The sequence below is a fragment of the Arthrobacter sp. UYP4 genome, assembly GCF_057291175.1.
This window is the reverse complement of record NZ_JBXAVU010000001.1, coordinates 342,682-453,446: the sequence shown is the minus strand read 5'-3', so window position 1 is coordinate 453,446 and position 110,765 is coordinate 342,682. Positions and strand designations below refer to the sequence as shown.

Below are 110,765 nucleotides of genomic sequence, written 5' to 3'. Positions count from 1 at the left end.
GACGGAGGACCCGGAGGTGGCGGCGTACGTGCGCCAGCTCGAGGAGGCCAAGGACACCGTGGACCTCCCCGAGGCGAGCGGCGAGTCGATCGCCCGCGAGTTCGAGCGCTACCTGAAGAAGCGCCGCCGGGACTAGCGGTCCTGACGGGCCCGGCAGGACGGGCCGCCACGCGCACGGACACGTTCGACCGGGCAGCTCCGCTGCGGCCGCTGCTAGAGCCGGACGCCGAGCAGCGCGTCGACCACGTCCGCCAGGCCCTGCCGGCCGGCGGCATCGCCCGCGGAACGGTGTGCGGACGCGGCGAAGGCGTCCACCGCGGCCAGGGCCGAGGGCGCGTCGAGGTCGTCGGCCAGGCATACGCGGATCTGCTCGCGCACCGCCACGACGTCGGCCGCTGCCGCCCCGTCCGCGGCGCGGCGCCAACGGTCGAGGCGGGCCACCGCCTCCTCGAGGACGGCGTCGGTCCAGGACCAGTCCGAGCGGTAGTGGTGCGCGAGGATGGCAAGACGGATGGCTGCGGGGTCCACGCCCTCGCGGCGCAGCTTCGACACGAGCACCAGGTTGCCGCGGGATTTGCTCATCTTCTCGCCGTCGTAGCCGACCATCCCGGCGTGGGCGTAGTGCTCGGCCAGAGGGGTGCCACCGGTCGCCCAGGCGTGGGACGCGCTCATCTCGTGATGGGGGAACACGAGGTCCGAGCCGCCTCCCTGCACGGTGAAGGGCGCGGGCAGGAAGCGCTGCGCGATCACCGCGCACTCGATGTGCCAGCCAGGACGGCCCCGGCCGAGCGTGCCGCCGGACCAGCTGGGCTCACCGGCGCGTTCGGACCGCCAGAGCAGCGGATCGAGCGCGTTGCGCTTGTGCGGGCGCTGGGGGTCGCCACCACGCTCCGCGGACAAGGCGAGCATCGTGTCGGGCGCCAGGTGCGACACCTGGCCCAGGAACCAGGAGGCCGGGTCGCTCGCGTCGAGCGTGGCGGTGGCGTCGAGGGAGAAGTAGATGTCGCCGTCGGGCTCCCCGCCCTCGCCCGGCACGGCATAGGCCAGTCCGCGCGCCACGAGCTCCTCGACGGCCGGGACGATCCAGTCGATCGCCTCCACGGCTCCGATGTAGTGGTCGGGCGGCAGGACGTTCAGTGCTTCCATGTCCTCACGGAACAGGGCGATCTGCTCGGCGGCGAGCTCACGCCAGTCCACGCCGGTGGCCGTGGCGCGCTCGAGGAGCGGATCGTCGACGTCGGTCACGTTCTGGACGTAGGAGACCGTTGCCCCGGCGTCGCGCCAGGTGCGGTTCAGGAGGTCGAAGGCGACATACGTGGACGCGTGGCCGAGGTGGGTCGCGTCATAGGGGGTGATGCCGCAGACGTAGAGGCTGCGCTCGGGATGGTTCCCGAGGGGTGCCGGCTCCTGGCTTGCCGTGTCGAACAGGTTGATGCCCGACTGGGTGCCGTCGAGTTCTGGGACAGGAGTCGAATTCCACGCAATCACACGTTCTACCTTACGGCCCGGCGTCAGGCGGTGATGACGCCGAAGCCGAGCAGGAGGTACAGGGCGAGACCGAGCAGGATGCGGTACCAGACGAAGAGCCCGTAGCCGCGCGTGCTGACGAACTTCAGGAACCAGCCGATGATCGCGAAGCCGACGACGAAGGCCACGACCGTCGCCACCGCGGTTTCCGGGAGCGCGTACGGCCCGGGCTCGTCGTAGCTCTTGACGAGCTGGAACACACCGCTGCCGAACACGGCGGGGATGGCCAGCAGGAAGGAGTACCGTGCTGCCGCCTCACGGGTGTACCCCATGAGCAGGCCCGCGGTGATCGTGCCGCCGGACCGCGACACGCCCGGGATCAGGGCCATCGCCTGCGCCAGCCCGTAGAGGATGCCGTGCCGGTAGGTGAGGCTCTGGAGGTCGCGCGTCTGACGGCCCACGCGGTCCGCCACGGCGAGGATGAGGCCGAAGACGATCAGCATGGTGGCCACGATCCACATGCTGCGGAACGTGCTCTCGATCTGATCCTGGAACAGCAGCCCGAGGACCACGATCGGTATGCTGCCGAGAATCACGAGCCACCCCATGCGGGCGTCCGGGTCGTTCCTCGGCACCGTGCCCCTCAGCGCGCCGAACCAGGCCGTGATGATGCGGACGATGTCCCGCCAGAAGAACACGATGACGGCGGTCTCCGTCCCCAGCTGCGTGATGGCGGTGAACGCCGCACCCGGGTCCTGCGCATTCGGCAGGAGCTCCCCGACGATACGCAGGTGTGCGCTCGATGAAATGGGTAGGAACTCGGTAAGGCCCTGGACGAACCCCAGGATGACTGCTTCTATCCACTTCACGTCTACGACCCTAAGCCATGCGGCGCAGGGAAGGCTCTAGGCTTGGCTCCATGCAACGGCGAAACGTGGGAGCGAGCGGACTGACGGTCTCGGCTCTGGGACTCGGCACCATGAACTGGGGCCAGGAGGTCAGCGAGGAGGCCGCCCGCGAGCAGCTGCGCATCTTCACCGAAGCCGGCGGCACGCTCATCGAGACCGCTGCCCGTTACGGCGAGGGCCAGGCCGAGGCCATGCTGGGCAGCTTCATCGGTGACACCGTGGCCCGCTCCGAACTGGTGGTGGTGGTGCAGGGCGGCACGACCCGATCCGGTAGCCGGCGCCTGGACGCCTCGCGCCGCGGACTCCTGGACTCGCTGGACGCCTCGCTGTCGCTGCTGGGCACCGACCACGTCGATCTCTGGCTGGCGCCCTCCCCCGATGCCGCGGTCCCGCTGCAGGAGACCCTCAGTGCGCTCGAGTCCGCCTATGTGACAGGACGCGCGCGGTACGTCGGGGTGTCCAACTACTCCGGCTGGGAGTTCGCACGCGCCGCGGCGACCGCCTCCTTCCCGCTCATCGTGAACGATGTCGAGTACTCCCTGCTGAGCCGCGGCGCCGAGCGGGATGTCCTTCCCTCGGCGGAAGCGTTCGGCGCTGCCATCCTGGCGTGGGGTCCGCTGGGTCGGGGTGTGCTGACCGGCAAGTACCGTGGCAGGATCCCTTCCGAATCCCGTGGAGCCTCGGACGTGTGGGCGCCCTATGTCGAGCCCTACCTCTCGGGCAAGCCCCAGCGCATCACCGAGGCACTCTGCACGGCGTCACGGGGACTGGATCTCCAACCGCACGAACTCGCCCTCCGGTGGCTCCTGCACCGGCCGGGTGTGGCCTCCGCGATCGTCGGGGCACGCACCGCGCAGCAGCTCAAGGAGATCCTGCAGACCAGCGGAGCTCCTGTGGCGGAGCCCATCGCTGAAGTGCTCGACGAGGTATCGGTCCTGCAGGGCTGACCCCACCCGCGTGCGGGATGCGGCGCTCCACCCCGGGTACTGCTCCGGCCGGTGGGGTCCGGGAGTTCCGGATCGGCCGGTCAGTGCTCCACTTCGGCTTCGACGAGGTCGGACGCGTAGTCGGCGTCCTCCGGATCGTCGTCCCCGTCCTCCTCGTCGTCGTCGGACTCTTCGTAGATCTCGAGTGGTGTCACTTCCCCGAAGGCGTCGTACAGGGCTTCCTCGTAGGCTTCGAACGCGTCGGCGATGCCCAGATAGGCCGCTTCGACCGCCGGATCGTCCTCCCGCCGTCGTGATGCCGACGCCGCAAGGTGTTCTTCGAGGGCCGTCACGAGGGACTGGAGCGCGACACGCGGATCTATGCTCATGGATTAGACGTTATCGGTAAAGTGGGCAGAATTGGAGGGATATGCGAGAACATTTTCTGAACGCGACCGCCGTCCGAAAGCGCGACTACGGGCGCCAGTACGAGTACCTGGTGCTGACCGTCAGCGCGGGTGAACCCCTGCCGGCCGCGCGCAAACTCCTGACCGAGCATGCCGAGTACGGCAAGTGGGAACTCGAACGCAGCTGCATCTACCTGGGCGGCAGCAGGCGCTACTGGCTTCGGCGGAAAGTGCTGCGGGTGGAACGGACGGCGTGACCGGGACCGGGACGGAGCCCCGCTCGCCACGGCACCCCGCCTAGGCGGTCGGCGGGCCGAGCAGGGCCGTGGCGACCGTTGCCCGCGCGGATTCCCGGGTCGACGGATGGAACTGTCCGGCAAGGGCGTCCCGGTGCAGCCGCGCCACCTCGGACGACGCGGAGAAGCCCGATCCTCCTCCGACGTGCAGGGCGGCGGACGTCGCCGCGACCGCCGCGTCGACCGCGTGCGTCTTGAGGGTCACGAGGCGTGCGAACCACTGGGACGCCTCGCCTGCACGACCGTCGAGGTCCTGCGTGACGCTGCGGAGTTCGGCCTCCACGCCCGTCCGCTGCATCGCGACGCCCGCCAGGAGATTCCTCAGCACCGGATCATCGGACAGGGCGCGGCCTGCGACATGGCTGCGGCGCGCGGCGAGGAATTCCGCCGCCAGGTCGAGCGCGCGGTCGGCGATCCCGAGGTAGACCGCGCCGATCAGGGTCTCGAAGGCGGCGAAGATGCCGAAGACCAGCGGGTCCGCGGTGGGGCCCACGGGTAGCTGCCGGAAGACGGCGTCGGGCGGCACACGGACGTCGGTCAGCCGCGTGGTGTTCGACTGCGTGGCACGCATCCCCAGCGGGTCCCAGTCCGGCACGGTGTCCACGCCGGGGGTGCCGCGAGGGACGAAGGCATGGAGGATCGCATCGTCGCCGCCGTCGAGCCCCTCGAGCCGGCCGAAGATCCCGAGGCGGGTCCACACCGGGGACAGGCTCGTGAAAACCTTGGTGCCCGTGTAGCTGAGGATGCCGTCGGCGAGTCTTTCCACGCGCGTCAGGGAGTCGAACAGGACGGCGTCGTTGCCCGGTTCCGAGACACCGAACGCGAACACCTCGCCCCCGGCCGCCTCGTCGAGGACGAACTGGAGCGAGGCATCCCCGCGGTCGGCGAGCAGGCCCGCCACGGCCGTCCAGACGAGGTGCATGTTCACGCCCAGCGCGGTCGCCGGAGCGGCGGCGGCGAGGACGCGCTGTGCAGCAGCAGCCCTGCCCATCCCACCCTCGTCGCCGGGCGGTGTCTCGACGAGCATCCGGAGGTAACCGGAGTCCACGAGCTCCGCGAAGTCCTCGTGGAAGAACGCGTTGGCCGCGTCGTAGCCCGCGGCGCGTTCCCTGAACCGCCCCAGCATCGCCTCGGTCAGGTAGGCGGACCGGTCCGCCGTCGTCATCCCGCTCCCCCGCCGCTCAGTAGGTTGTCAGCAGGCGGGCGAGCACCTTGGCGCCGAAGCGGAGGGAATCTGCCGGCACGCGCTCGTCCACGCCATGGAACATGCCGGTGAAGTCAAGCTCGTCGGGCAGCTGCAACGGGGCGAAGCCGTAGCCGGTGATGCCGAGGCGGCTGAGCGACTTGTTGTCCGTGCCTCCCGAGAGCGTGTAGGGCAGCACCTTCGCGCCCGGATCCTCGGCGTGCAGGGCGTCGATCATGGAGTCCACGAGGTTGCCCGCGAACGGGACCTCGAGCGAGGTGTCCTTGTGCTCGTAGGTCACGTCGACCCCTTCGCCGGCGAGGCCCCGGATGATCTCGAGGACCTGGTCCTGCTGGCCGGGCAGGGTACGCACGTCGATGAGGGCCTCGGCGGTGCCCGGGATCACGTTGTGCTTGTAGCCGCTCTTGAGGACGGTGGGGTTCGCGGTGTTCTGCAGGGTCGCCCCGACGAAGCGCGCCACGGTACCGAGTTCCTTCAGGAGCACGTCGGGGTTGTCGGGATCGAATTCGACCCCGGTCAGCTCGGTGACACCGTCGAGGAACTGGCGCGTGGTGGGCGTCAGCTCGATGGGCCAGCGGTGCTCCCCGATCCGCGTGACGGCGCGCGCGAGCGCGGTCACGGCGTTGTCGGTGTTGATCTGCGAGCCGTGGCCGGCGCGCCCGTGGGCCACGAGCCGCAGCCAGGAGATGCCCTTCTCGGCCGTCTGCAGGAGGTACGTGCGCTGCCCGCCGATGGTGGCGGAGAAACCACCGACCTCCGAGATGGCTTCGGCGGCCCCCTCGAAGACCTCCGGCTTGTTGTCGACCAGCCAGGATGCACCGTAGGCGCCTCCCGCTTCCTCGTCCGCGAAGAAGCCGAAGATGAGGTCGCGCTGCGGCTTGATGCCGTCACGCTGCATTGACCGCAGGACGGAGAGGATCATGGCGTCCATGTCCTTCATGTCCACGGCGCCGCGCCCCCAGATCAGGCCGTCCTTCTCCTCGCCGCCGAAGGGGTCGACGGTCCAGTCCTCCTTCTGTGCCGGCACGACGTCCAGGTGACCGTGCACCACCAGCGCGGGCAGCGACGGATCCGAGCCCTCCATGCGGGCGACGACGGATGCGCGACCGGGCGCGGATTCGAAGATCTGCGTGGACAGGCCCACCTCCTCGATGAGCCCTGCCGTGTACTCGGCGGCCTTCCTCTCCCCGGGGCCGACGTTGTCCCCGAAGTTCGAGGTATCGAAACGGATCAGTTCCTGGCAGATCCTGACAACTTCATCTTCGGGTGTAATGCCCACGTGGTCCTCCTGGGTAGCGGTTACTGCTCCAGCCTACCGAGAGTGACCGCCCGACCGGCCACGCCTTCCCGTTCCGTCGGCATCGGACATCCGGCCTTCTCCGCCGGGGTCACGTCCTGCACGGGGTGCGGTCAGTTCTTCTTCAGTTCCTCGGCCAGCATGACGACGATGCCGCTCGGACCGCGGACGTAGGTGAGTTTGTAGGCGTCCCCGTATCTCGCCACGCCACGCAGGGGGTAGCAGCCGTGCCGTGCGGCGATGTCGAGGGCCTCGTCGATGTCGTCCACCGAGAAGGCGATCCGGTGCATGCCGATCTCGTTGGGACGGGTCGGCTCCGTCTCGATCGCGTCCGGGTGGATGTACTCGAAGAGCTCGAGGCGACCATCCCCTTCCGGAGTCTGCAGCATGGCGATCCTGGCGTGATTACCGTCGAGGCCGACGGCGGTGTCGGCCCACTCCCCACTGACCGTGTCGCGGCCGAGCACGGTGAGGCCGAGGTCGGTGAAGAAGGCGATCGCCGCTTCCAGGTCGCGGACCGCGATGCCTACGTTCTCGAGTCGGAGGGGCATGCGGGACACGCTACCAAGGCAGGATGGCCCCGGCGAGGCCCCTGGGCGCGGGAGGGCCACCGGCAACGAGGGCTACCCGGTCGGATCGGGATCGGAGTCCGGCACGTGGTCGAGGTCGGCGTCCGAGGGGGCTCGTCGGGGGGCGGGCAGTTCGTCGATCAGTTCGTTGACGGCCTGCGCTATGAGGTCCCGTTGCAGACGGGGCAGGTCGATCAGCGCCTGGAGGTATGCGTGGACCTCGTACTCCTCGACCATGCCGGAGAAGGAGAAATAGCGTAACCACACCTCCGAGATGCTCACCCCCGCTTCATGGATGGCCTTGCTGGTCAGGAGTCGTTGTTCCGCACTCCTGCTGCTGCCGGCACTGCGTGCGGTGCTGTTCGAGCTCGCCTTCCCAGGGCGATGACCAGGGTGATCGCCCGGGTTTCGTTCACGATCGTCGTGCTGGTCGCCGTGCATCAGGTCCCGCCGATGAATCGGGAGGGGTCGAGATCGCGACGGGCAACGATGGTCGCCGCCAGCTCGGCCATGGTGATGCCGGTGTCCGTGACCAGCATGAGCATGTGCTCGAGGGCCTCATCCGGATCCATGTCGTGACGCTCCATCATGATGCCCCGGGCGAGATCGATGGTGCCCCTCGTGCTGAGTGCCCTGGTCACCTCGGCATCGATGCGCTGCGGCATGTCACCGGCCCGGATATGGCCGAGCAGGGCCGCTGCTGAGGTGGCGAGATGGGACAGCACCCGAGCATCAGCGGTCGTGAAGGCGTTCGGTATGCCCGAATAGGTCTTCAGTGCTCCGATCGATTTCCTGCCCCGCATGAGGGGCACGGTGGCGCACGACCGGATACCGGCATCGGCTGCCGGTCCGGACGGCTTCTGCGAGGTCATCCACGGCGTGCTGCGCGGCCTGTTCCGCCAGGAGGAGACCCTTCGTGCGTCCGACGAGGACACCGAGTCCACTGATGGGGGGGTACGGGATCCATGCGTGCCTCCAGCTACTCCGCGGCCACCCGTGGGCGAAGGAGACCGTTGTCCCCATGGCCGGCGCGCTCGAAGCCCGGCGGCCCTTCTGGTGATCAGTGTGCACACAGCGTCTCCGGTCCCTCAACGGTTGCGTGATCATGACCGACAGGGGCGGGCATGCCCACCATGTGCTCGGGGCAGCTTCTGCACACAGCGCGGGAAGTTCCCGTTACCGTGAATGCCATACGACGTCGTCCGCGGGCGCGGGGGGCCGGGGTGCGGCCTGATCCGGTGGACAGAGGAGCGAGCATGGTCGGGAAGAGTGCTGACGATGAGATGAGGGAGCCCGCACGGCTCCAGGACCTGGTCCTCGACAGCACCGACCTCGAGAAGTTCCTGACCCGACTCTCCGAATTCGTGGCGCAGACCTTCTCCTCGGACACCCGGGAGGTCCTCTGCAGCGTGACCCTGCTGCGCCCCAGGACCAAGGGGGTCATCGCCAGCAGCAGCGACCACGCCAGAAAAGTGGACGAGGTGCAGCTGTCCTTCGACGACGGCCCGTGCCTGCGGGCCGCACGCGACGGGCAGACCTACACGGTCCAGGACTTCACCACCGAGGACCGCTTCGGGGACTACTCCCCCACCGTCCTCGAGCACGGCATCCGCTCCGCCCTGGGCATACCGATCACCCTGGAGGGCCACGCCGCCGCCGGGCTCGACCTCTACGCCACGGCCCCGGACGTCTTCGACGACGAGGTCATCGTGGCCGCTGAGGGACTCGCCGCGGAAGCGTCCCAGCTGCTGCGCATGGCAGTCCACATCGCCCACCTCACGGCAACGAACCACGACCTCACCCAGGCGATGAATTCACGGACCACGATCGACGTCGCCGCGGGCATCATCATGGCCCAGAACCGGTGCGGCCACGACAACGCGATGACCATTCTCCGGGCCGCTTCCAGCGGCCGGAACATGAAACTCCGCGATGTCGCAGCCGCCGTCGTGGAATCCCTCGGACAACAGACTCCCGCCACACACTTCGAGACCTGAACCCCCACCACGATCCGTGCCGACAATCCGGCGCCCCTACGGTACGTCCTGGCTAGAGAACCGCAGGTGACGGCGCCAGGGCTTCGATGATGGCGTCGGTGACGTCGTCGGTGGTGGCTTCTCCGCCGATGTCGCGGGTCAGGTGCCCGGCGGCGGCGGTCCGCTCGATGGCTGATTCGAGCTGTCGTGCCTCATCGTGCAGTCCGAAGTGGTCGAGCATCAGGGCTGCACTGGCAATGGCACCGATGGGGTTGCTGATGCCCTTGCCCGCGATGTCCGGGGCGGTGCCGTGTACCGGCTCGAACATCGACGGGAACCGGCGCTCCGGGTTCAGGTTCGCGCTCGCCGCCAGGCCGAGGCTGCCTGCGAGCGCCGAGCCCAGATCCGAGAGGATGTCCGCATTCAGGTTCGAGGCCACGACGACGGACAGGTCCTCCGGCTTGAGGACGAACTTCGCGCTCATCGCATCCACCAGGACGCTTTCGGTCGTGACGTCCGGGTAATCCAGGGCGACGCGGTCGAACACCTCGTCCCACAGCACCATGCCGTACTGCTGGGCATTGGACTTGGTGACGCTGGAGACCTTCTTCACGGTGCGGGTGCGGGCCAGGTCGAAAGCGAAGCGCATGATGCGCTCGCAGCCCTTCTCGGTGAAGAGCGCGGTCTGGAGGGCTACCTCGTTCCCCGGTCCGCGTCCGCTGAGGTTGCGTCCGCCGATGCCGGCGTACTCGCCCTCGCTGTTCTCCCGCACGACCACCCAGTCGAGCTCGGTGTCATCGGCCTTGCGCAGCGGGGACTGGACGCCGGGCAGGAACCTCACCGGGCGGATGTTCGCCCACTGGTCGAAGTTCTGGGTGATGTTCAGGCGCAGACCCCAGAGGCTGATGTGGTCCGGCACGTTCTCCCAGCCCACGGCTCCGAAATAGATGGCGTCGAAGTCCTTCAGGGTCTCCAGGCCGTCGTCGGCCATCATCTTCCCGGTCTCGGCGTAGTACTCGCAGCCCCACGGGAACTCGGTCCACTCGAAGGCGAACGTACCGCCGGAGTGCGAGGCGAGCGCATCGAGGACCCTGCGACCGGCGGAGACGACCTCCTTGCCGACGCCGTCCGCGGGGATCGATGCGATTCTGAATGTCCGGGTGGCGCTCATGCCGTCCTCCTCGTCGAGTGGTGGCAGATTCGGCTGCCCTACCTCCTCCAGTAGAGCGTTCGGGAACTCCCGGCGTCCAAGAGCTTCTTCGAATACTGCTGATAGGCGTTGCCTATAGGAGCGAGGGACACACCGATCTGATCCGTTGATCGGTTTTACCTATCCGGGTAGTAGGAAGACGGTCTTGGACGTGATCAGCTCACGCAGGCACAGTGAGTGCATCCCTTCCGACGAGAGGACGAAGATGTCCAGCAATCGAGCAGACCCGACCGATCTGACGACCACCGGTCCCCGGACCGACGTCCGCACAGCCCTGCTGGGTGGCAAGTCCTTCCGGAGCCTCAGCGAGCAGAAACTCTCGCCACGGGAGGAGAAGTTCGAACGTACGCGGCAGACGCTGGGGTTCTTCCTGGCTCCCGCCGTCGCGCTGATCTTCGCCCTCCTGCCCACCGGGATGGACCGATCCCAGCAGTTGCTCGCCGCGGTGCTGCTGGGCGTGATCATCCTCTGGATCTGCGAACCGGTGCCCATCCCCGTCGGCGGCCTGATCGGCGTGGCTGCCGTCGTCCTTCTCGGAATCGCTCCGGCGAGCGATGTGCTGGCACCCTTCGGCTCGACGACCATCTTCACCTTCATCGGCGCCTTCATCCTGGCCGCGGCGATGCTCAAGCACGGCATCGCCCAACGCCTGGCCTTTGCCGTCCTGTCCATCCCGGGGGTCGCGAAGTCGACCTACCGGATCATCATCGCCTTCGGCCTGATCACGTGCCTGCTGTCGGCGTTCGTCTCCAACACCGCCACCGTGGCCATGCTCATGCCGACCGCTCTCGGGATCCTGGCCGTCATCGCGAAGCTCATGCAGGACCGCGGCGTCGTCAAGGCCGACTTCGACCCGCTCCGGCTCCGCGTCGGTGCAGCCCTGATGCTGATGCTGGCCTACGGAGCCAGCGTCGGCGGCCTCCTCACACCGGTCGGCTCTCCCCCGAACCTCATCGGCCGCGGGCTCATCGAGGAAGCCACCGGCGTCAAGATCGGCTTCGTCCAGTGGACGGCCACGGTCGCCCCGATCTGCGCAGCGATGTTCGTCGTCCTCGCCCTGATCATGTTCCTCCTCAACAAGCCGGAGATCCGCAGGATCGAAGGCGTCGAGGAATTCATCCGCGAGCAGAAGGCCGAGCAGGGCAGGATGTCGCGTGCGGAGAAGAACACCCTGTTCGCCTTCGGCCTGACCGTCACCCTGTGGCTCCTGCCCGCGGTCGCCAGCCTCGTCGCCGGCCCTGATTCCGATCTCTACACCCTTTTCGACAACCGGCTCGACGAGGGCATCGTCGCAGTGCTCGGTGCCTCCCTCCTGTTCATCCTCCCGACGGACTGGAAGCAGCGCAAGGCGACCATGACCTGGACCGACGCCTCGAAGATCGACTGGGGCACCATCCTCCTGTTCGGTACCGGCATCATCTTCGGCGCCCTGCTCGCCGACACCGGACTCGCCGAGACCATCGGGACCGCGGCATCGAACAACCTCGGCATCACCAACATCGTGGCGATCACCGCGTTCTCCGCGATCCTGGCGATCCTCATCTCGGAGACGACCAGCAACACCGCCTCCGCGGCCGTCGTCGTACCCATCGTCATCCCCCTGTGCGTGGCCTTGGGAGTGGACCCCTTCGTCCCCGCCCTGGCAGCGACCTTCGCGGCATCCTTCGGCTTCATGCTGCCGGTGTCGACCCCGCAGAACGCCATCGTGTACGGCACGGGCGCAGTCCCCATCACCCGCATGGTGAGAACCGGTTTCGCCTTCGACGTCATCGGCGCGATCCTCATCATCAGCATCGTCCCGATCATGGTCGGCGTCACGGGCATCGGCTCCTAGGACACCAGCAGCCGATCGGTCCACGGATCACGCAGGGCGTAGTCTGTGGACCGACCGGCCGTCTGCACCGAGGAGCGTCGATGGATACGAGAAAGTTGAGATACTTTCTTGCCGTCGTCGACTGCAACGGCTTCAACCGGGCAGCCGACGAACTGCTGATCGCACAACCCTCGCTCTCCCAGACCATCGCGAGCCTCGAGCGGGACCTGGGTGTCCCGCTCTTCCACCGCATCGGACGACGGGCCGTACTCAGTGAAGCGGGCAAGGAACTCGTGGGACCCGCACGACAGGTAATGCGGGACCTCGATGCCGCCCGGTCAGCGGTCGACGCCCTTCGAGGTCTGCGGAGTGGAACCCTCGACATCATGACCATGCCGTCCCCCGGGATCGAACCCCTCACCTCCATGATCGCGAGTTTCGTCGAACTCAACCCGTCCATGCGGCTGAACGTCGAAGCGGCGTTCACGCCCGAGGAGGTCATCGAGGCCGTGCGCAGCGGACACTCGGAGCTCGGCCTGGCCGGGTCCCACGGACCCATCCGGGTCCCCGGGATCACGGTGCTCGAACTCGAGCAGCAGGCCCTGATCCTGCTCGTCAATCCTCAGGCGGACACCTTCGGTGCCGGCGACGTCGTCCACCGGGAAGCGCTCAGCGGCCACCGTCTCATCGCCAGCCAGCGTGGCTCACTGATGCGGTGGCTGGTGGATGACGCCCTCGCCCAGGGAGTCGAGGTGGAGATCGTGGTCGAAGTGGCGCACCGCACCTCCATCCTCCCGATGGTCCTGGCAGGCGTGGGCCACGCGGTCATGCCGTCGTCCTGGACGGCGACCGCGAACCGGTCCGGGTTGCGCACACTGCAGATCGAACCCGTATCGAGGCTGGACGTAGCACTCCTCAGCCGCACGAAGGACCTCACACCGGCGGCGCTGTCCTTCCTCGACGTCGCCAGGGAACACGGCACATCCACCCACCGGTGACGCCGCCCGTGTGCGCTGTCCGGTGGAACATACCCGCCGTCCAGCTTGTTGTACACAGTGATGACGACGCCCCGGGAACTGGACCTGACCACTATCTCTCCGACCCGGCTGTGGGTCCCCAAGCACGTGATGATCACCCGGGCCGCAGCTGATCTGCCGCACACCGCCGAGATCATCAGGCGATGCGAGCGTGCAGGGGTCGACGACATCCGGGTCCTGTCCGGGAATGCACTGACGGGCCTCCGCGGCGCCACCGAGCGCGAGACCTACGCGTCCGCCAAGAACACCCTCGCGGTCGTCGTCGCCCCGCCCAGCGCGCTCAAGCCGCAGCCGATCCCGCCGAGCGCCGACTGGCGGATCGACCTGGCCAAAGGCTGCCCCGCTCACTGCCAGTACTGTTACCTGGCCGGATCGTTGCAGGGGCCGCCGGTGACCCGCGTGTACGCGAACATCGACAACGTGCTGGACGGCATACGCACGTCCGCCGGTCGGGGATCGGTCACCCGTGGCACCCTCGAGCGCGGCGACGAGGGTACGACGTTCGAGCTGTCCTGCTACACCGATCCGCTCGGGATCGAGAGCGTGACCGGCTCGCTCGCCGCAGCGATAACCCGGGTCGGGGCAGGGGACTTCGGGAGCGATGTGCAGTTGCGGTTCACCACGAAGTTCGACGACGTCGGCGAGCTCGTCGGCCTCGACCACGGAGGCAGGACCCGGATCCGCTTCTCGGTCAATGCCGCGGAGGTCGCCAATCGCTTCGAGGGTGGGACCGCGCGCATGCCGGCGCGGCTCGCCGCGCTCCGTGCTGTTGCGACGGCCGGCTACCGGGTGGGTCTGACGATCGCCCCGGTCATGCCCGTCCCCGGTTGGCGGGAGCAGTACGGCGCGCTGTTGGACGACGTCGCTGCGGCAGTCGCCGGTATCGAGGATCTCGATCTCACGGCAGAGATCATCACGCACCGCTTCACCCCCGCGAGCAAGGAGGTGCTGCTGGGCTGGTATCCCAGGACCAAGCTCGAGATGGACGAGGACCTGCGGAGCCAGAAGCGCTCGAAGTTCGGCGGAGTGAAGTACGTGTACCCGAAGCAGACCATGAAGGAGATGCGCGAGTGGTTCACGGAGGAGCTGGACCGGCGTCTCCCGGCTGCCCGGCTCCTCTACTGGACCTGATCCGACCGGGTGTCTCTGATGCCCCACCAGCGCCCGGTGAATAGGGCACCGGATGCATCTGCTCTGTGAAGAACCCCGCCCAGGGGTCGCCGGCAACGAATCACTCCTGGATGCACTCATTCCCAGGAAGACGAGCAAGCCATGATCGTTCACCCCGGCGAGTACCACGACGCCACCTCGACCGTCCCCGTTCCGCAGTGCCGGCAGACCCTCGAACTGGTCCGGCGGGGTCTGCTCATGCCCCCTCTGCCCATCCAGGCAGCACTGCGGAAGCGCCGGTCGGCTTCCGTGGTGCACCTGCCGATCCGTCAGGAGTTCCCTGACACGGAAGCGGCCTGAGGTTCGCCGGGCAGGAGGCGTACAGGGACCGCGGCCGGTGCGTCGTCGATCTCCTCGTCCTGCGTGTCAGGAGGAGTTGCTCGCCCCACGCGCCGCACGGTGATCGCCTCCGTCGTTGCCACGGGCCTGTTCTGGGCGCTGTACCGGTGGATCGTCCGAGGACGGTTCACCGTCACCCCCGTGCTCATGCGCCCAGGCGGCCCTGCAGGAGCGCGAGGCCGGGTCCTCGAAGGTCCTGTAGGGCGGCCGTCCGTCCGGACGCCGCGAGCAGGAGCGACAGCGCTGGTCCCTGCACCGTCTGACCGGAGCCGACCGTGAACCCTTCGTCGGTACCGGCAAGTCTCAGGCCGTTCAACCGCTTCTTCCCACCGGACAGGCGGTCCTGCGCGACATACGCCAGGGTGTCCCGCAGCTCCAACGGGGTGGCTGGGCGTCGTAGGCCGAGGGGGCGTCTGATGTCCTCGCCGTGCACGACGATCTCGATGAGCCGGGTGATCAGGGGCCCGGGAGGGGCCGTGGTGCTGGTGATCGTGGATTCGAATCGCAGGAGGGACTCGGCAGGGGTAGGAGCCCGTTCGGCTGCTACTTCCCGGGCATTCGCCCGGTCGAAGCTGAATCCTGCCCGGATGAGCGACAACCAGAAGCGACGCCGGGTCGTCCTTGCTGAACCCGTGAGATGTGCGACGACGTCGTGGACGTCCCAGCCCTCACAGAGTGATGCCGTCGCCCATTCCTGGGTGCTGAGTGATGCGAGGTCCTCGGCCAGGGCCCGCCGTTCCCGATGCACTGTCTGCCAGTCGCTGGTCATGTCCATCCTTCATCCTGTACGGCTCATGATCCCTTACTGGACGCAGCCGAACCCTCGGAATCATCGACACCCGGCGGACATCCCGACAACGAACCCGACCAGCAGGGCAGGACTCCGGACTCGTCGCCTCGAGGTCGTCCCCAGCGAGGATGCGCCGTTCTGCACGGGTCTGCGTAAACCCTGTGCCAACCTTTGCCGTTCCTGTCCGCGCAGTTCGGTTTCGGTTCCTAGCCTTGAAGGAGCGCCTGAATCGCCAGGACCCCACCAGTACCACCGGATACGGAGCACCACATGAGTATCAGCAAGAAGATCGCAGCAGGCGTCCTGGCAGCAGCCATCATCGGATCCTTCGGTGCAGGAGCAGCCACTGCTGCCGCTCCCACCGCCACCCCGACCGCCAAGGTCGTCGTCGCCCAGGCGAAGTCCACCGTGAAGCAGGAAGCCGCCGCTGCCACGTCCCTCGCCGGCAAGGAGCGTGCCGCTGCCAACAAGGCAGCAGCCGCCGCCAGGTCCGCCGAGGCCAGGGCCGTGGCTGCAGAGAAGAAGGCGGCCGCCGACGCCAAGAAGCTGGTGGCCAAGTCGACCGCCGCTCAGAAGAAGGCCGCCGCGGACGCGAAGTCCCTCGCCGGCAAGGAGCGTGCGGCGGCGAACAAGCTGGCCGTCGAGTCGAAGGTGGCCGAGAAGAAGGCCGCATCCGCCGAGAAGCGCGCAGCCGAGCTCGCCGAGGAAGCCGAGCAGACCCCCGCTCCCGCTCCGACCCCCACGGACATCCCCGCGCCGGCAGCTGCCTGATCTAGGATGCACACCGAAGCCCCGGGGGTCATCCTCCGGGGCTTCTGCATTCGCTCCCCGAGTACCCACAAGGGGCCTTAGCTCGCCGCGGTGGCCGAAGGCTGGTCGAAAGGGCACTCCGCGTGGTCGAGGGCACAAAAAAACCCCGGCGAACCGGGGTTTTCTTTGTGCGCGGAGGGGGACTTGAACCCCCACCCTCAATAAGAGGACTAGCACCTCAAGCTAGCGCGTCTGCCATTCCGCCACCCGCGCGGGTGGTTTTTCGCCGTACAAACCGGCGAAAGCAACGAGAGAAACTCTACCACGGGTTTTGGGAAGTCGTTGCATCGGGGCACGCTCCCCGGCCCTACACGCCGCACGGAGGCGTCGGCAACCTTCCTGGCACCCGGTCCGACCGGGGAGGACGTGCGTAAGCTGTCCTCGACACCGGTCCGCTCGACGGGCCGGGCCCGAGTGCAGGGGATGACGACGTGGACGAGACGAATACCGGCCAGGAGCAGTACGCCCTGACGTACGACGCCATGGTGCGAGCCAACATCTCCCCCGGCGAGCTCTGGATCCACTACTTCAGCATGGGTGGCGGCGTGGACGAGTACGAGGTGAACGCCTATCTGCACGGCCTGATCGACCTGCCCGAGCACGAACGCGACTGCATCTCGCAGGCCGTCAACGAACTGTTCGACGACCTGTGCCGCCAGCGCGGCGCCCCCTACAGTTCGGGCCACAACCGGCGCAGCAGCACCTGAGGGCCGGCACTCACCCGAGGGCGGCGAGCTCCGCGACCCGCGCCAGCGGTCCGACCGACGAGAGCAGCGCCATCCCGATGGCGAGCGCGAACAGTCCGAGCCACAGCGGGGAGGGGAGCCGGGTACTCCCCTGGAGGAGGTAGGCGTCCGACGACGCGAGGTTCCGTCGTCGGACATGCACGCGCACGACCTTGACCCAGTCGCGGCAGGAGCCCACCAGCAGGGCGAGGCCGAGGACGAGGCAGGCGTGGCCCGCCGACGCCGCTCCCCCGAACCAGACGAGCACCAGCGACACGGCGGCACTGCCACCCAGGATGAGGACGCCCTGGAGGTTCCTGATGAGGACGAGCGCCGCGATCATCACGAGGGCCCCGACGGAGAGCGCGGCCGACGCCCAGCCGTACGCCGCGCACCGTACGAGCACAGCACCGACCACGGCGGGCACCGGATAGCCCCAGAACGTCGTGAAGGCGGCACGCCAGCCGCGCCGGCTCATGCTGGTGGTCGTTCCCGAGTGATCGAGGCGCAGGGTGATCCCCGTGACCCGCTGCAGGGTCAGGAGCGCCGCCGCCGCGTGCCCGAGTTCGTGGACCACCGTGACGAAGAGGCCGAAGAACCGCCACGAGCGGCGGGGCACCGAGAGCACCACCGCCACCAGCACGATGGCGACGAGCCCGGGCGTGCCCACCTCCGGCGGGGACGCCCTGGTGAAACTGTCGGTGATGCGCTCCCACAGCTGGAGGAGTACGCCCTCCACTATCGGCCTGCAGCCCGATGTCCCGCCAGGCCCTCGGCGATGGCATCGATGGCGAGGGCCACCTCGTGGAACGACGTCGAGAGGGGTGAGAGGCCCAGCCGGATGCCGTCGGGGTTCCGGTAGTCGGGGATGATCCCCTGCTGCCACAGCTCCGGCACCATCGCCGGAAAGGCCGGATGGTCGATCGTGACGTGGCCGCCCCGTTCCGCAGCGGCCCGTGGCGAGGCGAGGACCACGCCGTACGGCGCAAGCAACGCGTCGACGGCCTCGACGGCGAAAGCGGTCAGGAGTTCGGACTTGCTGCGCACCGCGTCCATCCCGGCCTCCTCGATGAGACCGATCATGTCCCGCATCGCCAGCATCCCGACGATGGGCGGGGTGCCCGAGACCAGTCGGCGGATGCCGGGCGCGGGCTGGTACGCCGAGCCCATGGCGAAGGGATCAGCACTGCCGAGCCAACCGAGGATCGGCTGGTCGAGGGTGTCGAGGTGCCGTTCCGCCACGTACGCCCAGGCGGGGGCTCCGGGTCCACCGTTCAGGTACTTGTAGCTGCACCCCGCCGCGAAGTCCACGTCCCAGGCGTCCAGCTCGGCCGGGACGGATCCGACGGAATGGCTGAGGTCCCACAGCACGAGGGCTCCGGCGTCGTGTGCGATCCGGGTGATGGCGGGGACGTCGGCGACGTAGCCGGAGCGGTAGGCGACGTGGCTGAGGAGGACGAGGGCCGTGTCGGGCCCTACGACGGCGGCCACGTCGGCCGGCGTCGCGCCGCCGTCGTAGGCCACCTCGATCCAGCGGAGCGTGAGCCCGCGCTCCCGGGCGATGCCCTCGACGAGGAAACGGTCGGTCGGGAAGTTGTCCCGGTCGATCACGATCTCGGTGCGCTGCGGCCGGGCGGCCACCGCCGCCCGTGCGAGCTTGTACAGCAGCACGCTCGTCGAGTCCGCGACGATGCACTGGCCGGCGTCGGCGCCGAGGGCCACCCGCCCCAGCTGGTCGCCGATCTGCTCGGGCAGGGTGAGCCAGCCCTCGTCCCACCCGCGGATGAGGCGCCCGCCCCACTGGCCCTCCACGAACGATGTGAGGCTGCCGACCACCGATGCGAGGGGACGGCCCAGCGAGTTGCCGTCGAGGTAGGAGCGCACCGCATCGTCGTCGGTACCGAGGAAGAGCTTGCGGTGCTGCGCGAGGGGGTCTGCGGCGTCGAGTCCGGCCGCGCGGTCGAGGAGGGTAGGGCCGATCATGCGCCCAGTCTAGGACGGAAGGCCGAGGCCGCCGGCCCGCACCACGGCACACGGGCGGTTCCCCGTCGAGGGGAACCGCCCGTGCACTGCTGACCTGAGGACTAGCGGGTGGACGCTGCCGTGTAGGCCGACTGGATGGAACTGCCGAAGTACGGTCCGTACATCACGTTCTTCTGCGTGCTGTAGCCGAAGCTGTTGACCGAGTTCTGCGTGCCGGAGGCCCCCGAGCCCACGAACCAGGGGCCACCCGACGAGCCTCCGGTCATGTCGCAGGGGATCCCCTGGGACTGGGTGCCGCCGATCCGGTCGGCGGAGGCCGTGCCATAGCAACTGAAGAGGCGCTCGCCGTTGAAGGGCGAGGCGGCCGGGTAGCCGTACGCGCTGTAGGTGAGGTTGCGGGCCATGTTGAAGCCGATGCTCGACGCTCCGACGGCGGCCGACAGGGTCCTGCCGTTCAGGGTGTTCACGACGGCGAAGGCGCCGTCGTAGTTGATGTCGTTGCGGGAGACCCATTCGCTCGCCGCGTGCAGCGAGCGTGCCGTCCACTTGCCGTAGGGGGCCGCACCGTTGCTGTAGGCGGGCACGAAGACGAAGTTCGTGGCCCACCCGGAGGCGAGGTCGTGGGTGCAGTGGCCCGCCGTCGCGACGGTGCTCTGGTTGCCGCTCTGGACGGAGTTGCCCGAGCACACGTAGTTCTGGCCGTTCAGGGTGAAGAACACCTTGCCGATCCGGGAGACCGGCGCCTGCGCGGTGGCGCGCTGCTCGACCACGGGCTCCTTCGGGGCCTTGGCGACCGACTCCTGCCCGGCCTTCGGCAGGATCGACCGTCCCTCGGCGGCCCAGCCGGAGTTGATGGTGTTGGCCGGCCTGGCGCTCTTCATCCGGTCGGCCGTCCAGTAGGCGTCGAGGGCGGCCTGGCTCTCGTTCTGTGCGTGGGACACGGTGGTGCCGGCGACGACGGTTCCCGCCGAGGGTGCCGCCTGGACCGGACCTGCCGCCATCAGCGCCGATGCCATCAGGGCGGAAGCGGCGATCATGCCGGCTTTGAGACCTCTAGAGTTCACGAAACTCCTCTTTCCATACAGGGGCCGGCCTTCGTCGGCCGGTGCATGGAGTCTGCCCCGGCGGTGGCGGCCCTGCCCAGTGCAGAAACGCAGTTGGGGAGAATTCCCCCTGGAAATCTCCTGGTCTCTGGACAGGGCCGCGGCGCCGTGGAACTATTCCGCGCGCACCCACCCCGTGAAGTGCGGTTTCCGGCGCTCGGCCGACCAGCCGACGACGTCGACACGCTCCCCGCCGTCGTACCGCGTGCGCGCGAAGGAGGTGGCGACCACCGCGGGCAGCGGGACGGGAGCAGCGAAATCGATACGCCAGTCCATGGCGCCGGTCGGGGCCGCGACCGCCTGGTCGACCATGCGCGCTGCGAGGTACATGCCGTGCGCGATCGCCGTCCGCATGCCGAGCACCCTTGCCGTGGGTCCGCTGAGATGGATGGGATTCCAGTCCCCCGACACCGCTGCATAGCGGCGGCCGGTACCGGCGTCGAGAGTCCAGAGGGCCGTGGGGCGGGGCGCGGTGAACGGTGGCCGCTCCGCGTCGGACGTCCGGGGCCCCGACGCGTCGAGCCGGACCCCCCGGGCCAGGTAGACGGACCGGCCGGTCCAGACGCGTCGGCCCGCCACGTCCACCTCGGTCACGACGTCCGCCTTGGTCCCCGCAGCGTGAGGCCGGAGGTCCTCGCTGTAGGCCACGATGTCGAGCACCTCGGAGGCCGCGACCTGACGGTCCTGATGCACCTCATTGCTCAGATGCACCATTCCCAGCAACGGGAGCGGGAAATCGGGTCGCGCCAGCACGCTCATGGCCACCGGGAAGGCGACGGTGTGGAGGTAGGCCGACGGGAGCTTGTCCCGCGCGGCCGAACCCAGCTCCTGCTCGAAGCGCGTGAGCTCCGCGAGGTCGATGCGGACGCCGTGTACGCGGTGCCGTGCGGACAGCAGGGCCGAAGCCACCGGGGCGCGCCCGATCGTCCGGCGCACGGCGAGCGCGACCGCCTGCCGGTAGAGCCCGGGAAGGCTCGGCAGTCCGGCCAGGACGGTCTCGCCGGACGGCGCGCCGTTCATGCGCCGACCAGGTTCTGCCCGCAGACCCGGACGACCTGGCCGTTGATGCCGGCTGCGGCGTCCGACGCCAGGAAGGCGATCGCCTCGGCGACGTCCACCGGCAGGCCGCCCTGCTGCAGGCTGCTGAGGCGTCGGGCGACCTGCCGTGTGAGCGGTGGGATCTTCGCCGTCATGTCCGTCTCGATGAAGCCGGGGGCCACGGCGTTGATCGTCCGTGCACCGCCGTCGAACGCCGCTGCCTGGGCGCGGACCATGCCGATCACGCCGGCCTTGGACGCCGCGTAGTTGGTCTGCCCGCGGTTGCCCGCGATACCGCTCGTCGAGGCGAGGCTGATGATGCGCCCGCTCTCCGAGAAGACCGGCGAGGCGAGGAACTGCTCGTTCATGCGCAGCTGGGAGGCGATGTTCACGGCGATGACGGAGTCCCACCGTGCGGCATCCATGTTGGCCAGCAGCTTGTCGCGGGTGATGCCGGCGTTGTGCACCACGACGTCCAGGACGCCGTAGCGACCTCCGACGTGCTCGAGGATACGGGCTGCAGCGTCCGGCGCCGTGATGTCGAGCTGCAGGGCCGTCCCGCCGACCCGGTTCGCCACGGCCGCCAGCTGCTCGCCGGCGGCCGGCACGTCGACGGCGATCACGCGGGCGCCGTCCCGTGCCAGGACCTCGGCGATCTTCGCACCGATGCCACGCGCCGCACCGGTGACCACGGCGGTCCGGCCCGCGAGGGGCTGATCGGGGATCCCCTCCCCCTCGGCGCCCGTGGTCGCAGCGAGATCGACGACGCCGTCGGCGGACACGGCGGTCACCTCGAGGAACTGCCCGTCCACGTAGGCGCTCTTGCCGGACAGGAGGAACCGGAGGGCGCCCAGCGTGGTCGGATCCGTCGTCGTCGCGGTGCCGCGCAGGACGATGCCGTTGCCGGTGGCCCCGCCCCGGAGCTCGTGTGCCACGGACCTGATGGCCCCGTCCACTCCCTGACGTGCGGCTGCCTCCGCCGGATCGGTGGTGTCCGCTGCGGAACGGAAGAGGGCGACGACGCGTCCGCCGGGCACCAGCAGCTTCACGGCCTGCCCGAGCTCGAGCAGCGGGCCCGTGAGGTCCGTGGGCGACGAGGCACGGTCGAGGACGACGATGGCGGCGCTGAGCTTCTCCCCGGGCAGCACGTGCCGGCGGACCTCGATGTCCCACCCGAGCAGCACGTCGGCGAGCGCGTCCGCACCGGCACCCGCCCCGGCGACGAGGACGGGCCGTGGTGCCAGGACCTCACCGGGGGTGTAGCGGCGCAGGACCGCGGGCCGTGGCAGGCCGAGCGCCCTGGCGATCCTTCCGGGCAGAGGGGTGTTGACCAGCTCCAGGTACGTGTCGGCCATCAGTTCCTCGCCTCGAGGATCGCGACGACGCCCTGGCCACCGGCGGCGCAGATGGAGATGAGGCCCCGTCCGCCCCTCTCGGAGAGGGTCTTGGCGAGTGTCGCGACGATGCGGCCGCCGGTCGCGGCGAAGGGATGACCGGCCGCGAGTGAGGATCCGTTGACGTTGAGCTTCGAGGGGTCGATGCTGCCGAGCGCACCGTCGAGCCCGAGGACCCGCTTGCAGTAGTCCTCGTCCTCCCAGGCGGCCAGCGCGCTGAGGACCGTCCCGGCGAAGGCCTCGTGGATCTCGAAGAAGTCGAAGTCGTCGAAGGTGAGACCGTTGCGCTGCAGGAGGCGGGGTACGGCGTGGACTCCCCCCATGAGCAGGCCTTCGTCGCCGTGCACGAAGTCGACGGCCGCCGCTTCGGCGTCGACGATGGTCGCGAGCATCGGCAGGTTGTTGGCGGTGGCGTACTCCTCGCTGCCGAGCAGGACGAGTGCGGCGCCGTCGGTCAGCGGCGTCGAGTTGCCCGCGGTCATCGTCGCCGGCGTGTCGAGGGACGTGCCGAACACGGGCTTGAGCGTCGCGAGCTTCTCCAGGGAGGTGTCCGCGCGGAGGTTGGCGTCCCTGGTCAGGCCGCGGTACGGCGTCATGAGGTCGGCGAAGAAGCCGCGCTCGTAGGCGGCCGCGAGGTTCTGGTGGCTGCGGTAGGCGAGCTCGTCCTGTGCTTCGCGCGAGATGTTCCAGGCTGCGGTCGTGAGTGCCTGGTGCTCGCCCATGGACAGGCCGGTGCGCGGTTCACCCGTGGTGGGGGCGTTGGGCGAGAGGTCCTTCGGTCGCAGCCTGCCGAGCGCCTTGATCTTCTGCTGGGGAGTCCTGGCGCGCGACAGGTCCAGGAGTACGCGGCGGAGACCTTCGCTCACCACGATGGGAGCATCCGAGGCGGAGTCGACGCCGCCCGCGATGCCGGACTCGATCTGGCCGAGCCTGATCTTGTTGGACAGGCCCACCACTGTCTCGAGGCCTGTCGCACAGGCCTGCTGCAGGTCGTACGCAGGGGTCTCGGGCGACAGCGCGGACCCGAGGACGGCCTCGCGGGTCAGGTTGAAGTCACGGGAGTGCTTGAGGACTGCGCCGGCCGCCACCTCGCCGATGCGCTCGCCCTGGAGCCCGAAGCGCGCGACGAGGCCGTCCAGGGCGGCGATGAGCATGTCCTTGTTGGAGGAGTAGGCATAGGCCCCGCCGGAGCGGGCGAAGGGGATGCGGTTGCCGCCGATGACGACTGCCGTGCGGGGTGTACGGGCAGCGTTCTGCGACCCGGCCTGATCTGCCATGGAAGTGCTCCTGATGCGAGGGGTGGATTACCGATACCTAGCGTACCTGATACGCTGGGTATCATGAAGTCTGCCGCCGTGCTCCCCAGCGCCTCCGACGAGGTGCCCGAGGCGCGCCCGCCATCCGACGGGCGGTCCAGCCGCTGGGAGGAGCATCGCGCCGAGAGGCGACGGCAGCTCATCAAGACCGCCAGGCGCGCGATCGACGCGCTCGGCCCGGGCGCGTCGATGGAGGACATCGCCGCTGCGGCGGACACCTCCAAGTCCGTGTACTACCGCTACTTCGGTGACAAGACAGGACTGCAGCGCGCCATGGCGGAGGTGGTCATCGGCCAGATGCAGCAGAAGGTGCTCGATGCCGCCAAGGCGGCATCGACGCCCCGCGAAGGTCTGCACTCGATGGTGCTCGCGTACCTGCAGATGGCCCGGACCTCCCCCAACGTGTACGCCTTCGTCACGCGGGTGGGGATCGCCGAAACCACGGCCGCCGACGACGGCGCGCAGGACACGCTCGCGCACTTCCTCGCCGCGATCACCGAGATGATCTCGCGGCCCATGCGCGCCTACCTGCTCTCCCCCGACCGTCCCGCCGGGCCCGACGACGCCGCACCGGGCTACTGGCCGACGGCCGCGATCGGCATGGTCCGCGCCGCCGGTGAGCACTGGCTCTCCACCCCGGACGGACCCCACAAGCCGACCGAGGAGCAGATGGCCCACCACATCACGGGCTGGCTCTTCGACGGCATCAGCCGCTACGAAGCGCTCGTTCCGCCGTCGACCCCACGCTCCCCCCATACCCGCCGACCAGCGAAGGACACGCCATGACCCAGACCATCTCCCGGCCGCAGCAGCTTCCTGCGACGGCCGACATCAGGGACGACGAGCAGGCCACAATCGACACGGCCGAACTCGGGGAGCTGCTCCTCGGCAAGTGGGCGCACGTACGGCGGATCGCACGGGAGCTCGCCGGACGACCGGAGGTACACAAGGTGGAGGGGCTGACCCATCACGACCACCGGCGGCGCTGCCTCGACCAGCTCCACTACCTCGTGGAGCAGAAGGCCGTGCACCGGGCCTTCCCCGAGGCCTTCGGCGGGGACGACGACCACGGGGGCAACGTCGCGGGCTTCGAGGAGCTCGTGGTCGGCGACCCCTCGCTCCAGATCAAGGCCGGCGTGCAGTGGGGCCTGTTCGGCTCGGCGGTGATGCACCTCGGCACGGAGAGGCACCACGAGGCGTGGCTGCCGGGGATCATGAACATGGACATCCCGGGCTGCTTCGCGATGACCGAGACAGGCCACGGCAGCGACGTGGCGAGCATCGCCACCACCGCGACCTTCGACCCGGCCACGGACGAGTTCGTCATCGACACCCCCTTCCGCGCGGCCTGGAAGGACTACATCGGCAACGGAGCCATCGACGGGCGCGCCGCCGTCGTCTTCGCGCAGCTCATCACCAGCGGCGTGAACCACGGCGTGCACGGGTTCTACGTGGACCTGCGCGACGCCGACGGCACCTTCCGGCCCGGGATCGGCGGGGAGGACGACGGCATCAAGGGCGGACTCAACGGCATCGACAACGGCCGCCTGCACTTCACCGGTGTCCGGGTACCGCGGACCAACCTGCTGAACCGCTACGGCGACGTCGCCGAGGACGGCAGCTACACCTCACCCATCGCGTCCCCCGGCCGCCGCTTCTTCACGATGCTCGGCACCCTCGTCCAGGGACGCGTCTCGCTCGACGGCGCCGCCGTGGCCGCCAGCAAGCTCGCCCTGACCGCCGCCATCACCTACTCGACGCAGCGCCGGCAGTTCAACGCGTCCGCCGAGCTCAGGGAGGAGGTGCTGATGGACTACCAGCGGCACCAGCGCCGGCTCCTGCCGCGCCTCGCGGCGACCTACGCGGCGTCGTTCGCCCACGAGGAACTCCTCGAGAAGTTCGACGACGTCTTCTCCGGCAGGAACGACACCGACGAGGACCGGCAGGACCTCGAGACACTCGCCGCGGCCCTCAAGCCGCTCAGCACCTGGCTGGCCCTCGACACCCTGCAGGAGTGCCGCGAGGCGACGGGCGGCCAGGGCTTCCTGATCGAGAACCGCTTCGCATCGCTGCGCGCCGACCTCGACGTCTACGTCACCTTCGAGGGCGACAACACCGTGCTGCTGCAGCTCGTCGCGAAGCGCCTCCTGACGGACTACGCCAAGGAGTTCAAGGGTGTCGACTTCGGCGTCCTGGCCCGCTACGCCGTGTCGCAGGCGGCGGGCAAGACCCTGCACCGCTCCGGTCTCCGCCGCGTCGCGCAGACGGTGGCGGACTCCGGCTCCGGCAAGAAGTCCGCCAAGGCGCTGCGGGACGAGGACACGCAGCGCGAGTTGCTGTCGGACCGGGTGCAGTCACGTGTGGCGGACGTCGCCGCCGTGCTGCGCGGTGCGAAGGGGATGTCGCAGGAGAAGTCCGCCGCCCTCTTCAACGAGCACCAGAACGAGCTCATCGAGGTGGCCCACGCACACGCCGAGCTGCTCCAGTGGGAAGCGTTCACCCGAGGCCTCAAGAAGATCGAGGACCCGGGAACACGCGAGGTCCTCACCCGGCTCCGGGACCTGTTCGGTCTGTGCCTCATCGAGAAGGACCTCGCGTGGTTCCTCATGAACGGCCGCCTGTCCTCCCAGCGCGCGCGGACACTGGACCGGTACATCAACCGGCTGCTGACCAGGATCCGGCCGCACGCCCTCGACCTGGTGGAGTCGTTCGGGTACGGGCCCGAACACCTGCGCTCGGCCATCGCGAGCGGAGCGGAGCAGGAGCGCCAGGAGGAGGCCGCCGAGTACACGCGCCGCCGCCGCGCCAGCGGTGACGCGCCGATCGACGAGAAGACACTCCTCGCCCGTGAAGCCAGGCAGAAGAAGGCGCAGAAGGCGGCGAAGTCCCGTACCAAGGGCTAGTGACGGGCCCTCGCGGCCTCCCGCGAGGGCATCCACTCCTGACTGGCCCTGCCCGTCCGGCCCGGAGCGGGATGCTCAGGGTCCTGGATGGTCCTACTGCGCTTTGACGACGGGCAGGTCCGCCCACTTGGTGGTGTAGTGGGGTGAGAGCATGTCGCGTTTCATGGTCCAGTCCGAGCCTGCTTTCAGGCCCGCGTGGCCGAGGCCGATCGCCGAGCGCCCGAATCTCTGGCCGATCTGGTGCAGGAGTGGGCCCGTGTCCTTCCCCGGGGTCGGACCGGCGCCGGCCCCGGGATCCTGGTCGAGCGTCAGGAGGGTGTCCTGTGTCCCGGCGGGTTGGAGGTCGGTGATGATGACTCCGGCCCGGATGTAGGACACTCCTTCGTCGATGAGCGGCAGGAGCCGGTGCGCGGCACGGGTGAGTTCCAGGGGGTTCGCGGTATGGGCCGGGAGCGGGATGCAGATACTCGGCGCGCTTCTGGTGCCGGTACTGAACGGTGAGGTTCCGGCGAACGCGGTGAGCACCCTCCCCTGGAGGTTCTTGCGGGTAAGGCGTGACGCGGCGCCCTGGGCGTAGACGCTCAACGCCTGCTGCATCGCGCCCAGGGTGGTGACAGGGGTGGCGAAGGAGCGGGAGAAGAGAACCTGTTCGTTGCCGGTGGACTCGCTGGAAGTGATGCAGGGCGTGCCCTGCAGTTCGAGGACGGTGCGCATGAGGACCACGGAGAACCGTTTCCGGATCAGTACCGGGTCCGCGGCGGCAAGGTCCCAGGCGGTGTCGATGCCGATGGCGTTCAGGCGTGCGGCGTTCCTGGTGCCGACGCCCCAGACGTCGGTGACTTTCAACCTGCGCAGCAGGGCGCGCCGCTGATCCTGCGGGACGAGGTCCCAGTGGCAGACCCCGTCGAAGTGGGGATTGCCCTTGGCCCACCGATTGGCGAGTTTCGCCAGGGTCTTCGTCGGGGCGATGCCCACGCACACGGGGAGCCCGGTGTTGCGCCGGACGGTGGCCTTGATGGTCCTGCCCGTGGCCTGCTGTGCCCTGTGGGTGCCATGGAGGGTGAGGAACGCTTCGTCGATGCTGTAGATCTCGAGGTCGGTGGTGTGGCGGCCGAGGACTTCCATGACGCGGGCACTCATATCCCCGTACAGCTCGTAATTGCTCGAGCGGACCTGCAACCCCCAGTTCTTCGCCTGTCCGGCGATCTGGAACCAGGGAGCGCCCATCGGGATCCCGAGTACCTTCGCCTCGGCGCTGCGGGTGATCACGCAGCCGTCGTTGTTCGACAGGACCACCAGGGGGCGCCCTTCCAGCGACGGGTCGAAGGCCCGCTCGGAGGAGACGTAGAAATTGTTGACGTCGACCAGGGCGACACCGGAGGTGACCGGACCGGCGACCGGACCCCGACCAAGCGGGGAAGGTTCAGGATCACACACGGTGGAGGCACCGGGTGGCCACACCCCAGATGACCAGGCCATCGGGGTCCGGCACGGGGATGGGTGGGTAGGCGGAACTCGCCGCGACCAGCGCGACGCCGGCAGCCGTACCGTCACCAGGATCCATGCTGTTGGACTTGGTGGTGGGACTGGTCTCGGGGTCGGTGATGCGGAGTCGACGGACGATGAGTTCGCCGTCGAGGACGGCGACGACCACGGACCCGTCCCTGGGGTGCAGGGCCCGGTCGACGATCAGTTCGTCACCATCGGAGATTCCCGCCCCGTCCATGGCGTGCCCGGACACACGCACGATGTAGGTGCTGGTGATGTCCTTGATGAGGTGCCGGTTCAGGTCGATCCGGTCCTCGAACCAGTCCTGGGCCGGGGACGCGAAGCCCGATGGCATCAAGTCTGCGCGGGCAGCAGCTGGAGCCGGCCGGCCGAGGGCCCTACCGGATGCACCGAACTCGTCCATGACCTCGCGCATCCTTCCCTCCCGATGGCCGCAACGGCCCAAGGTACCGATCGTAGACTGCGCCGCCGACACGGACGTGAAGGTGCCGACCGGTAACCTGCGGCTCCGCACCCGAGTGCGCGTCTTCCGCTACGGCGTCCCGGTACCGACTGCGCCGCCGCTAGGATGCCGGTGAGGAAGCCCTGCTGAAGGCGGTCCGGGTATGGCCGAGGTTCAGTGGAGCCAGTCCGGCGGGCCGGCGAGGCCGACCCGGTAGCGCGCCGCGTCCTCGGAGGGGCTGTGCGGCCCGAGGGCCAGCTGGAAGGCCCGCAACTGTATGCGGGTGCGCTGCAAGCGGAGGCGGTCCGCGGGCGAGCGGTCACCGCGGCCGGGTACGCCGGCGAGGGGGGCCACCGACGGGGAGAGCACCAGCGCCCCGGCGACGGCCAGGCCCTTGTAGAAGATCCGCTCGGCCCGGTTCAACCCGTCCGGTGCTGAGAGAAAGGTGAGGAGCTCGGCGGGGACGGGTTCGAGGTCGGGCTCCAGCGCGCGCAGGGCCTCGGCGAGTTCCCGTCGGTTGACCGGGAGGTCCTCGGCCCCGAGCGCCCGCGCGCTGCGGGACCAGTCGGCGACGTAGGTGTCGGCCCAGTCGCGGCCGAACCGCGGGGCCAGGTCGCGGCCGACGGCCTCGTGGGCGCCGAGGAAGGCGTCGGTGAAGGCCAGGTGCACCCAGCGGAGCAGGGCGGGGTCTGATGCGGAGTAGGCGCGACCGTCGTCGATGGTGCCGCGGACCCGCCCGTGCATACCGCGGACCCGCGCCGTCTCCCGCTCGGCGAGCTCCGCCGAGCCGAAGGTGCTCACAGTGAGCCAGCGTGCGGTCCCGGCGAGGCGGGCCCAGGGGTCGCTGCGGTAGGTGGAGTGCCGTGCGACCCCGGCCATCGCGAGCGGGTGTGCGCCCTGCCCGAGGAGGGCCGCAACCCCACCGACGAGGGTGGAGAGGTCGCCGTGGACCCGCCAGACGACGCCGTCGGGCTCGAACCAGCCCGGTCCCTCCCCTACCAGGGCGATCTCGCGCACCCAGTCCGGTGCCCCGGTGGGGTCACCGGAGACCCGGGCCCGAAACGCGCGGCGGACACGGTGAGCCAGCTGGGCGGGGTGCGGTATCAGGCTCACCTGCGCAACTGTAGCCACCGCCACCCCCAGTTCGGGCAGCTGATCCGGGCGTCTCAGCCGGAACCGGTCGCGGTGGTCAGGGTCTGCAGGCCGGGCTGCCACATGCCGGTGATTGCCCAGCTGATGCCGTCCGCGGTGAGCAGGCCGCCCTCCCATCGTCAGAAAAGCGTTGGTGCTTCGGAGTCGATACCGGTGAGCAGGGGGCGGATGATTGGCTCGTTCCACCCGTGCTCGAGAAGGGCTGTGCGCCCTGCGCCAACAAGATGTACGAATAGGGGGCACTTGTGCGTCCATCTTTATCGTGCAGGGTGAACGTCCACTGCTCGGCCAATCGCGGCCTGCACTGCTGTCGGTTCCCGAGGTCGTCTGCACGGACGCAGGTCGACCGGCGAACGGGCGCTCATCTGTGTTGTTGGGACGTCGGGAACCTGATTGAAACCGTGAGAGGTCCCGTGGACGAAAAAGAGACGTCGCTAGTGACCGATAGCATTTGAATACGTCCAATCGGGTCACGAACCCACTAAACGAGGGTGTGCACGCACGTGGTTCAAAGTATCGAGGATCTCGAGCCAGGAATTCCAATGAACTGGATCGACGTGGCTGAGAACGAGTCCGCTGGTAGGGACGTTATGCTCGCCAGCCTTACCCCCAAATTCGACGAGGCAAGCCATCGTGTCTACTACGACCTGCTCACGAGGGCTATCGATGCCGAGGGGGTGCGCAACGTCGCACTCACGGGAGCGTATGGCACAGGGAAGAGTAGCGTCCTTGAGCAACTCGGCCGAGAGCGTGGCGGTGACGTCATAGAGATATCGTTGTCCACCATCGCTCCACCACAGCACAAGGGGGATGGCGATGGCGGACGGGAGGATGAAAAAGCCCAGACCAATCTCATCCAGAAAGAGATTGTCAAGCAACTCCTCTACCGGCTACCTGCGCACAAAACGCCCAAGTCCAGGTTCCGCCGCGCTAGTGCACCACAGACGAAGCGGGATTGGATTGTCTCTTCCATAGTCGGCGTGCTGATCGTCACTGGCGCTCTTTTGCTTGGGTTGCTCCAGCCACTAATTGAGTCTGTTGTACCCGAGCCGTGGGGTCGACGCATTCTTGCTTACGGCGTAGTTACCGGCGGGATCATCTGCGCGGCATGGTTTATCCGAAGACTGATTGCCGGTGGTCCAGCCATGAGCGCCTCCGTGGGTGCTGGCCTCACGAGCGTGACCCTATCGAGCGCGACCGATACCTACTTTGATGAGTACTTGGACGAGATCGTCTACTTTTTCCAGGCCAGCAAGACCAAGGTCGTAGTGATCGAGGACATCGATCGGTTCGAAGACATCACGGTCTTTGACGCACTGCGCGCCCTGAACGTGCTCCTAAATAGCTCCAGCACCCTTAAACGCATCGTATTCGTATACGCAATCCGAGACAGCATTTTCGAGAAGATCGAAAGTGTGGGAAGTCAGAGAGACGAGGATGTCAGGCGACGGGCAGTCGACGTCGCTAACCGCGCCAAGTTCTTCGACGTGATTGTTCCCATCGTTCCATTTGTAAACGCCGACAACGCCCGCGACCTGATGAGCCGCGCGATGAATAGCGACAACTTTTCGATAGACCAGTCGCTCATCCGTATCTCAGCGCGTCACGCCGCTGACATGCGGCTCATCCACAATATCAGGAACGAGTTCGAGGTCTACCGCAGCCGTCTCATCGAGCCGCCTTCGCGTGTATACGGCATCACTGACGATCTTGTTTTCGCGATGGTCGTCTTCAAGAATGCCCATCTGGGGGATTTCGAAAAAATCCGATACAAGGACAGCACACTCGATCACCTCTACAAGTCGTGGCGCGAGCTGGTGCGCTCCAATCTAAATGTCGAGGTTGAGCGGCTTGCCACGCTTCGCGCTGCATCCGAACTCGACGACGCTGCCGATCAGCGGGCACGCCTTTGGGCACAACGTCTCCTCGAACATGTTGACACGCTTCGGGCCAGCCTGCAGTCCGGGAACGGCAGCCAGACGACGCTCAATTTCGTCGGCGAAATCGATGAATCAATGCTTCAGCAGCGCGCAACCTGGCTCGCCATCGCGTCTGGCAAACTCCTGCAGCTCCAGGCACGCGCGCCTAGTGGACACACCCTGAGGCTGAGCTTCTCGGCAGAACAACTCGGAGCCCTGCTCGGGACTACCGTCGACCTGGATCAGTGGAGCGAGCCTGTACGAAGTGAGCTTGAGAAACAGATATCGAACTGCGAGGAAAACATCCGGTTCCTCCGCCATCATACTTGGGCCGAGCTCCGTCTCCGTCCCGAGTTCATCCTCCAGAACCCTCAAGGGACCCTGACCTTCGATCAGCTCATCCACGAGAAGCTTGCGTCACCTTTGATCGAAGAACTCGTACGCCGCGGCTTTATCACTTCGCACTTTGCGCTCTACACATCCACTTACTACGGCACTCACCTCGGACCCGACGCCCTCGAGTACGTGCGCCGCTGCATCGAACCTGGCGAGCCTGACACTTTATTTCAACTCGATACCGAATCGGTTCAGCAACTCCTCATCGAGCAAGGCGCGGACAGCGATGACTCTGCCGAGATCTTCGACGACGCTAGCATCCTCAATGTCTCTATCGTCGACTATCTGCTCCAAAACCGCCCCCGCGCCGCGGCCAGAATAGCGAAAGGACTCGCGGCTTGGGCCAAACAAGAATCTGAATTTGTAGCAACCTATTGCGCTCGAGGAGAAGAACCTGCACTTCTCCTCGCTGCCATGGCTCCTTGGTGGACCGCCGCCTTGCAGTACACGGCAGTCGATGCACCACTTCCCCCTGAAAAACGCGTTCCCGCCGTCGATGCTGTCCTCGGCGCCCTCCCTCATTCGGAGGGATACGTCGCCGACGACAAGGTGCGTGATCTATTCGAGGCGCACTACGCTGACCTCACCTCCGTCACGTCACCGACATCGTCGGAACAGGCAGCAATCACCCTTGGTGCCTTTGCGACATGCAAGGCCATAATTCGGGACGTCAACCCGCTGAACGATGAAGCTCGCGAACAGGTTATCGCCCGCCGCCTCTATCCAATTACGAAAGGCAACCTACTCGAGCTCACCCGCGGTAACTCCATCGCGTTGGACGTTCTTTTTCAAGCAGATGAACGCATGTACGGGCACGCCATCGACCACCTTAGCGAGTACCTTATGGCCTTTGCCGAGGCGGCAGCCCCTGAGCACACGATTGAGGATCCTCGTCACTTCGTCGAAATCGTGACCAGAGCGGGCGAGAACGGCAATCTAGAAGACATACGCCGACTGGTCTCGCAATCAAGCGAAAACTGTATGGTGGTCGCGCTCACCGAAGTTCCGCCATCTGCATGGCCGATTATTCTTGCAGAAGACCGCACACCTGCCAGCTTCACGAACATCCGCTCATACATTGCAGAATATGCCCGGGTAGATGACGTCCTAGCTGCGTTCCTGACCAAACACGACGTAATCGAATGGGAAGAGGACACTTCACCGCTTGAGGACAGGCGGGACGTTTCAAGAGCGATCCTGAACGCAGCGGACGTCCTTCCCGATGCTGAGACCAGGATTGGATTGGTCGTACAGCTGGAGCCCGGCGAACTTCCCGTCGATACCATCAGGTCCGAGGCTGGGGAATTCGCTTGCCGACTCATCGAGGAGAACCTCGTCCGCGATGATGCTGAAACGTTCGCCAGCGACCTGATGGTCGACTGGAAAACCCGTGAAGCGGCGATCATGGCTTCAAAAAACTTTGGGTCCTTCGTATCACCCGAGACGCTGCCGGTGTCGCAGATCCCACAGATGCTACGAAGCGAAAAGGTCGTGCAGGAAATCAAGAAGACCGTGGTCGACGACCTCACGGACTACCTCGCTCAGGGCACGAGGCAACAAGCCGAAGAGATCGCACGCGCGCTCAACGCGCGGAGATGGCAGGTCCGCGTACCGCGGATCGAAGCACTCGTGGCCCGCGGCGTCGACCCAATGGAAACCATTCAATTTATCGTTCGCGAACCCGACATAGCAGTCGATAAATTGCGTGAACTACTACGAAAGATGGGGGACCCGTATGCGAGGCTCGCTGACCTGGGCCATAGCCCCGTGCTTGTACCCGACGACCATTTGCATCTTCAGCTTCTGAAGCGTCTCGAAGGCGTCACTGTTTCAACGTCAAAGAAATCGGGAACTCAATTGAGGGTGAATTTGTTCCGGACAGAGAGATAGCGGGCGCCGTCTCACAGCGGAATTCGGATTTTATCGTCACAAACCGCTCGGTAAGGGATGGCCATGCGGAACTGAGCAGGCGGCCGTATAGCGCTAGCAGAATCGCGCGATTTACCGCTGCGATTCAGAGACCGGGCTCCTGTGTGGGTAAAACGCAAGGAGGCTACGCTTGATCGGCCAGGCGTATCTCCCAGCGAATCTTGACGGAGGAGTGCGCGGTCGTACCCCAGGGGGCTGTGGGTTCGATTGCAACCACCTTGCACAGAACATGCCCATGGTCGTTGCGCATCACAGCAATGGACCCCACATCTATCGTGACGTTGTGGCTTCCGTAGTCGAGCGCGTTGGGGTCGTCGATCTCATCAAATTCCTTCGCATACCGCGCCAAAGCGACGACACCAGGCACGCCTCCATAAAAGTGGATTGAGGAAGGACCAGCGTTGTCCCACTTAGTCACCCAGGATGGGGCGTCAGGCTCCTCGTCGGCGCTGATAGTGAAGCGACCACCGTTCGACATGAAGTCGAACTTCGCACCCCAGCTCATGCCGAACCCTTCAGTAAACACCTTCGTGAAGTTCACGCCAGCCTCGTGTGCCTGGGCGCGGAGATCGGCAGGGAAGTCTCGGAGCCGGACGTCGTGGTCGCGCAGGTGCTTCCAGCCGAGTCGATTGATCTGGGGATTGGGATCGTACTCCCCGATATGGACGATGCTGATGCCCGCGTCGATAAGAAGCTCGGCGCAGGACACCCGATTGGTCCGGTGGTTCGCACAAGGCTCCAGCGTCACGTAGAGCGAAGCCCCGCGAACATCAATCCCGGCTTCGTCGGCCTTCTGAAGGGCCACCTGCTCTGCGTGGAGCTTGAGCACTTCGTCCTTATGCCCAGAGACCAAGAGCGTTCCCTCACGGGCTATGACAGCGCCGACTCGAGTGTTTCCAGGAGACTTGCGCGCCTCGACGATCGCTCGTGCCGCAAACTCACGGTCAGCGTCGTTCTTGGAATGGGCGTCCGTCCTGGAGTTATCAGTCATAACCGCACTTATACCCGTTTTCCCCGGTGAATCACGGTGAGCATCTCGGTGAAATTGGCGCCGTTGAGCATCGTGCGCCCCTTGATCATCAGAGCCGAGCTTCCGAGGACCACAACAAGGACATGCTGCAGGCACTCCAGAATCAGGACGTGCGCCCTTCTGATCTTTGGGTGTACTACTTTGGCCTCGGCGGGCAGCTAGATGAGATCGACATCGAGGCGTACCTGTACGCGCTCGTACCGATACCGGAACTCGAGTATCTACTGCTGAGGGAAGCCGTGCAGGACCTACTCACCCACCGCAAATAGGCTGCCACACCACACCTGTCTCCAGACACCCTCACGTGCGCCCGGAGTCCGCTACCCGCTGTAGGGCCGCAGCAGCGTCTCCGTCCCGAAGCAGTGGACGCCACCAAACCATTCGCATTCGTGATGTTGAGCTGTAGGAAGTCGGCTCCCATTCAAGGGCCTGATAGAAGTCCGCCTTCTTGACCATGATCACGAGTCTGGCGGGGGTCAGTGCCTGATGCGTCAGAAAAGGGTTGGCGCTTCAGAGTCATTGCCGGTGAGCAGGGGCCGAATGACCGTCTCGTTCCATCCGTGCTCGAGGAGGGCTGCGCGCAGCTGGACGGAGTGGGTGCGGAATTGGGCGCGGCCGACTCTGCGCCACCGGAAGGTCGAGGCGTTGGCGTGCCGGCCCTTCTGTGACCGGTCGAGCATGTTGAGAGCTTGTGTGCCGGGAAGCAGGTGGGTGTCTCCCCCGGCGCTGGCGTGGACGCACAGTGGGACGTCGCAGACGTGCAGGAGCGCGATGCCAGGGTGCAGGGTCTCTCCGGTGAGGTGTTCGTAGGCGTAGCGTTGCGGCCGCAGGGCGCGTTGCCCGCCGTCCCTTGTGACCCAGAATCGTCCGTAGCCGTCGTCGGCGACGGCGCCGGTCCAGATCCAGCAGTCATGCGGCCGTGGGCCCTTGATGACTTTCTCCCAGAACCGGTCAGCCTCTCCCCTGCGCTGCCTCATCGCGGCTACCCCCGCCGGTACGTCATCGGACCCGCGCCGGCTGGAGCACCATCGACCGGCGACCCTCCATCCCCACAACACCCGCGATGATGAGCGCCGCAGCAGCAGCAACCATCAGCTGACCCCACCACGGCGCGGCGGCCGCAACGACCAGAACGTACAGGCCGAGGAACCAGAGCGCGATCGCCAGGGCGCCGGCCACCTGGTTACGGACGCGCGGTGGGATGGGGAGCAGCAGCAGCGGCAACCTGAAGATGGCACAGACGAACCGGTAGCTGTAGCGAATGCTCGCGGTGAGCAACCAGCGAATAAGTCTGATCATCGGGTTTTCCTGATCATCGAGAGTCCTTTGGTGCGAGTCTGGTCTCGATTACATCGACCGTGGCCTGTCTCGCCGGTGGCTTCACTCTCGGCTTTCGTCCCTTTACGGGAGTCACCTGATCACGCTTGAGTGTTCGGTAAATGGTAGTCCTGCTGACACCGAGGACCTGGCCAATCTGTTCAACTGTCATGTCCTGCTGCTCATACAAGCGCCTCGCGGCCGAGGTCTGCTGAGGGCTAAGCCGCGGTGGGCGCCCACCAGTGCGACCTCGAGCACGGGCTGCCACGAGGCCGGCGTTCGTGCGCTCCCTGATGAGGTCCCGCTCGAACTCGGCGAGAGCGGCGAAAACATGGAAGACCAAGCGGCCACCGGGCGACGTCGTGTCGATCGTCTCCTGCAGGGACTTGAACCCGATCCCCTTGTCCTGCAGTGCGGTGAGCTGGTCGATGAGGTGGCGGATAGAACGACCGAGCCGGTCGAGGCGCCAGACCACGAGCGTGTCCCCCGGCCGCAACTGATCAAGCAGCTTGGTGAGCTCCGGCCTCTGATCGAGCGATCCCGAAATCGTGTCTACGAACACCCGGTAGCACCCGGCGGCGTTCAGCGCGTCGACCTGCAGCGCAGCGTCCTGATCGGTCGTCGACACCCGCGCGTAGCCCAGAAGGTGTCCCATGCCCTCCAATGTAGCGGAACTCATCGAACGTGGGCAGAAGTGGCACATAGATAGTGGCACTGAGTATTGCTACAAGAAACTGGCCCCAGAGTCTCACCTGAGGACTGACCGTTTGTGTAGCAGAAACGTTCGTATGTGGCACTGCGATCCAGGCGGCGAAGACATCCCGGACGTGCAGCGACTGTCCCGGTTAGGGCGCCGTCACCGGGCATTTTTTCAGGCGGGTCATACGGAAATCGCCCCGCCAACTTTCGTATGAGCTGTCCCTCCACCCTCAAGCCGCTTGAGGATGTCCCACTGAGGGACCGGCTTGCGGGCGGTTTAGCGAACTCTTGAGGAGGGTCCACCTGTACCTCGACGACGGGTTTGGTGGAACAGCACCATACCGGTAGACATAGTTTATGAAAGCGAACACCCCTATCGCGAAGACGCTATTCATCATCAGCACCATCATCGCGATAGCTATGCTGACCTACCTGTGGGTCCAGTTCGACAACACATCCCTGACAATCAAGGCGTTCTTCTCCCTCTTCGTTGTCGGCATCGTCAGCTTCAACGCGCGCCGAGCGTTCTCAAGCCGCACGCCCTGACCACTTGACCGAACCGTTCCCTACTTCTTAGAAGCGAGTCACCGTATGAAAGAGAACACCGTTGTGGCGGTCCTTTCGATCGTCCCGCTTGCTCTAGGTGTCATTTTGATTGTGATGCGCACGAAAATAGCTGCGATGAACGCCCAGGCTCAACGATCGTTCTTTGGCAAAGGTGGGGATACCAGGGCTCAGCGGTCAACCCCTACAGCCATCATGTTCGTAGGATTCGTCGCCATAGCCATTGGAGCCTTCGCGCTCATTGCCGCCCTATCCGGAGCTCAGTTCTAGTGATACTCGCTTTCGACTAACGCGGCGGTGAGGGATCAGCCTAGGAACGGCGGTGATGTGCTCTACTCCCTGCTCGCGTCGGGACTCACGAGATGGCCTAAGCTCTCGGAAAGAAGCACATTCATAGACAGGGGTAAGGCATGACGCAGGACTACCAACATTTTCCACAGGCAACGCATCAGGAGCCTGTGGATCCAGGCAAGTCCCTTGGAATCGCCGGGTTCGTCCTTTCCATTCTGGGTCCGCTGAGCCTGATAGGCCTGATTCTCAGCATCATCGCCTTCGTTCAGTCCAAAAGAGCCGGGATGAAGAACAACCTCGCTCTGGCCGGCATCATCATTGGCGCCGTCATCACGGTTGGCCTCATCACCCTCTTCGTCTTCGGCATCACGAACGTCGTACAGACGTGCGCCGAACTCGGCAGCGGTGTCCACGAGCGAAACGGCATCACCTACACCTGCAACGTGTGACCTCTGCCCCGCTACTGATTGCCACTGATGTCCGATGAGCGATCCCTCACAGCGATCCCTCACCGCGATACAAAGAGTTCGTTTCTAGCGTCGGCGCACGTAATCGACGCTGCAATGATCCGCCTTTGTCCTGAGAGACTCAGGTCATGACTGCCGACGTCAAAGCCATGCTTGACCGTGTGATCGTCGATGTGTTCGAAGAAGGTTTCGTAACCCAACAGGTCACTTCCACCGACCCCACATGGTTGCGTGGGGTCCAGCTGAGTAGCCAGGCCCACAAGGACCGTGCAGCGATCATCAGGGTTGGCCTCGTCTGGATGGACGCCTTCATCCCCGAACTGAATGTTCAAGCCGCGATCCTCGACGAGGACGATGACGTGGAGTACAAAGAGGAAGAGTTGACGAAGCTCTGCCGCGCTCTACGTGTCTACCTTGAAGGAGGAGGTCATGTTCGGCAGCGTCATCGATTATTCGGCCGCGGCAGTACAAACGTTCTAACGATCGAGGCTGACGGCTTCCAATGGCGCTTAGGTAGAAACTCCTGGTCCGGGCCATGAGCGCAGGAGGCTATAGGAGTCGCGGCAGCTCGCATATATAAGCGTGTGATGGCCCGCAAGAGGATCCTTTTGCGGTACGTGAAAGGTGTCCCACAGTAGCTAGCCGCTGTTATCTCTAGTCCGCTCGAATAACAAGGTTCGGGTGTGGTTGGTCCCAGCCATCTGCAATGTAGGTCTCGGCCTTGGCTCCATCAGGTATGAGTCTGGCCTCAATGCCGAACGCGATGTAGGAGCCACTTTCTTTCTCACCAGCGTTGAAGCCGCAGCCGCCAGTAGTTTGTTCATAACCCGGAGCGACGACGACCAGGCAAGTGCTTGATCCCAACTCTGTCGTCTCTATGCCTGCAAAAAAGCGCAGCCCTGCAGTCTCAGTGAGCAAGCGGCTCGATCCTGCATCGAGGTAGGTGATCCCCTACTCACTTGGCGGACTGTCGGCGGCCGTCGACGCAGTACCAAGGACATCGAGAGACTCATGTTCCAGCAGCGGCGCATTACAGGCTGCAGTCAAAAGGGTCCCGATGACGCCTACCGCTGCGTACGTTGATCTTCCACCGGTGCGCACTGAGGGCCCTTTCCCTTCTGGGTCAAAGTACAGGGCCAACGCCTGCTCGACCATCAGTACCCTTCCCGCTAGAGCATCGATCAGCGGACGTCGGTTAGCGTCCTAGCCCAGAGTGACATCTCATCTCGCTCAATACGAAGCCGCCGATCGACTCTTAGTGGTTTCGTCCGCGATCATATTTACACGCTGTGCGCCGCGACATCGAGCAGATGCGTAAGGACGCTCTGCGCTGACGCCCGTCGGAGGGAACAGCGCCGCCCTGTGTGATGATCGCGGCTTCCGGTGGCAGGCTGTGTAAATGGAAGAACGGATCATCACCGCGGTCATCGGCGCAGCCTTCGTCGGCGTCGGGGTCCTGTGCGCCCTGCTGATCCCACGGATCAACCGGTTCCGTGCCACACTCAGGAAGCCCGCCGCCCCCAAGAGGGCTCTGACCGTCTTCAAGGCGCACGGCATCAGGAACTACATCGGATTCTGCATCGGGACGGTGCTCTTCGGCCTTCTCCTCATCTTCGTCGGCGTGACCGACCGCGTACACGGCTGGGATCGGCAATAGCCCTCAGGGATCGCTGTACCGGCGCCCGCACTTCGGGAACGCGATAGACGGGTTGTACTTCATCTTTCTGGCTGTCCCGGACAGGGATCGCTGGCCGTCCCGCTCGAGGATCGACTTACGGGCAGTTCGTACATCACCGCATTCGGAGCGTCAATGCTTGTCCCTTAGGCTGACGAGTGAATATGCGAGAGGACTCCATGAGCAGCACTGCACAGGAAGGCGAACACCACCGGAGAATGACCATGAGCCAGCGCTTGGCGGTATGGGCGGCTCCAGTGATGGTGTTCATCGCGATTCCATTGAACGTTTTTGCTGGTTTCACCACGATGCTGATCGTGCTCGGCGTTGTCCTTGTGGCCTGGATCGTCTTACTATTGGCCGTTATTTGGACAGAACGCCGTCGAGAGGATGCCACCACCGTTGGAGAAACCGAACCTAACCGGTAAGGGATGACCTATGCACCTTGAGCTTGCGGCGTTTCATGGTCGAGGGCCGGGCCCAGGCGTAGGCTGCGCTGCCGTATGACAAGTTTAGGAACTCGGCCGACGGAAAGGCTCCCAGTAATGGACGCAGAGGAAGAAGCGACGGTAGTACAGGGGCATCGTACTTGGACCGGTATGCCAGCCGAAGGAGAAGCTGCTGTAGGCCGCATTGCTATCTGGGCAGCACGTGTTGAAGAGAACCTAGTGCGTCTATGTGCACAGTTGATTAACGCCGACAACTTCCATATTGGCTATACCGTGACTGCAAACATGAGTGCGTCAGCAATGGCCGACCTTGCGAAAAAACTGGTTACTGCATCAAAGTTGTTTAGCGACGAGGATAAGTCCTACGTCACGGCAACACTGGTGGAAGCGAAAGAAGCTTTAATGCAACGAAACCAAATCCTGCACGCGAGTGTGGGAGAAATGATGTTCGACGATAAATCGGTTCTTTACCGGCGGAAAAAGGGGTCCGTGCCCGACGGACCAAGTTCGGCGTGGGAATCAACCCTGCATGGATTAGAGGAGCTTGATGCAATCGGCGTTCGGCTTTTCAACGTATCAGAGGGCCTAGGGGCATACGTTAATTTGCCCTGACAGACGGCATCCTAGGCGACCAAAGGCCCAGCCTAAGCCTCGCAGTCATGGTTATCAGTCATGAATCTCTTACCGCTACGTCGGGGTACACCCTACGCAGCACACGCCGCACGTAAGCGGATCCCCGATCGGACATCGACCAGATTGCACTAGTTGGTGTCCGTCGGGGAACTTTCGGGGCGGAGCCTCCACCGGGAGGTTACTCCTGAAGTTGTTCTCGGCTCTTACGACGGCGACGCCGAGGGATCAGAAGGTTGAGTGTGAATGAGGCAAAGCCTAAAGCGCAGATGCTGTAGATGTAGGACGCATGCCCAAAGAAGGTCACCAAAAGAGCGCCGATCCCAAAGATGACGACTCCAGCGACGACGATGACCAGTAAGACGCGCACCCATTTACTCATGCGTTCAGACTAGACGGCGCCTCTCAGGGAGAGGTAACGCCCCTGTTTCCTCAAAAGAGTCGGCCTCGCGCGCGACGTAGGTACGAATTGATTCGCTTGGCACCGAATAACATCACAATCAACAAAACCCCGAAGGCAACTATTTTAGTGACCGTGTTTTGCCACCCACTATCAACTGGGAGGGTCTCTCCTGTAGTCGCAAGAGCTGCGACTGTTGCGGCGGCGTAGGCTGCGGCGCCTGACACTGCAGCCAACAGAACAAGGAGGCCGATCTGGATCAACTGCCCGCGCCAATCCCAAGGGCGGTGTGGCTGCGTGTGCTTTTGCATGATGTGAGCGTAGGCGACGAAGAGGTACTCGGCGGATTTGCGGGGACCGAAGGGGCCCGTAGGCGCTGAATAGGGTGCCCGCAAGGCGATCCTTGGTCGCTCATGGTGGCCACCGACTCGCTCGAAAGACCTGGTGTTACGGTTCGTCCGTGCCAGTAGCGTGTGGAGCATGACTGAAATTCCGATACAGCAGGCTCTTGAACGTTTTGACGCTGCAATTCGGATCGGCACACCTCCGTCAGCTCTTCAGTTCCTAGGCCCCGGCGTTGATGCTGAGTTGGTGAGGACTGAACTGGCATTGCGCGCGTTGCCTACCAGCGCTCAGCTGGAGGCCTTGTACAGATGGCACAACGGCACACACGCAAGTTCAGACACGCTCCTCGGATCGATGTGGCTGCTCCCCGGGTTATATCTACTCTCACTCGACGAAGCCATCGCTGACTACGACAGCTTCAAGGACGATGCCCGGTGGAACCCAAGCTACTTCCCTGTCTTCGCGGACGGCGGCGGGGACTTCTATGTCCTGGATCTCGCCCACGAAACAGAACCATCCATACGCCGCTTCTACTCAGAGTGGGCTGAGCAGCCCCTCGAGTACGAATCCCTGTCCGCCATGATTGAAACGGCCGCTGCAGCCTTCGAAGCCAAGGCCATTTATGTCAATGGAGCCGGGTACGTCGACGTCGACGACGAAGCTTTCGCGATCATCGCAGCGCAGCTAAACCCACTCATCCCATGGTGGACCGACCCGGTGTAATTGCGTCGATGACTGACCCGTTAGCAACAGCGACGATTGATTCCCGATGAGGGATCCCTCATCGGCGCGGTTCGGGGCGGTCAGGCGTGCAGGGTTGCAATCCTGTGTGGTGCACAATGACCGGATGAGTAGCTACAAGGTCGTCGATACCCAGTTCGAACTGCGCCGTGATGTCGTGAGCTTGGCACAGATTGTTCACGCGCCGGTCAGGCAGCCAACGGGTGAAGTGAAAACCTTCATCTTGAGCGCAAACATCAGCCGTCATAAGTCAGAGAAGTGGGGCTGGTCCAACGGTTCTGCTTCGGTCCTTGATTCCGACGGAGAGAGCTGGGGTGGCATTGTCAGCGTCAACACTGACGACGTAATCCGTCTCGTTCCGTCACCGAAGGACCGCAGCGCTGATCATCGATCTGCGTTGGAAGGTATTGCGGCAGGGCTGTTCGAACGAGCGGTCCGAGTCCTGACTATCGACTGAGCTTTCGCTTGTCCACCTTTGAGCCCCTCAGAGTCGGATGTCGTAAGGCGATCAGATAGTGGACTGACGCAGGCTGTCCCACTACGGGATCCCTCAGTAGGACGCTGGTTTCGGATGGGTGAGTCGGGTCCGGACGGCGACGCCGGCGTAGAAGATGGCGGCGATGTCGCCAATGATGATGGCTGAGGTGAGAATCCCGCCCGATATATTTCACTCACCGCCAACTTCGGCGGCTCCGTTTCATGAAAGGTCCGAACGTTGATCAACAGGCTTGAAGAGCTGGTCCTCAGTGACAAAATCAACGAGGCGATCCACCATGTCGCGGAGATGAATGCCCGACACATCAGCTCGCTGCTTCAGCCCGACACCATGGAACAGGCGCCGGAAAAATTCGACCTGTTCATTCGCCGGCTATACGTCTCTCTCGACTCGTCCTATGCCAAGGCTGACCTGGTGCACCATCTGCGCGGGGCTTACCTTGATGTGCTGTCACACCTGGACAACGCATCCTTCGCGGTCAGGGACCTGTCCCTTGAGGCGCTAACCGACGTCGTGCGCCAGATAGCTGATGACATCGAAATCCAGCCCCCGGCCGACAGCCCGAACAGAGTCATCTCTCCGGCAGCCCGTGAACGCTTCCAGGAATACGCCGGGCAGCTACGGGCCATGAGCTTTCAACCAACACTCGAGGAAAGCGCGGTACATGAGCAGGCCGTGATCGAAGAACTGGGCCGCGCAAGGGAAGACCCGTCGGCATGGCTGGAACTGTACCGCGCTAACCAGCTCGCCAGCCTTGAACCATTCAGCGTCCTCGACGCACAGGGAGATCTGGTGAACCAGCTTGAAGAGCTGGTACTGGGCGGCAGAATCGATGAAGCCCTCGATCGCGTGTCCGAAATGAACGCACAGCACCTCAGTTCGCGCCTTCGCTACAACGCGATGAAACAGGCACCCGAGAAATTCGACCTGTTCATCCGCAGGTATTACGCCTCCCTCGAATCGCCCTACGCCAAGGCCGACGCCGCCTACACTCTCACCGGTGCGTACATCACATCCCTGAGCTTCGCGACGAACGCGTTCTTCGCAGGACGCGACCTCTCACTGGACGCCCTCACCGTCGTCGCCGAACAAATGATCGAAGACATCCAGATGCAGGACACCCTGGTCGGATGCCCGGATAGGGTACTTCCCACGGCGACATACCAGCGTCTCCTCGGATATGCCGAACAACTCAAGGCAATGTCATTCCTGCCCACACCGGAGGAGAGCACCCAGCACGAGCAGGAAACAACCGCGTGGCTCGAAAGCATCGGCGAAGATCCCGTGTCCTGGCTCGAGATGTACCGCACAAGCCAACTCAGCCTTATCCGATGAGCGCGACGTCCCTGCAAGGAACGGAGAAGCTCAACAATCTCGTTCCCCCTCAAGCCCGCTGAAGGATCCTCCTGCGGACATAAGGAGACCTGAGCTCGAGGCTCCTACTGTGGATCTTTTGGTGGGAACTGTGTAGTGGAGTGAAAGCGATGTAGTCCCTGTTGAACTGCGAAGCCCACAAATAGTGCTGTTGGGGCTCCAGCGAAAACCTTGGCTTCTGGTGGAAGCAGTGCGCCCAGTAGGACTGAGGCCGCGACGGCAAGTACGAACCAAAGCCCTACCCTCTGCCAGGTCTTGAGCTTCTGCATCAAAAATGCCTTTCTAGTCAGATCTGATGACGACCGGTACGACTCGCCTTCCGATGCGACTCTACGTGAGAGCAGAAACCGCCTCTCAAGGATCCCCCGACGTCCCGCTGAGGGATCCCTCACCCGGCTTAGCCGCCCGGTCAGGGATGACCAAGTGGGCTCTTCGAGTTCCGACGATAGGTGCTCAGGCTCAGTTGTTATGTCTGGAGGCATATCAGGCTTGGATCAGTTCGTGTACCCCACACGGATCAATACGGACGCGATGCCGGTTAACCTTGCGCTTTTGATCACAGAGATAGGCGTAGTCGTGATCGTTCTGGTCATAGTTGGGGCGCTAGTCGTTGATTGCGTCGACAAGGCCAGGGACCGGCGGTCAAGGAAGTAGCACGATGGACAATCCCTCCGTTCACAGCTTGGCGCGGACCGTTGTCGGATACTGTCACTCATACAAGCCAAGGCCATTAGATTATGTGTGCTGAGATGGAGGAGATTCGATGACCCTGCGTGATCGCGGACGAGTTATTGCAGCCCTAGGTGGCGTGGCAGCCTTGATCATTCTCGTATTCGGCATTTACGTTGGCATTACCGCCGGGGTCTGGTGGTTCATTCTCGGAGCGGTAGTGGTAGGACTCGGTGCTTTCGCTGTTTATTGGGACGGCAAGCGCAAATCGGGCAGCAACCTCGGTCAGCCGGACTGATAGACGCCGCGCGGTCGTGGTCGACGGCGCGTAAGCGGATCCCCAACGGATGTCCCTGGCAGAACCGCAAGCACTCGATGAGCGCATGGTGAAATTAGCCATGAGGTTCCTCCCACGTTCGGGCAACTATGAGACTGACCCCCTGCGGCTTTTCTATTTCCATCTAGAAGCGCTGGAGACGTCTGTGATCCATCCCAAATACATGGATGATCAACTCGTCAGCCAGTTGGCTTTGACTGATTCTGACCTCGACTACGCCACCGCAGTCACCGAGCTTGTCGACCGCTGCTCTGGTAAGAGGGGATCGCCAACATCGTCAGGTGAAAGAGCCACGATCATGGCTGCCATCGAACAGCTCCGAAAGAGCGCGCCGTCGTCGGACCTCGACTACCGCTTCAGCCTCCTTGAACTAGAGCGCCTAGAAGCCATCGTCACCTCGATGAGCAACTGACGATGCGTCGGATGCCCCGATGGACGATCGGCTTACGGGAGTGCATGAGCACCTTCAGTGGAGTGGACTTTGCCCGTCAGAGCGTCAATTTGGTGCTGCTCAGTGTGATGCGAGAGCAGTAGCTTGCGAGCACTATCCTCCGAAAGAGGGCACGGGTCTGTCCCTGCATCATGACGAATACGGGAACCAATATGGCAAGTAGCAAGCAGCTCAAAGCTCCGATGATGATCGCACTAGTCATCTCACTTGTCGCCGCTTGGGCAGGAGTGCTGATTGGCAGCGATTCTGCTTGGTATTGGGCGATTCTCGTTGTTCAAGTGCTCGCGGTCATCGCGACGATTGTACTCCTCGTCCGCCTCGTCCGCGCTCAGCGTGACGAGTACTGGAGAGAACGCGGTCGTGACCCGCGCAATCCGACTCAACCAGGTTCAAAGGGCGGCTCATAAGCGGAGTCCGTTCGACGATCGGCTACCGTGCTTCTCCTAAAGCGGCGCACTTTGGTCCTACTGCTCCTCTTGGTGACGCAAGCTCCAGACGCCTCCGTACAACAACCATGGCATCATCGCGATGAGCGGCAGCCAGGACGCGACTCGTTCAGTATTCGCGAACAGGTTGATCACTCCGAGCAACAGCAGGGCACTTGCCAAGACGATGGTGAATCGAGCGAGAGGCCTCGATAAGGGGCGAATAGATTCCATATTGGCGAGAATAAGCTACCCGCGGGTCCAGTCCGTAAGCCGATCCTGATACGGGATGGTTCTGCGTACCCGCGCACCAGGACTGTTGTAAGAACGGCTGTCCCGCAGCGGGGTAGGAGTCATCGTTTTGTTTGTTCCATAGACTGCGCTCATGTTGATTGAAGAGGGCAAGCCACGGACTCTGGGTAACGCCAACACTGCAGTGCTTCGATTCAACGACGACACGACCAGAGGGCGGTTCCTACGCCGCGACGACGAGGATGCCTTCGAACTGTCCTTCTGGTGCGGTACCTGCCAGTTCCTGTTCAAGCGACTTGAAGGCTCGACCCAGACACTCTCCCTCCCCGCGGTTCAAGCAACACTCACCACCGGGCTTGAGCACATTGATGAGCGCGTGCTCGAAGCCTTCTCCCAGGTCCTGGAACCCGGCACTTACCTTCCGATGCTCCTCCAGATCCAGCCTCAGCTCACCGCGCCCGGGCGAACCGGTGATTACTTCAGCGAAGAACAGGTAGCGACCTGGGGCGTGAACGACTTTTGGGGGCTACCCGAGCACCCGCAAGTGCCCTACTACCGGACTTGGCAATCCGCGGTAACCGACGACGCCCACATGTATGAGTTCATCGTGCCGATGGTGCCGACGACCTACAACGATCAGAGCGTCGTCGCCGAACAGGCTCACCGCCTTCAAGCCTCCTCCCAACCAACCGCCGTGGCCGTCTCGACGCTCGACATCTGCGCGCCGGCGACCTTCAACAGTACGGACTACTACCGGCACTGGGGGCTAACTCACTTCCTGCTCGATGGTCATCACAAGCTTCAGGCGGCAGCGGAAACAGGCCGCCCCCTCCAGCTCCTGTCCCTACTCTCCCTCGATAAGAGTCTTGCAACAGCAGAAGAACTCCAACAGGTACCGCAGATCCGCCGCCGGCCAACCTCGCACCGGCAACACACGCACTAGGTACCACAGAGGGATCGCCCTACGTGACGCACATAGTCGTCCACGACGGATGCTGCACGAGCTAGCTACTGCCTCGGGCGATCGGATGCCGAGGTTTTGGTTGTTAGGTAGATCGAGATACCTAAGAAAAGTGCTGACACGCCGAGAGCGATGGCGGCTCTTACGGGCCTACCCTCGGACCAAATGATCGCCGCAAGTATCGCTAGAGCTAGCGACCCAAAGCACAGACCCCAACGAGCTGATCGCAACACATGCTCACGCTTCGGCTCCAACTGCGCTCCAATGTTCGTTTCAAAATCGGCCTCAAAATCACGGAGAAAACTTCCTCGCCCGCTGGACCTACTCAGTAGTCAGTGTAGGACTGCGGCATCATCAACTTCATGACGACCAACTGCGCGATCCCGTTTCCACGGATTAGCCAGTGATGACTTCGACAAAATCGGGCAGCATCGACTCAAGGTCGTCCCGGTGAGGGATCGGCGTACGCCTTCCGCTTAGGATGCGGTGATGAGCTCCTTGAACGTCCTGACGTTCCGTCCGCAGGATCCTGACTTTGTCGCTTCGGAGTTCAGCCACAGATCCCGCCGCTCAAGACGTCGAGAGAGCAAGCGGTTAGACATCCTCATTGATGGCCGGCCTCTGCGATTGTGGTGGCGGGACTGGGAACAACCGGAGTATGACTTCGACGTACCCGTACCGCCCCTAGTCACTCGCCTCTTTCGATCATCGATGCGGGAAGCTCTGATACAGCTAGGCCAGCTCCGTGGGTCAAGTCCCGGAAATAGACCCATGACCGCTGAGCTGTTTTATTGTGGGGAATGTTTCGACGTATCGGACGGAATCCTCGGCGTGCAGGTTAGTCGGGGCCAGAGCACAGTGACGTGGCAGAGGTTTGGGTGGCTTGATGAGTCCAACGGCATCACCGAAGATGCTCTGATCACAAACGCACCACCCATCACCTTCGATACTGCCGCGTACGACCGCGCCCTGGATGATGCTCAAGCCGCCCTCGCCGGCTTTTTCCGCCGCAGGGGGTAAAGACAAACAGCTCACGCATGAACCGTCCGATCAGGGATCTCTCAGCGGGATAGAGGTAATCCGGGGTGTTGTCCTCGGTAGGCTCGGGGGCGGCACTAGGCAAGGGGGCAGCGTGACTGACGAGATTCAGATCCGGCAGTGTACTGAGGGTGATTTGGCCGCATTGGAAGCGATAGAGCCACCGGGAGCGGGCATCGCCCGCAATCTCCTAAAGCACCAGGCCACCGGCACCGTTGTCTACGCAGCGGCTTGGTACAAGCATCAACCGGCCGGGACCGTCGTGCTGGATCTCGTTTCCGAACACACTCCGGAGCTGAAGCACCTCTTTGTGCAGGAATCCGCTCGAGGCGCGGGCATAGGGACAGCCCTGTGCGCCTGGACCGAGGCCTACGCCGTGCGGGCGGGATTCAGGAAGCTCTACCTCGGGGTCGGCACCGAGAATGACGGTGCGCGCCGGCTCTATGAGCGCTTGAGTTTCACTCCTACGGGACGAACAACAACGACCACTTACCAGTACGTCGACGACGACGGACAAAAGCAGCGGGCGACCGAGACCGACGACGTCTTTGTAAAAGCACTCACCGTTTGATCTTCATTGCCGCGGCACAAGCGTGTGCGGCTGAGGATCGGTATAAGGGTGGTCGATTTTCAGCTTGCGAGGTCCCTTCCCTGGGGTCAGGATCAGGGCATGACGACACCCAGTTCAGGTCCGGGAAAACAGGAGTACAACTCCACACAGGTTAAGCAAGGTGTAGCTGTCGCCCTGGGGCTCAGCATCATCCTATGGGTGATATGGATTCTTGCCTCCCTGGATGGAAGTTTGGGTTTTCCCCTGTTCCCAATCTTGGCAACAGTCGGGTTCATCATCGGGATGTCACGGCTGCGAAAGACGCAGGCAAGGGAGCGCGGCAACCACTAGCGTTGCGACCGCGTCCCGGCATATCCGCGAAAGCTTGAGTCCATGGTTGTCTGTACTCGTGACGAACCAGGAGCAGGGAAGCCCGAACGGACACAGGCGAAGAAGAGCGCAGCTACTTCTCTTCATCGGGATGCCCATCGTTGCGGGGCTTCTGACCCTCCTGACCGGTAACCTGCAGCCCGTCTTTGCGGCGATGTTGATCTACCTGCTGCCCCTCATCTCTCCCTCGACTCGCGATGGCGCACTTGCCAACGTGGCACCAGTTGCGATGTCGGCGCCGCGCGGATCGTCTGCAAGCTGGTGGGCGCGCCGTCGCCGCTGGGGGTTCTATGCCGCATTCTCGGTGCTTCTTGCTCTCAGCCTTGCCTTTCTGCGGTCAGCCCTCACCGATACCTGGGGCGGTGGCGACGCTGCTTTGGCTGTTTTATGCCTTATCCCAATCGTCGTGATCTTCCGGAAGCCACCGCAGATAGTTGCCGGCTTCGGTAGAAGTAGGTCAGTCGCCTCCCCTGGAAACACGTGAAGGCTGTCCCGCTGGGGGATCCTCACACGCTGCACTGTGGGCTCGGCAGGTAAATGCGTGCTCCTTTGGAACGGTGCTGCTAGCTGATAGCTCGAAGCGACTCGTCGAGTCGGAGGTAGAACGGACCGAAGGTGACCTAGATTCGGCACATGGGTACAGCAGCCAAGGGCCGAACGCAGATCGATAAGCTCCTCTTCGTCTCCCAAGAACAATCCCTTCCTTTGCGCATCCTTCGCGACGTCGGTGGTTTGAGAACCGAATTCGGTGTGGTGGTGGGCCTGTCTGAGGGGTGGGTTGTCGTGGCTGAACTGCGCGAGGGGGTACTTCGGGACGGCTACGTGGCCTTTCGAACCAGTTCGATCAAGCGAGCCAAGGTCTTCGATACCTTTATAGGCTTCGTCCGGGAAAACAACCAGTGGCCCCCGCACAGCCCGGTCCTGACCGCAGACCTCGGAAATCCTGAACAACCCATACAGACAGCCGCCAAGGCGGCAGGAGTCGTCTCGCTCTACAGGGAGGACAAACATCCCGAACAGTTGCTCATCGGTGTCCCGGTCAAGTGGAGTAACAAGCGTCTGTGGCTCTTCACGATCGATGAGCATGGACAGTGGGAGTCGTTCCTGGATCGGTTCCGTTTGAAAGACGTCACGAGAATCGGATTCGGCGGGGTGTATGAACGCGCCGTCTCGTCGACGGCCGGTCCAATGCCGGAGTCAATTCCGGACAAGGACGACCGTGGGAAGAAAGTACAACTGCCGTCAAGCCTGCCGGAGGCAGGAACAAGCAGTCCGGCGTCGCCGTCCCGCTGAGGGATCCCGCAACGGGATCGGTAGGTAGAGCATATTCCGTGGCTGTCTTCGGCACGTAGGTTGGTGTGATGCAAGCAGTAAGTGTGGACGAACGAGATCCAAGGTGGGAGGGGTACCACCCCCGCTATCGCCTGTACGTGTTCGAGGGACCAGGAAACGCAGTTGCCACCCTCGACATCATCGACGCAACGATCGAAGAAGCGTTGGAGCTGGCAACCGATACATCCAACAACGACGAGCAGTTGTGGTCGCTGGCTCTCGTCCACGATGATCCGCAGAGTGCACGCGGCCTGATCTGGTTGTCCGGAATGGACTACAACGACATCCCTGGCTCGCCCCAAGATTGGAAGCTGCGCGGGCACATGCAGGACAGGTACCTGAGGGCGAAACACCGCCGCGGATTACCGACGGTGCTGCCAACCGGGCAACGAGTTATCCGCATGTTCCCGGAGTGGGTGTCGGGATGGCCTCTTTGGGAGAACTACTCGGAGGAATACAACCTCACCGGCTCCGACCTAAAGCTCTCACCGGGCCTCAGCAGCGCGCTGTACGACTGGAACGAAGCCTGGTCGAACCGGGGTTTGGACGACCCGCTGCCTTCCGGTTGGCGTGCGACAGGCGAAACCCTCGCGCAACAACTCCAGGCAGAGCTAACCGACGTCGCCGAGGTCAGACCAGAATTCCTTACCTGATCACCACTTCGTTCCGCACCCCACCCGTGGTCCCGCTCAAGGATCCTTCAGCGCGCATTCCGCCGGCGCGATGAGGCCAGCTCGCACTCTCGGGTTTGAATGCTCTCAACAGCGGCACATACGGCCTCGGTCGCGCACGGAATCATGGGTCGTCCGGCATTCTCGTGGTCCTTTGAACCACGTCTATGCACCCACTAACTGTGCTGCCCTTCCGGCAAAAGGTCAGGGCAAGCGGACGTCGTGGAAACACTCCGTGATGCCATGTTCTGATACGGGGTTCGACTGCCTTATGCTGATGACTGGTCCTGCAAGCGGCCAACCGGTTTTCCGTTGATGGAGCCACCATGTACGACCGCCTTCTCACCCTGATCAGGGTCGACCTCGCGAATAACGAAGCAACGATCTCCGTTCGAGGCCGCTTCACCACCACGAACTACCGGGCCCTTGTGCCCCTCATACAGCGTGCCCGCGCTCTACCGGGCAACCCCATCGTCACCATCGACATCGCGCGGGCGGCCACGGTGGAAGCTGACGCGACCCGCCTCCTCCTGGAGGCGTGCCACTCGGCTCCCCCGCACATCTCCACACACCAGAGCCAGCACAGCGCCCCGGCCCCGGTCCGCATTACCGGGTCCGCTGCCCTGTCTGACACCTCACGCGTAGCTTCACCCGTCGCCGCCTGACAGTCCGAACACCTTCTCCACACCACCGGCCTGTTCCCCCGCCGAACAGCAGCTGCAGGACTCCTGTCCCGCCTGTGCTGTCCGTCCGGGGCCCGGACTGTGCTGCTGAACAGCACCAGCTCGCCGTCATGCCGATCCTCGTCGCATGTGCCGGCACCTCCTCCCTCTCGCGTTTTCCCCTCTTTTCAGGAGTAGTTATGAATTCTCGTCTTGTACCCACCAATTCTTTCCCCGAGGACCTCGCAGCACTTGAGGACATCGAGTTGCAGGTCCTGCACAGCAGGGTTCAGCGCCAGGTCGATCACGAATACAGTCACGAGTTCGGGCTGAACCCGGAAACCGAGTTCCGGGCAGCGGATGTTGCTGAGGAGTTCGAGCGCCGCGAGGCGCTGGCACCGTCGTGGGGTTCCCTGCTGCACTCGATGCTGCAGGCATGAGGGCCAACGGGGCACCTGATGCCCTTCCACACTTCGAGCACCGTGCCTTTGATGTCCTGGTAGCGGACCTGTCCCCGGCCGCCGCGACCTGCTTCGTCGCGGATTTCATCTCGATGCTTCCATCACGACTCGAGAGGATCACCGAGGCGCTGGCTGCAGGCAAGGACAGGGACGAGATGATCACGGCGTTGGCGAGCCTGGGAGTCAGCGCGAGCATGACCGGGGCGACGCGCCTGGCCCTGACCGTTGACACAGCGCTGGCTGATCTTTCCAGGGCCGCCCACCCCAGCACGTTGCTGCCAGTCCGGCTGCGGCGTGAGGCACAGCAGTTCGCATACGCCTATGCCTCGTTCCAGAAAGCGTCGTCACTGGCCGCATAAGCCAGGCCAAACACGCACCTGCGGAGTCCTTGCCGCGGTCCGTGATGGGTCATTCACGTCCGGTCCCGTCAGGGTGCCGTAGCATTTCATAGGTTCATGAGGTGACCCATGGTTCAGCAGCGAGCCTTCCTCCGCCTCTTTTCATACGTGAATGAGGACTCAATGCCGGATGAGCAAGAACTGGCCCGTGAAGCTGAGCGGGACAGCGTCACAGCCCAGTTGCAGAACATGGTGCTCGAAAGCGATGACGTTCAGGAGTTCCTGAACGGACTGGTGTCCGTCGCAGCCCAGGCCTTCACTGGGCCCTACGGCGACGTGTTCTGCGGCATCACTCTCCTGCGCCCAAGGTCGATGGTGACAGTGGCTAGCAGCAGCGAGAAGGCCCGCCAGGTCGATGAGGTGCAGTACGGGTTCGACGACGGGCCCTGCCTGCGTGCAGCCCGCGAAGGAATCACCGTCCACATTCGAGACTTCCTGACCGAGACCCGGTTCCCGGAGTACCGCGAAGCGATCGCCGGCCACGGGCTACGCTCAGCCCTGGGCATTCCCATCCGCCTCGACGAAGGAGCCAGCGCCGGCCTGGACTTCTACTCAACCGAACCGAACACCTTCGACGCCAAAGGTATCCGCGTCGCCGAAGGATTCGCCCGTGACGCATCCCAGTCCCTCCGCCTCGCCGTGCGGGTAGCCAAGCTCACCGAAGCAAGCACGAACATGCGGGCCGCCATGGAATCTCGCACCAGCATCGATATGGCCATCGGGGCGATCATGGGCCAGAACCGGTGCGGCCAGGAAGAAGCCACCGCGATCCTGCGAAAAGCGTCCTCGAACCGGAACGTGAAGCTACGCGACTTATCCGCGGACATCCTGAACTCGATCGGACAGCACGAACCCGTCATCACGCACTTCGACAGCTGATCCTCGACACCGCGCCTCACCGTTCCAGCACGTGCCTGCACACACCCGCACCGGAACCCGACAACGATCAACGGTCGGCAGTGACGGCAAAGCTCAGGCGTTGATCTCGTCTTCGACGAGGCTGGCGAGTTTGCGCAGGAAACGCCCGTCCTGGGCCGAGAAACCACGCGGCTTCTGGTCAATGACGCACAGCGTTCCGACGGTCCAGCCCCCGGGCCCACGCAAGGGGTAGCCGGCGTAGAACCGGATGAAGGGCTCCCTCGTCACCAGGGGATTGGTCCTGAACCGGTCATCTTCACGGGCATCCGGAACGATCAACGGTCCAGCGTTACGGATCGTCGCGTTGCAGAACGTGATCTCCCGCGGCATGTTCTGCTCGATGGGCCCGATGACCGACTTCAGGAACAACCTGTGATCGTCGATCAGAGCCACGATCGATGAGCTGACGTTGAAATGGTCCCGGGCCTGCTGCGTGTACCGGTCAAACCGCTCCTCGAACGGCGAGTCCACAAGATTCGTGCCAGCGACAGCATCAAGGCGTTCCTGCTCCGCCTCTTCCTCCGTAAACAAAAACACCCCCAGCGCCCCCAGCAACTTACGGGAGTCCTCCGGTGACTCTGCGGCCTCGTCGTCCTCGCTGCGGGGAACCTGGATGTCCACGGACGTGCCCTCAAGGAGCTCATTCATCGCATCCGCGAGAATGGTGCGCTCACTTCCCGACAAGATGAGCAGTCCCCCGAGATATGCCTCCACCTCGAACTCCGACACCTCACCACCCAGGGCGTAGTACTTCACCCACAGCTCACCAACCGAGATGTTTGCGCTGGACAGGGCAAGGGCAGTGAGCCTGATCTGCGTTCGGCCGTTCATAGGACCTCCGATCCCGCCCATCCTCGCGAACCTGAACCAACAACCCGAGGCGACAGTGAGATGAGGCCGAACCAGGGACTGCGGTAACGCACACAACCAATTATCAGCCTGCTTAGTTTTCCAAGGATAGTGCAGTATCCGGCTCGCACGAAACAATCACCCATATGACCAGAGGCGCTGACCGCTAAGGACGGCAGGCGTGTCGGATGTGGCATTGGAGCCGGAATCGCTCGGCAAAAGCAATGACGCGCGAGTCCTGCGGCCCCGCCTCGCGGCGACCAACGCTGACGGCGGACACACGGCGGGTACTTGAGGATCCTACGGGCCGTCATCACATGTCGGCCGCGCGTTCGGTCAGTGCTCGAAGCGGGTTGCTGGTTGCTGTTGACTGACGGATGCGACGACGGCGGCCGCGATGTCGCGGAGCTTGCTGTTCCTCCCGCATGCCGGTAAATGGCGAACAACAGGTGTCATGCGTAGCCCGTGCCCGTTACTTTCGAAGGTCGGGATAGATGCCCCTGGTCTCGGCGCGGCGGTTCCGGTTGGTCACCCAATCCGACGGGTAGATCTTCGGCAGGACATTCGACAGGGCCAGCGAGGCGTAGATGACCGTATTGATCGCTACGAACGCCGCGAGAATGGCGAACAGATTCGAGTGCAGCACCGACTCCGGAAGGAGGATACCAGTGGGGACGATAGGTCCTGCTGACGTGCTGAACATGGCCTAGGCCTCCTGGGATTCGAGCGAGCGTGCCGGGGCGGCGTGAGTGAGGTGCTTCCAGCTGGCCGTACGGCCGAAGGAGAGATCGACGACGCCCTTGACGTAGACGAGGTTGAGGAACATGTCGAAGAACAGCTCGGGGAAGAGGGTCAAAGCCAGCAGCCGTGCTCTCCACCCGCCCTTCCACACCGTGACGACGCGCTCGACGGTGAACAGCAGTCCGAGTCCCAGCCAGAAGGGGAACCAGATCCACGTCTCGAGTGCCACGACGGTGATCAGAATGAGCGCGAGGTAGGAAGTCAGAGCGATCACCCCGTACCCGATGCCGAGCTGCTGCGCCCAATACCGCATGGTGGGAGCTGTGACACCGTAGGCGCCGATGTTCTCAAGCGCTCCGCGCTGCCAGCGGAGCCGCTGGTTCCACAGGGTGCGCCACGACGGCATGAGCTCGGTCACGACGGTGCAGTCCTGTGGCGAGATCATGAGGCCTCCGAGGGACTTGAGGGCGATGGTGAGTTCGTTGTCCTCCGTGAGGGAAGCAGTGTCGTACACATCACTCGGTGTACCGGGGATGGTCCTGCCGCGGCTGGCGGCGATGGTGCGCAGCGCCACCGGCCGGAACAGTGAGGCGGTTCCCGTCAGTACGAACACCCGTCCGCGACGGCGGCGCATCTGGCGTGAGTAGCGGATGTACTCGTTGCGCTGAAACTGGCCGATCAGCCCGTGCCCGTCCTCGCCGTAGAAGAGTCCACCGACCGCCATGAGCGCGCGATCATCGACGAAGCGCGCCACGGCGCTGGCGAGGAAGCCGTCATCGAGCTGTGTGTCGGCATCCATGACCATGACGACGTCGTTGTCCCCCTGCTGCGGCAGGACCTTGGTGAGCGCCTGGTTCAGGGCGCCGGCCTTCTTGTGGGTGTTGCCGACCGACTCGATCACCTCGACACCGGCCTCGCGGGCGACGCGGACGGTATCATCCGTGCAGTTGTCGGCGACGACGATGATGCGCTCCGGCCGGTGCGACTGGCTCTGCAGCGACGCGATGGTCTGCGGGAGGGAGGCCTCCTCGTTGTGCGCCGGGATGAGCACTGTGATCGTGACCTCGCCGGCGAACACGCCTCGGTTGGCGGCCATGACGACCTTGGGGGCAAGGGGCTGGTGGTTCGGGTTCATCGACCGACGCGCCTTCGTCGCGATCCGGCGTTCCACCACGGCGAGTCCTGCTCCTGCGAGCAGTGCGAGGGCGATCGCGGAGAGGATGACGTTCAGATCCGGGGCGTCGGAGTTGTAGAGGAGGCTCCAGACACCGACCACAGCGTCGTGCGGATCGGCGACCGTGGTCTCGGGGCCGTTCACAGCGACCGCCAGCCAAAGCAGGGCTGCGGCCAGCGTGACGAGACCGACGATCACCAGGCCGACAATGCGATCGAGCTTGCCCTTGGTCGCGTAGGGCGCTGGCTCCGCCTCGTCCGGTTCAGGCTCAAGGCGATTCTGGAAAGCAATTTGCGTGGTCATGGAATGTGTTCCTTTCGAGACCGGCACCACGGCAACTTCCCCTGAAGTACCTGGCACGAGTACAGCGCCACCACCCAGCCGGAAGCCGCGCTTCAGCTTCGAGTCTTCCGCACCATCCTTAATCCAATCCGAGGCTAAACCCGAAGAAATAGGCAACGATTGCTATGGATCACCGCCTCTGATGATCCAGGCCGATGACATTCGTGGAGCTGTTCCGTCTGAGTAGATGACGAAAGAAGATCTGGAAGGAGATCGGATTATGGGACGGATCAGTGTGACGGAGAGTGTGACCCTCGACGGAATCATGCAGGGCCTTGGCCGGGTTGACGAGGACACCCGCAGCGGGTTCGCGCGCGGCGGATGGGGGGCCGGCTATCAGGACGAGGTGTCGATGACTTTCATGGGTGAAAGGATGACCGGTGAGGGGGTGATGCTGTTCGGCCGCCGGACCTACGAGGACATGCTCGGCTACTGGACGGCAGCGACGGACCCGAACCCCTTCACTCAGTATCTGACGCAGGTACAGAAGTACGTAGTCTCCCGCGCACCAAACCCGTCCACCATGAAGCTCGACCACCCAAACTCGACGCTGCTCACCGGTGAGGCAACACACACCGTCCGCGACCTGAAGGATCGAACGGACGGGAACATCACAATCCTTGGGAGCGGCGAGCTTGTTCGCGCCCTGCATACAGCCGGCATGGTCGACGAATACATTCTGCAGATTCACCCCATCGTGCTGGGTCAGGGGACTGCCCTGTTCGGAGCTGCAGACCGGGCAAATCTGACGCTGCAACGGTCCGTCACCACCACTACCGGTGTCATCATCGCCCAGTACTCCGTTACACCCGTATCCAGCGGGAGTGATGAGGCCGAAAGCGGCGACCGATAAGCTCCAATCGGAAAGGTCAGAGCAGTCGGGCACGCTCGAGACGGGGCTTTTCGAGATCACTTGCTCGGTAGGGATCGCCACTGCCCCGATGGAGTCTCGCTGTACGGCCAGGAGCGACTGTGGTGCGGGAGCAAACCTTACTGCAGTGTATGAAGGAACCGGCACGAACCGGAGGTCGATGTTAGCGGTGAGGGTACGAGTGACGTCAGTGAGAATCGAACTCAGTTCTGACGAGGCCATGGTTCTGCACGTGTGGGTGGCCAGCTTCAATCAGACTGGAGAGAGCACACAGGTACTGCCCTAGGACGACGAATAGACGCACCTCGATCGGAAGGTTCAGCATGAGCAGTGAGCGTGGCAGGAACAGAGTTCGGATTGCGCAGGGGCATACTTCGTGAGCGCGCCGGTCACTCGCTCGACCAGTTCATCCCAGGACTCGCGGTCGGAGTTCCGCTTGGTGCGCCCTGTGGCTCGATTGATTGCTGCTTCCGCTGTGGGTACGGCAGTGGTTGCGACGTTCCTCGATACCGCGTCGAGGACAACGATCAATCCGTTCAACTTCTTCGGGTTCTTCACCATGCAGAGCAACATCATGACTGCACTGGTTCTTCTGATCGCCGCGGTCCTGGAACTCGGCCGACGACCGGCTCCGGTGTGGCTTGTGCCCGTACGGGCTGCGGTGACCACCTTCATGGTCGTCGTCGGCGTCGTCTACAACCTGCTGCTGGCAGGTCTTGCTGGCGGAGTCGATCTGGCCTGGGCGAATTGGGTCCTGCACGTCGCGTTCCCCATCTACGCGTTCCTCGACTGGCTCCTCGCCACTGACCGACACCCCCTGCCCTTCACAACTATCGGGCTGACCCTTGTCTATCCACTGACATGGTGCGCGGTCGTCCTCGTTCGTGGTGCCACCGACGGCTGGGTGCCCTACCCGTTCCTGGACCCTGCTACCGGTTATGGATCCGTCGCCCTCTACGTCGTCGTCATTGCCGTCGCGTTCGCCGCGTTCGGCGCCCTCGTCATCGGGATCAGCAGGATACGCCTGCCCTGGGCGAACCGCTCCAACTCCACGCGGTAGGTCCCGCGCGTGGACAAGAGCCGCCGCTCCCAGCCCACCAGAACCGACCGGAGCCCCGAAATGCAGACGGACCACGGTGATGTCCGTGGTCCTTGCCGCTCACATGCTACTTCGTTCCACTCGCATCCGGGCCTTCGCTTCTCGACTTCGAGGAACGCCGCCCATGTCGAGACACACAGTCCGTCAATCCGAAGTTGTGGCTCGTCCCAGCAGCAACCACCAGCGACGCCATGTGCTCCCGCGACGTCGTCGGCCACGCCAAATGCATCGCTCATGGAGCGATAGGCATCACCGCTCAGAACGCGTTCGTCATGCTCACAAGCCGGCTTCTACACCAACACGAAACTCATCGACGTGGCCGAACACCTCGCCACGACCGGAGCAATACCCTCCCGGGCCATGAATGCCTGCCACCGGACTGCGGAGCGGAAACCACTAGTTCCCGACGGTCTGCTGGCCCAGAGGAGAATCGGCGGCCGTGCGCGTCCCGTGGCTTCCTTGCGGCCCGGGGCCGTCGTTCGAATGCGTGAGTCGACCGGGGCGTGGCTCAGCTGTGCGTCGTGTTCTCCCGCATCTCCTCGAGGCTCAGCTCCGGTGCGTCGCCTGCTGCCGCCTCCGGGTCCATCCACACGAAGTCCCAGTGGTGGCCGTCGGGGTCGTCGAAGCTCTTGGAGTACATGAAGCCGTGGTCTTGCTCGCCGGCGGGCGTCGCGCCCGCTGCGAGGGCCTTTGCGTGAACGTCGTCGACCTCCTCTTTGCTCTCAGCGCTGAGGGCGAGCTGCACCTCGGTCGAGGTGGTGGCGTCGATGATCGACTTGCTGGTGAACTCGGCGAAGAACTCCCGCGTGAGCAGCATCGTGGTGATCGTGTCGCTGATCACCACGCTCACGGCATTCTCGTCGCTGAAGCCCTCGTTGATGGAGTACCCGAGCGCTTCGAAGAACGTCCGGGATCGCGCGAGATCACTGACGGCCAGGTTGATGAAGATCGTGGTGGGCATGGAGACGATCCTTCTCTCGGGACGCCGGCGGCCCGTCGCCGCCGATCGTCACTGCATGATGGTGAGGGGCGGCCGACATTGTCAAACGACTGGGAGCAGCGTTGCGGTTCGGCCGGGGCCCGTGGTTCCCAGCTGCCACCCGGCCGCGGAGGTACGTCCCGTAACCCTGAAGCTTCACACGACACTCGAACGGGTCGATTGCCGTGCCACCTCTTCCCCGGAATCACGGGGCTCCCTCTGTCTGGGGAACTCCTCTCGACGCCCTTCTCGAACGCCTAGCCCCGTATGTCGCCGAACAACGACAGGGCCGTTCCTTCGCTGCCCGATGAGCTAGCTGACGGCGATCAGGGTCGCAACGATTGCGAAGACGGGGAGAACTCCTTGCTTGATAGCTGCGCTCCTCTTGGTCGGACTTGAGACGAACAAGACCAACGCTGCGGAAGCCATCGACCCGACCCCGGCAAGTATCAATGCCGCGCCGACACCGGCGTCAGCCGCAACGAACACGACGATGCCCACCAGAGCAATGAGGGCGAGGAAGAGATTGTAGAAACCCTGGTTGAACGCGAAACTCTTCGTGACCTTGACCTCGGCATCACTGGCCGGCCCGAACGTGCGACGCGCCTGAGGACCTTCCCACGCGAGGGACTCCATCCAGAAGATGTAGAGGTGCAGTACGGCAGCCAAGGCGGTCAGGATCAATGCCATCAGTGTCATGGTGAGCTTTCCGGTAGACGTGCACGGTCCTAAGCGGCGAGAACGAGACGACTCTACCGAGCCACTACACGCCGAATACGGTCGAGCCCGAGCAGCCAGCGACTCCACGCAGTCGTGCCCACAGCCTATCCGGCCGGATACCATCACGACGCGTTCGATAGGCGATGCCCTGTCGGTGCATCCGGCCAGCGCCGGGAATCCCTAGGTTCGGCACGGCAGACCTCGACCTCATCGAGGCAGCACCACCCCGCAGAGCCACCACAGACGCACGCACCACCGAAGCAGGTATGGCCCGCGACCGCAGGTAGCCAGCAATACAGCGGAGTCACCGACTCTGGATCTCGAGCATTTCCCGCCGACAGGTGGCATATGGAAAGCGAAGGCAACGCCAGTCGGAGGATGACGCGGAGGAACTGGTAGTTGGAGGGAATGCTCGCCGAGCCGCCGGCGGAGGAATCTGATGAGTGAGGACCCTTGATGGGAGTTCGGCTCCGATTCCGGCGGCTGGTCCCTCCGGTAGCTCCGATCTCGACGTCCGCCGCCTGGTGGGAGTCGCCGGATCGCGTCCGAGCGTTCGCTACCCCGGCTGTCGACGCTCAGTGGGGACGGCGCTTCCTAGTAAAATGACGATCGGATCTCCGACTGGTCTCCCAATGCTGATGTGTTGAGTTGGTGTGCCGACGCTGCGAAGGCAGCACCATGCCATCATCCAGTGAGGAAGACCCAGTGATCAAGGCCTACACGTTCGACGACCGATTCGACGTCGTCCGCTTCGAGCGTTGCGCTGTCTCCGTGCGTGCCAGGACGAACGTCGTCATCTCCGAGGTAGATGCTCTGATGATCCTGCGGCGATGCTTCGAGCTGACGGACAACCGGCAGTACGTCGTCCTCCTGACGGTCGCCAACATCATGGGTGTAAGTGCTGGTGCCCGCCGTGTCCTGTCCTCCTCCCGCAACGTTCTTGCTGCAGCGCTGTTCGGCCAGGGTGCCATGGATGAGGTTCTCGCCGGTCCCTATCTGCGGGCCGTGTATCCGGGCGAGTACTTCACCGAGGAAGCCAGCGCCCTGCGGTGGCTGGCCATGATGCACGATCTCGTATGCGCCGACCCTGTCCCCCATGCCCTGAGTCTTACCGTGGACCTGGATCCGTTCCGCCCACGGAAGCCACGAGTAGCCTGAACCGCGTCACTTCCGCGGCACCCGGTCGTTCTGGCGCATGCAGGGCGAAGCACAGCATGGCGTTAGGTGTCGGTGGTGGGGCAGCGCCGCCGTCACAACACCCCCCGGCGGGAACTACGCCTCGGGTGATGTGGCGGTCACTGACCCAGCCCGGAGACGCGGCTTTCGACGCACATCGACGGGCACTTCGGGAGCTAGCCGGCACCGTCTGACGCATTATTTCTCGATCAGACGTCTCGTCGACCTGAAGCATCACGAGACACTCGAACGGCTCGAGCCCCGTGCAACCATTCCCCGGAATCGAAGGGGGTCCTTCGTCCCAAGTACCCGCCTCATCGGCTTGCAGCAGTATGGGCGGCGGGGAGCACTTCCCCACCGCCCATATCCGCGCGGACCCGTCAGCTTCTCCTGGAGAAGCTACTGGGCCTTCCCGTTGCCCGGTCGTACGGTGATCGCAGCCGTTGCGGTGGTTTCGATACCGGCGTGGTTGACCGCAGTGGCGGTGAGCTCGAAGCTGCCTTTGAGCCCTTCGATGGGCAGTTCGTATCGGCCGTCGACTCCGGTGATCTCCTGCCCGTCGAAGGTGACGGTGAGTGAGCGGACGCCCGACTCGGCGTCGTCTGCTCGGATGTCGAGCGTGAGTCCGCGCTTGGCACCGACCTTCGTGTCCTTGAGCCCTGTGACGACTGGTGCTGTCTCGTCGGGCACCGGAGCATTCACGTAGGCGATGCTCGGAGCGGGAGGCGTCGTCATCCCCTCGCCCAGGAAGAAGCTCGTGTGAGGGGGCTGGTTGTAGGCGGTGTTCTGCCATGCGACGCCGAGACGGTACACAGGATCGTGCATCAGGGTGCGGATGCGGTGCTCGGTGACATCGGTGGTGGTGAGGATCTTCAGCGATGAGTGATCGGTACTGCGGTAGACGAGTTCTTCGCGCCAATCACCGAACAGGTCGGCCTGCAGGGCCGGGTTCCCCTTGGTGCCGTTACCGGTGAGTGCGCCGTCGAGGGTGAGTAGCCGTTCTTCTGTCGTCGACTCCCAGTCCCACTTCGAGATGGTCGGGGTCGCACCGGTGGCGAGCTCCAGCGGGTCGGTGTAGTCGTGGTCGGTGATCTCACGCAGCAGGTCCCCGTCCCACCAGGTGAGGAAGTTCGCCGCGGGGATGCTCGTGCCGAGGTCCGTGCCGTCGGCTGCGCGGAGTGACCCGACCTTGGAGTAGAACTTGTAGGTCCCTCCGATCGCCCACGCCTCGTTGCCCTCATGGGTCGGGTCGATGTCGCCTGCAGCTCCGCGACCGGTGTCACGGGTACCGGGGATGGACCAGAGGATCTCGCCGGTTGCGGCATCACGCATCGTTGCCGCACGCTGTCCGCTGCTCGTCATGCTCTCGTGCACCGAGTAGACCTCGAGCCCGTCACGGGAGGGGATGTGGTCCGTGACGTGCATCGCGTCGCCGTGGCCGAGGCCGGTGGTGTACAGCGGGGTGCCGTCGCTGTCGATCGTCATGGATCCGAAGACGATCTCGTCGGCGCCGTCGGCGTCGACGTCTGCGATGGAGAGGTTGTGGTTGCCCTGGCCCGCGTACTGGCTGCCGGCAGTGGTCGAATCGAATGACCAGCGCTCCTGGATCCTGCCGTCGACGAAGTCGAACGCGGCGATGGAGGTCCTGGCGTAGTACCCGCGGCTGAAGATCATGCTCGGGGTCTCACCGTCGAGGTAGGCCGTGCCCGCCAGGAAGCGGTCCATCCGGTTCCCGCTGGTGTCACCCCAGGAGGCCAGCTCTCCGCGCGCCGGTACGTAGTCGATGCTGTCGAGGGCCGCACCAGTAGTGCCCTCGAAGACGGTCAGATATTCCGGCCCGGCGAGGATGCGGCCGCTCGTGTTGCGGTGGTCCGCCGCGGCGTCGCCGATGACGACGCCGGCACCATCGACTGTGGCGTCGGCGGTCTTCATCGCGACTTCGGCTCGACCGTCACCGTCGTAGTCGAAGACCTGGAACTGGGTGTAGTGCGCTCCGGCACGGATGTTGCGGCCGAGGTCGATCTGCCACAGCCGCGTGCCGTCGAGCGTGTAGGCGTCCAGGTAGACGTTGCCGGTGTAACCGGAGCGCGAGTTGTCCTTCGCGTTCGTCGGGTTCCACTTGAGGATGATCTCGTACTCGCCGTCGCCGTCGAGGTCTCCGACCGATGCGTCGTTGGCTTCGTACTCGTAGGTCTCCCCTGTCGGAGTCGTTCCTCCTGCCGGGCGCTGGAGCGGGATGTCCAGGGACTTATCCCCCCACGGGCTGAACTCATCGGTGACCGTCACTTCGCGCTGGTCGATCAGCGCGGTCACGCGGTAGACAGAGGTACTGGTCCCTGCCGCGTCGAGCATGTTCGTGCTCCCGGTGATCGGGTCTTCAGTGATGCGCACGCCGTCGCGGTAGACGTGAAACCCGATCGATTCGGGGTCGAGGCCGAGCATCCGCCAGCCGACATAGACTCCCCCTTCGGTCGTCACGGCGACCGGGGCCCGATCGAGGTATTCCATCTGCCGGACCGGCGTGTCCTCCGGCGCAGCTGATGCAGGCACGCTCACCAGCGTTGCAGCAGCAACGGCGGCCACTGCCGCCGCTCCCAGTCCTCGTCGTGATCTTCGTGGGTGGACGAATGAAACCATAACCATCTCCCTTGATGTCCTGGTACAGAAGAAAGCCCAGAGCCTCCCCAGTTGGGAAACCGCTTTCCTTAACGACTTCATCGTCCGTTCGCGGCCCGACGGTTGTCAAGAGCAACAAGCCGGATCGTGCATCGCCCCTGAGGACATCACGGGCCGAACCGCTGTTACTGCAGAGTGAGGCATCGCAGCGGCGTGGGCTGCTCGGACGGGAGCGGTCCACCGTGCATCCAGCGTTCCAGTAGCCGGATGTCGCACCACCGGTCACTTCAGAACTCTCCGTAGGGCCAGTCGAAGTGGGCGCGCGTCTCCTCGAGCGGCAGCTGCAGGGTGCGGGCGATGTCATTCCAACTCGCGCCTTCATTGCGTGCCAGCCGGACGGCCGCTGCCAGCTCCCTCTCGGCTCGCTGCGCCTGTTCCTGACGGTCTTTCAACAGGGACTTCCAGTCCTGGATGAGCCGGCCATGCAACGCCAGGTCGTCGTCGCTCGCTTGCTCGAAACAGTCCCCCAGCAGCCGGTACGAGGTGAAGGCTCTGAGGGCTTCGTCGGGGCTGAGGTTGTCGAAGTCGTCGGTGTTGTTCGGACCTGCATAAGGCGGTCTCCTCATCGGCGTGACTCCTCAAGAAAGCGTCGTGTCGGGAAATCCTTCACTCGGGCACAGCGGGAGTAGGGCCCGAACGGCCACCTGCGCCCCTTCACCTGGCCGGCGAAACCATCGTCGTACCTGGGGACAACTGATCCTGCACGGCAGGATAGACCTCACTGGTCGAGTCCGTAACCCGCGACCCCGCGGCCGGGACGACGAACGGTGCGTGCCAGAAGCAATGGTGCTTCGGCGAGACCACTCGAGCTCGGATGATCGGGAACAGGGTGCGGCTGCTGCGCCGGCCGTTCGCGGCGCCGTGGATCTCGATCCGCGGCGCCATGATTCGCGGCTGATATTCGTCGCCGGCGACACTCCTGGGAAGCACAACGGGTGAGACACGTTGCGCCGCTTCCTCTCGTCCGTCAGCGAACTGGCGTGCAACAGCGTCACCGATCAGTGAAGAATGAGAAAGTACGCCACAGGCCGCGCACCGTGAGTGCTGTTCTCGACGGCGAGGTCGAGAGCCCCTCCGGCGGACACACCGTTTGCCCGCGTATTCGTCCTGGTCTGCGTCCCTGCACAGCGCTGACCCCCGTCAGAACAGGAAGTGTTCATGCCCTTTCGAAGCAAGCAGACCCTCGAATCCTGGGTCGAGGAGTTCCGTACCACCCGCGAGGGTGGCGCCCTGATCACTGTCCTCGTGCAGGAGGGATTCGATGGCGCGGACACCGGCCTGGTCACCGTCCCCCTGCGCGACGACGGCACGGAGATCTATATGCAGCCCGTCGCCCTCGGAGACCCGACCTGGTCGGTCACCATCGGGATGCGGAACGCTGAAACGACGTTGAGCGCAGCCCAACTCCACGGGCTTGCCGCCGAGCTCCTCCTCGCGGCCTCGCTCTGCCAGTTCCTCCAGGAGAAATCCATCCACCACGTCGAAGAACCAGCCGAAGACCGGGACAGCGACCACTAGGGTCTCGGGGTCCTGCGTCGACAGCCCTCCTGATCACCGATGGAGCGCCTGGCCGCTCGTTGCGCGGCAGGCTTCGCCGGGTCGAGATCCGGGCATCAGCCCGGCCTGTCAGTCCCCTCGTCACTCACGGTGTCAGTGCCGTGTTCTACGCTGTGTAGTGGAGTCCTGTCCGGGGTGTCCGTCGTACTCGACCTACCGTGCACCCTGGGCAGGACTTCCGACTGCCCGCGGGTCCTGCCCACACTGCGGCCCGCAGCGCGGCCCGCAGTGCGGCCCCGAGGAGGGACCGCGCTGCGGACATCAGAGGACGCTGCGGTACACCCCGAGCGTCGTCTCGGCGATGGAGCCCCAGTCGAAGTGCCGCTCCGCGCGTTCCCGTCCCGCCGCGCCCATCGCGGACGCCTTCGCCGGGTCACCGACGAGCGCGTTCAGGGCCGCCGCGAAGTCGTCGACGAACCGCTGCGGATCGAGCGGCGTGCCCGTGCCGTCCTGCACCTGCTCGATGGGCACCAGGGTGCCGGTGACGCCGTCGTCGATCACCTCGGGGATGCCGCCCGTGGCGGACGCGACGACGGCGGCGCCGCATGCCATCGCCTCGAGATTGACGATGCCGAGGGGCTCGTAGATGGACGGGCACGCGAAGACGGTGGCGTGGCTGAGGATCTGGACGACCTCGCGGCGCGGCAGCATCTTCTCGATCAGCACCACGGACCCGCGCCGCTCCCGCAGTTCGGTGATGAGCACCTCGGTCTCGGCCGCCAGTTCCGGCGTGTCCGCGGCGCCCAGGCAGAGGACCAGCTGCACGTCGGCCGGCAACTGAGCGGCCGCGCGGAGGAGGTACGGTACACCCTTCTGCCGCGTGTTGCGGCCCACGAAGACCACGCTCGGCCGGTCCGGGTCGATCCCGTGGGCGCGCAGCGCGTCGTCGTCCTCGTCCCGCGCCCACTGGGCGACGTCGATCCCGTTGTGGACCACGTGCACCTTGCCGGGGTCGACGTCGGGATAGCTGCGGAGGATGTCAGCCCGCATTCCGGCGGACACGGCGATGACGGCCGCGGCCGCCTCGTAGGAGGTCTTCTCCACCCAGGACGAGAGGGCATAGCCGCCGCCGAGCTGCTCGGCCTTCCAGGGGCGCAGCGGCTCGAGGCTGTGCGCGCTCAGGACGTGCGGGATGCCGTGCAGCAGGGACGCGAGGTGACCGGCCATATTGGCGTACCAGGTGTGCGAGTGCACGAGGTCGGCGCCTCCGATGGCGTCGAGCATCTGGAGGTCGGTGCCGAGGGTCTGCACGGCGGCGTTCGCTCCGGCGAGCCCCTCCGGGACGCCGTAGGACAGGACGGATGCTCCGTGGTAGTCCTCCGGCCGGGGCGCACCGAAGGCGTGGACCCGGAGGTCGACCTGCGGCGCCAGGACCCTGCTCAGTTCGGCTACGTGCACCCCCGCGCCACCATAGATCTCGGGCGGGAACTCCTTGGTCACAATGTCTACTCGCACTATCTCAACGTAGTGCAGTGCGTCGGAGTCCTCTAGTGTGAAGTGGACCGGAAGGGTTCCGGGATGTGGGACCTACGCCGGATCGGTCCGGATCGGGACGGCAGATCACTCAAGGAAGAGCGGGGGGTCGATAGTGGCACCGAAGAAAGTACTTGCCGTGGTGTTGGCAGGCGGAGAAGGCAAGCGGCTGATGCCATTGACGGCGGACAGGGCCAAGCCCGCCGTGCCGTTCGCGGGGAGCTACCGGCTCATAGACTTCGCGCTGTCCAACCTGGTCAACTCGGGATACCTCCAGATCGTGGTGCTGACGCAGTACAAGTCGCACAGCCTCGACCGGCACATCTCCGAGACCTGGCGGATGTCCACGCAGCTGCAGAACTACATCGCGTCCGTCCCGGCGCAGCAGCGACGCGGCAAGAGCTGGTTCCTCGGCAGCGCCAATGCCATCTACCAGTCCCTGAACCTCATCCACGACGCCCAGCCGGACATCGTCGTCGTGATCGGCGCGGACCACGTGTACCGCATGGACTTCCAGCAGATGGTCGACGCCCATGTGAAGAGCGGCGCTTCCGTGAGCGTCGCGGCCGTGCGGCAGCCGATGAACCTCGTGGACCAGTTCGGCGTCATCGAGGTCGACCAGCACGACCCCGGTCGCATCGCGGCGTTCGTCGAGAAGCCGACGACGACGCCGGGCCTGCCGGACGATCCGAACAGCTTCCTCGCGTCGATGGGCAACTACGTCTTCACCACTGATGCGCTCGTCAAGGCCCTCGAGGACGACGCCGCACGGCTCGACACCAAACACGACATGGGCGGGGACATCATCCCCTACTTCGTGGAGCGCAACGACGCCGCGGTGTACGACTTCACGACGAACGACATCCCGGGCGCCACCGACCGGGACCGCCAGTACTGGCGTGACGTCGGCACCATGGACTCGTACTACGAGGCCAACATGGACCTCATCTCGCCCCTGCCGCTCTTCAACCTCTACAACCTGCAGTGGCCCATCTACACGCGGCAGAGCGTCTCGCCTCCGGCGAAGTTCGTCCGGAGCGCGTCGGGCCGGTCCGGCGAGGCGCACGACTCGATCGTGTCGGCCGGCGTCGTCGTCTCCGGCGGCGCAGTGCAGGGGTCGATCCTGGCGACGGATGTGTTCATCGACGAGGCCGCCGAGGTCACCGGCTGCGTGCTCCTGGACAAGGTCACCGTCGGCGCGGGCGCCGTGGTCCGGCGCGCCATCATCGACAAGAACGTCCGCATCCCGCCGGGCGCCCAGATCGGGGTGGACTTCGAACTGGACCGCAGCCGCGGGTTCGCGGTCACGGATTCAGGGCTGACGATCGTCAGCAAGGGCCAGGTCGTCGCACCGGCCTACCCCACCACCTGACGCACGCGCCGAAAGGCCCCCGGCACGCGCCGGGGGCCTTTCCGTGTCCCGGGGCTAGGCGACCCTCGTGATGGCGACCCTCACGTTCAGGGTGGAGCCCCCGCCGCCGGAGAGGATGCCCTTGAGCGGCGAGACGTCCCGGTAGTCGCGGCCGCGGGCCACGGAGACGTGGAAGTCGCTCACCGGGCCGCTGTTGGTCGGATCCCAGCCGCGCCACTCGCCGTCGTACCACTCGACCCACGCGTGCGACTGACCCGCCACCGTCTCGCCGACGCCGGCGCTGCGTCGCGGGTGGAGGTAGCCGGAGATGTACCGTGCGGGGATGCCGAGGCTGCGCAGGGCGCCGATGGCGACGTGCGCGAGGTCCTGGCAGACGCCCTTCCGCTCGGCCCAGGCATCGCGTGCGTTGGTCTGCACGCCGGTGGCCCCCTGGACGTAGTCCATCTCCGCCCTGAGCCAGTCGAAGACGGCGTGGGCGGCCGCATGCGGGTTCAACCCCTCGGTCACGGCTGCGACCTGTTTCCGCACCTCCTCCCCCGGCTCGCTGAGCGGCGTCTGGCTCAGCCAGTCGGAGAAATCGTCCGTGAGGGACGGCGCCGCGAGGTGCTCCCAGGGCAGGATCTCGTCCTCGCCGGGGACGCGCTCGGACCGGCTGACCTCCACGGTCGAGACGGCCGTGACCTCCAGGTGCTCGTGGGGCACGTGGACGTCGAACGAGGTCACGCGTGTCCCCCAGTAGTCGCGGTAGGTCGCGACGGCGGCACTCGAGGGGTTCACCTTCAGCGTGGACTCGAGGACCACCTGCTGCGGATCGGTCAGCGGCGTCATCCGGGCCTCGTTGTAGGACAGCGAGACCCGGCGCAGGTAGTCGTAGCCGGTGCGGTGTTCGATCAGCAGGCGTGTCATGAGACCTCTCCGACCCAGGACAACTCGTCGGCCTGGGAAAAGTACGTGCGGGAAACGGCATCGGAGGCCCGCGCACAGGCCTTCTGGACGCGTTCCATGTGCTCGGGCAGCTCGGACATCAGGTCCCGCGTCTGGTGGAACTCGAGGAAGGTCCGGGCCTGTCCCACGATCCGGCTGGCGTCGTTGATGAAGCCGACGCGCTGGTAGGCGGGATTCAGCTGGGTCAGGCACTTCTCGGCGTCGCTCAGCGCATAGACGATGGAGCGCGGGAACAACCGGTCCAGGAGCAGGAACTCGGCGGCCTGCTGGTCGCCGAAGGACGCCCGGCGCGTCCGCAGGAACGACTCGTAGGCGCCGGCGCAGCGCAGCATGTTGACCCAGGAGAGGCCGGCCGCGTGGACGTCGTGCGTGGAGAGCATCCGGGCCGTCATGTCCGCCCGCTCCAGGCTGCGCCCGAGGACGAGGAACTGCCAGGACTCGTCGTGGCTCATCGTGGTGTCGGAGAGGCCGCGCACCATCGCGGTACGCTCCACCACCCAGTGGCAGAAGCGGTAGGTGCCCACGACGTCCTTGCGGTGCTGCGTGAGCCCGTACCACGTGGTGTTGAGGCTCTCCCACACGCTGCTGGAGACGGTCTCACGGGCGCGGCGGGCGTTCTCCCGGGCGGCTCCGAGGGCACCGGCGATGGAGGTGGCGCTCGTCCGGTCGTACGCGAGCGCCTGCAGCAGGTCGGAGAGGTCGATGTCGTCCTGCTCCGGGCGGCTGCCCATCACGCCGAGCAGCTGGCGCGAGGTCTCGCGCTGCTGGGGCAGCGGCATCTGGTTGAGCCGTTCGAGATGCACGTCCAGGATGCGCGCGGTGCCGTCCGCCCGTTCGACGTAGCGGCCGATCCAGAAGAGGGATTCAGCGATCCGGCTGAGCATGGGGCCTGCCTTCCAGGGGGGTCGTGTGCGGGATGCGGGGTGCGGGAGCGGTCACTGCTGCTGCTGCTCCGACTGCTTGTCCTGCCAGTTCGTCTCGATCGGCCAGACACTGGTGCGCTCGCGGACGGTCACCGCCGGGCGCTCCCGAGGTCCGTCGTCGCCTGCCGGGCCGCGCACCTCGCCGTCCACCACCCAGGTGTCCTTGGATCCGCCGCCCTGGCTGGAGTTCACGATGAGCGAGCCCTCCTTCATGGCCACGCGCGTCAGCCCGCCGGGCAGCACCCACACCTCCTCGCCGTCGTTGACGGCGAAGGGCCGCAGGTCCACGTGGCGGGGGCTGAACTGCCCGCCGGACATCGTGGGCACGGTGGAGAGCTGGAGGACCGGCTGCGCGATCCAGCCGCGCGGATCCTCGAGGACCTTCGCGCGGAGGACATCGAGCTCGGCCCGGGTGGCGTCGGGTCCGATCACGAGGCCCTTGCCGCCGGAACCGTCCACGGGCTTGACGACGAGTTCGTCCAGCCGGTCGAGCACCTCCTCGCGCGCGTCGGGCTCCTCGAGCCGGTACGTGTCCACGTTGGCGATGATGGGCTCCTCGCCCAGGTAGTACCGGATGAGATCGGGCACATAGGTGTACACGAGCTTGTCGTCGGCGACGCCGTTGCCCACGGCGTTCGCGATCGTGACCATGCTGGCACGTGCTGCGTTGACGATCCCGGGACACCCGAGCACCGAGTCGGCCCGGAACTGCAGGGGGTCGAGGAACTCGTCGTCGATGCGCTTGTAGATGACGTCCACGCGCTGCTCCCCCGCCGTCGTCCGCATGTACACGCGGTTGCCGCGACAGATGAGGTCGCGTCCCTCCACGAGCTCCACGCCCATCAGGCCGGCCAGCAGGGTGTGCTCGAAATAGGCGGAGTTGAAGACTCCGGGGGTCAGGACGACGACGGTGGGGTCCTCGACGCCCGGCGGCGCTGTCTTGCGCAGGGCGGCGAGGAGCCGCCGCGGGTACTCCTCGACCGGACGGATGTGCTGCTGACCGAACGCCTCGGGGAGGCCTTTCGCCATCGCCCGCCTGTTCTCCAGGACGTAGCTGACGCCGCTCGGCACACGCACGTTGTCCTCGAGGACGCGGAAGGTGCCCTGCTGGTCGCGCACGACGTCGATCCCGGAGATGTGGACGCGCACGCCGCCGGCCGGCGCGAACCCGGCGACCTCCCGGTGGAAGTGGGCGCTGGAGGTGATCAGGCGCCGCGGGATCACGCCGTCGGACACCACGGCCATCTTGTCGTAGACGTCGCTCAGGAACGCCTCGAGCGCCCGCACGCGCTGCGCCACGCCGCGTTCGAGCACGTCCCAGTCGCTGCCGGCGATCACGCGCGGCACGATGTCGAGCGGGAAGGGCCTCTCCTCGCCCGCGAAGTCGAACGTGACGCCGCGGTCCAGGAAGGTGCGCGCCATCGAGTCGGCGCGCGCCGTCACGTCGGCGAGGTTCAGCTCGTCGAGCGCCGCGGCGACCTGGCCGTACTCGGTGCGCGGGAACTGCCCGGGATCGAACATCTCGTCGAAGGCGGGCGTCTTGCGGGCGGCGGCTGCGTAGTCAGCAAAGAGCTCGGACATGGGTCAACAGTGCCATGGATCCCGCGCCGGTACACCGCGGCACACGCCGGTACACGCACGGTTAACACGCCCGAAACGAAGCGGAGGGGGTGCATGGTTGAATGGCCGGATGAAGAACGAGAACCTGCGCCGGGACGAGGCAGCTGCCCGTTCGGCACTGCTGCAGACGGAGCGCTACACAGTCGAACTGGACCTCTCGGATGCCAGGGACCCCGCCAGGGGGACGTACCGGAGCACCACCACCGTGTCCTTCACCTGCCGGGAGCCGGGCAGCTCCACCTTCCTCGACTTCATCGGGGAGGTCACCTCCGTGGAACTGAACGGACGCGCCCTGGATCCGGCAGTGGCCGGCGACGGCGCCCGTGTGAGGCTCGACGATCTGGCAGCGCACAATACGGTGACGGTCGAGGGGCTGGCCGCCTACAGCACGAGCGGCGAGGGACTCCACCGGTTCGTGGACCCGGTGGACGGCGAGACCTACCTCTACACGCAGTACGAGCCGGCGGACGCACGCCGCGTCTTCGCGAACTTCGAGCAGCCCGACCTCAAGGCGTCCTTCACGTTCAGCGTCCTGGCACCGGCGGGGTGGACGGTGGCCTCGAACGGCGCACAGGCGAACGCCCTGCCGTCCGACGACGGCACCGGCACCGTGCACTGGACCTTCGAGCCGACGCGGCGGATCTCGACGTACATCACCACGATCCTGGCCGGCCCCTACCACCGGGAGACCGGCTCCTGGACGGGCACACCGGGGACCGCGGGTGAAGGCCTGGAGGTGCCGCTCGCCCTGTACTGCCGCCGGTCGCTGGCGCCCTCGTTCGACGCCCCGGAGATCCTCGACACGACGCGGCGCGGCCTCGACTTCTTCCACGAGCTGTTCGACTACCCGTACCCCTTCGGCAAGTACGACCAGGCCTTCGTACCGGAGTACAACCTCGGGGCCATGGAGAACCCCGGACTCGTGACGTTCACGGAGAACTACGTCTTCCGGTCGGCCGCCACCGAGGCGCAGCGCGAGGCGCGCGCGAACACGATCCTGCACGAGATGGCGCACATGTGGTTCGGCGACCTCGTGACCATGTCCTGGTGGGACGACCTCTGGCTCAAGGAGTCCTTCGCCGACTACATGGGAGCTCTCGGCGTGGCCGAGGCCACGCGGTGGAGCACTTCGTGGGTGAGTTTCGCCAACCGCCGGAAGGCGTGGGCCTACGTCCAGGACCAGCTCCCGACGACGCACCCGATCGTCGCGGACATCCCCGACCTGGAGGCCGCGAAGCAGAACTTCGACGGCATCACGTATGCCAAGGGCGCCTCGGTGCTGAAACAGCTCGTCGCCTTCGTCGGCCGGGACGCCTTCACCGAGGCGGCGCGGCAGTACTTCCGGAAGCACGAGTACGGGAACACGACCCTCACCGACCTCCTCGACGTGCTGGCCGACGCGACGGGACAGGACCTCGGGTCCTGGTCGCGGTCCTGGTTGCAGACCTCCGGCGTGCCGTCCCTCCGGGCGGAGGTCTCCGCCACGAACGGTGTCCTCTCCGGGGTGACGATCGTGCAGGAGGCCCTGGACCCCGTCACGGGCCGGGACGAGCCCCGGCCCCACCGCATCCGGCTCGGCCTGTACTCCTTCGACACGGAGGGACGCCTGGTCCGGACGGGAACCGAGGCGGTGACGGTCGAGGGCGGGCGGACGCCGGTGCCCGCGCTCGCCGGCGCAGCGCAGCCCGATCTCCTGCTGGTCAACGACGACGACCTCACCTACGCGAAGCTCTCCTTCGACGAGCGGTCGCTCGCCACCCTGCTGTCCTCGATCGACCGCCTGCAGGATCCCCTCGCACGCGCCACCTGCCTGACCGCGCTCTGGTCGAGCACCAGGGATGCGCTCCTGCCGGTGGGCTCCTACCTCGACGCCGTCCTGCTCGCCGCACCGGCCGAGACGGGGGTGGGCGTCCTGCAGGTCCTGCTGGCCAATGTGCGCACGGCGGTCGAACGGTTCGCTCCCGCCGACCAGCGGGACGGTCTCCGGGACCGGATGTGCCGCTTCCTGGTGGACGGGCTGCGGAGCGCCGGGGCGGGGTCGGACCTGCAGCTCGCCTGGGGCCGTGCACTCGCCACCGCCGCCCGCACCGTTCCCCGGGCGGCCGACGTGGTGCGCTCCGTCCTCGACGGCGATGAACGGATCCCGGGGTTGCCCCTCGACGCCGAGGTGCGCTGGTTCTTCCTGCAGGGGCTCGCCGCGCAGCAGCGCGTACGGCCGGGCGAGCTGGAGGCCGAGCGCGCGGCCGACCCGACCGCGGCGGGCAGGGTCGGATTCACGCTGGCCTCCGCTGCGATACCGGACGCAGCCATCAAGAAGGCGACGTGGACGGAGGCCGTGCAGGGTGAGCGGCTGTCCAACGAGTTGCTCAGCGCCGCGATCGAGGGCTTCCTGCTCGGCCCGCACGAACTCCTGGCGAGCTACGAGGAGCCCTACTTCGAGGCGCTGCGCCGCGTCTGGTCCGAGCGCGGCATCGAGATGGCGAGCAGGATCGTCCGGGGGCTGTACCCGGGCCGTCAGGATGCCTCGGGTGCGCCGGAGTCCCACCCGATCGTGCGGAGGACGGACGAGTGGCTCACGGCCAACGCGGATGCGCCCGCCGCCCTGCGGCGCATCGTCGTCGAGGAGCGGGACCATCTGCTGCGCGCCCTCCGCGCACAGGTTCAGGGCACGCGGTAGAGCCACTCCCCGGTGCCGAACTTGTGCTCCACCAACTCCTCGGCGCGCCGCAGTTCGTCGTCGGACAGGGTCGTGTCCACCGCACCGTAGCGGCGGCGGAAGGTGGACATCATCACGTCGATGATCTGCTCCCGGGACATGCCGGTCTGGCGTCGCAGCGGGTCCACGCGCTTCTTGGCGCTCTTCGTGCCCTTGTCGGACATCTTCTCCTTGCCGATGCGGAGGACCTCGAGCATCTTGTCGGCATCGATGTCGTAGCTCATGGTCACGTGGTGCAGCATGCCGCCGTTCGCCAGCCGCTTCTGGGCCGCGCCGCCGATCTTCCCGATGTCCGTGGCGATGTCGTTGAGGGGCTGGTACCAGGCCCGGATCCCGAGCTCCTCCAGCGCCTCCATGACCCAGGCGTCGAGGAAGGGATATGAGTCCGCGAAGCTCATGCCGTCCACGAGGGACTGCGGGACGTAGAGCGAGTACGTGATGGCGTTCCCGTGCTCCATGAACATGGCGCCGCCGCCGCTGATCCTGCGGACCACGGTCACACCGTGCCGGGCGGCGCCCTCCGGGTCCACCTCGTTGCGCATGGACTGGAAGCTCCCGATCACGACCGACGGCGACTGCCATTCCCAGAACCGCAGGACCGGGTTGCGGGCACCCGCACCGACGTCACGGGTCAGCACCTCGTCCATGGCGACGTGCATCGCGGTGGACAGCGGTGTGGGCGGGATGATCTCCCACTGGTGGTCCGCGAAGCCCGTGGCCCGGCCCAGTGCACGGCGCACCGCGGTGGCGACGGCCTCCGCCGAGAAGCCGAACAGGACGGCGGTGGGATCGAGCCGTGTGGTGATGGCGGCGGCGAGTTCTCCCGGCGCGGTGTTGGCGGGCAGGCCCTCGAGGGCCGCATTGATGTCCAGGAGGGCTTCGTCCGGTTCGAGGAAGAAGTCGCCGTTGACCGATACGTGGGCGAGGCGTCCGTCGCGCACATCGAGGTCCACGGCCGTGAGCTTGCCGCCGGGCGTCTTGTACTCGCCGTGCAGGCGGTCGGTGTCCGGAGCGTGAGCCATGGCAGTGCCTTCCGGTAGGGCCCGGTGCCGGGCTCCGTGCTGATGGGATGCGGTGATGGGTCCGACACCGGAGTGTGGTGGCGGAGTGTGGTGGCGGAGTGTGGTGGCGGAGTGTGGTGGCGGGTCCGGCGTTAAGCGGGAAGAGCCACGCCGGACCGGCGTGGCTCTTCCTGGCGGACGGTGGGCACGGGGCCGTCTGTCCGGTGCTCGCGGGGAGCTGGGCTACTTCTTGCCGCCGAAGCCCTTGAAGCGTGCGTTGAAGCGCTCGACGCGGCCGGCGGAGTCCATGATGCGCTGCTTGCCGGTGTAGAACGGGTGCGACTCCGAGGAGATCTCGACCTCGATGAGGGGGTAGGTGTTGCCGTCTTCCCACTCGATGGTCTTGGGCGAGCCGACCGTCGACTTGGTCAGGAACGCCTTGTCGGAGGCCAGGTCGCGGAACACGACCGACTGGTACTTGGGGTGGATATCAGACTTCACGGGACTACCTTCTCTGGTTGCCTGGATTTTGCCAGGCACGGGAAATTGAAAGGTTGGCGACAGTGCCAGCTGTCTATACTAGCGCAGGTGGGGCGTCGACGCTAAAGCGCGGGCCGCGCGCCGTCGTCATACCGGCACTCCCAGAAGGCGACGGCGGCTGCCGCGGCGACATTGAGGGAGTCCACCCCGCCGTGCATGGGGATGGTCAGCGCGACGTCGGCCTCGGCGAGGGCGCCGGAGCTCAGGCCCTCCCCCTCGGTGCCCAGCATGAGGGCGAGTCGCTCCTGCTCCCGGGCCGGGAAGTCGCCGAGCTCCCGTGCGCCGGGCACCAGGGCCAGGGCGGCGACGGTGAAGCCCGCCCTGCGGACGGTGGCGAGGTCGTCCGGCCAGGTGCGGAGCCGCACCCAGGGCACCTGGAAGACGCTGCCCATGCTGACGCGCACGGACCGCCGGTACAGCGGGTCGGCGCTGCGGGGGCTCAGCAGCACGGCATCGATGCCGAGGGCCGCCGCGGAGCGGAAGACGGCCCCGAGGTTCGTGTGGTCCACCATGTCCTCGATCACGGCGACGCGCCGCGCTGAGGCGAGGACGTCGGCGAGCGGGAGGGGCGCCGGGCGGTGCACAGCGGCCAGGGCGCCGCGGTGGAGGTGGAACCCGGTGATGGCCTCGAGCGTCGCCTCGGGCGCCACGAACGCCGGGACGGACGGGAAGCGCGCGAGGACGTCGGCGAGGTCCGGCAGCCATTTCGGGGCCAGGAGGAAGGACCGCGGGGCATGGCCGGCGTCGATGGCGCGGCGCAGCACCTTCGAGCTCTCGGCGATGTAGAGGCCCTCGGCCGGCTCCTTCGCGAGGCGGAGCTGGACATCCGTGAGGTTCCGGTAGTCCGAGAGTCGGGGGTCGTCGACGGTCTCGAGCTGGACGAGCGCCATCAGGTGCGCGTACCGGACGCGGGGCCGGCTGCCGGCGGGGTCACGCCCGGGCGACCGCGCTGTAGCGGCCGTTCTCCTCGGTGACCTTGAGAGCGACGTCAAACGCTTCGCTGAGGTTCTCCTCGGTCAGGACGCCTGCGACGGGCCCGGCGGCGACGATGCTGCCGTCGCGGAGGAGCAGCGCGTGCGTGAAGCCGGGGGGCACCTCCTCGAGGTGGTGCGTGACGAGCACCATGGCCGGCGCTTCCTCGTCCCGGGCGAGCTCGGTGAGGCGCTGCACCAGGTCCTCGCGGCCCGCGAGGTCGAGACCGGCGGCCGGTTCGTCGAGGAGCAGCAGTTCGGGGTCCGCCATGAGGGCCCGCGCGATCTGGACACGCTTGCGCTCGCCCTCGCTCAGGGAGCCGAACGGGCGATTCATGAAACGGGACATGCCCCAGGTGTCGAGCAGGCGGAACGCGCGTCGCTCGTCGAGGCGCTCGTACTGCTCGCGCCACCGGCCGGTGACGCCGTAGGAGGCCGTGACGACGACGTTCAGGACCGTCTCGTGCTCCGGGACCTGAGTCGCCAGGGCCGCGGAGGCGAGCCCGATGCGCGGGCGGAGCTCGAAGACGTCCACCGCGCCCATCACCTCGTCGAGGATGCCGACCACGCCGCGGGTGGGGTGCAGGCGTGCGCCGGCGAGCTGCAGCAGGGTGGTCTTGCCCGCTCCGTTGGGGCCCATGACCACCCAGCGCTCCCCCTCGCCGACCTGCCAGTCGATGTCATCGAGAAGGGTCTTGCCGCCCCTGACGAGGCTCACTCCCGCCAGTTCCAGAACGTTCCTCATGGTCCTAGACACTAGGCTAAGGACCGGCCCCGTGGCGAAACCGAAGAGCCTCCGGCACGGGGCGCCCGCCCGGCGGGTCCCCGGCTCCGCTCCCGTGGCGCACGGACCGCCCACGGGGACGGCGCCTTCACCGTGAGACCTCACGGCCTCGGGACAAGTATTCGACGACGCCGCGGCAGCGGCACGGACAGGAGCGGACACATGCCGGACAACGCCAGGGTGGTCGCCTACGCAGCGACGCTCGAGGACGGCCACCGCCGTGACCTGACGGGAATCCTTGAAGCCCTCGGCGTCGACGTGACGGAGGCGTCCTCCGCGGGAACGTCGTCGTACGACGTCCTGACGCTGGAGGTCGTGCTCCCGGCCGCAGCGGCACCGGTGCGCGCCGCCCTCGCCGCGTGGACCTCGACGACCGGCATCGGCACCGCGTATGTCCCGGCCGCGGTGTACGGGCCGGGACCGAAGCTGCTGATCATGGACGTCGACTCCACGCTCATCAAGCAGGAGGTCATCGAACTGCTCGCGGCGCACGCCGGCCGCGAGGCGGAGGTGGCTGCCGTGACGGAGGCCGCGATGCGGGGCGAACTCGACTTCGCCCAGTCACTCCATCACCGCGTGCGCGCGCTGGAGGGACTGCCGGCGAGGGTCATCGAGGAAGTGGTGGCCCGCATCGAACTGAGCGACGGCGCCGAGCGGCTCGTGGAGGCGTATCTCGCGGCCGGTCACCGCGTCGGTGTCGTGTCGGGAGGTTTCTCGCAGGTCCTCGCGCCCCTGGCCGACCGCCTCCGGCTGTCCTTCGCGAAGGCGAACGACCTCGAGATCGTGGGTGGCGTCCTGACCGGGCGCGTCGCCGGTGCGGTGGTCGACCGCCGGGAGAAGGAGCGCACCCTCCGTGCCGAGGCGGAGCACGCCGGGATCCCGCTCGCCGCCACCGTGGCGGTGGGCGACGGCGCGAACGACCTCGACATGCTGGCGGCGGCGGGCCTGGGTGTCGCGTTCAACGCGAAGCCGGCCGTCCGCGCGGTGGCGGACGCCGCCCTGGACCTGCCGGACCTGGACGTCGTCCGCCACCTGGCAGGCGTGTAGGTCAGCTCTTCGCGAGGAAGTCCTCGGCGCCGCCCACGTATTCCGTGTGGCCGCTCGGCACGTCGGCCGTCGCCATCCGGACGATCTCGGTGGCGAACTCGGCCACCGAGTACAGGCGCCCGGCCTCCTGCCGGCGTGCCTCGATGGCACCCGGGGTGGCCCGGTCGAGCAGGGTCGCGGTGACCGTGCCCTCGATCATGTCGCCGGACACGACCACCAGGGAGATGCCCTTCTCGTCGAGCTGCGGGATCAGGGCGCGCAGCGCATCCTCGCCCGCCCGCTTGCTGCGGGCCACCGGTTCGTAGGCGTCCATGGTGGCGACTTTCTCGATGAAGTGCGCCTGGTGGCTCGTGATGAAGACCACGCGCGACCCCTCCGGCATGACCTCGACGGCCGCCGTCAGCATGCCGACCTGCGCGTCGCGGTTGAGCTTGAGCGCGTAGTCCTCCCCCATGTTCGTCTCCATGCCGCCGGAGGCGTTGAGCACCAGCAGATCGAGTCCCCCGAAGGTGGAGACGGCGGCGTCGACCAGCGCGGCCGGTCCCTCCGGCGTGGTCAGGTCCGCTCCCACGGCGACGGCCCTGCCGCCGGCCGCCTCGATCGCCGCGACGACCTTGGTGGCGCGCGGCGCCTTCTGGCGATAGTTGACGACGACGGCCGCGCTCTGCGCGGCGAGCTGCTGCGCGACGTCGGCGCCGATGCCGCGGGAGGATCCGGTGACGATTGCTGTGGTGCCCTCGAGGGTGGCCATGGTGCTCCTTCTACTGGAATTCTGGGTGCTGCCGGGATGCCGCTGGGATCATGCTGGGGTGCCGCAGGTGTCGTGCGCGGGTCAGTGACCCATGCCGAGGCCGCCGTCCACCGGGATGACCGCACCGGAGATGTAGCCTGCGGAGTCGCCGGCCAGCCAGGACACGACGCCGGCGACCTCGTCCGGGGATGCGAAGCGCCCGGCGGGGATGGTGGCCAGGTAGCTCTTCCGGGTCTCCTCGGGCAGTTCCGCGGTCATGTCGGTGTCGATGAAGCCGGGAGCGACGACGTTCGCCGTGATCCCCCGCGAGCCCAGCTCGCGGGTCAGGGAGCGCGCGATGCCCACGAGTCCCGCCTTCGACGCCGAGTAGTTGATCTGGCCGGGGGCGCCGTAGAGGCCCGTGACGCTCGAGATGAGGATGACGCGGCCGCGCCGCAGGCGGATCATGCCGCGCGAGGCGCGCCGGACCACCCGGAACGCACCGGTGAGGTTCGTGTCGATGACGTCGGTGAAGTCGCTCTCGCTCATCCGGAGCAGGAGGGTGTCCCGGGTGATGCCGGCGTTCGCCACGAGGACCTCCACCGGCCCGTGCTCCGCCTCGACACGGGTGAAGGCGGCGTCGATCTGCTCCTCGCTCGTGACATCGGCCCGGACGCCCAGCATCCCGTCGGGGATCTCACCACTTCGGTAGGTGATGGCAACCTTATCGCCGTTGGCTACGAATACCTTGGCGATGGCGAGGCCGATACCCCGGTTTCCTCCGGTTATGAGGACGCTGCGACCGGTTGTCGTCGTCGTGCTGTCTGCACCAGATGCCAAGGGGAAACTCCTCTGTCTGCGGGACCGGAAGGGACCCGCGTTGTTCTGTATCGGGGATCGCGCTGCGATCCGGCGGGGCGTCCCAGCCCCTCCGGGCCCGTTCCGCGGCTCTTCCGTCAAACTATCCCGACGATCCTAGCGGCGCATCCCTCAACTTCGGGAACGGGAGCCCGAGTGAGACAATGGAGGGAGTCTTTTTGGAGTGTGATGAGTAAACAAACGAAGCACGACACAGACGTCCACAGCATCTCCGACGCTCGTGAATCACACAGCGAGGAAATGCGTACACGAATGATCAGGTACACGGTCTCGATGAGCATCCGCCTCGTCTGCTTCGTCCTGATCTTCGTCGTCCCCTACGTGTGGCTGCAGTGGGTGATGATCGCCGGAGCGGTCTTCCTGCCCTACTTCGCCGTGATCGTGGCGAACGGCGGCAGCGACACCAGCAACATCCGGCACAGCGACGCACTGATCGACCGCGCTCCGGTGCGGGAGCTCGAGGCGAAGGTGGTCGACAGCGATCCGGACGACGGCGATGACATCCTGAGCGGCGAGATCCTCGACGACACCGCCCACCCCGCGGCGCACGGGTCCTCTGCCGCCGGCAACAGCAGGCCCGGTGGCGATGCCTGATCTCCCCTCCGGCCTTCGGCCCGCGGTCGGCACCTCGACCGCGGGCCTCGGGCTGTTCTCACCCCCTACGGCCGCAGCGGGCGACGGGCCGGTCTGCTCGCGCAAGGGCTGCCGGAACGGGGCCGAGTGGCAGCTGCTCTGGAACAACCCGCGTATCCATACCCCCGAACGCCGGAAGGCCTGGGCATCGTGCCCGGACCACGTCGCGTGGTTCGAGGAGTACCTCCGGGACCGCGGTCTTTGGAGGCAGACGCTTCCCCTCACCGCCGATCGACCGTTGGAGACCCGCTAGGTGTACCGCTTCCTCTTCTCCGCCCGATGGCTCGGCTGGCTCGCCATGGTCGTGGTGCTGGCCGCCGGCTGCGTGGCCCTGGGTCGCTGGCAACTCGACCGCCGCGAGGCCGTCGTGGAGGACATCCAGCGCATCGTGGCGAACTACGACGCCGCCCCGGAACGCTACGTGCCCGGGGAGAACGGCTTCGACGACTACGACCCCTCCCGTGAGTGGTCTCCGGTGACGTTCGTGGGGACCTACGACGTCGCGAACCAGGTGGTGGTCCGCAACCGCCCGATGAACGGGCAGCCGGGGTACGAGGTGCTGACCCCGCTCAGGCTCGACGACGGCACGGCCGTGATCATCGACCGGGGCTGGCTGCCCATCGGCAATGCCGAGGCCGGGCGCCCCGACGAGGTCCCCGAGCCCCCGGCCGGGCAGGTGGAGGTCACCGCCAGGACCAAGCCGGGAGAGCCTGCCGTCAACCGCGGCGCCCCCGAGGGCCAGGTCGCGTCGATCGATCTCCCCGCGCTCGCCGACCGGCTCGACTACCCGGTGCAGGACGCCGCCTACGGGCTCCTGGCGCTCGAGCGCCCGGCAGCGTCGCAGACACCGCTCGCAGCGCCCAAGCCCTCGATCGACGAGGGGCCGCACCTGTCCTACTCCCTGCAGTGGTTCGCCTTCGGGGTCCTGGCCTTCGTCGGCCTCGGCTACGCGGCGCGCCAGCAACGCCGGAGCGACGCGGAGCAGGACGGCACCCTCCCCGAGCAGCCGGTCCGCCGGCGTCGACGTCCGTCGTCGGAGGAGGAAGAGGACGCGATCCTCGACGCGCAGGGCATCCGCTAGGTCCTGCGCGCATCAGGACCCTTCCGGTGCCCCAGGGGCCCAGCCGAGTGCGGCCCGCGCGGCGGCGGGCAGCGAGGCGACGACGAGGTCGTAGGAGTCCTCGATCATGTCCCGCACCGTCCCGGCGGGGAGGTCGCCGTCGAGGCGCACGCCGTTCCAGTGCTTCTTGTCGAGGTGCCAGGCGCCGGTGATCTCGGGGTGCGCTGCACGAAGCTGGACGGCCAGCGCCGGGTCGCACTTGAGGGAGATGGACGACGGCGCGCGGTCGACGGGGACCAGCGCGAAGATCTTCCCCGGACGCGGGGGCGCGGTCGGCACGCGCACCCGGAACACCGCCACCTCCGGGCCGAACGGATAGTCCTCGTAGGCGCCGGGGAAGGACAGGCACGAGCTCCGGAGCCGGTCGAGATCCACGCCACCACCCTAGCGGCTGCGCTCCGGTGATACCCGTGCAGGCTCCGCCGGCCCCGGTGGTGCCGGCGGAGGCTAGGCGAGGGTGACGAGCTCCAGGTAGTCCTGGTTCCAGAGGTCCTCGACGCCGTCCGGCAGCAGGACCACGCGCTCGGGGTCGAGCGCGTCGACGGCTCCCTCGTCGTGGCTCACCATCACCACGGCGCCGCTGTAGTTCTTCAGGGCACCGAGGATCTCGGCGCGGCTCGCCGGGTCCAGGTTGTTGGTGGGCTCGTCGAGCAGCAGGACGTTCGCCGAGGACGCGACGATGGTCGCCAGGGCCAGGCGGGTCTTCTCGCCACCGGACAGCACACCGGCGGGCTTGTCGACGTCGTCGCCCGAGAACAGGAAGGACCCCAGGATCCCGCGCACCTCGGCGTCCTGCATGTCCGGTGCGGAGGACTTCATGTTCTCCAGCACCGTGCGCTGCGTGTCCAGCGTCTCGTGTTCCTGGGCGTAGTAGCCCACCTTGAGGCCGTGGCCCGCGATGACCTGCCCGGTATCGGGCTTGTCCACGCCGGCGAGCATGCGCAGCAGCGTGGTCTTCCCGGCTCCGTTGAGGCCGAGGATCACCACCTTCGACCCGCGGTCGATCGCGAGGTCGACGTCGGTGAAGATCTCCAGCGATCCGTAGGACTTGCTGAGGCCCTCGGCCGTCATGGGCGTCTTGCCGCACGGAGACGGTTCCGGGAAGCGGAGGGCCGCCACGCGGTCGGAGGCGCGCACGGCATCGAGGCCGCCGAGCAGGCGTTCGGCGCGCTTGGCCATGTTCTGGGCGGCGACGGCCTTCGAGGCCTTCGCCCGCATCTTGTTGGCCTGGTCCATGAGAACCTGGGCCTTCTTCTCGGCATTGGCGCGCTCACGCTTGCGGGCGCGCTCGTCCGTCTCGCGCTGGAGCTGGTACCGCTTCCAGCCCATGTTGTAGACGTCGATGGTCGCGCGGTTGGCGTCCAGCTGGAAGACCTTGTTCACGGTCGCCTCGAGGAGTTCGACGTCGTGGCTGATCACGATCAGGCCGCCCTGGTGGTTCTTGAGGAAGTCACGCAGCCAGGCGATGGAGTCGGCGTCGAGGTGGTTGGTGGGCTCGTCGAGGAGCATCGTCTCCGCGCCCGAGAAGAGGATGCGGGCCAGCTCCACACGCCGGCGCTGACCGCCGGAGAGGGTCTTCAGCGGCTGGTTGAGGATGCGCTCGGGCAGGGCCAGGTTCGAGGAGATGGACGCCGCCTCCGCCTCGGCCGCGTAGCCTCCGCCGGCGAGGAAGGCGGCCTCGATGCGGTCGTAGCGGGCCATCGCCTTGTTCCGCACGGAGGTCTTCTCGCTCGCCATGTCCTCGTGGGCCTGGCGCAGTTCCCCGACCACGGCGTCGAGGTTCCGGGCCGAGAGGATCCGGTCCCGGGCCAGCTGCTCCATGTTCGGCGTGCGGGGGTCCTGCGGGAGGTAGCCGATCTCGCCCGAGCGGGTCACCGTGCCGCCGGCAGGGAGCGACTCCCCTGCCAGGACCTTCGTGAGTGTCGTCTTGCCGGCGCCGTTGCGTCCGACGAGGCCGATCTTGTCGCCCTTGTCCACGCGGAAGGACACCTCGTCCATGAGCAGGCGGGCGCCGGCCCGCAGCTCCAGGTTCGATACGTTGATCACGATGAGGCCTTTCCATGGTGCCGAGGACGGCGATTTCTTGTAGGAATCCCACAAGGGATCCCGGAATGACCGGCGCTAGTGTCGGTACAGAAGCAGTAACGGCTGGAGGAAGTCGACAAATCACCGGAGTAGCCGGTGCGACTCCGGCCTGCTGGAGGAGAGTCCGCCGTGCAGCCACTGGAGAAGACCGTCGCCGGAGCGGGCGGCGCCGGCCGCCCGTCGTCCCGCAAGCGGTGGGATACCACCGATCTCTCGCTGGTCGCGGTCTTTGCCGCCCTCATCGCCGCCCTTGCAATCCTACCCGGTATACCGGTCGGTCCGCTCGGGGTGCCCATCACACTGCAGACTCTCGGGGTGATGCTCGCCGGCGTGGTCCTCGGGCCGGCGCGCGGCGCCGCGGCCGTCCTGCTCTACCTCGCGGCAGGGCTGGTCGGCCTGCCGGTCTTCAGCGGCTTCTCCGGTGGTTTCGGCGTCCTCGCCGGGCCGTCCGCCGGCTACCTCGTGGCGTTCCCCCTCGCGGCCTTCGTCGCCGGCCTGCTCGCCGTCGTCGTGGTGCGCAGGGCACGCCGGTTCCGCACCCTCCTTCTCTTCCTCGCCTGCCTCGCGGCCAGTCTCCTGACCGTCCATCCGCTCGGTGTCGCCGGGCTCGTGGTGAATGCCGGGCTCCCCCTGGGGGACGCCCTCGTCGTGGACGCCGCCTACCTGCCCGGCGACGTGGCCAAGAACGTCCTGGCCGCCGTCCTCGCCGTCTCGGTGCACCGTGCGTTCCCGCGGCTCCTCACCACCGGGACGCGCGCCCCCCGTGATTGAGTTCAGGGGCGCCGCCGTCCGCACCGACGACGACGACGCCCGCGTGCTCCTGCATCCGCTGACGCTGACCCTCAGGGAGCGGCGTGTCTCGGTGATCGGCGCCAACGGTTCCGGCAAGTCGACGCTGCTGCGCCTGATCAACGGATTGCTGGTCCCCTCGGAGGGAGCGGTAGCGGTGTTCGGCGAGGACACCCGGACGGCCGGACGTGCCGTGCGCCGGGCCGTCGGCTTCGTCTTCACGGACCCCCTGTCGCAACTCGTGATGCCGACGGGCCGCGAGGACGTGGAACTGTCCCTGCGCGCGCGCCGGCTCCCGGCAACGGAACGCCGCGCCCGGGCCGACGGCGTCCTGCGCCGATTCGGCCTCGACCACCTCGCCGACCGCAGCATCTACGACCTCTCGGGCGGCGAGCGGCAGATCCTCGCCCTCGCCGTGGTGCTCGCGGTGGAGCCGCGCATCCTGGTCGCGGATGAACCGACGACGCTGCTGGACCTGCGCAACGACGCGCGCATCCGCTCACTCATCGCGGGCCTCGACCAGCAGGTGGTCTTCACGACCCACAATCTCGATTTCGCCCTGGAGAGCGACCGCACCCTCGTCGTGGACGACGGTCGCGTGGTGTTCGACGGCGTTCCCGCCGACGCCGTCGCCCGGTACCGGGATCTCGCCTCGGCCGTGAGGGACGGCCGGCGATGAGGGGCTTCGGCAGCACCCTCGGCCTGTACCGGCCCGGACGCGGATTCCTGTACCGGACGCCCCCGTCGGTCAAGGCGGCCGCCTCGCTCGCCTGCGCGGTCGCCGTCGTCGCCTGGCGATCACCGGTCACCACGGCCGGTGTGCTGGTGCTCGCCCTGGGCGCACTCGTGATCGGTGCGCGCCTGTCCCCCCTCCGGATCCTCCGGATGCTCCTGCCCGCGGCCCCCGTCCTCGGCATCCTCGCGCTGTACCAGGGCATCGGCCAGGGGTGGCTGCGGTCCTTCACGGTGGTCGGCGGCATCACCGCATGCCTCCTGGCGGCGCGGGCCCTGACTCTCACGACGCCGACGCAGGTCCTCCTCGACGGGGTGGTCCGGCTGGCCGGCCCCTTCCGAGCGGTCGGCGCCGATCCCGAGCGCTTCGCCCTCACGCTCTCCGTCATGCTGCGGAGCATCCCGTACCTCGCGGGGCTGTTCGTGGACGTCCGCGAGGCCGCCCGTGCACGCGGTCTCGAGCGGGACCCGCGCGTGGCCGTGACCCCGCTGGTGATCGGCGCCGTGGCCTACGCCCATCGGACGGGTGAAGCGCTGGCTGCACGGGGCCTCGGAGACGATGACCGCGACGGGCACGACGGCCATCACGACGGGCACGGCCACCTCGGACGCCGCGCCGCCGGGAGCGGCATCGGACGTGACCGCGACCCGGACGGACCCTGACGCGCCGCCGCCCGTGGCGGTGCCCGGCAACCCTCGGATCCGCCATGGGACGCAGGAAGGGCGGTCCCAGCGTGTGCTGGAACCGCCCTCTCCGGAACTGCCCGATGCCCGGCTCAGATGTTGAAGCCGAGCGCCCGCATCTGGTCGCGGCCGTCCTCGGTGATCCGCTCCGGACCCCACGGGGGCATCCACACCCAGTTCAACCGCCACTCGTCCACCACGCCGTCCAGCGCCTGGCCCACCTGCTCCTCGAGCACGTCGGTCAGCGGGCATGCCGCGGTGGTGAGCGTCATGTCGATCAGGAGGGCGCCGTCCTCCGCGTAGTTCAGGCCGTAGAGCAGCCCGAGGTCCACGACGTTCACGCCGAGCTCCGGGTCGATCACGTCCCGCAACGCTTCCTCGACGTCGTCCAGCGCGGTCTGCGCCTGCTGCACATCACTCATCGCACTCTTCCTTTCGAGCGGTCCGGCACGCGTGCGTGCCGGGAATCCTGAAGGTCCTAGGCCTCGACCGCGGCCGTGAACCGATCGTAGCCCTCTTCCTCGAGGCGGTCCGCGAGTTCCGGGCCGCCCTGTTCGGCGATGCGCCCGGCGACGAACACGTGGACGAAGTCCGGCTTGATGTAGCGCAGGATCCGCGTGTAGTGCGTGATGAGCAGCGTGCCCATCTCACCCTTCGAGTGCTCGCGGTTCACGCCCTCGGAGACCACCTTCAGGGCGTCGACGTCGAGACCCGAGTCGGTCTCGTCGAGGATCGCGAACTTCGGGCGGAAGAGCTCCAGCTGCAGGATCTCCACGCGCTTCTTCTCACCGCCGGAGAAGCCCTCGTTGACGTTGCGCTGGGCGAAGTCGGCATCGATGCGCAGCTGGGCCATGGCCGTCTTGACGTCCTTGGTCCAGTGCCGCAGGCTCGGGGCCTCGCCGTCGAGCGCGGTCTTGGCCGTGCGCAGGAAGTTGGTCATGGTGACGCCGGGGACCTCGACCGGGTACTGCATGGCCAGGAAGAGACCGGCGCGAGCGCGCTCGTCGACGCTCATGGAGAGGACGTCCTCGCCGTCGAGCGTGATCGAACCGCTGTCGACCTTGTACCGGGGGTGGCCGGCGATCGTCGACGCGAGGGTCGACTTGCCGGAACCGTTGGGCCCCATGATCGCGTGGGTCTCGCCGGTGTTGATCGTCAGCGTGACGCCCTTGAGGATGGGGATGTTTCCCTGGTCGGTGTCGATGCTGACGTGCAGGTCCTTGATTTCAAGTGTGGACATCGTGTTCTTTCTCCTTCGCCTGCTCTGCAGGAAGTGTGTGCGTGGACGGCGCCGGCGTCAGCCGAACTGCGGCGCGGGGGCTCCGTTGGTGACCGTCGTGATATCGACATAGACGTTGCCGTCATGGATCTCGAGTGCGAACACCGGGACGGGCTCGTATGCGGGGAGCTGCAGCGGCTGGCCGCTGCGCAGGTCGAACTGGGACCCGTGGCCCCAGCACTCGATGGCGCATCCCTCGACGTCGCCCTCCGACAGGGAGATGTCCGCATGCGAGCAGGTATCGCCCAGTGCGTGGATCTCGCCGTCCGAGTCGCGGACGATGACGACGGGATAGTCGTCGATCAGCACGCGTAGCGCCTGCTTGACCTCGATGTCGTCGACATCGCAGATGAGCTCGCCGCGGGGTGCTTCCGCCATCAGAGGTTCCCTGCCGCGAGCTCACGCTCGACCGACGCGGAGAGCCGCTCCTCGAGGGACGGCACCTTGATCTGCTGGATGACCTCGGTGAGGAAGCCGCGCACCACGAGGCGGCGTGCGTCCTTCTCGGGGATCCCGCGGGCCATCAGGTAGAACAGGTGCTCGTCGTCGAAGCGTCCGGTGGCACTGGCGTGGCCGGCACCCTCGATGAGGCCCGTCTCGATCTCGAGGTTCGGCACCGAGTCCGACCGCGCGCCGTCCGTGAGGATCAGGTTGCGGTTCGTCTCGTAGGTGTCCGTACCCTCGGCGGCCTTGCGGATCAGCACGTCACCGACCCACACGGTGTGCGCGTCGTCGCCCTGCAGGGCGCCCTTGTAGGTGACGCGTGACTTGCAGTTCGGCACGGCGTGGTCCACCAGGAGGCGCTGCTCGAGGTGCTGGCCGGCGTCGGCGAAGTACAGTCCGTACATCTCGACCTCGGCTCCGGTGGCGGTGAAGATCGACGACGGCGTGAGGCGCACGAGGTCGCCACCGAGGCTGACGACGACGTGCTTGTAGCGGGCGTCACGGCCCACCTTCGCCTGCTGCGAGGACACGTGCACGGCGTCGTCGTCCCATTCCTGGACACTGACGACGGTCAGCTCGGCACCGTCGCCGACGATGATCTCGACGTTCTGGGCGAGGGTGACCGAACCGGTGTGGTCCAGCACGACGACGGCCTTGGAGAAGGCCTCGGCGTGGATGAGGATGTGCTGGGCCGCCGCGCCGGAGGTCGAGCCGGTGACGCTGACCATGACCTCGCCGTCGGCCACCGTCTCCTTCGGGATGGTGATCACGGTCGCGTCGGAGAACGCGTTCCACGCTGCGGCGGAGACGCGGTCCTCGGGCGTGGCCGCGGTGCCGAGGCGGGCGTCGCTGCGATCCACGGTCTCGACGGTGACGTTCCCGGCGCCGGTGACATTCACCGCGGGAGCCGTGCCGGTCAGGGCATCGGTGTGCAGTCCCCGCAGGCGCTTGAGCGGGGTGAAGCGCCAGTCCTCCTCGAGGCCCGTGAGGGACGGGAAGTCGGCGAGGTCGAAGGACCTGCGCCGCTCGCCCCGGGACGCCTCGGGCACCACGGGCGCGTTGCCATGGCTGTGCTTCTTGAGGCCGAGCTGCTCCGAGCCCTGGTCGTCGGCGGAGAGGCTCTCGCCCTCCTCCGTGAACCCGTCGATGGACGCCGCGGCGCCCGAGGGGGCGCCCAGGCGGGCCTTCTCGTCGAGGTCTCCGAGATCGGTGACCTCGCCCTCGGTGTCGGGTGAAATTTCCGTGTGGGTGGTCTCAGCCATCGCTAGCCTACGGCCCCTTCCATCTGCAGTTCGATCAGCCGGTTCAGCTCGAGCGCGTACTCCATGGGCAGCTCGCGGGCGATCGGCTCGATGAAGCCGCGCACGATCATGGCCATGGCCTCGTCCTCGGGGAGCCCGCGGGACATCAGGTAGAACAGCTGCTCCTCGCTGACGCGCGACACGGTGGCCTCGTGGCCCATGGTGACGTCGTCCTCGCGGATGTCCACGTACGGGTACGTGTCCGAGCGCGAGATGGTATCGACCAGCAGCGCGTCGCAGCGCACCGTGTTCGCGGAGTGCTTGGCCCCGTCGCGCACCTGGACGAGCCCGCGGTAGGCGGCACGTCCGCCACCGCGTGCAACGGACTTGGAGATGATCGAGGACTTGGTGTTGGGCGCGATGTGGACCATCTTCGAGCCGGTGTCCTGGTGCTGTCCCTCGCCGGCGAAGGCGATCGAGAGCGTCTCGCCCTTGGCGTGCTCGCCGACCAGGTAGACCGCCGGGTACTTCATGGTGACCTTGGAACCGATGTTGCCGTCGATCCACTCCATGGTGGCGCCCTCGTGGGCGATGGCGCGCTTGGTCACGAGGTTGTACACGTTGTTCGACCAGTTCTGGATGGTCGTGTACCGGACGCGCGCGCCCTTCTTGACCACGATCTCGACGACGGCCGAGTGCAGGGAGTCCGACGTGTAGATCGGGGCCGTGCAGCCCTCGATGTAGTGCACGTAGGAGTCCTCGTCCGCGATGATGAGCGTCCGTTCGAACTGGCCCATGTTCTCGGTGTTGATGCGGAAGTAGGCCTGCAGGGGGATCTCGACGTGGACGCCCTTCGGCACGTAGACGAAGGAACCGCCCGACCAGACGGCCGTGTTCAGCGACGCGAACTTGTTGTCGCCGACGGGGATGATGGTGCCGAAGTACTCCTTGAAGATCTCCGGGTGCTCACGCAGCGCGGTGTCCGTGTCGAGGAAGAGCACGCCCTGGCGCTCGAGGTCCTCGCGCAGCTGGTGGTAGACCACCTCGGACTCGTACTGGGCGGCGACACCGGACACGAGGCGGGCGCGCTCGGCCTCGGGGATGCCGAGCTTCTCGTAGGTGTTGCGGATGTCCTCGGGGAGGTCCTCCCACGTGTTCGCCTGCTTCTCCGTGGAGCGGACGAAGTACTTGATGTTGTCGAAGTCGATCCCGGAGAGGTCCGCACCCCACGCGGGCATGGGCTTGCGGTCGAAGTACTTGAGGCCCTTCAGGCGGAGATCGAGCATCCATTCGGGCTCGTTCTTCTTGGCGGAGATGTCGCGCACGACCTCCTCGCTCAGACCGCGGCGCGCGTTGTCGCTCGCCTCGTTCTTGTCCGCCCAGCCGTACTGGTAGGTTCCGATGCCCTCGAGTTCGGGGTTCTTCTCGAGGATGTCGCTGATCACCGACTCCGGCACTGCCGATGCAACTGGCTTGCGGTCTACTTGATCCGTCATCATGGCCTTCCTTGCTGATGGATGGATAACGTCGCTGGATTGCTGGGGGGACCGGCGTCCGGAGCCACCGGCTGCGCGTCGGCGCCGGCTGCGTCCGGGCCGGCCACGGCGGCCGGAGCCGCCGTCGTCCGTCCCAGGGGAATGTGGGTGGTGCAGACGTGCCCGCCGGCGGCCAGCGTCGACAGCCTGCGGACATCGACGTCGAGCAGGCGGGCGAAGACGCCCGTCTCCTGCTCGCAGAACGCCGGGAACGCCGAGGCGAGCCCCTGGATGGGGCAGTGTCCCTGGCAGAGCTGGACGCTCAGCATCACGGGCCGGATCGCGGCGTTGGTGCGCGGACCGCGCCCCTGTGGGAGCCCCACCGTCTTGGTCGATCCCACGAACCCGTCGGCGGTGAGCGCACCTGCCAGGGCGTGGGCTCGCGCCTCGAGATCGGGCCCTGCGGCTTCGACGATCGGGCGGTAGCGCTCCTCCATGCCCGAGAAGCGGGTGCGGGCGAAGTCCTCGATGGCCTGCGGGCCGGCAGCCTCGCCGAGCTGGGCCAGTGCGGCGGTCGCGATGTCGAGGTAGTCGTTGCCGAGCTTCGTCTGGCCGCGCTGGCTCAGGACGTAGCGGCGTGCGGGGCGACCGGCACCGGTCGCGGAACTGCGGACGCGCTTGACCTCGATGAGGCCGTCGGAGGAGAGGGCGTCGAGGTGGCGGCGCATGGCGGCGGGTGTGAATCCGAGGCGATCTCCGAGTTCGGCCGCGCTGACGGGCCCCCGCTCGAGGACGGCGGAGAGCACACGGTCACGCGTACGCTCGTCCGGATCGGGCGAGACGATCTGGGCGGTCCGGTCGGCGGGCGCGGGTCCGCCGGCAGGACCGGCGACCTCGGGAAGGGTGGCGCGGGGCGATACGGTCACGGTCCATTCCTTCCGTCGGCGACAAAATACACAACACAAGCATGACCTAATGTATTCCGGGCCACCACTTAGGCGAGGCTACCCATCCGGGCCCCCGCGCCTCCTACTACCTGACGTAGAATAATGGGGTGCCGACAACTTCCCCCGCCCTCGAGATCGACGGGCTGATCAAGGATTTCGGGCCCGTCGGCTCGCTCGACGGCCGCATGGTCCGGGTGCTCGACGGCGTCAGCCTCAGCGCGGCGCACGGGGCGGTCACCGTCCTCCTCGGAGCCAATGGCGCCGGCAAGACGACGACGCTCGAATGTGCGCAGGGGCTCCAGCGTGCAGACGGTGGGCTGGTCCGGCTCCTCGGCGAGGACCCCGCGCGCGCGACGCCGGACCTGCGGGCGCGAGTCGGCGTGATGCTGCAGGACGGAGGGCTCCCGCCCTCGGTGCGACCCCTCGCCCTCCTGCGCCACGTGGCGTCGATGTACCGGTCCCCGCTGCCCGTGGAGGCGCTGGCCGAGCGCCTCGGCCTGGACGACTTCGGCGCCGTCTCCATCCGTCGTCTCTCCGGTGGGCAGAAGCAGCGCCTCGCCCTGGCCTGCGCCCTCGTCGGACGGCCAGAGGTCGTCTTCCTCGACGAGCCCAGCGCGGGTCTCGACCCGCAGTCGCGCACGATCGTGTTCGACCTCATCCGGGAACTCCGCGCGGACGGCCTCGCCGTCGTCCTCACCACCCACCTGCTCGACGACGCGCAGAAGCTCGCCGACTACGTCTACATCCTCGAGGGCGGCCGGACCGTCGCCGAGGGTACTGTCGCGGACCTCACGGCCGACACGGACACCGACGGGATGCGTGAGCTGCGCTTCGAGACCGTACCCGGACTCACCCTTCCCCCGGACCTGCTCCCCCACCTGCACCAGCGTGAACCCGAACCCGGACAGTACGTGCTCCGCGGCTCACTGACGGCCCGGGACGTCGCCCGCCTGGCGGAGTGGTGGGATGCCTGCGGCGTGATGCCGACGGCGATCGCCATGACGCCCCGGTCCCTGGAGGACGTCTTCCTCGACATCTCCGGACGGAGCATCCGATGAGCACCAGCGCTCCCGCTCCCCGCCGCACGGCTTCCGGTCCCGACGCCGGTGCCGCCCGCGGAACGGCCGCCGGCCTGCCTGTCCGCGTGCTGCGCCACGGCTCCTACGAGGCCCTGGCGATGCTGCGCAACGGGGAGCAGCTCGTCCTGGCGATCGTCCTGCCGCTGCTGGCACTCACCGCCCTGGTGATCACCCCGCTGCTGGACCCCTACGGCCCGAGCCGCATCGACATCGCCGCTCCCGGCGTCCTCGCCCTCTGCACCATGTCCACGGCGTTCACGGGCCAGGGCATCGCGACGGGCTTCGACCGCCGGTACGGCGTGCTCCGCTTCCTCTCGACGACGCCCCTCGGCCGCTCGGGGCTCATCCTCGGCAAAGCCGTCGCCGTCGCCGGTGTGCTGGCCGTCCAGCTCGTCGTGATCGGGGGTGCCGCCGCCCTGATGGGCTGGTCGCCGCGGGCCGAGGGGGTCCTCCCGGCCGCCCTCCTCCTGCTGGTGGGGTCGGCCGCGTTCACGGCCCTCGGACTCCTCGTCGCGGGCACCCTGCGCCCCGAGGCCACCCTCGCGGTCACCAACCTCGTGTGGATCCTGCTCGCCGCTGCCGGCGGGGTGGTCATCCCGGCCGCGAGCCTGCCCGCTGCCGCCGAACCGTTCGTCACCGTCCTGCCGTCGTCGGCCCTCGGCGACGGGCTGAGGAGCGCCCTGGTGGACGGCGCCCTCGATCCCATCGCGTGCCTCGTGCTCCTCGCCTGGGCCGCCCTCGCTAGCCTGGCGGCCATCCGCTGGTTCAAATGGAGCTGACGCCATGACCCTCCCCTCGCTCTCGCGCCTCACGACCCGACTGCCGCGCACCACGACGCCGCTGGTGCGCCGGCTGGCTATCGCCTCGCTCGTGTCGCAGATCGCCATCGTGGTGACCGGCGGCGCGGTCCGCCTCACGGCGTCGGGCCTCGGCTGCCCGGAATGGCCGCGCTGCACGCCCGACTCGATCGTGACCACGCCCGAGATGGGCTTCCACGGTGTGATCGAGTTCGGGAACCGGCTCCTCACGTTCGTGCTGGTCCTCATCGCCGTCGCCATGATCGTCTCCCTGCTCGGCATGCGGCGCGAACGCAAGGACCTGTTCCGCCTGTCCATCGGCCTGTTCCTGGGGATCCCGGCCCAGGCCGTCATCGGCGGGATCACCGTGTGGACCGATCTGAACCCGTGGGTCGTGGGTCTCCACTTCATCGTCTCGATGGTGCTCGTCGCCCTGGCGACCGTCCTGGTCAACCGTGCCCGGCTCACGACGGAGCAGTACCTCGCCCGGCGGGCACCGGCCACCCCGCCCCTCCTGCGCCAGCTGCTCGTCACGGCCACGGTGCTGACGTCCGTCGCCGTCGTGCTCGGCGTGGTCGTGACGGGTTCCGGCCCCCACGCAGGTGACCACGGCGCTGCCCGCAACGGGCTCGACTCCGACCTCATGACGCGCGCGCACGCCCTCCCGGTGTACCTGCTCGTCGCCACCGTTGTGCTCGCACTTGTCGTCGCGCACCGGGCCAGGGTCCACGAGAAGCTGCGGAAGGCCCTCGGGATCCTCGCCGGAGTGGTGCTGGTGCAGGGCGCCATCGGCTACACCCAGCACTTCCTGCACCTGCCGATCGCGCTCGTGGCTCTGCATATGCTGGGGGCGTCGCTGCTCATGGCCGCCGTCATCCATGCCCAGTACACGGGTACGACAGGCAGGACGCTCCCGGGGACGCGGACCGAGGCGAAGGTGCCGCACACCGTCTCCTAGGGGCGTCGACCTGCGTCCCGTCATCAGGCAGGGAGAACCGGAGCCGTCGACCGGACGTCGCCTCAGGCGTCGTCCCTGCCATCGTTCCGGTCGTCCGCGAACTCACCCTCGAGGAGGTCGAGGAGCCGCCCGAGCTCGCGCAGCTCGGATCCGGGACTCGGCAGCAGGGGCGGGCGCGGATCGCCCGCCGCCACCCCGCAGGCCCGGGCCAGGAGGTGCAGTCCGCTGATCTTCCGCAGCCCCGCCACATGGTCGACGAGGGGCGCGAGGACCGAGCGCACGCGGTCCACCTCGCGCCGGTCGCCCGCGAGGACGGCGGCGCGGAGCCGGCCGTAGTAGGCGGGCAGGAGCGCGGCGGGGCCGCTGTGCCACGCGTCGGCCGCGACCTCCCCCGTCATCATGAGCAGATCCCCGCTCACGCCATGGCTGAAGGTCTCCGGGACGAGTGCGGCGAGTTCGGCGTGCCGTGCGTTGAAGGTCGCCGCATCGGCCGCCGTGTCCTTGAACGCGACGACCTCCGGAAGGGCGGACAGTTCGGCGACCACCGGCAGCGAGTAGTCGAACTGCGTGGTCCCCGGATTGTTGTAGAGGCAGACGGGCAGGTCCGTGGCGGCGCACACCGCCCGCACCTGCGCCAGGACCTCGTCGTCGGTGAGGGGTACGTAGGAGACCGGGGACAGCACGAGTCCGGCCGCCCCTGCCCGCTGGGCGTCGACGGCGGCGTCCAGCACCTCCCGCGTCCCGACGGAACTGATGCCCACCGCCACCGGGACGCGCCCGTCGAGGGCATCGATCGCCGTCCGCGCGATCTGCGAGCGTTCGGCCGCGTCCAGGTAGGCGAAGCTGCCGGAGGAACCGAGGACGGTCACGGCGTCGACACCGGACGTGGCCAGGGAATCCAGGAGGCCGCGCAGGTCCTCGTGGCGGACGGATCCGTCGGTGTCGAACGGTGTGACGGGGTAGGCGATCAGGCCGGTGAAGTCCATGGCAGCCAGCCTAGGGGGTGGTGCCGCGGCCGGCACCACCGCGACCGGGAACGCGGCGCGGCCCGTGCCTGCCGCCGGAGTGTCCTCGGGTCGGCCCGGCTCAGGCCGGGGGCGGGCTCAGGGCAGGATGGCCGAACCGACGAAGGGATCGATCGCGAGGGCGAGGAAGAGCACGGTGAGATAGCTGATGGAGCCGTGGAAGACCTTCATCGCGGCCTTGTTGTTCAACGCGCCCCGCTGCGCCAGGGAGTACAGCGTGTGGGACTCCCGGATGAACCAGGCGCCGCCGAGGAGGGCGGCCACGGAGTAGACCCAGCCGGCACCGGCGGGGACCAGCAGGAGCGAGCACGCCACCATGGCCCAGGCGTAGAGCACGACCTGCACCGAGACGACGCGGGCGCCGGCGATCGCACCGAGCATCGGGACGCTCGCTGCGTTGTAGTCGTCGCTGTACTTCATGGAGAGCGGCCAGTAGTGCGGGGGCGTCCAGAGGAAGATGATCAGGAACAGGACGACGGCGGGCCACTCGACGGATCCGGTGACGGCGGCCCAGGCGATCAGGACGGGCATGCACCCCGCGGCGCCGCCCCAGACGATGTTCTGCGACGTGCGGCGCTTGAGCACGAGCGTGTAGACGACGACGTAGAGGAAGATGGCGGCGACGCCGAGCAGCCCTGCGAGCGGGTTGGCACCGAACCACAGGACGGCGATCGCCACGGCACCGAGGATCCAGGAGAAGACCAGCGCCTCGCGGGGCGTGACCTCACCGGTCACGAGCGGGCGGTTCTCCGTGCGGTGCATGAGCTTGTCGATGTCGCGGTCGATGTAGCAGTTGAATGCTCCCGCGCTACCGGCCGCAAGGGCTCCGCCGACCATGGTGGCCAGGATCAGGCCGAGGGGCGGGAATCCGCCCTGCGCGAAGATCATGGTGGGAAGCGTGGTCACCAGGAGGAGTTCGATCACGCGAGGCTTCGTCAGGGCGAGGTAGGCCTTCGCTTTGCGGCCGAAACCCTGACGGGCCTGCGGGGAACGTGCCGGAGCAGGAGCCTGCTGGGTCTTCACAAGGCAACACTTTCGTTTCTTCCGGAGTAAAAGACAAAGCCCATCATACCCTTTTACGCTCTGTAGAAATCGGGGCCGATCGCCGTCCTGCGGTCCTTGCGGGTACGGCTCCACCATGTCCGCGAGGACCGGCGACAGGGACCGTGCGGTCGGCGCGGCGCGGAAGAGTGCCCCTGCAGGACTCCGGCGGTGCGGCGCCCATGAGGACGATGGAGCGGCCAGGCCGGTCTCGTGGCTCGTCCCGCTGCCTCTCCGGGGCCGTCCGCAACCCCTTGATGTGACGGACGACATTCTTCGACTCCCACGACTGTTCGCGGGCCGGAAGGGATAGTGTGGATTCGAAAGCCCGCTGCAGAAGCCTGCCCGGAATCCCTCCGGGTTCGATGCTGTCCGCGGTCGGTGCTTGAACTCGCAGCATTCAACGGTGAACGGCCAGCCCGACGGCGTGCCTGCAAGCACCCCGTCGTCGGCCGTTCCGGACAGAGAGGGGCCCGGAAACGTGCCACAGACGCAAGAGCAGGAACTGACCTGGACCGAACTCGACCAGAAGGCGGTCGACACGGTCCGCATCCTGGCAGCGGACGCGGTGGAGAAGGTGGGCAACGGACACCCGGGGACGGCCATGAGCCTGGCGCCGGCCGCCTACCTCCTGTTCCACAAGCTGATGCGGCACGATCCGTCGGACCCCGAGTGGACCGGCCGCGACCGCTTCGTCCTCTCCCCCGGCCACACCTCGCTCACCCTCTACATCCAGCTCTTCCTGTCCGGGTACGGCCTCGAGCTCGATGACCTGAAGGCACTGCGCACCTGGGGCTCCCTCACGCCCGGGCATCCCGAGTACCGCCACACCAAGGGCGTCGAGATCACCACCGGCCCGCTCGGCCAGGGCCTCGCGACGTCGGTCGGTTTCGCCTACGGCCAGCGCCGCCAGCGCGGGATGTTCGACGCCGACGCACCGGCCGGCACCAGCCCGTTCGACCACACCATCTGGGTCATCGCCTCGGACGGCGACCTCCAGGAGGGCGTGACGGCGGAGGCCTCGTCCCTCGCCGGCCACCAGGAGCTCGGGAACCTCGTGGTGATCTACGACGAGAACCACATCTCGATCGAGGACGACACGGACATCGCCTTCACCGAGGACGTCCTGAAGCGCTACGAGGCGTACGGGTGGCACACCCAGCGCGTCGACTGGACCAAGACCGGCGAGTACGTCGAGGACGTCGCCGAGCTCTACTCCGCGCTCGTCGCCGCGAAGAACGAGACCTCGAAGCCGAGCATCGTCTCGCTGCGCACGATCATCGGCTACCCCGCGCCGAACAAGCAGAACACCGGCAAGATCCACGGCTCCGCGCTCGGCAAGGACGAAGTCGCAGCGCTCAAGGAAGCCCTCGGCTTCGACCCCGAGAAGCACTTCGACGTCGACCCGGAGGTCCTGGACCACGCCCGCGGCGTCGTGCAGCGCGGTGCCGATGCGCACAGCGCCTGGCAGGAGGGCTTCGACGCCTGGAAGGCGGCACACGCCGACGAGGCCGCGCTCCTCGAGCGCATCCAGGCCCGCACCCTGCCCGAGGGCTGGGAGGAGACCCTCCCCACGTTCGAGGCCGGCAAGGACATGTCCACGCGTGCCGCGTCCGGCAAGGTCCTCACGGCCATCGGCCCCGCCCTCCCGGAGCTGTGGGGCGGCAGCGCCGACCTCGCGGAGTCGAACAACACGACCATCGAGGGATCGCCGTCGTTCATCCCGCCGAGCCGCCAGACCAAGTCGTGGTCGGGCAACGAGTACGGCCGCGTGCTGCACTTCGGTATCCGTGAGCACGCTGCCGCGGCCATCGTGAACGGCATCGTGATGCACAGCAGCACCCGCGCGTTCTCGGGGACCTTCCTGATCTTCAGCGACTACCAGCGCCCCGCGGTGCGCCTCGGCGCGCTCATGGGCGTCCCGGCCATCTATGTCTGGACCCACGACTCGATCGGCCTCGGCGAGGACGGCCCCACCCATCAGCCGGTCGAGCAGCTGTCCTCGCTGCGGACCATCCCGGGACTCGACGTCGTCCGCCCGGGCGACGCGAACGAGGTGGCCGTCGCCTGGCGCACCATCCTCGAGAACACCGAGAACCCCGCCGGCATCGTGCTGACGCGGCAGAACATCCCGACCTACCAGCGGGGCGACGGCGCAGCCGAGGGTGACACGTTCGGTTCGGTCGAGGGAGTCGCGAAGGGCGGCTACGTGCTCGCCGAAGCACGGAACGGATCGCCCGACGTGATCCTCGTCGGCACGGGCTCCGAGGTCCAGCTCGCGGTGGAAGCCCGCGAGGCCCTCGAGGCGGAGGGCATCTCCGCGCGCGTCGTGTCCATGCCGTGCCTGGAGTGGTTCAACGCCCAGGACGCGTCCTACCGCGAGAGCGTCCTGCCGCGCACCGTCCGCGCCCGCGTGTCCGTCGAGGCCGGCGTCTCGCAGAGCTGGCACGGGATCGTCGGCGACGCCGGACGCAGCGTGTCGCTCGAGCACTTCGGCGCCTCCGCCGACTACAAGACGCTCTACCGCGAGTTCGGCATCACGGCGGACGCCGTCGTCGCGGCCGCCAAGGACTCCCTCGAGGCCGTGGCCGCCGATCCGCTGGCACCGAACGGCACCGCGGCGATGCCGTCGGGCCACCGTGCCACCGAGACCGGTGACCATCAGTAGTCCCGCACCCTCCGTCAGAATCCAGCACACATTCCGCGGAAGCGGACAAGGAGCACACCATGTCAACACCCACAGCTGACCTCTCGGCCGCCGGCGTATCCATCTGGCTCGACGACCTCTCACGGGAGCGCATCAACTCGGGCGCCTTCAAGCACCTCATCGAGGACCGCAACGTCGTGGGCGTCACGACCAACCCGAGCATCTTCGCCGCCGCTCTGAAGAAGGGCGAGTCCTACGCCTCCCAGGTCGGGGCACTGGCGGAGGCCGGCGCCGATGTGGACCAGGCCGTCTTCGACATCACCACCCACGACGTCGCCCAGGCCTGCGACATCTTCGCCGAGGAGGCCAAGCGTACGCACGGCGCCGATGGCCGCGTCTCCATCGAGGTCGATCCCCGCCTGTCCCGCGATACCGCCGGGACCATCGCCGAGGCCAAGCGCCTGCACGCCAAGGTGCAGCGCACCAACGTGCTCATCAAGATCCCGGCGACCGTCGAGGGCCTCGAAGCGATCTCCTCGACCCTGGCGGCCGGTATCAGCGTGAACGTGACACTGATCTTCTCGCTCGAGCGCTACCGCGCCGTGATCAACGCGTTCATGGTGGGCCTCGAGCAGGCGAAGGAGAACGGCCACGACCTCGCCAGGATCCACTCGGTCGCCTCCTTCTTCGTCTCCCGCGTCGATGCCGAGATCGACGCACGGCTCGACGCCGTCGGGACCGACGAGGCGAAGGCACTCAAGGGCAAGGCGGGACTCGCGAACGCACGCCTCGCCTACCAGGTCTTCCAGGAGCAGTTCTCCTCGGAGCGCTGGCAGGTCCTGAAGTCCGCCGGCGCCAACGCGCAGCGTCCCCTCTGGGCATCGACGGGCGTCAAGGACCCGAACCTCCCGGACACGCTCTACGTCGCCGGCCTCGTCGCAGCGGACGTCGTGAACACCATGCCGGAGAAGACGCTCGAGGCGATGGCCGACCACGGCGTCGTCGAGGGCGACACCATCACGGGCACGTACGCGGAGTCCAACGAGGTCCTGAACCAGCTCGACGCGATCGGCATCTCGTACGACGAGGTCGTCGAGCAGCTCGAGACCGAGGGCCTCGACAAGTTCGTCGCCAGCTGGTCGGAGCTCCTCGAGACCGTCCAGACCGCACTCGACGCTTCGAAGGGCTGATCCCCATGGGCTCATTCGCACTGACCGCGTCCGGCGCGGCGCTCGCCGCGGTCGAGTCGGCGGTACCCGCACTCGTGCAGGAACGCTTCGCCTCCCGGCTGATGGCGAAGGACCCCACCCTGTGGGGCGGTGACGCCGAGTCCGAAGCCTCGGTCCGCCTGGGCTGGATCGACCTGTTCGAGGGCTCGCGCGCACTCCTCCCGGAGATCGCGGGCCTCCGCGCCGATCTCCTGGCCGAAGGGGTGGACCGGATCGTGCTGTGCGGCATGGGCGGCTCCTCGCTCGCGCCGGAGGTCATCACGAAGGAGGCGGGCGTCCCGCTCGTCGTCCTGGACGCCACCGACCCCGACCAGGTGCGCGCGGCCCTCGAGGAGGACCTGCAGCGCACCGCGATCGTGGTGTCGTCGAAGTCCGGCTCCACCGTCGAGACCGACTCGCAGCGCCGGCTGTTCGAGCAGGCGTTCACCGACGCCGGCATCGACGCGGCGTCGCGCATCGTCATCGTGACCGATCCGGGGTCTCCCCTCGATGAGGCGTCACACAAGGCGGGCTACCGGAAGGTGTTCAACGCCGACCCCCAGGTCGGCGGCCGGTACTCGGCCCTCACGGCCTTCGGCCTGGTGCCGTCCGGCCTCGCCGGCGCGGACATCGAGACACTGCTGGACGACGCGGAGGACAGTGCGGAGTTCCTCGGCGACGACGTCGACGACAACGTCGGCCTGCAGCTCGGCGCCGTCCTGGGCGGGACCAGCCCGCTCCGCGACAAGATCGTCTTCGCCGATGCCGGATCCGGGCTGCCCGGCTTCGCCGACTGGGCGGAACAGCTCATCGCGGAGTCCACCGGCAAGCTCGGCACCGGGCTGCTTCCCGTCGTCGCCTCCAGCGGCGCACCCGAGCTCGCGGAGGTGGCCGACGACGTCTTGCCCGTCCTCCTGGCCCCGTTCGACGAGGCTCCCACCGACGAGCTCACCGACGGCACCAGGCTGACGGTCAGCGGTACCCTGGGCAGCCAGCTGTTCGTCTGGGAATACGCGGTCGCCGTCGCGGGACGCCTGCTCGGCATCAATCCCTTCGACCAGCCCGACGTCGAGGCGGCCAAGAAGGCCGCGCGCGGCCTGCTGGACGCCCAGCCCGAGCCCTCCCCGGCGGCCTTCGTCGACGGCGCCGTGGAGGTGCGCGGCGACGCCGGCCTGCTCGGGTCGTCGAGCACGGTCGAGGAAGCCCTCGAGGCGCTCCTCGCCGCACTCCCCGCGAACGGCTACCTCTCGGTCCAGGCGTACCTCGACCGGCACCGGCAGGCCGCACTCGAGGAGATCCGGTCACCGCTGGCCGCCGCCACCGGCCGACCGGTCACGTTCGGTTGGGGCCCGCGCTTCCTGCACTCCACGGGCCAGTACCACAAGGGCGGCTCGCCCATCGGGGCGTACCTCCAGCTGACCGGTGCAGCGCACGAGGACCTCGCCATCCCGGACCGGCCGTTCACGTTCGGTGAGCTGATCTCCGCGCAGGCCGCGGGCGACGCCCAGGTCCTCGCCGACCATGGCCGGCCCGTGCTCCGCCTCCACCTGACGGAACGCGAGGCGGGCGTCGCCCAGCTGCGGCGCGTCGTCTCGGCACTCGCCGCGTCCGGCCGGGACGAGCGGGGAACGGACGGGCATGCCTGACGGCACGACGGCGAGAGCCACCAATCCGCTACGCGACCCCCGGGACAGGAGGCTCAGCCGGATCGCCGGCCCGTCCTCGCTCGTCCTGTTCGGTGTGACCGGCGACCTCGCCCGGAAGAAGCTCATGCCGGCCATCTACGATCTCGCGAACCGGGGGCTCCTGCCCCCGAGCTTCGGCCTCGTCGGCTTCGGCCGCCGGGACTGGAGTAACGAGGAGTTCGTGGAGCAGGTGAAGGACTCCGTCACGCAGCATGCCCGCACGCCGTTCAACGAGACCGTCTGGGAGCAGCTCTCCGCCGGCATCCGCTTCGTCCGGGGCGAGTTCGACGACGACGACGCCTTCAAGAACCTCAGGGAGTGTATCGAGGAACTCGACCAGAGCAGGGGGACCCGGGGGAACCACGCGTTCTACCTCTCGATCCCGCCCAACGCGTTCGAGGCCGTGTGCCAGAAGCTCTCCGAGCACGGCCTGGCGCAGCCCGACGACGGCCAGTGGCGCCGCGTGGTCATCGAGAAGCCCTTCGGGCACGACCTCGAGTCCGCGCGGGAGCTGAACAGCATCGTCGAGGAGGTCTTCCCTCCGGACGCGGTGTTCCGGATCGACCACTACCTGGGCAAGGAGACGGTCCAGAACATCCTGGCCCTGCGCTTCGCCAACCAGCTCTTCGAGCCCCTGTGGAACGCGAACTACGTCGACCACGTGCAGATCACCATGGCCGAGGACATCGGGATCGGCAGCCGCGCAGGCTACTACGACGGTGTGGGCGCTGCCCGCGACGTCATCCAGAACCACCTGCTCCAGCTGCTCGCCCTGACGGCCATGGAGGAACCGATCTCGTTCGACGCCGACCACCTCCGGTCCGAGAAGGAGAAGGTCCTCGCGGCCGTCTCCCTCCCCGCCGACCTCACCGGCCGGTCCGCCCGCGGACAGTACGAGGCCGGCTGGCAGGGCGGGGAGCGCGTCAACGGCTTCCTCGAGGAGGAGGGCATCCCCGCCGACTCCACGACGGAGAGCTTCGCTGCGCTCCGGCTGGACATCAACACGCGCCGCTGGGCCGGCGTCCCGTTCTACCTGCGCGCCGGCAAGCGGCTGGGGCGCAGGGTCACGGAGATCGCCGTCGTCTTCAAGCGGGCCCCGAACCTCCTGTTCCGGGACCACAACGAGGAGGATTTCGGCCAGAACGCGGTCGTCATCCGGGTCCAGCCCGACGAGGGCGTCACGATCCGCTTCGGCTCCAAGGTGCCCGGCACCCAGACGGAGGTCCGCGACGTGACCATGGACTTCGGGTACGGGCATTCGTTCACCGAGTCCAGCCCCGAGGCCTACGAGCGACTCATCCTCGACGTCCTGCTCGGTGAGCCGCCACTCTTCCCGCGCCAGCAGGAGGTGGAGCTGTCCTGGCAGATCCTCGACCCGTTCGAGAAGCACTGGGAGTCCCTCGACGGCCAGCCCGATCCCTATGTCCCGGGGAGCTGGGGTCCCGCATCCGCCGACGAGCTGCTCGCAGCCGATGGACGAACCTGGAGAAGGCCATGATCGTAGAGCTTCCCGACACCACGACCTCCAAGGTGTCCAAGGAGCTGATGGCGATGCGCGAACGCGGCGGCGTCGTCGCCCTCGGGCGCGTGCTCACCCTCGTCGTGATCACTAGGTCGGGACAGGAGGAGGAGGCCATCGACGCGGCGAACGAGGCCAGCCGCGAGCACCCGTGCCGCATCATCGTCCTCGCCGAGGGATCGCCGGACGAGCCGACACGCCTTGACGGCCAGATCCGCGTCGGCGGCGACGCCGGGGCCTCCGAGGTGATCGTGCTGCGCGGTTACGGGGAGCTCTCCGACGAGAACGAGTCGCTGGTGTCCGCCCTCCTGCTGCCCGATGCGCCGATCGTCGCGTGGTGGCCGCACGGCGTGCCCGAGGCCGCGTCCCAGACGTCGATCGGCAGCATCGCGCACCGACGGATTACCGACTCCGCCAACGAGCCGGACCCGACGGCGGCGCTGTTCAACATCCGCAGCACCTACGCCGCGGGCGACACCGACCTCGCCTGGACGCGCCTCACCAACTGGCGCATCCAGCTCGCAGCCGTGCTGGACCAGCTCGAGGGCGACCAGCCGATCACGGCGGTCACCGTCGAGGGCGCGTCGGACTCCCCCAGCACCGTCCTGCTGGCCGCCTGGCTCACACGGGCGCTGGACGCGCCCGTCGATATCACCGCGGGGCCTGCCGGCACCGGACTCAAACGCGTGCGCCTCATGCGTGACGGTGGGGACATCGAACTCCACCGTCCGCACCACGACGTCGCCGAGCTGCACCAACCGGACCAGCCCGTCCAGCGCATCTCACTGCCGCGGCGGGGCCTGCGTGACTGCCTCGCCGAGGAGCTGAGGCGGCTCGACCCCGACGAGGTCTTCGGAGAGGTCATCACCGAAGGACTCGCCCTGACCAACCTGAGGAGCGTGTGACCGTATGAGCGCTGAACCGAAAGTCAGCATCCATCCTTCCCCGACATCCCTGGCGGCGGCCGTGGCGGCGCGACTGATCACGCGCCTGGTCGATGTGCAGAGCGACCGCGGCACGGCCACCGTGGTCCTCACGGGCGGCTCGATCGGCACGGCGGCCCTGCAGGCCGTCGTGGAATCACCGGCGCACACGGCGGTCGACTGGGCGAACGTGCACTTCTGGTGGGGCGACGAGCGGTTCCTGCGCGCCGAGGACCCGGACCGCAACGCCGTCCAGGCGCGCACCGCGTTCCTCGACCGTGTCGCCGTCGACCCCGTGAAGATCCACGAGTTCGGCTCGAAGGACGAGTTCCCCGACGAGGACGCGGCCGCCCTCGACTACGCCGAACAGCTGGCGGCGGCCGCGAAGGCCGAACGCGCGGCGGACGAGGACGCGGTACAGCCCGATCCGCGCCTGCCCCGCTTCGACGTCCTCCTGCTCGGTGTCGGACCCGATGCGCACGTCGCCTCGCTCTTCCCGGAGATGGCCGGCATCCGCACCAAGGGCGAGACGACCGTGGGGGTCGCCGATGCGCCCAAGCCTCCGCCGCAGCGCATCTCGCTGACGCTGGAGGCGATCAACACCGCCCAGGAGGTCTGGCTGTCCGTCAGCGGCAGCGACAAGGCCGGTGCCGTGGGACTGGCCCTCGCGGGAGCCGGCCATGTCCAGGTCCCCGCCGCCGGGGCGCGCGGGGTGCGGAAGACCCTGTGGCTGATCGACCAGGACGCGGCACAGAAGCTGCCCGGGCGCCTGATCGACCACGAGGACGAGGAGGAGTCCGTCGGCTGACGACGGCCCGTCGATGACGAAGGCCCCCGCTTCCTGCTGGAAGCGGGGGCCTTCTCCGTACGGTCGTGTGCTGTGCCCTACGACTCGCCGGCGAAACGCTGGATGAGGCCGAGGGCCACGATGACCACGCCCCATGCGAGTCCGAGGGCCACCGTGAACCGGTTGAGGTTGCGCTCGGCGACCCCGGACGATCCCATGCTCGAGGTCATGCCGCCACCGAACATGTCCGACATACCACCGCCACGTCCCTTGTGGAGCAGGATCAGGAGGGTCAGCAGGAGACTCGTGATCCCGAGCAGGACGAGCAGGATGATACGGAGGATTTCCACGGGGCCCTTTCAAGGCTCGGTAGCCGCTCAGCGGAGCGGCCGGCGCACGGAACTAGTCTGTCACCAGATGCTGTTCGAACCTGACAATACTAGCAAACTCGGACACGTCGAGGCTCGCACCGCCGACGAGCACGCCGTCGACGTCGCGCTCCTTGAGGATGCTCGCGGCGTTCGCCGCTTTCACCGAGCCGCCGTAGAGCAGGCGCGTCCTCGAGGCGGTCTCCGCATCGAAGAGGGAGCCGAGTTCGGCGCGGATGGCGGCGCACATCTCCTGCGCGTCCTCCGGTCCGGCCACCTCACCCGTACCGATGGCCCAGACGGGCTCGTACGCGACCACGAGGGCGGACGCCTGTTCCGGCGTCAGGCCTGCGACGCCCTGGCGGAGCTGCTCGAGCGTCGAGGCGACATGCGTCCCGGCCTGCCGGATCTCGAGGCCCTCGCCGACGCACAGCACGGGCACCAGTGCATGGCGGTAGGCGGCGTGCACCTTCCGGTTGAGCAGCGCGTCCGACTCGGAGTGGATCGTCCGCCGTTCGGAGTGTCCGACCAGCACGTAGGTGCAGTCGAGCTTGGCCAGGAACTGACCGGAGATGTCCCCCGTGTACGCGCCGGAATCCTCGGGTGAGAGATCCTGGCCGCCGTAGACGACGTCGAGGTTGTCACCCTTGACGAGCGTCTGGACGCCGCGCAGATCGGTGAAGGGCGGGAAGACCGAGACCTCGACGCGCGAGAAGTCGTGGCCCGCGTCGTCGAGGGTCCAGGCCAGCTTCTGCAGGAAGGTGATGCCCTGCATGTGGTCCAGGTTCATCTTCCAGTTCCCCGCGATGAGCGGGCGGCGGTCGAAGGCGCCGTTGGTCGAGGTGGTCATCGTCCTACTCCATCTGTTCGTTGCATGGGGGCGGGATCCGCGCGGCCTCGGCCCCGCAGATCCCGCTCTTCCTGTGCGCCCGTTGCCGGGCGGTCGATCGTCCCCGCCCTCCCGCTAGTCGCGGGCGAGAGCCGTGAGGCCGGGCAGTTCCTTGCCTTCGAGATATTCCAGACTCGCGCCGCCACCGGTCGAGATGTGCCCGAACTGGTTGTCGGCGAAGCCGAGGCCGCGGACGGCAGCGGCGGAGTCGCCGCCGCCGACCACGGTCAGGGCGCCGTCCGCCTGTGCGTCGACGAGGGCCTGGGCGACCGCCCGGGTACCGCCGGCGAACGCCTCGAACTCGAAGACGCCCATCGGCCCGTTCCAGAAGACGGTCCTCGCCTCGGCGATGTTCGCGGCGAAGTCCGCACCCGTCACGGGGCCGATGTCGAGGCCGATGCCGGTCGCTCCGTACGTCCCCGACTCGATGGCGTCCGCGGCGACAACGCCCGAACCGGCGTCGGCGGAGAACTTCTCCGCCACGACGATGTCGGTCGGGAGGACGAACTGCGTGCCGTCACGGGAGCCCCGCTCGAGGTAGCCGCGAACGGTCTCGATCTGGTCCTCCTCGAGCAGGCTCGCGCCCACCTTGTGGCCCTGGGCCGCGAGGAACGTGAACAGCATGCCGCCGCCCACGAGGATGCGGTCGGCCGTGCCGATCAGGTTCTCGATGACGGCCAGCTTGTCGGACACCTTGGAACCGCCGAGCACGACGACGAAGGGCCGCTGCGGATCCTTCGTCAGCCGCTCCAGGACCACGAGTTCGGCCTTGACCAGATCACCCTGGTAGGACGGCAGCAGCGCGGCGATGTCGTACACGCTCGCGTGCTTCCGGTGCACCGCACCGAAGGCGTCGTCCACGTAGGCGCCGTCCGGGCCGGCCAGGTCCGCGATCTCGCGGGCGAAGGCCGACCGCTCGGCGTCGTCCTTGCTCGTCTCACGCGCGTCGAAGCGCACGTTCTCGAGGACGAGCACCTCCCCCTCGGCCAGGGCTGCGGCCGCGCTGCGGGCACCCTCACCCGTGGTGTCCGGCGCGAGCGTGACCGGGAAGTCCGCGAGGTCCCGGAGGACGTCCACGGCCGGCTCGAGCGAGTACTTCTGCTCGGGTGCGCCCTTGGGCCGTCCGAGGTGCGCCAAGACGATCACGGCCGCCCCTGCCTCGCTCAGCCTGCGGAGAACGGGCAGGGACGCGCGTACGCGGCCGTCGTCGGTGACCTTTAACTCCGGGACGTCGCCCTCGAGGGGCACGTTGAGGTCCGAGCGCACGAGGACACGGCGTCCGCGGACGCCTTCGGCGAGGAGGTCGTCGAGCGTTGCGTAAGCCACGGGCGATCGCCTAGGAGAGCTTGGCAGCGACGATTTCGGTCAGGTCGACCAGGCGGTTCGAGTAGCCCCACTCGTTGTCGTACCAGCCCACGACCTTGACCTGGTTGCCGAGGACCTTCGTCAGTCCGGAGTCGAAGATGCACGACGCCGGATCCGTCACGATGTCCGAGGAGACGATCGGGTCCTCCGTGTAGGAGAGGTAGCCCTTGAGCGAACCGTCGGCAGCGGCAGCCTTGTAGGCGGCATTGACCTCGTCGGCGGTGACCTCGCGGCCCAGGGTGACCGTCAGGTCGGTGGCCGAACCGGTGGGGACGGGAACGCGGATGGCGTAGCCGTCGAGCTTGCCCTTGAGCTCCGGCAGGACGAGGCCGATCGCCTTGGCCGCACCCGTGGAGGTGGGCACCATGTTGATCGCTGCGGCCCGTGCGCGGCGGAGGTCCTTGTGCGGGCCGTCCTGGAGGTTCTGGTCGGCGGTGTACGCGTGGATCGTCGTCATGAGACCGCGCTCGATGCCGAAGGAGTCGTTCAGCACCTTGGCGAGCGGGCCGAGGCAGTTCGTGGTGCAGGACGCGTTCGAGATGATGTGGTGGTTCTCGGGGTCGTAGTCGCCGTCGTTGACGCCGAGCACCACGGTGAGGTCCTCGTCGGACGCTGGGGCGGAGATCAGGACCTTCCTGGCGCCGGCATCGATGTGCTTCTGCGCGTCGGACGCCTTGGTGAAGAACCCGGTGGACTCGATCACGATGTCGACGCCGAGGTCCTTCCAGGGCAGGTTCGCGGGGTCGCGCTCTGCCAGTACCTTGACGCGCTTGCCACCGACCACGAGGTCACCGCCGTCGACCTCGACGGAGGCCTTCAGGCGGCCGGTCACGGAGTCGTACTTCAGCAGGTGGGCGAGGGCCTCGGGGCTCGTCAGGTCGTTGACGGCAACGATCTCGAGGTCTGCACCCTGCTCGAGGGCCGCGCGGAAGTAGTTGCGACCGATGCGGCCGAAGCCATTGATTCCAACACGAGTAGTCACTGGTTTCCATCTCCTTCATAGGTGGTGCCGCCGTGATGACCCTTCTCGGGTGATGCCGGCGACGAATAAATCTGGTACCGGGCACACCTTCGTGCCGAAGTGAATCGGGTCCTGCTGGCTCCCTGCGGAGCGGTGTCCGTCGCCGGAGCCGTGCGGGGACGCGTCCCTGCACGGCTCCAACCTTACTCAGCGCGGCGTTCCGCACGCACTCCGGACGTGGATCGCCCCGGTTGCGCGGGGCGTGTGGTGGTGGCGGCCGGTCAGCGGCCGGGCGTGATGAGCACCGAAGCGCCGGTGCGTGCCGCCTGGAAGCGGGTCTGGACGTCGGCCCAGTTCACCAGGTTCCACCAGGCCTTGACGTAGTCGGGCTTGACGTTGACGTAGTCCAGGTAGAAGGCGTGCTCCCACATGTCCAGCATCAGCAGCGGCACGGTGCCCACGGGCACGTTGCCCTGCTGGTCGTAGAGCTGTTCGATCACGATGTTCTGGCCGAGCGGCTCGTAGGCGAGCACGGCCCAGCCGGAACCCTGCAGGGAGGTGGCGGCGGCCGTGAAGTGGGCGCGGAACGCGTCGAAGGACCCGAACGCGTCGTCCAGGGCCGCGGCCAGTTCACCCTCGGGCTTGTCGCCGCCCTCGGGGGACATGTTCTTCCAGAAGATGCTGTGGTTGATGACGCCGCCGACGTGGAAGGCGAGGTCCTTGGAGAGCTTGGGGATGGTCCCGAACTGCCCGGTCGCGCGGGCCTCGGCGAGCTGGGCGAGGGCGTCGTTGGCGCCCTTGACGTAGGTGGCCTGGTGCTTGGAGTGGTGCAGCTCCATGATCCGGCCCGAGATGTGCGGCTCCAGGGCCGCGTAGTC

At 66.6% G+C, this 110,765-nt stretch carries 117 protein-coding genes and 1 tRNA gene (2 of these 118 only partly in view); 60 read left to right on the top strand and 58 right to left on the bottom strand.

All coding sequences use genetic code 11. The annotated features are described in order from the left end of the window. Positions 1–136, top strand: partial view of a PAC2 family protein gene (locus tag AC0Z9V_RS02115; protein ID WP_485140564.1) — the end only. It extends 752 nt beyond the left edge of the window; only the last 136 of its 888 coding nucleotides appear in the window; its start codon lies off the left edge, out of view; the stop codon is at positions 134–136. A 77-nt stretch (positions 137–213) separates the two neighbouring features. Here the strand turns inward: AC0Z9V_RS02115 and mshC are convergent, their stop codons facing one another. Further along, positions 214–1,488 (bottom strand): cysteine--1-D-myo-inosityl 2-amino-2-deoxy-alpha-D-glucopyranoside ligase, encoded by a 1,275-nt coding sequence (mshC, locus tag AC0Z9V_RS02110; RefSeq protein WP_133083096.1) that lies wholly within the window; start codon positions 1,486–1,488, stop codon positions 214–216. 23 nt (positions 1,489–1,511) lie between these two features. Next, a complete protein-coding gene (locus AC0Z9V_RS02105; RefSeq protein WP_459291071.1) occupies positions 1,512–2,336 on the bottom strand; it encodes an undecaprenyl-diphosphate phosphatase in 825 nt (274 codons plus the stop codon). 50 nt (positions 2,337–2,386) lie between these two features. On the opposite strand from AC0Z9V_RS02105, the gene AC0Z9V_RS02100 reads away from it, so the two are divergent. Next, positions 2,387–3,322, top strand: a complete 936-nt coding sequence (locus tag AC0Z9V_RS02100; protein ID WP_208741149.1) for an aldo/keto reductase — start codon at positions 2,387–2,389, stop codon at positions 3,320–3,322. Between the two features lie 80 nt (positions 3,323–3,402). Here the strand turns inward: AC0Z9V_RS02100 and AC0Z9V_RS02095 are convergent, their stop codons facing one another. Further along, a complete protein-coding gene (locus tag AC0Z9V_RS02095) occupies positions 3,403–3,690 on the bottom strand; it encodes a hypothetical protein (protein WP_133083094.1) in 288 nt (95 codons plus the stop codon). Positions 3,691–3,731: 41 nt separating this feature from the next. On the opposite strand from AC0Z9V_RS02095, the gene AC0Z9V_RS02090 reads away from it, so the two are divergent. Beyond that, positions 3,732–3,965, top strand: coding sequence for a DUF5703 family protein (locus tag AC0Z9V_RS02090; RefSeq protein WP_133083093.1), 234 nt, complete (start codon positions 3,732–3,734; stop codon positions 3,963–3,965). A gap of 40 nt (positions 3,966–4,005) precedes the next feature. Here the strand turns inward: AC0Z9V_RS02090 and AC0Z9V_RS02085 are convergent, their stop codons facing one another. The 5 genes from AC0Z9V_RS02085 to AC0Z9V_RS02065 form a co-directional block, all read right to left on the bottom strand. Further along, positions 4,006–5,169 (bottom strand): acyl-CoA dehydrogenase family protein, encoded by a 1,164-nt coding sequence (locus AC0Z9V_RS02085; RefSeq protein ID WP_485140563.1) that lies wholly within the window; start codon positions 5,167–5,169, stop codon positions 4,006–4,008. Between the two features lie 16 nt (positions 5,170–5,185). Next, positions 5,186–6,487 carry a M20/M25/M40 family metallo-hydrolase gene (locus AC0Z9V_RS02080; protein WP_133083091.1) on the bottom strand — a complete coding sequence of 434 codons (1,302 nt, stop codon included), beginning with the start codon at positions 6,485–6,487 and terminating at the stop codon, positions 5,186–5,188. 131 nt (positions 6,488–6,618) lie between these two features. Beyond that, positions 6,619–7,056 (bottom strand): VOC family protein, encoded by a 438-nt coding sequence (locus AC0Z9V_RS02075; protein ID WP_485140562.1) that lies wholly within the window; start codon positions 7,054–7,056, stop codon positions 6,619–6,621. 72 nt (positions 7,057–7,128) lie between these two features. After that, positions 7,129–7,356 (bottom strand): hypothetical protein, encoded by a 228-nt coding sequence (locus AC0Z9V_RS02070; RefSeq protein WP_208740406.1) that lies wholly within the window; start codon positions 7,354–7,356, stop codon positions 7,129–7,131. Between the two features lie 158 nt (positions 7,357–7,514). Next, a complete protein-coding gene (locus tag AC0Z9V_RS02065; protein ID WP_485141263.1) occupies positions 7,515–8,009 on the bottom strand; it encodes a GAF and ANTAR domain-containing protein in 495 nt (164 codons plus the stop codon). 321 nt (positions 8,010–8,330) lie between these two features. Between AC0Z9V_RS02065 and AC0Z9V_RS02060 the strand changes: the two genes are divergently transcribed. Continuing rightward, positions 8,331–9,071, top strand: a complete 741-nt coding sequence (locus AC0Z9V_RS02060; RefSeq protein WP_485140561.1) for an ANTAR domain-containing protein — start codon at positions 8,331–8,333, stop codon at positions 9,069–9,071. A 52-nt stretch (positions 9,072–9,123) separates the two neighbouring features. Here AC0Z9V_RS02060 and AC0Z9V_RS02055 read toward each other — a convergent pair whose 3' ends face one another. Continuing rightward, on the bottom strand, positions 9,124–10,221 hold the full coding sequence (locus AC0Z9V_RS02055) for a tartrate dehydrogenase (RefSeq protein ID WP_485140560.1): 1,098 nt from the start codon (positions 10,219–10,221) through the stop codon (positions 9,124–9,126). 244 nt (positions 10,222–10,465) lie between these two features. Here AC0Z9V_RS02055 and AC0Z9V_RS02050 point away from each other — a divergent pair, with 244 nt between their 5' ends. The 4 genes from AC0Z9V_RS02050 (at position 10,466) to AC0Z9V_RS02035 (ending at position 14,580) form a co-directional block, all read left to right on the top strand. Beyond that, a complete protein-coding gene (locus tag AC0Z9V_RS02050) occupies positions 10,466–12,094 on the top strand; it encodes an SLC13 family permease (RefSeq protein WP_485140559.1) in 1,629 nt (542 codons plus the stop codon). Positions 12,095–12,174: 80 nt separating this feature from the next. After that, positions 12,175–13,071: a LysR family transcriptional regulator gene (locus AC0Z9V_RS02045; RefSeq protein WP_133083085.1), complete on the top strand. Its 897-nt coding sequence runs from the start codon at positions 12,175–12,177 to the stop codon at positions 13,069–13,071. A 60-nt stretch (positions 13,072–13,131) separates the two neighbouring features. Beyond that, positions 13,132–14,241, top strand: a complete 1,110-nt coding sequence (locus AC0Z9V_RS02040) for a spore photoproduct lyase family protein (RefSeq protein ID WP_485140558.1) — start codon at positions 13,132–13,134, stop codon at positions 14,239–14,241. 141 nt (positions 14,242–14,382) lie between these two features. Further along, a complete protein-coding gene (locus AC0Z9V_RS02035; protein ID WP_485140557.1) occupies positions 14,383–14,580 on the top strand; it encodes a hypothetical protein in 198 nt (65 codons plus the stop codon). Positions 14,581–14,764: 184 nt separating this feature from the next. Here the strand turns inward: AC0Z9V_RS02035 and AC0Z9V_RS02030 are convergent, their stop codons facing one another. Further along, positions 14,765–15,388 carry a maleylpyruvate isomerase family mycothiol-dependent enzyme gene (locus AC0Z9V_RS02030; protein ID WP_485140556.1) on the bottom strand — a complete coding sequence of 208 codons (624 nt, stop codon included), beginning with the start codon at positions 15,386–15,388 and terminating at the stop codon, positions 14,765–14,767. A gap of 291 nt (positions 15,389–15,679) precedes the next feature. Between AC0Z9V_RS02030 and AC0Z9V_RS02025 the strand changes: the two genes are divergently transcribed. Next, the gene (locus tag AC0Z9V_RS02025) at positions 15,680–16,180 is read left to right on the top strand and encodes a hypothetical protein (RefSeq protein ID WP_133083082.1); all 501 of its coding nucleotides are present in this window, start codon (positions 15,680–15,682) and stop codon (positions 16,178–16,180) included. A 168-nt stretch (positions 16,181–16,348) separates the two neighbouring features. On the opposite strand, the gene AC0Z9V_RS02020 is transcribed toward AC0Z9V_RS02025, so the two are convergent. Further along, positions 16,349–16,432 (bottom strand) — tRNA-Leu (locus AC0Z9V_RS02020). A 218-nt stretch (positions 16,433–16,650) separates the two neighbouring features. On the opposite strand from AC0Z9V_RS02020, the gene AC0Z9V_RS02015 reads away from it, so the two are divergent. Continuing rightward, entirely contained in the window at positions 16,651–16,926 is a 276-nt protein-coding gene (locus AC0Z9V_RS02015) for a hypothetical protein (RefSeq protein WP_133083081.1), read from the top strand. A 10-nt stretch (positions 16,927–16,936) separates the two neighbouring features. On the opposite strand, the gene AC0Z9V_RS02010 is transcribed toward AC0Z9V_RS02015, so the two are convergent. From AC0Z9V_RS02010 to AC0Z9V_RS01985, 6 genes are all read right to left on the bottom strand, one after another. Continuing rightward, positions 16,937–17,683, bottom strand: coding sequence for a M50 family metallopeptidase (locus AC0Z9V_RS02010; protein ID WP_485140555.1), 747 nt, complete (start codon positions 17,681–17,683; stop codon positions 16,937–16,939). After that, positions 17,683–18,927 (bottom strand): kynureninase, encoded by a 1,245-nt coding sequence (locus tag AC0Z9V_RS02005; RefSeq protein WP_485140554.1) that lies wholly within the window; start codon positions 18,925–18,927, stop codon positions 17,683–17,685. Before AC0Z9V_RS02005 ends, AC0Z9V_RS02010 begins: the two co-directional genes overlap by 1 nt. A 101-nt stretch (positions 18,928–19,028) precedes the next feature. Next, positions 19,029–19,991 (bottom strand): trypsin-like serine peptidase, encoded by a 963-nt coding sequence (locus AC0Z9V_RS02000; protein ID WP_485140553.1) that lies wholly within the window; start codon positions 19,989–19,991, stop codon positions 19,029–19,031. Between the two features lie 153 nt (positions 19,992–20,144). Further along, the gene (locus tag AC0Z9V_RS01995) at positions 20,145–21,050 is read right to left on the bottom strand and encodes a MaoC/PaaZ C-terminal domain-containing protein (RefSeq protein ID WP_485140552.1); all 906 of its coding nucleotides are present in this window, start codon (positions 21,048–21,050) and stop codon (positions 20,145–20,147) included. Beyond that, positions 21,047–22,423 carry a 3-oxoacyl-ACP reductase gene (locus tag AC0Z9V_RS01990; protein ID WP_485140551.1) on the bottom strand — a complete coding sequence of 459 codons (1,377 nt, stop codon included), beginning with the start codon at positions 22,421–22,423 and terminating at the stop codon, positions 21,047–21,049. The genes AC0Z9V_RS01995 and AC0Z9V_RS01990 overlap by 4 nt, the downstream gene beginning before the upstream one ends. Then, positions 22,423–23,739 carry an acetyl-CoA C-acetyltransferase gene (locus AC0Z9V_RS01985; protein ID WP_485140550.1) on the bottom strand — a complete coding sequence of 439 codons (1,317 nt, stop codon included), beginning with the start codon at positions 23,737–23,739 and terminating at the stop codon, positions 22,423–22,425. The genes AC0Z9V_RS01990 and AC0Z9V_RS01985 overlap by 1 nt, the downstream gene beginning before the upstream one ends. Before the next feature lie 63 nt (positions 23,740–23,802). On the opposite strand from AC0Z9V_RS01985, the gene AC0Z9V_RS01980 reads away from it, so the two are divergent. Together AC0Z9V_RS01980 and AC0Z9V_RS01975 are read left to right on the top strand one after the other, a co-directional pair. Continuing rightward, complete coding sequence (locus tag AC0Z9V_RS01980) at positions 23,803–24,564, top strand: TetR/AcrR family transcriptional regulator (protein WP_485140549.1); 762 nt, start codon at positions 23,803–23,805, stop codon at positions 24,562–24,564. After that, a complete protein-coding gene (locus AC0Z9V_RS01975) occupies positions 24,561–26,681 on the top strand; it encodes an acyl-CoA dehydrogenase family protein (RefSeq protein ID WP_485140548.1) in 2,121 nt (706 codons plus the stop codon). Before AC0Z9V_RS01980 ends, AC0Z9V_RS01975 begins: the two co-directional genes overlap by 4 nt. A 93-nt stretch (positions 26,682–26,774) precedes the next feature. Here the strand turns inward: AC0Z9V_RS01975 and AC0Z9V_RS01970 are convergent, their stop codons facing one another. The 3 genes from AC0Z9V_RS01970 to AC0Z9V_RS01960 all read right to left on the bottom strand — a co-directional run bounded on the left by AC0Z9V_RS01970 (position 26,775) and on the right by AC0Z9V_RS01960 (position 29,745). Beyond that, a complete protein-coding gene (locus AC0Z9V_RS01970; RefSeq protein ID WP_485141262.1) occupies positions 26,775–28,049 on the bottom strand; it encodes a Y-family DNA polymerase in 1,275 nt (424 codons plus the stop codon). Between the two features lie 61 nt (positions 28,050–28,110). After that, positions 28,111–28,524 (bottom strand): LexA family protein, encoded by a 414-nt coding sequence (locus tag AC0Z9V_RS01965; RefSeq protein ID WP_485141261.1) that lies wholly within the window; start codon positions 28,522–28,524, stop codon positions 28,111–28,113. 282 nt (positions 28,525–28,806) lie between these two features. Then, positions 28,807–29,745, bottom strand: a complete 939-nt coding sequence (locus AC0Z9V_RS01960; RefSeq protein WP_485140547.1) for an oxygenase MpaB family protein — start codon at positions 29,743–29,745, stop codon at positions 28,807–28,809. 581 nt (positions 29,746–30,326) lie between these two features. Here AC0Z9V_RS01960 and AC0Z9V_RS01955 point away from each other — a divergent pair. Next, positions 30,327–33,989: a YobI family P-loop NTPase gene (locus AC0Z9V_RS01955; RefSeq protein WP_485140546.1), complete on the top strand. Its 3,663-nt coding sequence runs from the start codon at positions 30,327–30,329 to the stop codon at positions 33,987–33,989. 163 nt (positions 33,990–34,152) lie between these two features. On the opposite strand, the gene AC0Z9V_RS01950 is transcribed toward AC0Z9V_RS01955, so the two are convergent. After that, positions 34,153–35,019 (bottom strand): deaminase, encoded by an 867-nt coding sequence (locus AC0Z9V_RS01950; RefSeq protein ID WP_485140545.1) that lies wholly within the window; start codon positions 35,017–35,019, stop codon positions 34,153–34,155. Positions 35,020–35,141: 122 nt separating this feature from the next. On the opposite strand from AC0Z9V_RS01950, the gene AC0Z9V_RS01945 reads away from it, so the two are divergent. Further along, positions 35,142–35,327: a hypothetical protein gene (locus AC0Z9V_RS01945; protein ID WP_485140544.1), complete on the top strand. Its 186-nt coding sequence runs from the start codon at positions 35,142–35,144 to the stop codon at positions 35,325–35,327. A gap of 222 nt (positions 35,328–35,549) precedes the next feature. On the opposite strand, the gene AC0Z9V_RS01940 is transcribed toward AC0Z9V_RS01945, so the two are convergent. The 3 genes from AC0Z9V_RS01940 to AC0Z9V_RS01930 are packed head-to-tail and all read right to left on the bottom strand — an operon-like array spanning position 35,550 to position 37,030. Continuing rightward, the gene (locus AC0Z9V_RS01940; protein WP_485140543.1) at positions 35,550–36,035 is read right to left on the bottom strand and encodes a hypothetical protein; all 486 of its coding nucleotides are present in this window, start codon (positions 36,033–36,035) and stop codon (positions 35,550–35,552) included. A gap of 22 nt (positions 36,036–36,057) precedes the next feature. Beyond that, positions 36,058–36,357, bottom strand: a complete 300-nt coding sequence (locus AC0Z9V_RS01935) for a hypothetical protein (protein ID WP_485140542.1) — start codon at positions 36,355–36,357, stop codon at positions 36,058–36,060. Between the two features lie 13 nt (positions 36,358–36,370). After that, positions 36,371–37,030, bottom strand: coding sequence for a recombinase family protein (locus tag AC0Z9V_RS01930; protein ID WP_485140541.1), 660 nt, complete (start codon positions 37,028–37,030; stop codon positions 36,371–36,373). 401 nt (positions 37,031–37,431) lie between these two features. Between AC0Z9V_RS01930 and AC0Z9V_RS01925 the strand changes: the two genes are divergently transcribed. The 4 genes from AC0Z9V_RS01925 (at position 37,432) to AC0Z9V_RS01910 (ending at position 38,935) form a co-directional block, all read left to right on the top strand. Beyond that, on the top strand, positions 37,432–37,620 hold the full coding sequence (locus tag AC0Z9V_RS01925; RefSeq protein ID WP_133082123.1) for a hypothetical protein: 189 nt from the start codon (positions 37,432–37,434) through the stop codon (positions 37,618–37,620). Positions 37,621–37,665: 45 nt separating this feature from the next. Then, complete coding sequence (locus tag AC0Z9V_RS01920; protein ID WP_133082122.1) at positions 37,666–37,908, top strand: hypothetical protein; 243 nt, start codon at positions 37,666–37,668, stop codon at positions 37,906–37,908. 140 nt (positions 37,909–38,048) lie between these two features. Continuing rightward, positions 38,049–38,378: a DUF4190 domain-containing protein gene (locus tag AC0Z9V_RS01915; protein ID WP_485140540.1), complete on the top strand. Its 330-nt coding sequence runs from the start codon at positions 38,049–38,051 to the stop codon at positions 38,376–38,378. Between the two features lie 146 nt (positions 38,379–38,524). Then, positions 38,525–38,935 (top strand): hypothetical protein, encoded by a 411-nt coding sequence (locus AC0Z9V_RS01910; protein ID WP_485140539.1) that lies wholly within the window; start codon positions 38,525–38,527, stop codon positions 38,933–38,935. Positions 38,936–39,050: 115 nt separating this feature from the next. Here AC0Z9V_RS01910 and AC0Z9V_RS01905 read toward each other — a convergent pair whose 3' ends face one another. Further along, positions 39,051–39,314, bottom strand: a complete 264-nt coding sequence (locus AC0Z9V_RS01905) for a hypothetical protein (RefSeq protein ID WP_485140538.1) — start codon at positions 39,312–39,314, stop codon at positions 39,051–39,053. A 481-nt stretch (positions 39,315–39,795) separates the two neighbouring features. Between AC0Z9V_RS01905 and AC0Z9V_RS01900 the strand changes: the two genes are divergently transcribed. The 3 genes from AC0Z9V_RS01900 (at position 39,796) to AC0Z9V_RS01890 (ending at position 41,132) form a co-directional block, all read left to right on the top strand. Further along, positions 39,796–40,053, top strand: a complete 258-nt coding sequence (locus AC0Z9V_RS01900; protein WP_133082110.1) for a hypothetical protein — start codon at positions 39,796–39,798, stop codon at positions 40,051–40,053. Between the two features lie 197 nt (positions 40,054–40,250). Beyond that, complete coding sequence (locus tag AC0Z9V_RS01895) at positions 40,251–40,499, top strand: hypothetical protein (protein ID WP_133082109.1); 249 nt, start codon at positions 40,251–40,253, stop codon at positions 40,497–40,499. A 117-nt stretch (positions 40,500–40,616) separates the two neighbouring features. Continuing rightward, positions 40,617–41,132 carry a hypothetical protein gene (locus AC0Z9V_RS01890; protein WP_485140537.1) on the top strand — a complete coding sequence of 172 codons (516 nt, stop codon included), beginning with the start codon at positions 40,617–40,619 and terminating at the stop codon, positions 41,130–41,132. Between the two features lie 199 nt (positions 41,133–41,331). Here AC0Z9V_RS01890 and AC0Z9V_RS01885 read toward each other — a convergent pair whose 3' ends face one another. Further along, positions 41,332–41,532, bottom strand: a complete 201-nt coding sequence (locus AC0Z9V_RS01885; protein ID WP_485140536.1) for a hypothetical protein — start codon at positions 41,530–41,532, stop codon at positions 41,332–41,334. Between the two features lie 498 nt (positions 41,533–42,030). Here AC0Z9V_RS01885 and AC0Z9V_RS01880 point away from each other — a divergent pair, with 498 nt between their 5' ends. From AC0Z9V_RS01880 to AC0Z9V_RS01800, 17 genes are all read left to right on the top strand, one after another. Continuing rightward, entirely contained in the window at positions 42,031–42,618 is a 588-nt protein-coding gene (locus AC0Z9V_RS01880; RefSeq protein WP_485140535.1) for an SMI1/KNR4 family protein, read from the top strand. A 124-nt stretch (positions 42,619–42,742) separates the two neighbouring features. Beyond that, positions 42,743–43,093 (top strand): hypothetical protein, encoded by a 351-nt coding sequence (locus AC0Z9V_RS01875; RefSeq protein WP_485140534.1) that lies wholly within the window; start codon positions 42,743–42,745, stop codon positions 43,091–43,093. Between the two features lie 258 nt (positions 43,094–43,351). Next, a complete protein-coding gene (locus tag AC0Z9V_RS01870; RefSeq protein ID WP_485140533.1) occupies positions 43,352–44,467 on the top strand; it encodes a hypothetical protein in 1,116 nt (371 codons plus the stop codon). A gap of 802 nt (positions 44,468–45,269) precedes the next feature. Then, complete coding sequence (locus AC0Z9V_RS01865) at positions 45,270–45,473, top strand: hypothetical protein (protein ID WP_459268249.1); 204 nt, start codon at positions 45,270–45,272, stop codon at positions 45,471–45,473. Between the two features lie 49 nt (positions 45,474–45,522). Beyond that, a complete protein-coding gene (locus AC0Z9V_RS01860) occupies positions 45,523–45,924 on the top strand; it encodes a hypothetical protein (RefSeq protein ID WP_485140532.1) in 402 nt (133 codons plus the stop codon). Positions 45,925–46,115: 191 nt separating this feature from the next. After that, positions 46,116–46,370: a hypothetical protein gene (locus tag AC0Z9V_RS01855; RefSeq protein ID WP_485140531.1), complete on the top strand. Its 255-nt coding sequence runs from the start codon at positions 46,116–46,118 to the stop codon at positions 46,368–46,370. A gap of 403 nt (positions 46,371–46,773) precedes the next feature. Continuing rightward, on the top strand, positions 46,774–47,583 hold the full coding sequence (locus tag AC0Z9V_RS01850; RefSeq protein WP_485140530.1) for a hypothetical protein: 810 nt from the start codon (positions 46,774–46,776) through the stop codon (positions 47,581–47,583). Positions 47,584–48,372: 789 nt separating this feature from the next. Continuing rightward, positions 48,373–48,621, top strand: coding sequence for a hypothetical protein (locus AC0Z9V_RS01845; protein WP_485140529.1), 249 nt, complete (start codon positions 48,373–48,375; stop codon positions 48,619–48,621). A gap of 112 nt (positions 48,622–48,733) precedes the next feature. Continuing rightward, on the top strand, positions 48,734–49,210 hold the full coding sequence (locus tag AC0Z9V_RS01840; RefSeq protein WP_485140528.1) for a GNAT family N-acetyltransferase: 477 nt from the start codon (positions 48,734–48,736) through the stop codon (positions 49,208–49,210). 99 nt (positions 49,211–49,309) lie between these two features. Next, positions 49,310–49,540, top strand: a complete 231-nt coding sequence (locus AC0Z9V_RS01835; RefSeq protein ID WP_485140527.1) for a hypothetical protein — start codon at positions 49,310–49,312, stop codon at positions 49,538–49,540. 58 nt (positions 49,541–49,598) lie between these two features. Continuing rightward, a complete protein-coding gene (locus tag AC0Z9V_RS01830; protein WP_485140526.1) occupies positions 49,599–50,063 on the top strand; it encodes a hypothetical protein in 465 nt (154 codons plus the stop codon). 149 nt (positions 50,064–50,212) lie between these two features. Continuing rightward, positions 50,213–50,872: a hypothetical protein gene (locus AC0Z9V_RS01825; RefSeq protein ID WP_485140525.1), complete on the top strand. Its 660-nt coding sequence runs from the start codon at positions 50,213–50,215 to the stop codon at positions 50,870–50,872. Between the two features lie 137 nt (positions 50,873–51,009). After that, a complete protein-coding gene (locus tag AC0Z9V_RS01820; RefSeq protein ID WP_485140524.1) occupies positions 51,010–51,564 on the top strand; it encodes a hypothetical protein in 555 nt (184 codons plus the stop codon). 344 nt (positions 51,565–51,908) lie between these two features. Next, the gene (locus tag AC0Z9V_RS01815; RefSeq protein WP_485140523.1) at positions 51,909–52,247 is read left to right on the top strand and encodes a hypothetical protein; all 339 of its coding nucleotides are present in this window, start codon (positions 51,909–51,911) and stop codon (positions 52,245–52,247) included. Between the two features lie 197 nt (positions 52,248–52,444). After that, entirely contained in the window at positions 52,445–52,684 is a 240-nt protein-coding gene (locus tag AC0Z9V_RS01810; RefSeq protein ID WP_133081920.1) for a hypothetical protein, read from the top strand. Further along, entirely contained in the window at positions 52,681–53,064 is a 384-nt protein-coding gene (locus AC0Z9V_RS01805) for a hypothetical protein (RefSeq protein WP_133081919.1), read from the top strand. Before AC0Z9V_RS01810 ends, AC0Z9V_RS01805 begins: the two co-directional genes overlap by 4 nt. A 108-nt stretch (positions 53,065–53,172) precedes the next feature. Further along, positions 53,173–53,982 (top strand): ANTAR domain-containing protein, encoded by an 810-nt coding sequence (locus AC0Z9V_RS01800; RefSeq protein ID WP_485140522.1) that lies wholly within the window; start codon positions 53,173–53,175, stop codon positions 53,980–53,982. Positions 53,983–54,075: 93 nt separating this feature from the next. Here AC0Z9V_RS01800 and AC0Z9V_RS01795 read toward each other — a convergent pair whose 3' ends face one another. The 3 genes from AC0Z9V_RS01795 to AC0Z9V_RS01785 form a co-directional block, all read right to left on the bottom strand. Further along, a complete protein-coding gene (locus tag AC0Z9V_RS01795; RefSeq protein ID WP_485140521.1) occupies positions 54,076–54,852 on the bottom strand; it encodes a GAF domain-containing protein in 777 nt (258 codons plus the stop codon). A gap of 490 nt (positions 54,853–55,342) precedes the next feature. After that, positions 55,343–55,573: a hypothetical protein gene (locus tag AC0Z9V_RS01790; protein WP_459267877.1), complete on the bottom strand. Its 231-nt coding sequence runs from the start codon at positions 55,571–55,573 to the stop codon at positions 55,343–55,345. 3 nt (positions 55,574–55,576) lie between these two features. Then, the gene (locus tag AC0Z9V_RS01785) at positions 55,577–57,088 is read right to left on the bottom strand and encodes a glycosyltransferase family 2 protein (protein WP_208739410.1); all 1,512 of its coding nucleotides are present in this window, start codon (positions 57,086–57,088) and stop codon (positions 55,577–55,579) included. A 226-nt stretch (positions 57,089–57,314) separates the two neighbouring features. Between AC0Z9V_RS01785 and AC0Z9V_RS01780 the strand changes: the two genes are divergently transcribed. Beyond that, entirely contained in the window at positions 57,315–57,980 is a 666-nt protein-coding gene (locus AC0Z9V_RS01780) for a dihydrofolate reductase family protein (protein WP_459267875.1), read from the top strand. A gap of 493 nt (positions 57,981–58,473) precedes the next feature. Then, entirely contained in the window at positions 58,474–59,058 is a 585-nt protein-coding gene (locus AC0Z9V_RS01775) for a Pr6Pr family membrane protein (RefSeq protein WP_208739412.1), read from the top strand. Between the two features lie 547 nt (positions 59,059–59,605). Here AC0Z9V_RS01775 and AC0Z9V_RS01770 read toward each other — a convergent pair. Together AC0Z9V_RS01770 and AC0Z9V_RS01765 are read right to left on the bottom strand one after the other, a co-directional pair. Further along, entirely contained in the window at positions 59,606–60,058 is a 453-nt protein-coding gene (locus AC0Z9V_RS01770; protein WP_485140520.1) for a VOC family protein, read from the bottom strand. 330 nt (positions 60,059–60,388) lie between these two features. Continuing rightward, positions 60,389–60,766 (bottom strand): DUF1304 domain-containing protein, encoded by a 378-nt coding sequence (locus AC0Z9V_RS01765; protein WP_485140519.1) that lies wholly within the window; start codon positions 60,764–60,766, stop codon positions 60,389–60,391. Positions 60,767–61,474: 708 nt separating this feature from the next. Between AC0Z9V_RS01765 and AC0Z9V_RS01760 the strand changes: the two genes are divergently transcribed. Beyond that, a complete protein-coding gene (locus AC0Z9V_RS01760; RefSeq protein WP_485140518.1) occupies positions 61,475–61,954 on the top strand; it encodes a DUF7793 family protein in 480 nt (159 codons plus the stop codon). Between the two features lie 417 nt (positions 61,955–62,371). Here the strand turns inward: AC0Z9V_RS01760 and AC0Z9V_RS01755 are convergent, their stop codons facing one another. Next, positions 62,372–64,615: a rhamnogalacturonan lyase gene (locus AC0Z9V_RS01755; RefSeq protein ID WP_485140517.1), complete on the bottom strand. Its 2,244-nt coding sequence runs from the start codon at positions 64,613–64,615 to the stop codon at positions 62,372–62,374. A gap of 260 nt (positions 64,616–64,875) precedes the next feature. Next, positions 64,876–65,214 carry a hypothetical protein gene (locus tag AC0Z9V_RS01750; RefSeq protein ID WP_208739415.1) on the bottom strand — a complete coding sequence of 113 codons (339 nt, stop codon included), beginning with the start codon at positions 65,212–65,214 and terminating at the stop codon, positions 64,876–64,878. Between the two features lie 592 nt (positions 65,215–65,806). On the opposite strand from AC0Z9V_RS01750, the gene AC0Z9V_RS01745 reads away from it, so the two are divergent. Then, the gene (locus tag AC0Z9V_RS01745) at positions 65,807–66,166 is read left to right on the top strand and encodes a hypothetical protein (RefSeq protein WP_133081911.1); all 360 of its coding nucleotides are present in this window, start codon (positions 65,807–65,809) and stop codon (positions 66,164–66,166) included. Positions 66,167–66,466: 300 nt separating this feature from the next. Here AC0Z9V_RS01745 and glgA read toward each other — a convergent pair whose 3' ends face one another. Continuing rightward, positions 66,467–67,660 (bottom strand): glycogen synthase, encoded by a 1,194-nt coding sequence (glgA, locus tag AC0Z9V_RS01740; protein ID WP_208739416.1) that lies wholly within the window; start codon positions 67,658–67,660, stop codon positions 66,467–66,469. 130 nt (positions 67,661–67,790) lie between these two features. Here glgA and glgC point away from each other — a divergent pair, with 130 nt between their 5' ends. Beyond that, a complete protein-coding gene (gene glgC, locus AC0Z9V_RS01735) occupies positions 67,791–69,050 on the top strand; it encodes a glucose-1-phosphate adenylyltransferase (protein WP_133081972.1) in 1,260 nt (419 codons plus the stop codon). Between the two features lie 54 nt (positions 69,051–69,104). Here glgC and AC0Z9V_RS01730 read toward each other — a convergent pair whose 3' ends face one another. From AC0Z9V_RS01730 to AC0Z9V_RS01720, 3 genes are read right to left on the bottom strand one after another with little or no spacing between them, the layout of a single operon-like run. Continuing rightward, complete coding sequence (locus AC0Z9V_RS01730; RefSeq protein ID WP_459289481.1) at positions 69,105–69,956, bottom strand: transglutaminase family protein; 852 nt, start codon at positions 69,954–69,956, stop codon at positions 69,105–69,107. After that, positions 69,953–70,879, bottom strand: a complete 927-nt coding sequence (locus AC0Z9V_RS01725) for an alpha-E domain-containing protein (RefSeq protein WP_133081908.1) — start codon at positions 70,877–70,879, stop codon at positions 69,953–69,955. Before AC0Z9V_RS01725 ends, AC0Z9V_RS01730 begins: the two co-directional genes overlap by 4 nt. Before the next feature lie 51 nt (positions 70,880–70,930). Further along, positions 70,931–72,499 (bottom strand): circularly permuted type 2 ATP-grasp protein, encoded by a 1,569-nt coding sequence (locus AC0Z9V_RS01720; RefSeq protein ID WP_485140516.1) that lies wholly within the window; start codon positions 72,497–72,499, stop codon positions 70,931–70,933. Between the two features lie 109 nt (positions 72,500–72,608). On the opposite strand from AC0Z9V_RS01720, the gene pepN reads away from it, so the two are divergent. Beyond that, a complete protein-coding gene (pepN, locus tag AC0Z9V_RS01715) occupies positions 72,609–75,215 on the top strand; it encodes an aminopeptidase N (protein ID WP_485140515.1) in 2,607 nt (868 codons plus the stop codon). On the opposite strand, the gene lplAB is transcribed toward pepN, so the two are convergent. The 4 genes from lplAB to AC0Z9V_RS01695 all read right to left on the bottom strand — a co-directional run bounded on the left by lplAB (position 75,200) and on the right by AC0Z9V_RS01695 (position 78,511). Then, positions 75,200–76,276 carry a lipoate-protein ligase LplAB gene (gene lplAB / locus AC0Z9V_RS01710; RefSeq protein WP_485140514.1) on the bottom strand — a complete coding sequence of 359 codons (1,077 nt, stop codon included), beginning with the start codon at positions 76,274–76,276 and terminating at the stop codon, positions 75,200–75,202. The two genes, pepN and lplAB, sit on opposite strands and share 16 nt — an antisense overlap. Positions 76,277–76,498: 222 nt before the next feature. Then, on the bottom strand, positions 76,499–76,756 hold the full coding sequence (locus tag AC0Z9V_RS01705; RefSeq protein WP_105030659.1) for a type B 50S ribosomal protein L31: 258 nt from the start codon (positions 76,754–76,756) through the stop codon (positions 76,499–76,501). 101 nt (positions 76,757–76,857) lie between these two features. Continuing rightward, complete coding sequence (locus AC0Z9V_RS01700; protein ID WP_133081904.1) at positions 76,858–77,685, bottom strand: TrmH family RNA methyltransferase; 828 nt, start codon at positions 77,683–77,685, stop codon at positions 76,858–76,860. A gap of 40 nt (positions 77,686–77,725) precedes the next feature. Next, entirely contained in the window at positions 77,726–78,511 is a 786-nt protein-coding gene (locus AC0Z9V_RS01695; protein WP_133081903.1) for an ABC transporter ATP-binding protein, read from the bottom strand. A gap of 201 nt (positions 78,512–78,712) precedes the next feature. Between AC0Z9V_RS01695 and serB the strand changes: the two genes are divergently transcribed. After that, positions 78,713–79,597: a phosphoserine phosphatase SerB gene (gene serB / locus AC0Z9V_RS01690; protein ID WP_133081902.1), complete on the top strand. Its 885-nt coding sequence runs from the start codon at positions 78,713–78,715 to the stop codon at positions 79,595–79,597. Position 79,598: 1 nt separating this feature from the next. On the opposite strand, the gene AC0Z9V_RS01685 is transcribed toward serB, so the two are convergent. Together AC0Z9V_RS01685 and fabG are read right to left on the bottom strand one after the other, a co-directional pair. Continuing rightward, positions 79,599–80,348, bottom strand: a complete 750-nt coding sequence (locus tag AC0Z9V_RS01685; protein WP_485140513.1) for an SDR family oxidoreductase — start codon at positions 80,346–80,348, stop codon at positions 79,599–79,601. Between the two features lie 81 nt (positions 80,349–80,429). Next, positions 80,430–81,167 (bottom strand): 3-oxoacyl-ACP reductase FabG, encoded by a 738-nt coding sequence (fabG, locus tag AC0Z9V_RS01680; RefSeq protein WP_133081900.1) that lies wholly within the window; start codon positions 81,165–81,167, stop codon positions 80,430–80,432. A gap of 207 nt (positions 81,168–81,374) precedes the next feature. On the opposite strand from fabG, the gene AC0Z9V_RS01675 reads away from it, so the two are divergent. From AC0Z9V_RS01675 to AC0Z9V_RS01665, 3 genes are read left to right on the top strand one after another with little or no spacing between them, the layout of a single operon-like run. Next, positions 81,375–81,800, top strand: a complete 426-nt coding sequence (locus AC0Z9V_RS01675; protein ID WP_459267864.1) for a DUF3099 domain-containing protein — start codon at positions 81,375–81,377, stop codon at positions 81,798–81,800. After that, positions 81,793–82,092, top strand: coding sequence for a hypothetical protein (locus AC0Z9V_RS01670; RefSeq protein ID WP_459267863.1), 300 nt, complete (start codon positions 81,793–81,795; stop codon positions 82,090–82,092). The genes AC0Z9V_RS01675 and AC0Z9V_RS01670 overlap by 8 nt, the downstream gene beginning before the upstream one ends. After that, a complete protein-coding gene (locus AC0Z9V_RS01665; protein ID WP_208741119.1) occupies positions 82,093–82,920 on the top strand; it encodes an SURF1 family cytochrome oxidase biogenesis protein in 828 nt (275 codons plus the stop codon). Positions 82,921–82,932: 12 nt separating this feature from the next. Here AC0Z9V_RS01665 and AC0Z9V_RS01660 read toward each other — a convergent pair whose 3' ends face one another. Beyond that, positions 82,933–83,334, bottom strand: coding sequence for an MmcQ/YjbR family DNA-binding protein (locus AC0Z9V_RS01660; protein ID WP_459267861.1), 402 nt, complete (start codon positions 83,332–83,334; stop codon positions 82,933–82,935). A 72-nt stretch (positions 83,335–83,406) separates the two neighbouring features. After that, complete coding sequence (locus AC0Z9V_RS01655; RefSeq protein WP_133081896.1) at positions 83,407–85,005, bottom strand: ABC-F family ATP-binding cassette domain-containing protein; 1,599 nt, start codon at positions 85,003–85,005, stop codon at positions 83,407–83,409. Positions 85,006–85,173: 168 nt separating this feature from the next. Here AC0Z9V_RS01655 and AC0Z9V_RS01650 point away from each other — a divergent pair, with 168 nt between their 5' ends. The 3 genes from AC0Z9V_RS01650 to AC0Z9V_RS01640 are packed head-to-tail and all read left to right on the top strand — an operon-like array spanning position 85,174 to position 87,228. Then, complete coding sequence (locus AC0Z9V_RS01650; protein WP_244186226.1) at positions 85,174–85,815, top strand: biotin transporter BioY; 642 nt, start codon at positions 85,174–85,176, stop codon at positions 85,813–85,815. Beyond that, positions 85,808–86,512 (top strand): energy-coupling factor ABC transporter ATP-binding protein, encoded by a 705-nt coding sequence (locus AC0Z9V_RS01645; protein WP_459267859.1) that lies wholly within the window; start codon positions 85,808–85,810, stop codon positions 86,510–86,512. The genes AC0Z9V_RS01650 and AC0Z9V_RS01645 overlap by 8 nt, the downstream gene beginning before the upstream one ends. After that, the gene (locus AC0Z9V_RS01640) at positions 86,509–87,228 is read left to right on the top strand and encodes an energy-coupling factor transporter transmembrane component T family protein (protein WP_459267858.1); all 720 of its coding nucleotides are present in this window, start codon (positions 86,509–86,511) and stop codon (positions 87,226–87,228) included. Before AC0Z9V_RS01645 ends, AC0Z9V_RS01640 begins: the two co-directional genes overlap by 4 nt. Positions 87,229–87,341: 113 nt before the next feature. Here AC0Z9V_RS01640 and AC0Z9V_RS01635 read toward each other — a convergent pair whose 3' ends face one another. From AC0Z9V_RS01635 to AC0Z9V_RS01610, 6 genes are read right to left on the bottom strand one after another with little or no spacing between them, the layout of a single operon-like run. Then, complete coding sequence (locus AC0Z9V_RS01635; protein ID WP_133081892.1) at positions 87,342–87,671, bottom strand: metal-sulfur cluster assembly factor; 330 nt, start codon at positions 87,669–87,671, stop codon at positions 87,342–87,344. Positions 87,672–87,727: 56 nt separating this feature from the next. Next, positions 87,728–88,489, bottom strand: a complete 762-nt coding sequence (gene sufC, locus AC0Z9V_RS01630) for a Fe-S cluster assembly ATPase SufC (protein ID WP_133081891.1) — start codon at positions 88,487–88,489, stop codon at positions 87,728–87,730. A gap of 57 nt (positions 88,490–88,546) precedes the next feature. Then, positions 88,547–88,906, bottom strand: coding sequence for a non-heme iron oxygenase ferredoxin subunit (locus tag AC0Z9V_RS01625; RefSeq protein WP_133081890.1), 360 nt, complete (start codon positions 88,904–88,906; stop codon positions 88,547–88,549). Next, positions 88,906–90,234, bottom strand: a complete 1,329-nt coding sequence (gene sufD / locus AC0Z9V_RS01620) for a Fe-S cluster assembly protein SufD (RefSeq protein WP_208741107.1) — start codon at positions 90,232–90,234, stop codon at positions 88,906–88,908. Before sufD ends, AC0Z9V_RS01625 begins: the two co-directional genes overlap by 1 nt. A gap of 2 nt (positions 90,235–90,236) precedes the next feature. Further along, the gene (gene sufB / locus AC0Z9V_RS01615; RefSeq protein ID WP_133081888.1) at positions 90,237–91,709 is read right to left on the bottom strand and encodes a Fe-S cluster assembly protein SufB; all 1,473 of its coding nucleotides are present in this window, start codon (positions 91,707–91,709) and stop codon (positions 90,237–90,239) included. Further along, on the bottom strand, positions 91,709–92,614 hold the full coding sequence (locus tag AC0Z9V_RS01610) for a helix-turn-helix transcriptional regulator (protein WP_485140512.1): 906 nt from the start codon (positions 92,612–92,614) through the stop codon (positions 91,709–91,711). The genes sufB and AC0Z9V_RS01610 overlap by 1 nt, the downstream gene beginning before the upstream one ends. A gap of 128 nt (positions 92,615–92,742) precedes the next feature. Here AC0Z9V_RS01610 and AC0Z9V_RS01605 point away from each other — a divergent pair, with 128 nt between their 5' ends. Genes AC0Z9V_RS01605 through AC0Z9V_RS01595 form a run of 3 tightly spaced genes read left to right on the top strand, consistent with a single transcriptional unit; the run spans position 92,743 to position 95,469 of the window. Continuing rightward, positions 92,743–93,693 carry an ABC transporter ATP-binding protein gene (locus AC0Z9V_RS01605; RefSeq protein ID WP_459267856.1) on the top strand — a complete coding sequence of 317 codons (951 nt, stop codon included), beginning with the start codon at positions 92,743–92,745 and terminating at the stop codon, positions 93,691–93,693. Beyond that, positions 93,690–94,493: an ABC transporter permease gene (locus AC0Z9V_RS01600; RefSeq protein WP_459267855.1), complete on the top strand. Its 804-nt coding sequence runs from the start codon at positions 93,690–93,692 to the stop codon at positions 94,491–94,493. Before AC0Z9V_RS01605 ends, AC0Z9V_RS01600 begins: the two co-directional genes overlap by 4 nt. A gap of 4 nt (positions 94,494–94,497) precedes the next feature. Further along, positions 94,498–95,469 (top strand): COX15/CtaA family protein, encoded by a 972-nt coding sequence (locus tag AC0Z9V_RS01595; RefSeq protein ID WP_485140511.1) that lies wholly within the window; start codon positions 94,498–94,500, stop codon positions 95,467–95,469. A 62-nt stretch (positions 95,470–95,531) separates the two neighbouring features. On the opposite strand, the gene AC0Z9V_RS01590 is transcribed toward AC0Z9V_RS01595, so the two are convergent. Continuing rightward, positions 95,532–96,455, bottom strand: a complete 924-nt coding sequence (locus tag AC0Z9V_RS01590; RefSeq protein WP_485140510.1) for a dihydrodipicolinate synthase family protein — start codon at positions 96,453–96,455, stop codon at positions 95,532–95,534. 117 nt (positions 96,456–96,572) lie between these two features. Next, a complete protein-coding gene (locus tag AC0Z9V_RS01585; protein WP_133081884.1) occupies positions 96,573–97,517 on the bottom strand; it encodes a heme o synthase in 945 nt (314 codons plus the stop codon). 499 nt (positions 97,518–98,016) lie between these two features. Between AC0Z9V_RS01585 and tkt the strand changes: the two genes are divergently transcribed. The 6 genes from tkt to pgl are packed head-to-tail and all read left to right on the top strand — an operon-like array spanning position 98,017 to position 106,325. Beyond that, complete coding sequence (gene tkt / locus AC0Z9V_RS01580) at positions 98,017–100,203, top strand: transketolase (RefSeq protein WP_459267852.1); 2,187 nt, start codon at positions 98,017–98,019, stop codon at positions 100,201–100,203. Positions 100,204–100,262: 59 nt separating this feature from the next. Next, the gene (gene tal / locus AC0Z9V_RS01575; protein ID WP_485140509.1) at positions 100,263–101,372 is read left to right on the top strand and encodes a transaldolase; all 1,110 of its coding nucleotides are present in this window, start codon (positions 100,263–100,265) and stop codon (positions 101,370–101,372) included. A gap of 5 nt (positions 101,373–101,377) precedes the next feature. After that, positions 101,378–103,036 (top strand): glucose-6-phosphate isomerase, encoded by a 1,659-nt coding sequence (locus AC0Z9V_RS01570; protein WP_485140508.1) that lies wholly within the window; start codon positions 101,378–101,380, stop codon positions 103,034–103,036. After that, complete coding sequence (gene zwf, locus AC0Z9V_RS01565; RefSeq protein WP_208741094.1) at positions 103,029–104,573, top strand: glucose-6-phosphate dehydrogenase; 1,545 nt, start codon at positions 103,029–103,031, stop codon at positions 104,571–104,573. The genes AC0Z9V_RS01570 and zwf overlap by 8 nt, the downstream gene beginning before the upstream one ends. Continuing rightward, positions 104,570–105,499: a glucose-6-phosphate dehydrogenase assembly protein OpcA gene (locus AC0Z9V_RS01560; RefSeq protein WP_133081879.1), complete on the top strand. Its 930-nt coding sequence runs from the start codon at positions 104,570–104,572 to the stop codon at positions 105,497–105,499. The genes zwf and AC0Z9V_RS01560 overlap by 4 nt, the downstream gene beginning before the upstream one ends. 4 nt (positions 105,500–105,503) lie before the next feature. Continuing rightward, positions 105,504–106,325, top strand: coding sequence for a 6-phosphogluconolactonase (gene pgl / locus AC0Z9V_RS01555; protein ID WP_133081878.1), 822 nt, complete (start codon positions 105,504–105,506; stop codon positions 106,323–106,325). A gap of 77 nt (positions 106,326–106,402) precedes the next feature. Here the strand turns inward: pgl and secG are convergent, their stop codons facing one another. The 5 genes from secG to AC0Z9V_RS01530 all read right to left on the bottom strand — a co-directional run. After that, complete coding sequence (gene secG / locus AC0Z9V_RS01550; RefSeq protein WP_043445180.1) at positions 106,403–106,654, bottom strand: preprotein translocase subunit SecG; 252 nt, start codon at positions 106,652–106,654, stop codon at positions 106,403–106,405. A 52-nt stretch (positions 106,655–106,706) separates the two neighbouring features. Continuing rightward, entirely contained in the window at positions 106,707–107,522 is an 816-nt protein-coding gene (gene tpiA / locus AC0Z9V_RS01545; protein ID WP_208741089.1) for a triose-phosphate isomerase, read from the bottom strand. A gap of 114 nt (positions 107,523–107,636) precedes the next feature. Beyond that, positions 107,637–108,887 (bottom strand): phosphoglycerate kinase, encoded by a 1,251-nt coding sequence (locus tag AC0Z9V_RS01540; RefSeq protein WP_485140507.1) that lies wholly within the window; start codon positions 108,885–108,887, stop codon positions 107,637–107,639. A gap of 10 nt (positions 108,888–108,897) precedes the next feature. After that, positions 108,898–109,908: a type I glyceraldehyde-3-phosphate dehydrogenase gene (gap, locus tag AC0Z9V_RS01535; RefSeq protein WP_133081875.1), complete on the bottom strand. Its 1,011-nt coding sequence runs from the start codon at positions 109,906–109,908 to the stop codon at positions 108,898–108,900. A gap of 260 nt (positions 109,909–110,168) precedes the next feature. Beyond that, on the bottom strand, positions 110,169–110,765 hold the 3' portion of the coding sequence (locus tag AC0Z9V_RS01530; RefSeq protein ID WP_208741084.1) for a superoxide dismutase. 33 nt of this gene lie beyond the right edge of the window; only the last 597 of its 630 coding nucleotides appear in the window; its start codon lies off the right edge, out of view; the stop codon is at positions 110,169–110,171.

Bases quoted from the DNA above. Each gene is read 5' to 3' on its own strand.
- AC0Z9V_RS01570 (WP_485140508.1), top strand. From the start codon at position 101,378: ATGGGCTCATTCGCACTGACCGCGTCCGGCGCGGCGCTCGCCGCGGTC.
- AC0Z9V_RS01965 (WP_485141261.1), bottom strand. From the start codon at position 28,524: ATGCCATCGGGCTTCGCGTCCCCGGCCCAGGACTGGTTCGAGGACCGG.
- AC0Z9V_RS01780 (WP_459267875.1), top strand. From the start codon at position 57,315: ATGACGAAAGAAGATCTGGAAGGAGATCGGATTATGGGACGGATCAGT.
- AC0Z9V_RS01750 (WP_208739415.1), bottom strand. From the start codon at position 65,214: ATGAGGAGACCGCCTTATGCAGGTCCGAACAACACCGACGACTTCGAC.
- AC0Z9V_RS02075 (WP_485140562.1), bottom strand. From the start codon at position 7,056: ATGCCCCTCCGACTCGAGAACGTAGGCATCGCGGTCCGCGACCTGGAA.
- AC0Z9V_RS01930 (WP_485140541.1), bottom strand. From the start codon at position 37,030: ATGGGACACCTTCTGGGCTACGCGCGGGTGTCGACGACCGATCAGGAC.
- AC0Z9V_RS02050 (WP_485140559.1), top strand. From the start codon at position 10,466: ATGTCCAGCAATCGAGCAGACCCGACCGATCTGACGACCACCGGTCCC.
- AC0Z9V_RS01845 (WP_485140529.1), top strand. From the start codon at position 48,373: ATGACCGCTGAGCTGTTTTATTGTGGGGAATGTTTCGACGTATCGGAC.
- AC0Z9V_RS01850 (WP_485140530.1), top strand. From the start codon at position 46,774: ATGTTGATTGAAGAGGGCAAGCCACGGACTCTGGGTAACGCCAACACT.
- sufD (WP_208741107.1), bottom strand. From the start codon at position 90,234: ATGGCTGAGACCACCCACACGGAAATTTCACCCGACACCGAGGGCGAG.
- AC0Z9V_RS01895 (WP_133082109.1), top strand. From the start codon at position 40,251: ATGAGCAGCACTGCACAGGAAGGCGAACACCACCGGAGAATGACCATG.
- AC0Z9V_RS01590 (WP_485140510.1), bottom strand. From the start codon at position 96,455: ATGGACTTCACCGGCCTGATCGCCTACCCCGTCACACCGTTCGACACC.
- AC0Z9V_RS01595 (WP_485140511.1), top strand. From the start codon at position 94,498: ATGACCCTCCCCTCGCTCTCGCGCCTCACGACCCGACTGCCGCGCACC.
- AC0Z9V_RS01560 (WP_133081879.1), top strand. From the start codon at position 104,570: ATGATCGTAGAGCTTCCCGACACCACGACCTCCAAGGTGTCCAAGGAG.
- AC0Z9V_RS01685 (WP_485140513.1), bottom strand. From the start codon at position 80,348: ATGGCCACCCTCGAGGGCACCACAGCAATCGTCACCGGATCCTCCCGC.
- AC0Z9V_RS01730 (WP_459289481.1), bottom strand. From the start codon at position 69,956: ATGACACGCCTGCTGATCGAACACCGCACCGGCTACGACTACCTGCGC.
- AC0Z9V_RS01635 (WP_133081892.1), bottom strand. From the start codon at position 87,671: ATGAGTGATGTGCAGCAGGCGCAGACCGCGCTGGACGACGTCGAGGAA.
- AC0Z9V_RS01670 (WP_459267863.1), top strand. From the start codon at position 81,793: ATGCCTGATCTCCCCTCCGGCCTTCGGCCCGCGGTCGGCACCTCGACC.
- sufC (WP_133081891.1), bottom strand. From the start codon at position 88,489: ATGTCCACACTTGAAATCAAGGACCTGCACGTCAGCATCGACACCGAC.
- tpiA (WP_208741089.1), bottom strand. From the start codon at position 107,522: ATGACCACCTCGACCAACGGCGCCTTCGACCGCCGCCCGCTCATCGCG.
- AC0Z9V_RS02095 (WP_133083094.1), bottom strand. From the start codon at position 3,690: ATGAGCATAGATCCGCGTGTCGCGCTCCAGTCCCTCGTGACGGCCCTC.
- AC0Z9V_RS01945 (WP_485140544.1), top strand. From the start codon at position 35,142: ATGCTGCAGGCACTCCAGAATCAGGACGTGCGCCCTTCTGATCTTTGG.
- AC0Z9V_RS02040 (WP_485140558.1), top strand. From the start codon at position 13,132: ATGACGACGCCCCGGGAACTGGACCTGACCACTATCTCTCCGACCCGG.
- AC0Z9V_RS01880 (WP_485140535.1), top strand. From the start codon at position 42,031: ATGACTGAAATTCCGATACAGCAGGCTCTTGAACGTTTTGACGCTGCA.
- AC0Z9V_RS01950 (WP_485140545.1), bottom strand. From the start codon at position 35,019: ATGACTGATAACTCCAGGACGGACGCCCATTCCAAGAACGACGCTGAC.
- pgl (WP_133081878.1), top strand. From the start codon at position 105,504: ATGAGCGCTGAACCGAAAGTCAGCATCCATCCTTCCCCGACATCCCTG.
- AC0Z9V_RS01915 (WP_485140540.1), top strand. From the start codon at position 38,049: ATGACGCAGGACTACCAACATTTTCCACAGGCAACGCATCAGGAGCCT.
- AC0Z9V_RS01800 (WP_485140522.1), top strand. From the start codon at position 53,173: ATGGTTCAGCAGCGAGCCTTCCTCCGCCTCTTTTCATACGTGAATGAG.
- pepN (WP_485140515.1), top strand. From the start codon at position 72,609: ATGAAGAACGAGAACCTGCGCCGGGACGAGGCAGCTGCCCGTTCGGCA.
- AC0Z9V_RS01815 (WP_485140523.1), top strand. From the start codon at position 51,909: ATGTACGACCGCCTTCTCACCCTGATCAGGGTCGACCTCGCGAATAAC.
- AC0Z9V_RS01695 (WP_133081903.1), bottom strand. From the start codon at position 78,511: ATGAGGAACGTTCTGGAACTGGCGGGAGTGAGCCTCGTCAGGGGCGGC.
- AC0Z9V_RS01745 (WP_133081911.1), top strand. From the start codon at position 65,807: ATGCCCTTTCGAAGCAAGCAGACCCTCGAATCCTGGGTCGAGGAGTTC.
- AC0Z9V_RS01760 (WP_485140518.1), top strand. From the start codon at position 61,475: ATGCCATCATCCAGTGAGGAAGACCCAGTGATCAAGGCCTACACGTTC.
- AC0Z9V_RS01810 (WP_133081920.1), top strand. From the start codon at position 52,445: ATGAATTCTCGTCTTGTACCCACCAATTCTTTCCCCGAGGACCTCGCA.
- AC0Z9V_RS02060 (WP_485140561.1), top strand. From the start codon at position 8,331: ATGGTCGGGAAGAGTGCTGACGATGAGATGAGGGAGCCCGCACGGCTC.
- AC0Z9V_RS01940 (WP_485140543.1), bottom strand. From the start codon at position 36,035: ATGAGGCAGCGCAGGGGAGAGGCTGACCGGTTCTGGGAGAAAGTCATC.
- sufB (WP_133081888.1), bottom strand. From the start codon at position 91,709: ATGACGGATCAAGTAGACCGCAAGCCAGTTGCATCGGCAGTGCCGGAG.
- AC0Z9V_RS01675 (WP_459267864.1), top strand. From the start codon at position 81,375: ATGAGTAAACAAACGAAGCACGACACAGACGTCCACAGCATCTCCGAC.
- AC0Z9V_RS02035 (WP_485140557.1), top strand. From the start codon at position 14,383: ATGATCGTTCACCCCGGCGAGTACCACGACGCCACCTCGACCGTCCCC.
- AC0Z9V_RS01925 (WP_133082123.1), top strand. From the start codon at position 37,432: ATGAAAGCGAACACCCCTATCGCGAAGACGCTATTCATCATCAGCACC.
- AC0Z9V_RS01900 (WP_133082110.1), top strand. From the start codon at position 39,796: ATGGAAGAACGGATCATCACCGCGGTCATCGGCGCAGCCTTCGTCGGC.
- AC0Z9V_RS01990 (WP_485140551.1), bottom strand. From the start codon at position 22,423: ATGGCCGACACGTACCTGGAGCTGGTCAACACCCCTCTGCCCGGAAGG.
- AC0Z9V_RS01975 (WP_485140548.1), top strand. From the start codon at position 24,561: ATGACCCAGACCATCTCCCGGCCGCAGCAGCTTCCTGCGACGGCCGAC.
- lplAB (WP_485140514.1), bottom strand. From the start codon at position 76,276: ATGGCTCACGCTCCGGACACCGACCGCCTGCACGGCGAGTACAAGACG.
- AC0Z9V_RS01885 (WP_485140536.1), bottom strand. From the start codon at position 41,532: ATGAGTAAATGGGTGCGCGTCTTACTGGTCATCGTCGTCGCTGGAGTC.
- AC0Z9V_RS01770 (WP_485140520.1), bottom strand. From the start codon at position 60,058: ATGCCCACCACGATCTTCATCAACCTGGCCGTCAGTGATCTCGCGCGA.
- AC0Z9V_RS01955 (WP_485140546.1), top strand. From the start codon at position 30,327: ATGAACTGGATCGACGTGGCTGAGAACGAGTCCGCTGGTAGGGACGTT.
- AC0Z9V_RS01765 (WP_485140519.1), bottom strand. From the start codon at position 60,766: ATGGCATTGATCCTGACCGCCTTGGCTGCCGTACTGCACCTCTACATC.
- AC0Z9V_RS02055 (WP_485140560.1), bottom strand. From the start codon at position 10,221: ATGAGCGCCACCCGGACATTCAGAATCGCATCGATCCCCGCGGACGGC.
- AC0Z9V_RS01890 (WP_485140537.1), top strand. From the start codon at position 40,617: ATGGACGCAGAGGAAGAAGCGACGGTAGTACAGGGGCATCGTACTTGG.
- AC0Z9V_RS01640 (WP_459267858.1), top strand. From the start codon at position 86,509: ATGAGGGGCTTCGGCAGCACCCTCGGCCTGTACCGGCCCGGACGCGGA.
- AC0Z9V_RS01600 (WP_459267855.1), top strand. From the start codon at position 93,690: ATGAGCACCAGCGCTCCCGCTCCCCGCCGCACGGCTTCCGGTCCCGAC.
- AC0Z9V_RS01865 (WP_459268249.1), top strand. From the start codon at position 45,270: ATGACCCTGCGTGATCGCGGACGAGTTATTGCAGCCCTAGGTGGCGTG.
- AC0Z9V_RS01855 (WP_485140531.1), top strand. From the start codon at position 46,116: ATGGCAAGTAGCAAGCAGCTCAAAGCTCCGATGATGATCGCACTAGTC.
- AC0Z9V_RS01725 (WP_133081908.1), bottom strand. From the start codon at position 70,879: ATGCTCAGCCGGATCGCTGAATCCCTCTTCTGGATCGGCCGCTACGTC.
- AC0Z9V_RS01805 (WP_133081919.1), top strand. From the start codon at position 52,681: ATGAGGGCCAACGGGGCACCTGATGCCCTTCCACACTTCGAGCACCGT.
- AC0Z9V_RS02090 (WP_133083093.1), top strand. From the start codon at position 3,732: ATGCGAGAACATTTTCTGAACGCGACCGCCGTCCGAAAGCGCGACTAC.
- AC0Z9V_RS02100 (WP_208741149.1), top strand. From the start codon at position 2,387: ATGCAACGGCGAAACGTGGGAGCGAGCGGACTGACGGTCTCGGCTCTG.
- serB (WP_133081902.1), top strand. From the start codon at position 78,713: ATGCCGGACAACGCCAGGGTGGTCGCCTACGCAGCGACGCTCGAGGAC.
- AC0Z9V_RS02025 (WP_133083082.1), top strand. From the start codon at position 15,680: ATGAGTATCAGCAAGAAGATCGCAGCAGGCGTCCTGGCAGCAGCCATC.
- AC0Z9V_RS01860 (WP_485140532.1), top strand. From the start codon at position 45,523: ATGTCCCTGGCAGAACCGCAAGCACTCGATGAGCGCATGGTGAAATTA.
- AC0Z9V_RS02045 (WP_133083085.1), top strand. From the start codon at position 12,175: ATGGATACGAGAAAGTTGAGATACTTTCTTGCCGTCGTCGACTGCAAC.
- zwf (WP_208741094.1), top strand. From the start codon at position 103,029: ATGCCTGACGGCACGACGGCGAGAGCCACCAATCCGCTACGCGACCCC.
- AC0Z9V_RS01980 (WP_485140549.1), top strand. From the start codon at position 23,803: ATGAAGTCTGCCGCCGTGCTCCCCAGCGCCTCCGACGAGGTGCCCGAG.
- AC0Z9V_RS01985 (WP_485140550.1), bottom strand. From the start codon at position 23,739: ATGGCAGATCAGGCCGGGTCGCAGAACGCTGCCCGTACACCCCGCACG.
- AC0Z9V_RS01935 (WP_485140542.1), bottom strand. From the start codon at position 36,357: ATGATCAGACTTATTCGCTGGTTGCTCACCGCGAGCATTCGCTACAGC.
- tal (WP_485140509.1), top strand. From the start codon at position 100,263: ATGTCAACACCCACAGCTGACCTCTCGGCCGCCGGCGTATCCATCTGG.
- AC0Z9V_RS01785 (WP_208739410.1), bottom strand. From the start codon at position 57,088: ATGACCACGCAAATTGCTTTCCAGAATCGCCTTGAGCCTGAACCGGAC.
- AC0Z9V_RS01825 (WP_485140525.1), top strand. From the start codon at position 50,213: ATGGGTACAGCAGCCAAGGGCCGAACGCAGATCGATAAGCTCCTCTTC.
- AC0Z9V_RS02030 (WP_485140556.1), bottom strand. From the start codon at position 15,388: ATGACCAGCGACTGGCAGACAGTGCATCGGGAACGGCGGGCCCTGGCC.
- AC0Z9V_RS02005 (WP_485140554.1), bottom strand. From the start codon at position 18,927: ATGATCGGCCCTACCCTCCTCGACCGCGCGGCCGGACTCGACGCCGCA.
- AC0Z9V_RS01700 (WP_133081904.1), bottom strand. From the start codon at position 77,685: ATGGCGCTCGTCCAGCTCGAGACCGTCGACGACCCCCGACTCTCGGAC.
- AC0Z9V_RS01835 (WP_485140527.1), top strand. From the start codon at position 49,310: ATGACGACACCCAGTTCAGGTCCGGGAAAACAGGAGTACAACTCCACA.
- AC0Z9V_RS02085 (WP_485140563.1), bottom strand. From the start codon at position 5,169: ATGACGACGGCGGACCGGTCCGCCTACCTGACCGAGGCGATGCTGGGG.
- AC0Z9V_RS01920 (WP_133082122.1), top strand. From the start codon at position 37,666: ATGAAAGAGAACACCGTTGTGGCGGTCCTTTCGATCGTCCCGCTTGCT.
- AC0Z9V_RS01720 (WP_485140516.1), bottom strand. From the start codon at position 72,499: ATGTCCGAGCTCTTTGCTGACTACGCAGCCGCCGCCCGCAAGACGCCC.
- AC0Z9V_RS01795 (WP_485140521.1), bottom strand. From the start codon at position 54,852: ATGAACGGCCGAACGCAGATCAGGCTCACTGCCCTTGCCCTGTCCAGC.
- AC0Z9V_RS01875 (WP_485140534.1), top strand. From the start codon at position 42,743: ATGAGTAGCTACAAGGTCGTCGATACCCAGTTCGAACTGCGCCGTGAT.
- AC0Z9V_RS01910 (WP_485140539.1), top strand. From the start codon at position 38,525: ATGACTGCCGACGTCAAAGCCATGCTTGACCGTGTGATCGTCGATGTG.
- AC0Z9V_RS01625 (WP_133081890.1), bottom strand. From the start codon at position 88,906: ATGGCGGAAGCACCCCGCGGCGAGCTCATCTGCGATGTCGACGACATC.
- AC0Z9V_RS01755 (WP_485140517.1), bottom strand. From the start codon at position 64,615: ATGGTTATGGTTTCATTCGTCCACCCACGAAGATCACGACGAGGACTG.
- AC0Z9V_RS01790 (WP_459267877.1), bottom strand. From the start codon at position 55,573: ATGTTCAGCACGTCAGCAGGACCTATCGTCCCCACTGGTATCCTCCTT.
- AC0Z9V_RS01995 (WP_485140552.1), bottom strand. From the start codon at position 21,050: ATGAACGGCGCGCCGTCCGGCGAGACCGTCCTGGCCGGACTGCCGAGC.